Raw genomic sequence first — 115,343 nt, 5'->3', positions numbered from 1 at the left:
ACCAGAGCGTGTTGCCGCACTCATAGAGATAACACGTTTGAAAAGTGAATCCATAAAAGCTGGTGTGTATGACTGTTTATGTAGAGGAATAAGTGAGCCAATATCAGCCAAGTTAAATCAAGTGCCACAGCAAAACTTAAACCGCGCTCTAAAGCGACTCAACGCACTAAACGCCCAAATAGAACAGGTTAAAGAGTTAGATTGGGCAAGGTTTAAAAAAGAAATAGGGGATTCAAAATGAAACAATTAACTAAAGAGCAAGCGATTGAGTTAGGTAATACTAAGTGGTGGGGGCATGTAAACACTGCAAGTATTGCTGCATTTCAGCTAACTCAAGAAATGCTGTGTTGTCCCATTGAAGTTTATGTAAATGCATTAAGCGGCACTCTTGGTCGCAATGTATATACACATGAACTAGATAAACCGGAGTTATTAATTAGGGAAATGAATAGAGAAATTAAAACGCCGTCAGTTGATGAAATCATTGCCATGTTACCCTATGATAAAACAGCCGTAATAAAAAGGAGTTAATCAGATGCAAGATGAGGAAAGAACGAGTGATACTCAGCATAAAAACAAGCTTTATTGTGGTTCTGAGGCATTTATAAAACTCAAAGCAAAAGCAAGTATTCTCTATGGAAATGAGTTCAAGTATGACGGTTACACAATCATTGAAAACACTGAATTAACACCAGGTCAAATGATTACCAGAGATAAAGATTTAGCTGAACTGCTTAAAGGTCATGTAGAGTACAAGCCATTAAATGAGAAATAAAAAGTTAAACTTCCAATAAAAAAGCCGCATGATGCGGCTTTTTTATTGCTTAATTAATCCAGTGTTGAACAGAGCTTAAACTCGTACCATTATGGTTTAAAAAGCAATTAAATGGTTTTGAATCCCCATAACCCCCATACCCATTTTTAGCATTAACCTGCATTGCTAATACTTGCCTAGCGCCGCTAGCGTCACTACGCCATTGGTGTTCATGAGATAAAACAACAAATGAATGAGGGTCACGCCACCCGCCAGTTTTTAGCGCCAGGTCAGAACATTGCTTTAATAATTCATCACTTACCCCATTCGACTTAGCTGATTTGTCGTCTTTAATATTAAGCTTCTCAGCGTCGGGGCTGCACGGTGTTTGGCTAAACGTGGGCACATCGTCAATGATACATTTGTAAATTGCAGCATGGCTTGAAAGTGGTAATAGCGCAGTTAAAACAAGGCCAAGGTATTTCATAAATTAAGTCCTTTTAAATGTGTGACTAGCGAAAAAAGCAAAGTTGCAGTACCATAAAAAACTTTACTGCGGCTGTCTACTTTTTAGATAAACTTTCCCGAAACACCGCACGGCCAACACCTAAGCACAACCCCCCACAATACCGAAAAACAACAAGGCTTTTCGGTATGTTCGTATTTGATCCCCACAACTTAAATTACTTTAAACAATCGCCAGAAATACAAGCGGCGCTTGCCCCGTACTCGCTTAAATTTGCCCAGTGTATATTAGCTATTTTGTACTTAGAGGGCGGCTTACGCAGTGACGGCGGGTTAAACGATATAGCCTCAGACCGTGGCGGACTTACAAAATACGGCATAAGCCAGCGCGCATACCCAAACCTAGACATTGAAAATCTAACCCTTGCCCATGCTGTAAGACTTTATCACCGTGACTATTGGCGTGCTATGTACTGCGAGCAAGTCCACGAAGGTGTTGATTTTATGCTGCTCGATGGTGCAGTACAGCACGGCGCACCCGCCATGACCCAATTAACCCAGCGATTAGTTAACTCAAAGCCCGATGGTCGCATGGGGCCAAAAACCTTAGCCGCTATCGTAGAGCGCCCAGCACTTAGCCTAACCGTATTGCTCAGCGTGAATCGTGGTCGCAAGTACGCCCGTATTTGCGCGAATGACCCAAGTCAGAAACCAAACCTAGAAGGCTGGTATAACCGCTTGGCTCATGCCTCTGAATACGCTGTTAAACAGCTGTTAGAGGTGCATTAAATGGGCAGCAATTGGGAGTGGTCATATCAAAAAGGCCGCGAGAAGCGCATGGAGCAAGAGGTAGATGCGCGCATGCATAACATGCCATTCGATCCGCGCAAAATCCCCCTGCATAGCCACTGCGGCACTATGCAAAGCTATTTCAACAAAGGCTGGCAATCAGTCAGAGCCATCGATATACAGCTACGCGTAGACGGCCAACAAAGCTTTAAAAACGCCCGCGAAGCCCTCAAAAAACGTTTTGGAGAACTCAATGGTCGCTAAAGTAAAGCCACTTACCCCAGCTCAACGAACTGTAATAAAAGAACTTGCCCTTGCTTTAGTGTTTAGTGAACTTGAAACACATGTTGTTAAACCGAAGTATGAAGAGGCAACCGGTAAAAAGTATAACCCGCAACATCCGGAGTCATTAACTAACACGATGTTAAGTCAAAATCCAAAGACTAAACAGGTTTGGCAGGCGTTGCAAAAAGAAATTACCAACGAGCGCAAGCGACAATTAAAGTTTGGTGAGGAGCAAGTAAATGGCAATTAGCAACTGGTTTAACGTGGTCGAGCCTGTCACCAAGTTGATTGACAACCTCTTTACTAGCGACGAAGAACGCTTAGCCGTTACCAACGAACTTAAGCGCATTGAAAACGCAGCCCAAAGCCAAGTGCTAGAGCTTGAGGGCAAAATTGTCGAGCTACAAGGCAAAGTGCTAGAGGCGCAATCGCAAATTATTACCGCCGAGGCCAAAGGCGAAAGCTGGTTACAACGAAACTGGCGGCCAATCACCATGTTGACGTTTTTAGTGTTGGTGTGCTTTGACTCATTTGGCTGGTTGGCGTTTCGCTTATCAGCACAGGCATGGGACTTACTGCAATTAGGCATCGGCGGTTATGTTATTGGCCGCACCGTTGAAAAGGCAACGCCAGGCTTTAAGCAAAGTTTTAAAAACGTAATTGAAAAAGTAAGGAAACCAAATTGAGCAAATTTGACGACGCGCAAAAAATAGAACAACACCTGTTAGATGCTGCGCTATCCATGCATCGAGAAAAATCAAATAAACCAGGGGCTGAGTTTATGCACTGCCAAGAGTGCGGCATTGACATACCCGCAGCACGGCGTAAAGCAGTTAAAAACTGTAGTACATGTGTTGAGTGCCAATCACTCATTGAAATTAAACAACAGCACTATAGGACGTAGCATGGATTTTATTTTGGAGTGGTACAAAGCCTTTCTAACCGTAGGTATTGCCATCGTGGGGGCTGGTGCGTTGGCATGGTTGCGCAGTACCTTTGTAACAAAAGCCTTGCATGAAATAGGTTATAAATCGTTAGAAAGCCGTTTAAGTGCTGTCGAGAAAACCATTGAAGACTTGCCCAACACAGAAGACTTACACGAACTAGATAAACGTTTGATTGAAGTAAGCGGCAAAATCGACGGGCTAAACCCTCAGCTTGCAGACCTAAAACGCTTAACGGATCTATTAATGGAAAACGAACTCAGAGGCACGCGAAATGGCGATAGTTAACGACAAGTGCCAATGCGGCGCAGCAATAACCGTACTAACAGACACAGATAAAACCGAGGCTGGTTATCAAAATATACCAGCTCAGGTTGTCACCACCGACGATTTTGATAATGGCATTACAGATTACACATTGTTTCGATGCATGCGTTGCAGCGAACCAGTAGAAGAAACCGTGCCAGCCCTTAAGCCCCACCCATAGGAAAAACACCATGGCAATGTTACAAGTTCAAGCAGAACACCAACGAATTAGCATACTTATAACGCTAAAAGAATCCGCCGATTTTGGCGCTAACACCAGCATGCTAGCCGATGTACTTCAGCGCTATGCACTAGGTTGCAGTCGCGATCAGCTTAAAACCTTACTCAATTGGTTAGAGCAAAACGGCTATATAACACTCGATAAACTCACAGAAAACACATGGGTTGCCCGTATTACGCAAGCAGGCATAGACGTCGCTGAGGGCATAAGTGTTGTTCCTGGCATTAAACGCCCAGGGCCACGAGGTTAACCATGAGCGAATCAATCCGCAGAGGCCAACCCAGCAAAGTTGATTTGCTGCCCGAGGATATTAAAAAGCAGCTCGACTCAATGCTACGCGATAAGCGCTTTAGCCAGGGCGAAATACTTGATGCCGTAAATACCTTGATCATTGAGTCAGGCTTAGACGAGGGCGCAACCATTAGCCGCAGTGGCCTAAGCCGCCACGCACAAAAAACCGAAGCCATAGGCCAAAAGCTACGTGAGTTACGTGAGACAACCAAAGCGCTCACGGCTGAGCTTGGCGATAAGCCCACAGGCGACACCACCAAACTTATTTTAGAAATGGGTCGTACTCAGTTGTATCGTGCGTTGCAGCAGCAATTAATGGACCCCGACGAAGATGCACCTGTAGACATTGCAATCATAAAAGACGCCATGCTTGCAGCCCAGCGCCTAGAGCAAACCGCCATGGCCGCCCATAAACGCCAGCAAGAAATAGAAAAAGCCTATGCTGAAAAGCTCGCTAAAGACCTAGACCAAAAGGTTAAAAACGAAAACTTACCGCAAACCGCAGACGACATGCTGGCCTTTTTCAAACGCGACATATTAGGGCTAAAGCATGACTAGCACCGCGCAAAGTATTACCCAAACTAACGAACTACCACTTAGCAAAGTGGCAAGTTCGTTAGCTGTTGCCATGGGCACCGACATACTTTTTGGCTATCAAAAAGCATGGATGGAAGACGAGGCAATAGTAAAAATTGCCGAAAAGTCGCGCCGTACTGGGTTAACCTTTGCCGAAGCACTAGACGATGTATTAAGCGCTGTAGCCGCTAATAACGGGCAAAACACCTATTATCTTGGCTCAGATAAAGAAATGGCTAAGGAGTTTATAGACGCTTGTGCATTTTGGGCGCAAAAGCTCAACATGGTTATGAGCGAAGTAGAAGAGGGCATATTTGAAGAAAAAGATCCCGACGGTACAAAGCGATCAATCAACACATTTGAAATTAAGTTCCCAAGCACAGGTAAAAAAATTGTTGCTCTAAGCTCAAACCCGCGCAACTTACGTGGGCGACAAGGTAACGTTGTAATAGATGAAGCCGCATTCCATGACCGCTTAGACGAAGTACTAAAAGCCGCGATGGCGCTTACCATGTGGGGCGGGCGAGTACGTATTATTTCGACCCACAACGGCGTAGACAACTTATTTAATACCTTAATAACCCAAGCGCGGCGCGGCCTTAAAAAGTATTCCGTGCATCATATTCCTATTGATAAAGCGCTTAGGCATGGGCTTTATAAGCGCATTTGCTTAGTCAGTGGGCAAGAATGGACGCAAGCAAAAGAAGACGCATGGCTCGCTAATCAAGTTGATTTTTACCCCACACAGGATGCCGCTAACGAGGAGCTTTACTGTGTACCAAGCCAAGGCGCAGGGCAATACCTAAGCCGCCGCCTGCGCGAACGAGCCCTAAGTGATGACTGCAAAGTACTGCGTTATGAAGCGCCCACTGACTTTGAAAGCTGGACCGAAGAGCAGCGCGTAAAAGACGTAGCGACTTGGTGTAAGCAAAATATTGACGAGCTTATAAGTAGGTTAAACTCTGATCTAACTCATGCCTTTGGTGAGGATTTTGCGCGCAAAGGCGATTTAACCGTATTCAGTATTGGTGAGATAAACCAAGACACTAGCCTAACCGTGCCGTTTATGGTTGAGCTGCGCAACGTTACTTACGAACAGCAAAAGCAAATCATGCTGTATATTTGTGACCGTTTACCAAAACTGCGCGGCCTTGCGTTTGATGCCACAGGTAACGGTGGCTACTTAGCGGAAGCTGCCAGCCTTAAATACGGCACTGAGCTGGTTGATAGCGTGCATTTATCACAAGCCTGGTATCGCGAATGGATGCCAAAACTAAAAGATTATTTTGAAACCGACAATATAACGCTACCAAAAGACCAAGACGTACTCGACGACCTAGGCCAAATCAAACTTAAAAATGGTATTGCGCAGGTAGATAAAGGTAAAAATACTGGTAGTGATGGCAATAAACGCCACGGCGATAGCGCGGTATCAATCGCCATGCTTATACGTGCGGCTGAAATGGACGGCAGTGCCATTGAGTTTACCCCACTGCCCAGTAAAGCTCAGCAAAGCGTAAATAGCATGCGGCCAGACCACAGCGACGATTTTGCAAGTGATCGTAAAGCCGCATGGTAGCGCGGCGCTTTAGGGTGTTTTATCAAGAGATATTCACCGCACAAGTACAGCAATTAGACATAACCGCCGTCAGTTTAGCCAAGGCCCACCAACACACATTAACGCTTGATATATACGTACTAAGCATTAAGCCCATCATTAAAGTTAGAGTAAACCCATGACCCAAATAGTAGATATTCACGGCAACCCAATTAAATCAACCGACTTTAAGCAAACCCAAACCGAGCAAGATAGCAGAGTGGGTATGCTGATGCGTCAATTTGCGGAGCACCCAAGCGAGGCGCTTACCCCAGCCAAGTTAGCGCAATTACTAAAAGATGCCGACGCAGGTAACTTAGCGGCCATGGCCGACCTAGCAAAAGACATGGAAGACAAAGACGGCCACCTATTTAGCGAACTTACCAAACGCCGCAGAGGCTGGCTTAAATACGATTGGTCAGTAGAGCCGCCACGTAACGCAACAGAGCAAGAAGAAAAAGACGCCGCTGCAATCCAAGAAATACTAGAAGATGCCACTTGGTTAGAGGATCTAATTTTTGATTGTAGCGACGCAATACTAAAATCGTTTTCGTGTAACGAGCTAAGTTGGGCGTTTGATGGCGGCGAGCATATTATTACCGGTTATGAATTTCGCGATCAAAACCTATTCCAAACCCATCCAGATAACCGCAACCAGTTAATGCTGCGCGACAACAGCTACACAGGCCAAGCGTTAAACCCGTTTGGCTGGTGCGCTCATATTCACCGCAGTAAATCGGGTTATATTCACCGCACCGGGTTAACGTCAACGGTGGCATGGCCGTACTTATTTAAAAACTATTCAATCCGTGACTTGGCTGAGTTCCTAGAGATTTACGGCTTACCACTGCGGTTAGGAAAATACCCCAATGGTGCAAGTGATGAAGAAAAAGCCACCTTGTTACGTGCTGTGCTTAGCATCGGTCATAACGCAGGCGGCATTATTCCTAAAGGCATGGAGATTGAATTTCAAAATGCGGCTAATGGTCAATCAGATCCTTTTGAAGCTATGATCAAGTGGTGTGAAACCACTCAAAGCAAAGCGGTATTAGGCGCAACGCTTACCAGTCAAGCGGATGGTAAAACCAGCACAAACGCGCTTGGTAATGTACACATGGACGTACTAAACGACATAACCGAAAGTGATTTAAAGCAAGTAGCTAATACCATAACGCGCGATATTATTTACCCAATGCACGCGCTTAACTCTAAAAGCTACTCAGGCGCACGCCGTATACCGCGCTTTAAATTTGACACCAGCGAAGCCGACGACATAGCCGTATTAGCTCCAGCCCTTAAAATACTCACCGAAGTTAATTACCCAATTCCTGCAAAATGGGTGAGCGAAAAGACCCAAATCCCACTCCCTGAAAAAGGCGAGGCTATTTTAAGCTTAACTCCAATAACAGAGCCACAAACCGCTTTAAAAGGCTTTGCTGCACTTAAATCAGCACCGCAAAAAGACAACGCCGACTTAGTTGCCGAGCAGCTAGCAGCACAAGCACAATCGCACTTAAACAGCATGAGCGATGCCGTAACCGAGCTTGTTAAAAATGCCAGCAGTTTAGAAGAAATACGCGACGGCATACTTGAATTAGAGCCACAAATAAGCACAGAGGGCTTTACTGAGATAATGGCAAAGGCCATCACAGCAAGTGAGTTGTTAGGCGCACTAGAAGTGGATGAGGGCCGTTAAATGGCTGTTAGATATGGCTCATTACCGTTTGACGATGGTATAAAGTTTTTTAGGCAAAAACTAAATACACCTACCAGCAGCTGGGATGATGTATGGCAAAACGCCCATAACCGCGCGTTTATGGTTGCAGGCGTAACTAAAGCCGACATGCTAAACGACTTTTACACCTCAGTAGACAAAGCCATAAGCGAAGGTAAAAGTTTAAATTGGTTTCAAAAAGAGTTTGATAATATCAAATCGCGCTATGGCTGGGAGCACAACGGCCAGAGCGCATGGCGCAGCCAGTTAATATACGAAACCAATATACGCCAAGCCTATAACGCAGGGCGTGAGGGGCAAATACAGGCGCTTAAAGCAAGCCGCCCTTATGCGCTATACAAGCACGGCGATAGCGAAACCCCGCGCGTACTGCACTTAAAATGGAATAACTTGGTTTTACCCGTTGATGATCCATGGTGGGATACCCACAGCCCGCAAAATGGCTGGGGCTGCAAATGTAAAAAGTTTAGCCTAAGCGAACGTGAGCTTAAACGCCGTGGCTTAACCGTAGGCTCAGCGCCAGATAATGGTAGTTATAACTGGACTAACAAAAAAACGGGTGAAGAGTTTGAACTACCATTAGGAATTGATCCGGGCTTTGACTACACCCCAAAGAATACCGCCCAGCTAACAAGCCAGGTTAAAAAGCAAATAGCAGACAAGCCACCGCTTGCTAAGCGCATAGAGGATTACCAAGCCACCCGCATTGTACCATCGGCTTATAGCAGCGCTAAAAACGTCACAGCACTAAAGCTTGATCCGCTATTGGCCCAGTTAGACAGTGAAGTGCTCGAAGGATTAAACAGCTTTTTAACAGCCAAGCAAACCAAAACCGTATTTGTAAATCAAACCCAAATGAGCGCAGGTTCTAAAGCAAATGCCGCTATACGTAGTGAGGTGGGCGAGTACTTAGGCGTAGATGAATTTTATGCACGCATGCAATACAGCATTCGCGGCGCAAAAGGCTGTGGCGGCTTTACCTCAGTCGGTTATGAGCACATAGTTGTAAAAGTGAAAAGCGCCCAAAACTTAGCTAAAGTTGATATGCAAGCGCTAAAAGACAGTGCAGCACTCACGGTGCAGCGCTCAGCAAACAACAAAGGTGAATACCCGTATAATTGGCACGGTGAAACAATAAAACGTGATCATACTATTTCGCATAACGCAGATTCACTAGATAAACACCAAGCACATAGTTTAGTGTCTACATGGCTGCACGAACTCGGCCACCAAGTACACTATTACGCAGGTGCGCCAGAGCTATTAAAAAATGCCTTACCCGTTACATATTACGGTGCAGTGAATAAGTACGAGCAGTTTGCAGAGGCATTCACAGCCTGGGCGCTTGCTCGTAAAGAGCTTAAAAAATGGCAACCAGAGCTTGTAAGCTGGATAGACAAACTAGTAAAAGATGCCGCTAAATCACAGGATAAAAGACGATGAAATTAATAGAGCAAGCACAGCAGCTACTACAGCAAACCCCGTACACGCTACAAACATGCCGTGAATTTGCAAAGCTTGAGCAACAAGCAAAAGGGCAAGAGGCTAACCAAATTGCTGATCTACTGCCCGCACTAATTGCAGGGCTGGACCAGCAAACACACATGCAAGCATTTAACGAAGGGCTAGTGTAATGGCTGGCGCGCGTATTGACATAAGCACAGAGGGTGCAACGGCCGTAAGTGATGTGTTAACCCAGTTGGTAAAGAACCTAGATAACTTAGCCCCCGCATTAGGGAATGTGGGCGAGCATTTAATGTTGACTCATCGTGATCACTTTGACGAGCAACGCAGCCCAGATGGCGACCCTTGGCAGGAGCTTAGCCCAGACTATGCAAAGAGTAAAAAAAAGAACAAAGATAAAATACTCAGACTAAACGACATACTGCGCGACACCTTCGCTTATAACGTAGGGGACGAATCGTTAGAATTTGGTACAAACTTGATATACGCAGCTATCCAGCACTATGGTGGTGCTAGCGATATGATCCCCCGCTTAGCCGCCATACCAGCACGGCCACTTATAGGACTATCGGCTGACGATGAAATCGAAGTGATCGAAATATTAAGCGAGTTTTTGATTTAAAAATAAAACCCAAGCGCGTAGAATCAAATCTAAGCGCTTGTGATTGCCAAAGTCACATAATGTGGCGTTTAAATTATAATAATCGCTTACAAGCGATTTTAAACAGCGTTTAAACAGTGTTGCATTGCTAATATTGACTCGTGTTTTACTGTGACAAACCAAAACTCTCATTTTAACCTGTAAATACCCCTTATAAATTCCCGAAACACCGCACGGCCAACCAAAACAAATCTAAATCCATACTGAGCACAGATTATTCAAACTGTGCTCAGTCATGTCAAAGCCATTAAACACATTTCACTTACTTGAAACCACTATAGGATTGGCTGTTTTATCAGCAAACAAACCTGCCGATTTAGGTTTTGCAGCGTGCCGCTTTGCAAGCGAAATAAACGAGCAAGGTATCAGTGAGCGCGTAATGGTAATGCCAGATGGTTATTTTAAATCACACGATGGCCGCCCATTCGATGTGCCTGCTAATGCCTGGTTACTAGACCAAGCCGCATTTGAGCTACTTAAAAGCACAGCTAGCACCCGCACTAACGATTACCATTTTGACTACGAGCACCAAACCTTACACGCCGAAGAAAACGGCAAGCCAGCCCCAGCTAGCGGTTGGTTTAATCCAAGCAATTTAGAGTATGTACCAGGCGAGGGGCTTTATGCCCTTAATGTTCGCTGGACACCCAACGCACGCGCACACCTAAAAAACGACGAATACCGCTTTATAAGCCCTGTTTTTCATTACGACAAACAAACAGGCCGCCCAACCAAATTACGCCATTTTGCCCTTACCAATGACCCAGCGGTTGATGGTATGGATAAAGTAGCTGTACTGAAATCCCAAACCAATCCAGACAATGGAGAAACCACCATGAACGCAGCTCAAAAATTGCTGAGCTTGCTAGGTGTAACTGTGGATGGTGATAACGTCACCGATGCAGATTACACCAAAGCAACAACAGCACTCGCCGCTTTAAAGGCCAAGGCCGACGAAGCCGACACGCTCACCACCCAATTAAGTAACGCCAATGACGCTGTTGCAGCACTTAAAGCCAATAGCCCTAATGCTGAGGTTAATTTAGCTAAGTACGTGCCTGTAGAAACCTACAACGCATTGCACACTGAAATGGTGGCGCTAAAAAGCAGCAGTGCTACGCAATCGGTTGAACAAGAAGTAAATAAAGCCAAGCAAGACGGCCGCATTATTGCGTCAGAAGTTGAATATTTAACATCGTTAGGTAATCAGCAGGGCGTTGCAGCGTTAAAAGCAGTGTTAGATGCCCGTTCACCGATTGCCAGCCTTACCGCTCAGCAAACCACCCATACACCTAAGCCAGAGCAAGACAAAGACGGCTTAGCAGCACTCACCGCAGAAGACAAGTATGCCGCAGACCAGTTAGGTCTAAGCCATGCAGCCTTTGCCAAAGCTAAACAGGAGCAAAACTAATGGCTTTAGTGACCCCAGCACTTTTAACCGCTTTATTTACCGCGTTTAAATCTGAGTTTGAACAAGGTAAATCAGAAGCTACACCGCAATTTACAAAAATTGCCAGTGTAATTAAATCTACATCGGCCAGTAATACCTATGGCTGGCTGGGCAAGTTCCCAAGCCTGGCTAAATGGGTGGGTGATCGTAATGTTCAAAGCATGAAAGCGCATGCTTATACCATTACCAATGACGATTACGAGTCAACAGTAGGCGTAGACCGCAACGACATTGAAGACGATAACCTAGGCGTGTATTCCCCAATTTTTAAAGAAATGGGCAGCGCGGCGGCAATTCACCCTGATGAAATGTGTTTTGAATTACTCGCAGCGGGTTTTACAACTTTGTGCTACGACGGGCAAAACTTTTTTGATACTGACCACCCAGTAGCACCAAATGCCGACGGCACTGGCGCAGCAGTATCAACAGCGAATATGGCCGAAGATGTTGCTTACGAGGGTGAGCCGTGGTTTGTGCTAGACACCTCAAAAGCCCTTAAGCCGATTATTTTTCAAGAACGTAAAAAACCACAATTACTTGCCATGACCAAAGTTGATGACGAGGCGGTATTTACTTCTAAACAGTACCGTTACGGCGTTGATTGCCGTGATGCCGCAGGGTTTGGTTTTTGGCAGCTTGCCTTTGCTAATAAACGTGCGTTAACGCCAGATAATTTATGGAACAGCATTGAAAAAATGCGCAGCTTTACTGCTGACGGTGGCCGTAAGCTCGGTATTAAATCAACCATGTTAGTCGTACCAGCCAGCATGGAAAAGCTAGCCACTCGCATGTTAGAGCGGGAGCTTGATGCAAACAGCTCAAACGAGTTGAAAGGCCGTGTAGAGCTGCTAGTAGCTGATTACCTTTAATCCCATCAATAGTTAAACCCTAATAAGTACGGGGCGTTATAGCCCCATACTTTGAAACCAGGAGTAATAATGAAATGGCAAAAACGCTTAAACTCAGCCTTATCTCTGCTGTTATTGTCAGTTGCATGCAGCCAACAGGCTACCGCCGAGCTGGCCTCAGTTTCAACCAAGGTAAAAATGAAATCCCCGCCGATGGTCTTGATCAAGAGCAGCTTGATGCAATTGAAAATGATCCACGCTTATCGGTGCAAGCTATACCGCTCGATGCGAGTACTGCGCCGCAATCACAGCTGGACGCAAATAACTTGGGTGCAGATTTAGACAACCCTTTGCTCTATACAAACGTTGATTACACCCAAGCCCCAATTGAGCTACAACCCGTTATTGCATTGATGATTGATGCACAAATGGAACGTATCCCCGCTTGTATTGACTTGACCTACGAAGCGCCAGGCGAAAACGAAGGTGAAGTTATTAAGGTTAAGGTATCAGCTGCTGATCGTGATGCTGCTTGGTATTGGTTACAAGATGAATTAGCCAAAGCTGGCGAGGGCGAGTAAATGGCTTACGCAACAATAACCGCGATGCAACAGCGTTTTGGCGAGCGTGATCTTATTTATTTAAGTGAGCGCGAAGATGGCCCCGCTGATGTAATTAATACCGCAGTTATTGAGCAGGCTATAAACGATGCAAGCGACGTAATTAACGGCTATTTAGCTGGGCGTTATGAGCTTCCGCTTGTCACCGTTCCTAATCTACTTGAGCAATTTTGTTGTGATATTGCTCGCTACAAGCTCGGCACTAACGATGTGCCAGAGCATGTAGAAACCCGTTACAAGGATGCAATTAAATTTTTAATGTCAGTAGCAAAAGGCGAGCTAAGTATAGGCGTTGACGCACTAGGCCAAGACGCCAAAGTACAAGACACAGCCACAATACAAAGTGCTGGCTCTGTATTTGCGCGTGAAAAAACAAAGGGATTTATCTGATGTTTGAAATTACCACTGACTACTTTGCAGCTCAAAACCCGCTTAAACAGGCACTTGAACAAGTACCAGGCATTAAGCGCGTTTACTTGAGTGATGAACTAGCAGACATCAAGGAAGACCGCCAAACAACACCAAGCCTTCATTTAATCTATTACGGCGATAATTTACCAGAGAGTAAAAACGCCGGCTATTTAATGAAGCTAACGCAAACATGGATAGTTGTATTAGTCGTTCGTAAGCAAGATAACGCAGGCGAGCACTTAACTAACATTATTCGCGCTATGGCGGGCAAAGTACTTAATGGTACGGGGCCATGGCTTAGAGTAAACACCCCAGCTAAACCCCAATACACCAAAGGTCACGCGTATTACCCGCTGGCTTTTACATGTCAAATGACTCTTAAAGGAGCGCTGAAATGAGCGACGGTATTTTACTTGCGGGCAACATTTTTGTTGATCGCTTAAACGAACAAGGCGTAAGCACCGGCCAAATATTTGGCCCAATTAACACCACTAAGCTCGGTATTAAAACTGAGGCGGATTCAGTAGTCCGTACATCAAATAAAAAGGCCAGCAAAGGCCAAGCCCTGGATGATGTGAAAATTGCTAAGCCTGCCGCTATTACATGGGAGTTTGATGATCAACCAGCTGAAATGGTTGCTTTAGCCTTGATGGGCGAAGTTGCAGCAATTAACGATGCGGCGGGTACGTTAACGGATGAAGCAGTAACATTGCCTGATAATCAATCGTGGGTTGCTGTTCCTGGGCAAAACTTTACTGATGACGTCGTTGTTAAGCAAGCCACTGAAACTAAAGTTGCAGGCGTTGATTACGAGTTTAATTTTGCACTCGGTATGATTCGCTCAATTAAAGGTGGTTCACTTACTGCTGGTGGCAGTATTACAGTTTCGGGCACTTATAACGCGCGTAGCGGTAAACGCATTAAAGGCGGTACTAAGTCACAAACACGTTTACGTATTTTTGGTGAAGGCACCAACTTAGCCAATGGTAAGCAAGTTAACTTTGAAATTTACGACACCTCAATGATGCCAACTAAAGAGCTAGATTTAGCCGGCAGTGAGTTTGTAAGTGCTGCACTAGAGGGCACAGCAAAGCTTGTAAATGGCAAAGACGAACCATTCTACATTGACGAGCTAGACGCTTAATCAATTACCTCGTACCAAAAGGCTCAGCCCTTGAGCCTTTTTATTCCCCATTTAAACACTGTTTAAACTGAGTTGAACCCATGGCAGATAAGAACCTCGAATTAGCCCTACGCATAGTTGCCGAAGCCACAGGCAAGCAAAATATTGAACAGCTGGTAACAGAGCTTAAAAATATTGAGCAAAGTGCCGATGCTGCTAATCCTGCTGCTGATAAACTCAGTGAATCACTAGACCAAACCGATACCAGTGCCAAGAAAACCAGCCAAACCGCTGGCAAGCTTGCCAACGAATTAGACGGATTAGCTAATCAAGCTGATCTAATACGTGCATTTGAGCAGTCAAAACAAAAGTTAGAACAACAAGAAATAGCCACAGCGGCGGCAGCTCAAGCCCTCGACCAATTACAAACCGAAGCCAAAAACACTGATAAGCCATTTGTGCAACTCGCGCGCTCATTAGAAGCCGCTGAGAAAGATTTAACCCAAATGCGCACCGAGCTTACCCAGCAAACCAGTAAGCACGCTGCACTACAAACAGCGCTTAAACGCTCTGATGTTGATACTAATAACCTACGTGCGGCCAAGCGTGACTTAGCTGCCCAGTTTGATAAATCTGGCCGCTCTGTCGATAAGTTCAGTAATGAGCTGCGCACTGGCACCACAGCCCAACGCGCTCAAGCACAAAGCTTAGACAGTGTAATTGGTAAAGTAACTGCACTGGCCGCCGCGTATGTTGGATTTGATCGGGTAGCTCAAGCCGTAAGCCAGGTATTTAGCACAGGTGATAAATTTGAAAAGCTCGGCGTGCAAATGCAAGCGCTTATGGGCGGTATTGCGGGCGGCGAAAAAGCCACAGCATGGGTAAAAGAATTTACTAAAAACACCCCGCTACAAATGGGTGAAGTAAGCCAGGCGTTTGTAAAACTAAAAGCGTTTGGCCTTGATCCAATGGATGGCACCATGCAGGCCATTACCGACCAAGCATTAAAGCTCGGGGGCGGGTTTCAAGAGGTTGAAGGTATCAGCCTGGCGCTCGGGCAAGCGTGGGCAAAACAAAAGCTCCAGGGCGAAGAAATACTGCAAATGGTTGAGCGAGGTATACCTGTTTGGGATCTACTTGAAAAAGTCACAGGTAAAAACACCGTTGAGCTGCAAAAGCTATCAAGCGCAGGTAAGTTGGGCCGTGATGTAATTAAAGGCTTAATAGATGAAATGGGCCGTGCAAGTGCAGGCTCTGCTGCTGCACAAATGGCGCTCTTTAGTGGGCAAGTGTCAAACGCTAAAGACAACATGGAACAGTTTTATAACCTTATAGCGCAAAGCGGCGCTATGGATTGGTTAAAAGCCAACATTACCGCGCTTAATACTGAATTTGCAGCAATGGCGAAGGATGGCCGCTTGCAAGAGTGGGCGCAAAAAATTAGCGACACAATCGTAAGCACAGGTAATGCAATTAAAGGCGCAGCCACCACGCTTTATGAATACCGCGAAGAAATAGCAACCGTTGCTAAAGTATGGCTGGCGCTTAAAGTGGGTAACTATTTTAGTAGTGTGATCAGCGGCGCAACCACGGCCATTGCATCATTAAGAACCTACACCGCAGCTATTGGCTCTACCACAGTTGCAACTAACGCCGCAGGCATTGCAGCAACTAAATGGAGTACTGCACTTAAAGCCGTGGGTAAAGCAGGTTTATATACTTGGCTAATTACCGAGTTAATCGACGTTGGTTTACTGTATAAAGATTTACTCGTGGCTGAGGAATCACTTAGAAAGTCGCAACAAGCAAGTGCAATACAAGCCAAGGCGCTCGCTGATGAATTACAAATGCTGTCTAACTCAACAGGTTTGATCATCCGTAATTCAGCAGAATTAGATGCATTGATAGAAAGCGGTAAGCTAGTTTGGGACGAAGCCACCCAGCGCTATATAAACCTAGACTACCAACAACGTAAATTAGCCGAATCCACAGCAGCTGCAACAGAGGCCGAGCGCCAGCGCCAAGAACTGCTTACGCTCTCACTGCCCGAAGCTCTTAAAACGATTCAATCATTAGAGCAGCAGGCCACAAGCTTAGATGGTGTAAAAGTCGGCGTTGATGGCTTTATTCAAAGCATAGAATCTGCCCGTGTTGCAATTGCCGGCGCTGGTGAACAGTACCAGGGCCAGTTAGCCATTTTAGATGCGCTAAAAGTAAAGTTTGAAGAACACGGCGCATTACTCGAGCGTCAAAAAATATTTGCTGGTGATGTAGAAAAAGCCTATGCCGAACTAGGCTTAACATCATCAAAAGCGCTCGATGATACCGCTAATAAGTTACGTGCAGCCTATGAGCTAATGCAAGAATCAGAGCAACCATTAGCTGTACAACGGCAGGCATATTTAAAATGGGCTGAGGCTGCCATTGCCGCCGCAGACGCAACAGAACAAACCATTCCCTCAAGTATTCAAGCCGCAGCTGCGGCACTGGGTTTAACTAAAGAACTCGATAAACTCATTGAAAAAGCAAATGCCTTAAAGCCAGTTACTGACACAAACAGTGACGCAGTAAACCGCTTTACCCGCGAGTTAGAGCAAACCCGCGACGCAATAAAAACCAATCAGCAAGTAATGGCGAGCAGTACCGCCACCGCTGAGCAAAAAGCTCAGGCGCAAGCAGCGCTGACCATTCAACAGCAGCGCTTAACTAACCAAACAAGTGATTTAACACGCGTTCAGCAGCTAGAGCTTGCAAGCTTAGGCGAATTACAACGCGAACATAGCCGTTTAACAGATGAACTTGAGCGCTTAAATGATCGCTATCAAGCGGGCAATTTAACAGCGCAGCAATACAACTATGAAAAACAGCGTTTAGGCGATGTATTAGCCGTTGTAAACAATTTGCTTGGTGACTTTAAAGGCGCACAAGATGCCGCGACGGCTTCAACAAGAGCAGGTACGCAAGCCACGAATGATCAAGTTAAGGCGAACGAATCAGCATCAAAAAGCCTACGTGAGCAAAAAGAAGAATTAGAACGTGTTGCAGCCTCTGCAAATCGCGCATCAAGCAGTGTAAATAAATACAATCAATCACAACGTGCCAGCGTAAGTGACGTAGTCGATTATCAGGAAGAGAACGGCCGCAGCCCTTACGATTTAGACTCAAAAGAGATCAACGAAGAGCGCGAACGCCGCGCTTATGCTGAGACTCAAAACGCGCAATTTAGTAAATTTAACGGCCAAATTGATAACGCCAGCAGTAGCAAAGCACTGACTGAGTTATATAACAAAATCAATAAGCAGCTTACATACCTAACCCGTGAGCAAAAGAGCACATTAAACGCAGCTATTAGCGCACAGCAGCAAGCGATAAAAGCGCAAAGCACCACTCAAAAAGCCGTTGAGCAAGTACAGACGTATACGCCTGCATCAACGCCAAGCTATACGCCGCCTACAAACAATTATACGCCCAGCAATAAAGCCTCTAACGGCGATTTAAACAGCCTTACAACTGCTGTACGTGAATTGATCACCATGCTTAAAAGCCAGCAGACTTTTACTAGTAACACTAACGGCAAAACCGTGCGCCTTGAACTTGCATTGCCAGGCGGCCAATCGGCCAGTTTATTAGCTGATTTTGAAGAGCAATTTTTACAAAAACTTGAACAGTTGAGTAACACCCAATGATCGTAATAAATGCACAAAGCCTGGATAATTTTGTTTGGCTCAATGAGTTTGATTACTTGCCAGTAGCCGAGCAAACCGAGCGTGCTTTAAACGGCGCGCAGCACATTGAAAAAACACCAATACCCGCAGGCCGCCCAATCTATTTATACAGCGATTTTGAAGACGCTAGCGTATTTACACCATTGCATGAGCATGCACAAACAACCCTTACAGCGTTTGAAATAACAATACGCGGCACTGTGTTTAATGTTGTGTGGGACCACAGCCAAAAAGCCGTAGAAGCCGTGCCGCATACGCATTTTGCAGATGCCGCCCCAGCACACTTTCAAAACATTAATTTACGTTTAAAAACGGTTTAACTTAGGAATAAACAATGCTTAGAACCGATTTAAAAATATTCAAACCACAGCGAATAGGCAACGAGCCACACGCAGGCGGCCACCGCACGAGTAATGCCATTGTTAGCGGTAAATTAAACGATGTGTTTAGCTCAATCAGTGACATTGACCATGCCCGATCATCATTTGATCTCGTTAAATTATATCCTGCGCTTAGCACAGACGATTCAAGCCGCTTGCAAGATGCGCATATATTTCTGAGCGATCAGCCAGATGACCCGCTTGTAAACGTGCTACTCGTTGAAGCTAAAGACCTAAAAGATACGGATACAGTAGCCGAAATGCTGACTTATTTAGGGCTTGCTAGCACTAAATTTCATGGCACCAGCTTATTAACTGCGCCAGTTGACGCACAAGGCCAAGAGCTAACAGTAGAGTCGGTTACACGCACGTTAACGCCAAGTATTACAACCGTTAGCTCTAAAGTTGGTTTGAAGCCGAATGCAGAAGATCATAAAAGCATCTATCGTACTAAGCGCGTTTTAAGCTATGGTTTAATAACAGAGGTCAATATTGAAGTTGACGACCTACTCGCAGGAGACCCAAGATATTACGCTGAGTATCAGTATGTATTTGATCATGACTATACTCATCCCCCTGCAGGAATTTATCGCGGTATTAACACAATTTCTGTGTATGAAAAAAACTCTGAATCAGATCTGAACAAATTCACTGTTGAAAATGGGGTTGTGCGTGCTATTCGCTTATCACCGGGCGTTAGTAAAGCTCAATATTTCACGTTTTACTATTTATCAAGTAACGATTTCCGATTTCATTCATTCACAACATCAAACACCATTACTTTAGCTGCTAATGAAAGCGTTTTTAAAGGTCGTACTCGACTAAAAAAAATCGGCGATGAAAATGTTTATACAGATGACGGCGCGGGGAGATTTGTTGCCAACGGCTATATCTTTGCGACAATTGATTATGACACAGGCGTAATCACTGATGTTGATGGTGTCGATTACAACGGTACTGTAGATGAAAATTTAGGCGCAACAATAAAAACCGGGATTCCTACAATTGATTCAAAGCAATGGCAATTACCCAGCAGCAGCTTTGCGCGAGACTCACTTTATATTACGTTTGAAACAACAACGGGTGCCACGTTCTCAGCGTCTAGTGACTTAAGCGGCAACATCACAGGCACCAATTGTACGGGCACAGTAAGCGCAACGGGCTATGTAGATTTAGCATTTAGCGTTGATGTTAAGCCCGACTCGATTCGTTATGACTATAACGAAATTGAAGTAACCACAGTTCCCGCGCCACCTGGGGGCTTTGATACGTCAACACTGCCTAACAATGGCACAGTACCAATTTTTCATACGTTCAATCAAATAAGTGTACAAAACCGTGAGCGCACAGCGGCTGCAACATTATCAAGTGGCCAAACTATTACTGTATTAGCTGATGCTGATTTTATCGATATTGTTGACAGCACCGGTGCAAGCTTGTGGTCTGTGACTGATGACAATTACAGCTACGATGCTGTAATAGGTGTTATCACAATAAATGCGGGTGTCAGCGCATTTTCACCGCCGTTTATCATCACAGCAATTCAATCCGAGCTTGTTACAATTAGTGGCATCAGCGGCAATGTATTCAGCTTATTAACCCCACTCAAACGCGCTTATCCCGCAGGAGCAACGGTTAGCAGTGTGCATTGGCTTGGTGACTTTCAAGCGCAAACTAAGGACGAGCGAACATTAGCGGCATGGCAAAACAACTTCGGTGATTTTGGTGCAGCAGCATCAAGTGCAATCAACACCACTCAATATCCCATAGAGCTTACAAATATTGGTGCGATAGCTCAGCGCTGGGCCATCGTGTTTACATCAACCACTGCATATAACGTTATCGGCGAATCAGTCGGTAACATTTACAGCGGCGACACGCTAAACGACTGTGCGCCGATCAACTCATTTGCAGGCGCACCGTATTTTATATTACGCGCCGATGCGTTTGGTGCGGGTTTAAACCCCGGTGAGGCGTTTTTATTTGAAACCCTAGCTGCAAGTAAACCAACAATCGTTACGCGCTCAGTTTCGCCCGGTCACTCAGAAATAGTGCGCGACAATTCAACACTCAGTTTTCGTGGAAATAAGGATTAAATTATGGCTCAAGCAGTAACAGTTTATCGTTGGGATGACGCGGGCGCACCGCAAGTAGTAGACGGCAAACCAAGCGAATACATGAACGTGTTTAAAAAATGTTTAGTGGAGGGGTATGGTTCTAAACAACCAACTGGTTGGACTATCGCTGAAGAGTCTCAACCAGAAGAAACGCCTTATTTAGCAGTGAAAAATGATGCTGGAACGGGGTCTGGTGGAGTCATGACTTTTAGTGCGTCCAACGACAACGCTAATACAACAGTGAGGTGTCAAACTGCACTTGATTACTTAGGCAAAGATTCTTCAAGCAGATTAGGGTCTTACTTTGCTTTTGGTTCAGCTTCCACTTCTGCTTCAACAAAAGTTAGAAACTGGATGATTATAGCAACAAATACTGCATGTTATATTTTTGGCTATTCAGATAACAAAGCAACTGAAAACAATTTTGGGACGTATACAGGGTTATTGCTATTTTTCGGTGATATAAAATCTGCATATCCAAATGATGCCGCAATATTTGTTTCATTGTATGGTAGTCATAACAGTACAACATTTTCATGGAACTCTGGTTTTCATTATGTCTTAGGGAGTTCGACAGATAGTAAAGTAGGTATTGTTTATGCTCTTGATGGTTCAGAAAACTTTTCGGATAGTTATATTTCAACGTTCTTTAGTTCATTTTCGAGTTCTTCTTCAAGCACTTTAGCAGATCAAGAGCCAAGTATTAGAATAATGTCACCTGTCGCGATTGTTTCTGGTAACGCTTCTGTAGGTAGTTCAGGCACTAGATCAAACTCACTGACGGATCCTTATTTTAGGGGATTAGTTCCTGGTTTATTTGTTTCACAAGAAATAGGCTTTAAAAATAAAAATATGCCATTTATTAATCAAATAGATGGGCAATCATATTTTTATGTTCCTTCAGCCCAGACAAATCAGTCACGTGCTTGGATAAATATTGAGGAATGGTAATGGTTAAACTTGAGGCAAAAATTATACCCACAGCGGGTTATTTTTCAGCGTTAGTTGTTGATGTTTTGGACGGTGAAAGAGTGTTGGTATTAGATAGGTTTTCAGGTAATAAAGTTTGCCAATTTATGGTTACGGATGGTTTAAATACAAGGATAATGCCGTTAAAATATTCAGCACAACCCGCACTTTCTGTCATTATGTATGATGATGATAATCAATATAATGCGACTATTATTGATAACGTACAAACAATGTTAATTAACACACTTACTTTTGATCCTTCAAACCCCCAAAGCTACGAGCCGCCTCCCGCATGATTGAATTACGTTTTATTAACTCATACCAAGTTAATAAATCGCCGCTACAACTAAGCAATCAAAATGACATGGATGTCATGGGCAATGATGTCGCGTTGGTGATGCGATTTACTAAACCGTATGCAATAAATATATCACCATTGACTATGCGTTTTGGTGATGACTCAGGGCCAGTTGATCCAACGCTACCATTTTTACAAGCTAATATCGGTATCGAATCGGATTTAAGCTGGTTAACCCCGGCATTAATCACGCAAGGCAAAGCGTTAGCATGGCAAACACAGCTTGTTAAAACCGAGTTTGAAACGGCTTTTAGCTACGCTGAATTATCACCTGTGGCTTTAAGTTTTGACTGGCAAACTATTGCATTAGTTACAGCACAGAGCAGTGTTACATGGGGTAACAGCGGCTATGTATCAAACGTTATTCAATTGCCCTATAAAATCATCACCAACATTGAGTACAACGAGTATGACTTTAACTGGCTAACTCAGTTAGATGTTGAACATAGCGAGTTTAAACAGCACTGGAACAGCCCTGAATTACTCAAAACAGTCCGCGAGCTGCATTGGCATGTTAAGCCACTTTTAGAGTCGCGTGAGCTTGTGATCCACTACGGTGAAACAGATAAGGAATACATTTGCTATTGGCGCAATCATCCATTCAACGGCTATGTAAATTTAGAGTTTACAGCGCCAGCAACAGTGCAAAACGGGCGCTTAGTCATGCGTTTTAACAGCCCCGATAAAGTTTGCTATTGGGGCGTACCGGGCGGCTTAGTGCGCGGTGATGATGACGTACCAACAATTGATCGCAAAATCCCCATAGAACCCCAGCTAAGGAATACATACATCATGCAGCCAACCATTAATTGTGTGCGTGTTTCAGACGATTTAAAGATACTAATCAACAGCGTTAATTACTCAATATCTCGCGGCCAATTTAGCGCTACAGCTAATATTAAATTTTGCTCACGGATCGACTTTGAGCGCGCCCTGGGCCACGAACTTAAAATCTCGTTAAATGGCTATGACTTTTATGTCATTTGTGAGCAGCCAAGCACTAGCAACCGCTTTGCAAATGCTAGCTATAGCGCAAGTTGTCGCAGTCGTTTTGCGTTGCTATCTAATCCTTACGCAAGGGCTACAAACTACGCTAACCCAACCGCTAAAACACTGGCGGGGATCATGTCTGACATACTCGTTAATACGGGGTGGTCACTCGATAATAAAATGATTGATTACCCAATCCCTACTGGCGCGTTTACATACACCAATTTAACCCCCGCAGCGGCACTGTTAAGCGTTGCTAAATCAGTCGGCGCAATACTCGATATTAACGACGCAACTAAAACTGTCTCAGTGGTCCCAGCGTGGCCCGTTATGCCATGGGACACAGCCAATGCAATATGTGATGTGATCCTTAACGATTCAATCATACTTGAGCACAGCACTAGCCAAACAATAAGCCAGGAACATAACGCGGTATTTGTGCGAGGTGAACAGCAAGGCGTAGCGTGTAAAATCAAACGTGCTGGTACGCTTGGCGATCAGTTTGCTAATGATGTTGTAGACACGCTAATCACCCACAATCAAGCTGCACGCCAACGTGGAACGTGTGAGCTGGCTAACAGCGGTAACAAGCAAAACACTACAATCAGAACCAAGCTTTTAGACGACTTACCGCCAATTCGCCCAGGTATGTTAGTTGGCATTACTTACACAGATTCAGTATTTAAAGCGACCTGCGACAGCATGACAATTAACGCCAGTATCAGCGACCAAGGCGCTATTACAGTTAGCCAAACAATACAGGTGGTAAGCAATGTCTAACACACTAAACCGACTCGGCTCAGTACTCGACAAAACCCAACGCACCATAGCAACGATAGTCACAGTTAACACAAACGGCACAACACTAGTCGAATACAGCGACAGCAGCCAAAGCATTGTACTAGGTGATAGCGTTCAAACAGGCGCGGTATACGTAGAAAATGGGCGCATAGTAGGCGCTGCACCTCTACTACCTTTTACTGAAATTGAAGTGTAAAAACGTTAATCTGTTGTCGCATCAGAAACGATAGTGTAGATTTTGCGCCCATATTTAATTATAAAGGAGTTTAAATATGAAAATTGATAATTCTATCAATCTATCTAATGCAAACGCATTGAATCAGCAAAACAAACCGCAGGTAAAACCAACAACGGATCAGAACGTTGATTTTGCAGCAGCGTTAGAATCAGAAATGAAGCTAATGAACGGCGGCGGCGGGCACCCAATTAAAGATAAAAAACCTCAATAATGGAGCTGCCAATTATTGATGTGATTTTAAGCTACTCACTCAATAAGCTTGAGTTAATCGCTTTTATATTCGCATTTATATTGGCCATTTATCGCAAGCCGAAAATTTTTTCTATTGCAATTTCAGCAGGAGTTATGTCTGCTGGTTTAGCTTTGGGTGATTACTTACATAGCAACGTGTTGAGTTTACTGCTCATAGATGACCAGATTTATTATTGGTACTTAGTATGGGCAGTATTCTCACTTTTCCAAGCGTTTGCTGTAATAGGTTTTCATTGGTTATTTGGGGTAATGTTTAGCGAGCAGGTTAAACTGGTGTTTATTACTATGGCTGTAAATGCACTTTTAAACACCTTAATGTTTATTGATCGCAACATCGTTGCACTTAATTTTGATAGTAGCCCTAACGAGTATAGTGATGATAGCTGGCTACTATGGGATTTATATAGCATAGGGATAAATGCTAATTTGCTGTTCTTAGCGTTGGTTTTGCTATCCCGAGGCAAGTTAAAAGGTAATGTAGTATGGATGTTCTTATTGTATTGTTGTTGCTTTGCGGCATTGTCGCTTTAGGCGTTTTCTCATACCGCTTCTACATGCTAGAGGCGATGGTAAAAATACCCGAAAGGCATTTACAAAAGATAACTGATGAATCGTTATCAGAGTTATGCGGTTTGTTGAGGCAAGAAGGTGTGCCAAAGGATATTGTTGATTTAGTACGTAATCGCAAGCTAGCGAGCCGTACGTCACATTTAAAGCACTTTACTAATAACCCTCACGGTGAGTTCATAGAGTTAATTAGAGGCGCTGAGGAGCTTATAGACAGGCAATATGAGACGGGTGAAGACCTATCACAACCTATTTCCGCACTACTCAAGTTAGCAAAGACCACCACCGAATAAAAAAGCAGCGAAAGCTGCTTTTTTATTGCTCACCGTTTATCACCTTAGCCCGCGCGGCATAAGTGATAAAAAAAGAATTATCATTTAAACCCGTGCTAATTATCAATTTTGGTCGGCGGCTACAGTTTGAGTCAAATTGTCTAAAGTTAGTATTTACCAACATTGTTACTGGGGTGTTTTAGTCGTCCCTTTGTAGGCCTTTATTAACGTGGCTTTGCAAGAGTTATCCACGGTTTCTGTGGATAACTCTGTTCATGAAACTTTAAGAACGTTGGCAGAGCCATGTTTTTAGGGTGCTGTGAGGATATCAAGCATTTAAAACAGTTTTTTTATCTCATTTTAAAACAATGACTTGTAAAAAGAAGCTGAAAGGAGTTAGGTTGATGAGTAAATTTATTCGTGACGATTCGGTTGGCGCAAATTTTGTGTAAAAATGCAGCGCCAGCCGCGGTGTTTTTGTGATAAAGGTTATAAAAATGTATCTTTATTGTTTTTAATGGTGGTTCGAAGTGAAATTGTGATTAAGCGTGTAAAAAGAGCACTTTTCTATGATTTTTTAGGCCTTTTTATAATCACTTGATAAATGCATGGCTTGCAAAGCCTCGATGCTTTAAAATACCACGCTTAATAAAAGAGGTTTATTTATTCCCATGCGCGCAACTTTGCAGACTAACACAGCTCCCGATTTATTAAATGATCCCATCGTGCCAACACTGAAGAGAATGACGATCCCGATGATTTTTGGGATGATCACGTTAATGATGTTTAATATTGTCGATACATTTTTTATCAGTTTACTCGGCACTGAGCCATTAGCTGCGGTCAGTTTTACCTTTCCTGTTACTTTTACGGTGATAAGCCTTGCAATTGGTTTGGGTATTGGTACGTCGGCGGTTATTGCTAAGGCGCTGGGGAGTAATAATATTGAAGAAGCACGCTTTGACGCCAGTATCGCATTATTAATTGCTGTGGTGATGGTGGTGTGTTTATCGCTATTTGGTTATGTGTTTATCTCCCCTATATTTAGATTGCTGGGAGCAGGGGAGCAAGTACTGCCGCTGATCCATGAGTATATGAGTGTGTGGTTTTTAGGCAGTGTGTTTTTAATAACGCCAATGGTGGGGAATTCAGTCTTACGTGCCAGTGGTGACACTAAAACACCCAGTATAGTGATGGGGGGAGCAGGGCTTATCAATGCTGTGCTCGACCCTGTATTGATTTTTGGCTTTGGGCCAATCCCCGCACTTGGCATTAAAGGCGCTGCGATCGCCAGCGTAATTGCATGGTCGGTAGCCGTTATCATTATTTTATATTTGCTAGCAGTAAAAAAAGGCTTGCTCAGCCTAACTGCAAATAATCAAACCCCATTAGGCTCTATACGAAAAATTCTTAAAATTGGTTTGCCAGCGGCAGGCGCAAATATGTTAACGCCGATTGCCATGGCGGTGATGATAGCCATGGTTGCTCATCATGGCCCAGAGGCTGTTGCTGCATTTGGCGTAGGCAGTCGAATTGAATCTATCGCAAGTCTGGTGGTGTTAGCTTTATCGATGACCTTACCGCCATTTATTAGTCAAAACTTTGGTGCAGGTAAGCTTTGCCGTGTTAAAGACGCGTACACCACAACATTAAAGTTTGTGATGATTTGGCAGTTTGTTATTTATTTACTGCTGATTGTATTTTCAGGTGTGATCAGCGAGTTGTTTGGTAAAGAGCAGTTGGTTATTGATGTGATCACATTATTTATTTTTACCTTGCCGCTAAGCTACGGTTTGCAAGGTGTGATTATTTTAACCAACTCATCGTTTAATGCCTTACATAAACCAATGAATGCATTAATTTTGAGTGTGATCCGACTGTTTATTTTTTATGTGCCATTTGCCTACATTGGTAATTTATACGCCGGTTTACCGGGTTTACTGATTGGCGCTGCTGCGGGCAATTTATTTACTGCAATTGTAGCTTATAAATGGTTTATCAAAGAACTGAATATGATCAGTAACCAAGCTGTACAGGAGTGCCAAGCATGAGCGACCATTTTCAACTGGTGTCTAAATTTAAACCCGCCGGGGATCAACCTACCGCTATTGCACAGTTATGTGAGGGATTAGAAGCCGGACTTGCTCATCAAACTTTATTGGGGGCTACAGGCACGGGTAAAACGTTTACCATGGCGAATATTATCAATGATTTGAATCGTCCAACGATCATCATGGCGCATAATAAAACCCTTGCAGCACAGCTTTATGGTGAAATGAAAGAGTTTTTCCCGCATAACGCAGTGGAATATTTTGTCTCCTATTATGATTACTATCAGCCCGAAGCCTATGTTGTTGCCAGCGATACCTTTATTGAAAAAGATGCCTCGATTAATGAGCACATAGAACAAATGCGCTTAAGTGCAACCAAAGCATTGTTAGAACGTAGAGACACTATTATTGTGGCATCAGTGTCAGCCATTTATGGTTTGGGTGATCCAAAATCATATATGAAGATGATGCTATTGCTAAAAGTGGGCGAAAAAGTGGATCAACGCGATATGCTGCGCCGTTTAGCTGAAATTCAATATACCCGTAATGACATTGATTTTAGCCGTGGTACCTATCGAGTGCGCGGTGAAGTGGTGGATATCTTCCCCGCAGAGTCAGACACCTTTGCAGTTCGTGTGGAAATGTTTGACGATGAAATAGAACGGCTCAGTATTTTCGACCCATTAACAGGCGCAGTTGAAAAACACATTGTGCGGGCAACTATCTACCCGAAAACTCACTATGTCACTCCCAGAGAGAAAATTCTTGATGCGGTTGAGCATATCAAAGCGGAATTAAAAGATCGGCGTGCGCAGTTACTCAGTGCTAATAAATTAGTCGAAGAGCAACGCGTTGCACAGCGTACGCAATATGATATTGAAATGATGACCGAACTTGGCTATTGCTCTGGCATTGAAAACTACAGCCGTTATTTATCTGGCCGCACGCCGGGCGATCCACCGCCAACCTTGCTTGATTACTTACCTGATGATGCATTGATGATCATTGATGAATCTCACGTTACGGTGTCGCAAATAGGCGCTATGTACAAAGGTGACCGCAGCCGTAAAGAGAATCTCGTGGAATATGGCTTTCGTATGCCTTCAGCGATGGATAATCGGCCACTGCGTTTTGAAGAGTTTGAAGCCATTGCCCCACAAACAATTTATGTATCAGCAACGCCTGGCGATTTTGAACTGGAGCGTTGTGGAGATGATATCGCCGAACAAGTTATTCGTCCAACGGGGCTGCTCGATCCACAAATTGAAGTTCGCCCAGTAGCCACCCAAGTAGATGATTTATTGTCTGAAATTTATAAACGCGTAGCAATTGATGAACGCGTGCTGGTAACCACATTGACCAAGCGCATGGCTGAAGATTTAACCGATTATTTATCTGAGCACGATGTAAAAGTACGTTACCTGCATTCAGACATAGATACCGTTGAACGGGTCGAAATTATTCGTGATTTTCGGGCTGGGGTGTTTGATGTGTTAGTGGGTATTAACTTACTGCGTGAAGGTTTAGATATGCCAGAAGTGTCGTTAGTTGCAATACTCGATGCCGATAAAGAGGGCTTTTTACGCTCAGCTCGGGCACTCATTCAAACCATTGGTCGTGCGGCTCGTCACTTAAATGGCCGTGCTATTTTGTATGGTGACCGCGTTACTAAATCTATGGCTAAAGCGATTGATGAAACTCAGCGCCGCCGCGATATTCAACATGCTTACAATATTAAGCATGGCCTTGAGCCGCAAGCGTTACTTAAAAAGATCACCGATATTATGGATGTTGGTGAGCGAGCTGGCCCACAAGATAATTTACAGCTGATCCGTAAACAAAGTAAGCAAGTGCTCAGTGCGAAAGAGATCGCAGTGCAAATTAAGCAACTCGAAACCAAAATGCATGCGTACGCCAGTGATTTAGAATTTGAAAAAGCCGCATCCGTTCGTGATGAGATCCATGAATTACAACAACAGTTAATTAAAAATGCATAATTTTACGCCCCTTATTACTGCACTGGAAAGTGCGCCCTTAGCAGACAATGAACTTTGTCGTGTGTTTCATGGCCGTGGTCACACTACCGAGCATTTGAGTCATCTAAATATCGACTTTTACCCACCGTGTTTATTTTTAGTGTCGTACGATGACGTTGACTCACAAACGCTAACGCAATTAAGTGAGCAGCTTTGGCAATGGGCACAACAACACGCTAAAGAATTAATCACCTCGTTGGTATTTCAACAACGCGCCGGACAACAAACTGAAAATAAACTGTTATTTGGTCAACTACCGAGCCCGCATAGTGTTAAAGAAGGTGAGTGTGAGTTTTTAGTGGATTTAATGAGCCGCCAAAACACCGGTATATTCCCCGATATGCGCCGTGGCCGAGAGTTTGTTCAAGCCCATAGTAAACACGCTAAAGTATTGAATTTATTCTCATATACCTGTGGGTTTTCGGTTGCTGCAATGCGTGGCGGTGCCGATAGTGTGATCAACATGGATATGAATAAAGGGGTGTTACGTACCGGCAAACAAAATCATCAACTAAATGGTTTTGATCGCGGTGTGAGTTTTTTACCGCACGATATTTTAAAGTCATTCGGAAAACTCAAAAAAGCCGCGCCATTTGATTTAATTATTGTTGATCCGCCAAGTTTTCAAAAGGGCAGTTTCATTTTAACCAAAGATTACCAAAAAGTGCTGCGTCGCTTACCTGAGCTGCTCAATGAAAAGACTAAATTATTGCTGTGCGCTAATAGCCCTGAACTTAGTGAAGCTGCATTTAAAGCGCTCATTGCTGAACATACGCAAGGTGCTATTGAATTTGTAGAGCGCCTGACGCCCACTCAAGGGTTTACAGATGTGGATAGTGATCGCAGTTTAAAAGCCTTAGTTTACCAAGCAATAGCGCAGTAACAACGATGCGTTTAAGTAGACGGTTAGCAACAATAGACAGTTTTGTTGAATCCGGTTATCAAGCCATTTGGGACTGTTGTTGTGATCATGGTTTATTGGGAATGCAGCTAGTTGCGCGAGAAGTGGCAAATACAGTGCACTTTGTTGATATTGTGCCAGCTTTAATGGACGAGCTGACAGCTAAATTAGCTCGTTACAGCCCCATTCAAGGTGTTGCACATTGGCAAGTTCATTGTATGGATGTCGCGGCTATTGAGCTTAATTTTCAGCAACGCAACTTAGTGATCATCGCCGGTGTCGGTGGTGAGCTATTGCTGCGGTTTATCAACCACATTTTAGCAGCGCAGCAGCAATTTGCGAACACACACAAAAATGAAGTATTAGCGGAGCTGGAATTTATTATTTGCCCTGTCCACCATACTTATAAAGTGCGAGAGGGGTTGCTAGAGCAAGGAATGAAGCTAATAAATGAAGCGATTATCAGTGAAAATAATCGCTTTTATGAAGTGATACACATTAGCAAACAGGCAACACGTAGTTTAACACTAACAGGCTCTAGCATGTGGCACCGTGGGCAACCACTGCATTATCAATATCAGCAAAAATTGCTTACCCACTATCAGCGCATGCTTAATCAAAACCCAATTTATTATCAACAAGTGATCAACAGCTATACTCAGGTGTTAGAGCCGTAAACATTAACGAATGCAATGTGGCCAATCATTATAATTTATTAATTTCATGTTTTACGCTGTAACTTGGATCAGTCACGATAGCTTCTAATGTTTGTACACGTTCTTTTAACGCGAGCATTTCAGCAGTAACAGCAGCAATTTGATTATTCGACTCTTTGTTATCAGTGAGGGTGCGGTGCTTGAATTCTAAATGTTTTTTATACATATCGTACATTACTCCAAACCCAACCGAGATAAATACGATCATGACGACCATAGTAGTTCCTGACATGGTGTACTCCTTATTATTTTACACAGTGTGTAAAGTATAACCACAATGCGCAAATGATGAAGCTGACAATTGTAACTTTATTTGTATTAACGCGACCCTTAGCGGTATATTCATTAGTGATACAGTGTGGTGAGTGTTTAATAATATGTATACATTAAATTTAACAAAGGCAGTGAGTTAGTATGCTAAATAATAAAATTCCTCCGATTATCGTAGTACTCTTTTTTGCTATGGTTATGGCGATAATAGCTCACTATAGCGTAATTGATTTTACCGCTTTTATTTTTTACGCCGCGATTATTTTACTGGTTATAGGGTGTGTATTTTGTATTGCTGGAGTGGTTAGTTTTCGTTTAGCAAACACTACCGTCAATCCAAGAAAACCAGCGCAAGCGTCGGAATTAGTGACTACAGGTATATATAGAATTTCACGCAACCCAATGTATGTGGGTTTTGCTTTTATACTTGCAGCTTGGGGAGTGTGGTTAGCATCATTGTGGGCACTGCTGTGCGTGATTGCTTTTATTGGTTATTTAACCTGGTTTCAAATTATCCCAGAAGAGCGGGAGTTACAGAAGATATTTGGCCAAGCATATAGCGATTATAAGTTACAGGTAAAACGCTGGTTGTGAGCTACTTGCATGGATCACCAGTAAGAAAAAAGGCTATCGCGATGATAGCCTTTCTATTTTTGTTTACTCGTATTCGATAGGATCGGTTATGTTATTAAGGCTAAATGCTTCCAAGCGCTCTTGGCAAGCACCACACTTACCACAGGCTTTTTCACGGCCATTATAACAAGTCCACGTTTGGCTATAGTCCAAGCCCATTTTGATACCATCCGTTAAGATATCGATTTTAGTATCATTTAAATACGGGCTGAAAATTTCCACCGCATCGTAATTCGCAATACGGCAAACATCATCCATTTTTTGTACAAATTCAGGACGGCAGTCAGGGTAAATTGCATGATCCCCAGAATGCGCGCCGTAATAAACTTGACTCGCTTTGAGTGATACCGCATAACCCACAGCCAGTGACAGCAAAATCATGTTGCGATTAGGCACGATAGTGCTTTTCATGTTCTCGGCTTCGTAATGGCCTTCTGGCACATCGATATCATCCGTTAACGATGAGCCACCAATTAACTGATTGATCGCAGAAATATCAACAATCTTATGCGGTACGGCCAATTTTTCGCAGACACTGGCCGCAACTTTAAGCTCTTTTACATGACGCTGACCATAGTCAAATGACAGGGCATACACTTCATGGCCTTGTTGCAGGGCTTTATTTAATACGGTAAATGAATCCATACCGCCGGAATAAATCACAACTACTTTTTGCGTCATAACTGTTTTGCTCTTAGTTTTAATAGAGGTTTATATCAGGGCGCGATATACTACACGGCTGGAGCATAAATAACAATTTTTGACCGTGATTTTTGATTTTTCAAATCGGCTTTCTTCATGCTCAATAATTAATGACGCTCATAATTAATGCCAAGTAGTAAGTGAGATACTTTTGTACAAAATTAATGAAATATTTGAAACCATTCAAGGCGAAGCGAGCTTTACCGGCACGCCTGCAATATTTTTACGTTTACAAGGCTGCCCCGTTGGCTGTGCTTGGTGTGACACTAAGCAAACGTGGGAAGTGAATAATGTGTATAAAGTATCACTGGACGACACGGTTGAGAAAAAAGCCGATTCAGATCACTGGGCAGATGCATCCGCTGAGCAAATACTGAGTTTGTTTGCCGAGCGTGCTTATCGTGCCAAACATGTGGTGATCACCGGTGGTGAGCCATGCATGTACGACTTAAACCCTGTTTGTGAGTTACTCCACGCTAACGGCTACAGTACGCAAATAGAGACCAGCGGCACTTTCGAAATACTCGCCCCAGCACAAACTTGGGTAACGGTATCGCCAAAAATCAATATGCGCGGTGGCTACGAGGTACTTACATCAGCCATGCAACGTGCCGATGAAATAAAACACCCAATCGCGATGCAAAAACACGTTGCAGAGCTTGAAGCATTATTTGCAAAAACAGGCGTAAATCCCAAACTTGTTTACCTGCAACCAATTAGCCAAAAAGTCTCTGCAACTAAGTTGGCAATTGAAATCTGCATCGAAAAAAACTGGCGTTTATCCGTACAAGTACATAAGTATTTAGGGATAAACTAAAGCTGCCAGCGGTAAGCTTTAAGTTATAAGCAGTTTGGTGTTAAATTAAACGTTGTTGGGTTTGATGAAACGAAACCCATCAACGCTGTTTACTTTCATATCTGCTTCGTTAATGGTGATAATTCGTTTATTATGCGCGACTCAAAATACTTTACTACAAACCACTAGGCTTATATGTCCGCGAACGCGCTATACACAGACCTTTCTGATCACTATGACTTAATGTGTGCAGATATAGATTATCAAGCCCAAAGCTATTTTATTCACAGGCTACAGCAGATTTTCGGTAATAGCGGAAATACCCACCTTGATTTAGCGTGTGGAACGGGCCCACATGTTCGTCATTTCATCGACTACGGTTATCAAAGTAGTGGGCTCGACATTAATCAACCCATGCTAGATAGAGCTGTCATTCGCTGCCCAGAAGCGCAATTTTCATTGCAAAATATGAGTGAGTTTGTGATCCCTGAGCAAGTGGATTTAATTACCTGCTTTTTGTATTCAATCCATTACTGCGACGGCATTAATAAATTAACAGACTGTATTACCAGCGTACACCATGCACTAAAAGCCGGAGGCATATTTTGCTTTAACGTTGTTGATAAAAATCACATCGATAACGAGTCATTTGTAGAGCATAGCGCTGAAAATGCAGGCAGCTTATTCACATTCCGCTCTGGCTGGCATTACAGTGGCAGTGGCGAACAGCAGTCATTAAAGCTCAGTATAAATAAAGCAACAGCAGATGAAACACTCATATGGCACGACGAGCACCCAATGGTCGCTGTTAGTTTTGCCCAGTTAAAAGAAGCCCTAAAACCTTATTTTGCAATACATGTGTTTGAACATGACTACGAAAAAATAACCCCATGGGGTGAACGCTCTGGCAATGCCGTTTTTGTCTGTGTAAAAATTTAAATTAGAAAGTTCAGACAATTATTCACAAAGAGGCAAAAGGGCAATTAGGTTTTTTTAGTGATATCTACTCATTTAAAAACGTTGTGCGAGTGATGATATAAAAAGGGATGATTTTTAATCTAAAAGAGCAAGCTTGGTAACACAGTTTTGGTTGCTCAATAAAAGTGGCTGTCTAGTTTGATTGTAGTTTGATTACTGCCGCCAGTAACACATTCTTATCCTAAGGTGGAGCCAATGATCTAAATTCACCGTTAGCTGATAAGCGTTGACTGTTAGGTAGTAGTGTCCCCACCCACTTAAATATTTTGGGTCTAGAATCTGTATTACTCTAAAGCACAGCGTCTCGAAACCTCTTTGTGAATAATTCAATTAAAAGTTTTTTGCACAAAGAGCAGAGAAAGAGAAGTAAATGAGGATTATCTTACAGGTTAATTTTAGCATGCGTAAAACACGATGCATTAATAAAGGTAAGCCCTTAGCACATCAAATAACAGATTGAATCAAAAAAGGAACTCAGCTATGGTTGATAAATCAATAAAAATAAATTAAAAACGAGTTATTTTACAGGCTCGTTAGCTGGTTTTAAATATCAATGGTATTTCAACGTGAGTTGCATGTCATATGAATGAATAGGGATGTATCAATGAAAAAACAGATTATTTTACTGCTAATGAGCTTTAGTGTTGTTTCGGTACAGTTTGCAAATGCTACCAGCGGAAGAACAAATTCATCGGGCTGTCACAACAGTAAAAAAGTTGGTTACCATTGTCATGGCGCGCCTAAAGTATCAACTTATACACCAAAAAGTACGGCTTACGTGTCAAAAAGTAAAAGCGCAGCTAGTTATTCTTCTCCAAGTACAAAGACTAAAGACATTAATAACCTTGTCCACGATATTCAAATACAACTCAATGAATTGGGTTATCAAGTAGGAAAGGCCGATGGTATTCTTGGTAAAAAGACAATCTCAGCAATTAAAAAGTTTCAAACCAAAAATAAAATACTAGTTGACGGTAAACCAACAACCGACTTACTCGTGAAATTAGTTTTAGCCAACAGTTGAGTATAACCAGTCACTTAGCACATATGAGCCTTAACTCTGTCAATAGGCATTAGTGTTCTTTTTGACCGTTTTTATAAATTGACGGTCAATTCTAAATCAATAAACAAACTTGTTTACTTCGCCTGTCGATGTGGCTGTTAAGCAAGTAGCTTACGGCAAACACATATAATAGAGGCTCTCTTATTGCGATCTCATCGCAGCCTGCTTTTTTCGAGACAATACAAGATACCCATCTTAAAAGTTTACTTTTGTGTGAAGAAGAGCACTTTACGGGGCAATCGTTCGAGCATCGTAGGGGGAAGATAAGCTACTTGCTTAGAATGTAAACCCAAAAAAGCTTCGCGCTGCAATAATGCACTTTTTAGTGTGTCTGTTATTTAGGTTTTTCATCAAGAGTTGTCTATTTTAATGGTCAATTGAGAGCATGTAAGGGATACGCAGTAAATTTACCAGATAAAAAATCATGTTTCGTGGCAGAGTTTTTTTGAGGTTATTTAAAGTGTGTCTATTTTATTTGTAAATAAATTACAACAATTTGACTGAGTCAATTTTAATGCATATGATTACTTTGCTCATAAAAAAAGCAACCTATCTGTGAGCAATATTGGATACAATCATTGAGGGATATAATATGATCAAATTAATAACTAAATCTGTAATACTGAGCTCGTTACTGTCAGCCCCGTGCTTTGCTGAAAGTCACAATACTACAAGTTATTTAAACAGTAAGAATCAAGTAACTGCTAATTTTGCAGTTGACTACTCTCAATACAATGCTGTTTTAGAAGCCTCTGTTCTTGAATTGGCTCGCTCAGATAGATCATATATTTCCTATGGTGAAAACGAGCAAGGTCCTAATTTAGGAAAAAATCGAGCCACAGATGCTGAAGCAAACCGTTTTTATTATGAGCAATTCATTGATGATCCAGAATTAATAAAGTCAATCACAGCTATAAAAAGTAATCTTCTTAGTTATTTAGCAAATAGCCAACTTAATAAATTAAGTAATGAAGAGCAAACGGCATTTTGGTTGAACCTACATAATGTAACAGTTATAAATGAATTAGCTCAGCGCTACCCAAAAGATACAAATAGTTTATCTTATGACGTGGCTGATAAAAGCAGCTTTTTTTACAAAAAACAATTCACATATAATGGGCAAGCGCTTAGTTTAGATGACATTGAATACAAAATATTAATGCCATTGAATAAAAAAAATCCTCTTGTTATGTACGGTTTGTATAAGGGCTATATCGGTTCACCTAATATTAGAACTCAGGCATATACAGCTAATAACTTAATGTCTTCATTAATTGATAACGCCCAAGAATTTATTAATTCAAATAGAGGGACTAATTACAGCAGTAATCTTCTTAATGTATCAACCATGTATAAAGATAAAAAAGCATACTTTAATGACTTTAATAATGACTTAATCGCCCACTTAAGTTTGTATGCAAATAACGATTTACTCAATAAATTAAAAATTAAAAAAACAGCTCTTTTTAATATCGATAATTACGACATTACCGATGTAACTGGTCCTAAGCACCGTGACTCTTATGATATTATTACTAGTAATTGGGATAAAGCCTTGTTGATCCCTCAGCATAGCTTTCCTCGCTTAAACAATTTAAATATTCCAGCTAAGCGAATTGTTATTCTTAGAGAGTTACAAAGAAAAAATAATTTGTTAAAAACAAACGTAAGTGGCAAGAACGCCTATTATGCTAGTAATTAATGGTATAATCCCAATTAAAAATGCGTATTAAATGCGCATTTTTGATATTTATCCTCCCTCGCTTTCTGCTTATTTGGTTAACCACAGCAAGTTATTTAGATAACAAAATAACCATAACACCCATCTTTAATTTTGTACTTTTCATGGCTTCAAAGTAGACTTCATCCAGCGTAAATAATAAGCAGGGTGTTCCATTATTTAAAGCCCTTGCCTGAGTTTTTATTGATAAGATAAGAATAGCTCAACATCCGATTCTACCAATTGCGCCGGATATTTTTTAGGAATAAGAGAGGGGGCAGCCACATAACAGCAATGGCCAAGACTGGTGATTAATCGGTGATCAAAGTCATGAGAATACGCAGGTAACCAATTTGAACAGCGTAGCTTGCCTTTAGGTGAGTATAATGGATGATACGAGTAATAATCACACGGTCCAGCCTCATACACAAAGTGTAGCATTGCCCCAGGATATTTAGATTCGAACTGGCGAACAAGCTTTTGAACGGCGACTTTGGAAGATGAAACTCGACCAAGGTGAACAGGTTGTGCACCTCTATGTTCTTCAATATAGGCGACTTCATTGAATTCTTTATGTGTATCAAGTCCGATAAAAAGTATGCTATGTTTATTCATGTTAGCCTCTGCTGTTTAGTTAATTGACAAACTAATTATGGCTCTGGCTTTGAATTAAGCTAACCCACGAAAGGCGGAGGCTAACACCGTATGGGAGTCATTATGTCTGTACTAGGAAGAAGTCGTGGAATATTTTGATTTTTTACTATTATTTCTAAATTCAAATTGGAAGGCAATTATTGCAACTGCGGGTCTATTTTTGTCTGGTTATTTTGCATACCAAAAGGTTGGAAATAAAATTACAGTTAACTATCACGTTGGTATTGAAGGTTATTCTGACACGCAAATTGTAAAACTGGTTCTTTCAAACCGAAAAGATAAAACGGTATCAATATGGGGGATAGATGCAGTTATAAACCAAGATATAGAGTTTAAACTAATTGACCCAGAAGAGCCTATAATTCTTAAATCTGGTGAGTCTATATGTCTGCCTATCAAGAAATATTCATATCTAAATGTTAATGGTGATAGGTATAAACCTGAATTCTTTGGTAATTTTGAATTTTATGCAAACTTAGGTAATAAAAGCTAAAACATCCCCAAAATTAGCCTTTATATATCAATGAATTAATAGTCTTAAAAAATGTGGGAAGCGAGGGAACATTCATGGTGTTTTGTGATCTTATGAATCGCTTAAAAACAACAGAACTAAACACCATGAATGCGTCTACTATTTTGCACAATATGCTCCACGCTGTCACCCCTAACTCAATTCATAAAGCCAGATTTAATACTTTAGTCGCTGCCGTTAAATCTCTATTGCACTGTCAGCAATGTACCTTGACTTCTATCGGCCGCAACTTGAATTCAAAAACAACTGAAAAACATGATATTAAACGTATTGATCGACTACTCAGTAACCACGAGCTTTTGCGTGAGTCGACATCGGTTTATGTTCGCTTAAGCCGTTTTGTGGTCACTGAAAAGCATCCCGTCATTTTGGTTGATTGGAGTCATGCAGATACACAAACCAAATACTGTATTCTGCGTGCCAGCATTGCCAGTGAAGGTCGTTCTTTGACCCTGTATCAGGAAAGTGCATTCAGTTTTCAGTATCATTGCCCAAAAGTTCAAAAACGGTTCTTAAAGATGCTCAAACTGATTTTGCCGGGTGACTGCCGGCCCGTAATTGTGACGGATGCGGGCTTTAAAGTTCCTTGGCTCAAAGCCGTGCGAAACAATGGCTGGCATTATATTAGCCGTGTTCGAGGTACGGCACATTTGAAAACGCAGGGCAGCGATGAGTTTGTTCCATGCCAGTCACTATTCAAGAGCAATCAACGTAAGAGCCAGTATCTTGGCGCGACCGAGTTGACCAAAAGTGCAAAATATCAAACTCATGCAGTGCTGGTTGGCAAGGGACATAAGTTATTAAAAAGAGATAAAAAACGTGGTTATAAGGAGCCTTGGCTACTCGTTTCTTCTCTTCCAAAGAGGCACCACTTTCTCGAAAAAGTACTCAAATTATATGGTATGAGAATGCAGATAGAAGCAGGATTTCGAGATCAAAAAAGTGTTAGGTTCGGCTTAGGCTCAGATCTGCACAGGACAAACAAACTCTATCGATTAGACATACTGTTGCTGCTTGCCACACTGGCTCATTGGTTCTCAATGATGCTGGGGGCAGTGATAGACAAAGCAGGAAAGACAGGCGCTTTTCAAGCTAATTCAACCAAAAAAAGACGAGTAGTGTCATGGGCATTTGTTGGGCTGCGATACTTCAAAAAACAGTCCATTAAACTGCGACGGCGAGATTATTTGGCAGGACTAGCCTATTTCGTACAGGTGGTAGTGCAACTCGATTGGAAAAATATGGATGTGAGTGATGTAATTGAAATTTAATAATTATTTTTGGGGATCCCTTAGTAATAAAAGGGTAAGGTGCCAAGATGAAGCCATCAATACGGACGTAAAAGCCCAATATAATGTGGCCACAAAGACCTCAGTAGAATTTGATGGTCATTTATATAATGAAAAGGTTAGATTTATTCTCGTATACTTCTTAGATGGTGAAAAGAAAATAGCATTTTTTGAAGATAATGGATTTATTGGTAATGAGTGGAGTATGTCTCCAAATCACATGGGCTCTAGTGATTATAAATGCGAAGATATTCAAAAGATGCTCTTCCAATATGGTTACCATAATATGTTCACAAATTACCTATGCCTTGAGAATATTAACTTGAAGAAAGACCTTAAACTGGCATTTCGTAAATAAGTACATAACAAAGCCATGAAGGAATAGCCGGTAAAAATACACCGGCTAGGACGCCCAACACTCCGTTTGCCTTGTGTTGTCGCTGCGCTCCACCATAACACAAGGCAAACTACGTATTGGCCGCCCCTTATGGCGGCGTTGAGGCTGTAGAATTACTCTTTACAGGAACTGATTCTACACATTTGACTTGATTTTTTTTAACCTTGAATCCACTGGGTTACTGTGATCTAATAGATATTATTCACCCACGGTAAATTGTTATGGCTCTTTTGTTGGGTAAGGAGTCAAGCCTGAGCCAGAATAAATTCATTCCAATCAATTTCACCGAGCAAATTTTGCCAGGCACATTTGAGTGAGGGGCTAAACTTTCTGACAAAAATATATGTCTGCCCTTTTTACTTCTTTTTACTTTTACCGGTTTCATCATTGTGTGACTAGGTATCGCGAGTCCTGCGTCCACTTGGTGCAGTGAATGCTAATTCAGACAAATTGACGGATGTTACTTTTATTCTGCCAACAAAAAAGCGTTGCACATTGGCAACGCTTTTGTATATTTTTACGGCTTACGGCTTAATCTTTAGTCAAATAATCCAGTACCACTTGATGATGATCTTTGGTTTTAAATTTATCGAAAAAGTGCTTTATGGTGCCGTCTTGGCCAATTAAGAAGCTCAAACGGTGGATGCCGTCGTATTCTTTGCCCATAAATTTTTTGTAGCCCCAGACGCCGAATGCTTCGGCAATCGCGTGGTCTTCGTCTGAGAGTAAATCAAAGTTTAATTCTTTTTTGGTTTCAAAGTTTTTTAATTTTTTTACCGGATCCGGGCTGATACCCACGACGCGAGTGTTAAGTTGGGCTAATACGGCTTTTTCATCGCGTAGGTTTTCAGCTTGTACTGTGCAGCCGGGTGTTGAGGCTTTTGGATAAAAATACACTAATACTTGCTGCTCTTTTAATAGCTCTGCAAGGACAATGGTTTCGCCATCTTGGTTTTGTAAACTGAAAGCAGGTGCTTTATCGCCGGCTTGTAATGGATTAATGGTGTTCATGCTTTGCTCCTTAGCGAATACGTCGAAATATATAATCGACATTGAGAGTACGTGAAAGATCTTCAAATTGGACTTTAAAGCTGTCAATGTCAACCTCTACTGGAATGTTAAATTCCAGTTCACAGCGCATTATGGTGTCTTCATCTTCGTCATAGGTATCTGACTTTAAAGAGCATATACTGATATGTTTGTCGGCAAAAAAGCGCGTTACTTTACTTAACGTGCCAGGGGTGTCGATACCTGTATATTCGAGGGTGTAACCGGCACAAAATTCACTTTGAGTATGACTGGCGGTGCGCTTCATCATAGTGAGTAAACCTAGCTCCATGCCTTTGAGGGGCAGGGTGTGTTCAATACGGCTAATTGCCGACATATCGCCCGATAGCAACATAATAAAGGTAAATTCATTACCTAAGATGGCAATGCGGCTATCAATAATATTACAGTGACAGTCACTGACTAATTGGGTTAATTCACTGACAATACCAGGGCGATCATCGCCAATGGCAGTTAAAACGATCTGATGATTTGAAAAAGTAGTCATGAATTCAAGTACCTAGGTTATATTATTAATAACAATCAAAGTAAGCAAAGCCGGCAATTACCACCACACGGCGGCGAAGTTTAACACAAAACAATCGCGAAACTACAGAGCGAGCCAATTTAAGCTGTTATTAAAGCACGGTGTTTCTTGTTTTTAGTGGCATGGGAAAGTACCATAGTTAAAATTTTGCATATTAACTGGCTAGCATTACTGTTAAGCCGTATCCCAAAATAACGGGTTTTGCATAAAAACAAGATACGTAAAGTTAATATTGACTTTACACTGAACCAAATCGGCATAACCCACTCATATATTTGTTAAAACAATTAAGGGTATGCTAAGGAGAATTATCTGTGCAGTATTGGATCCCAAAAGCGCTTGCTGTAAGCGTGTTGGTTAGCTTGTCAGGATGTGGTGTGTTCACTGACGAAGCGCATCATAAACGTAATTACCGTGCCGGTGAGCCGGTACAAGTGCCAGGACAATTGGCGCAGCCAGCTCAAGATCCCATTTATAAGATGGAAGTGGCGGAGTATGATAATAATCCTGATTCAACAAATTACCGTCCGCCAGCGCAAGTATTAACTGTTGCAAAAGGCAGTTGGGTTGAAGAAGGTGATAAGCAAGCACGTGTTTATTTTGATAAAAACGATGGTATTGCCGATTTAGATGAATTTATTTGGGATTCAGTTCAGGCCGTATTAGTTGATCATCAAACAAAACCAATAAAACAAGATAAGTTATTAGGTTCAATTGAAACTGATTGGTATGCCATCATCAAGCCAGAAGAAGGTTGGTTATGGGATAGCGAAGATGAAATATCGCAACAACGCTTTATCTTTACAATTGAAGAAAAGTCGCACCAACGTACAGCATCATTAAGTGCTAAATTAGCAGAATATGAGAGTAAAGACGTGCCATTGACAGCTATTTTGCAACAACAGTTAGAAGTGCGAGCACTGAACCAAGTTGTGGCAGAATTTGATTATCGCTATCGTCAACTTGAAGTTGAAATACGTAAACAACAGGGCATTATTTCGCTGGAAATGGGCTTTGATAATAAAGGTAATGCGGCATTAGTGACCGAGCAAGATTACTTTGTAATATTCGAACGTTTCTCAGGATTCTTAGAGCGTTTATCATTTACTATTGTTGAAATTGACCAAGAGCGCGGCTTGATCACGGCTGATTACAACAAACCAGAATCAAGTGTATGGGATTCAATTTGGGGCGAAGAACTTGCTGAGTTACCTATTGAAGATGGTCAATATCAAATATTAGTCAGTCGTACCAAAGATGGCGGTACGAGCTTGACCTGGATGGATGACGAAGGCACAACCTTAGAGCCGGGTACAATGAATGATTTACAACAAGCATTAGAAAATGCTTTGCGTCAACGCGGTATTAAAATTTAATAATAAATAATAATAACCCACAAAAAGAGCTTTTGCTCTTTTTGTGGTTTCTACAGGTTGAAAACAATGTCTAATCTAACTTCCTCTGCCGAGCAGTTTGACTTAAAGGTATGGTTAACTTTTATCATTCCGTCGCTGATCGGTGTATTCTTGTTCATGACTCCAGTACCAATGGATGGAGCGATGACTATCCCCATTGCCGTTATGGCTAAAGCTGTAAAAACGGCGGTTGCATCCTATATTGATCTGTTGATCACCGTGATTATTTGTATTACCGGTGTTTTGTCTTTAGTGATGAAACTATTTAAACCAGCGGCATTAATGAAATCTGCTATTTTAAAGCACCTTTTTGATGTGCACTGGTTATGGTTAGTGATCCGTTTATTTGGTATGGCGTTTATTATTCTTACGGTTTTAAGCCTTAATAACCCAGATTTAAATTCAGCACTACCGGGCGTATTACAGCCTATTTTCACTGGTATCACTTCAGAAAATACCGGTGGCTTAGTATTAAAAGATTTGCTGCCCGTTTTATTTTCAGTGTTTATTTTAGCGGGTTTGTTACTGCCTTTGCTGTTGAATTTTGGCTTACTTGAATTAGTGGGAACATTATTAACTAAAGTGATGCGTCCGCTGTTTGGTGTGCCAGGGCGAAGTGCGGTTGATTGTGCAACGTCATGGTTAGGTGATGGCAGTGTGGGGATTTTAATGACCGCGCGCCAGTATGAAGAAAAACATTATACCCAGCGTGAAGCGGCGATTATTGGTACCACCTTCTCTGCCGTGTCAATTACATTTTGTTTAGTGGTATTAGGTCAAGTTGGGCTGGAGCAGTTATTTGCGCCGTTTTATTTAACGGTGTGTTTAGCTGGGGTTGTGGCCGCATTGATTGTGCCACGCATTCCGCCGTTGAGCTTTAAAAAAGATGTATTTATTGATGGCAGCCAACCTGATCCTCATAAAGAGCGGGTGCCTCACGGCAAGAATATTCTCACCCATGCTTTGCATGTAGCGCTGAACAAAGCTAAACACTCACCAGGCTTTGCCGGTACCATGAAAGAAGGCATTCACAACGCATTAGACATGGTGTTTGCGGTATTGCCAATCGTGATGGCGGTGGGCACGTTTGCGTTAGTTATTGCTGAATATACACCAATATTTGCTTATTTAGGCAAACCTTTCATTCCATTTTTAGAGTTATTACAGATCCCTGAAGCAGAAGCCGCCGCGCAAACGATTATGGTTGGCTTTGCTGATATGTTTATTCCATCAATTTTAGCTGCTGGCACCATTGAAAGTGATGTTACTCGCTTTATTATTGCGGCAATGAGTGTAACCCAGTTGATTTATATGTCGGAAGTGGGCGCGCTATTATTGGGTAGTAAAATTCCGGTAAATATTTTTGAGTTGTTCATAATATTCATTCTTAGAACATTGATCACGCTACCAGTTATTGCAGTTATGGCACATTGGTTAGTTGGTTAGGGTAATAAATAGCAAACATTAACGCTAAGGCCCTGCAGTGCAGGGCCTTTTTTATGCCAACGTTAAAGTGGTTTATCTATGAGTAAAATAGCTTGAGTAGCGGGCATAGGTTTGGCTTTTAAAAACCCTTGGCCAAAATCACATTTAGTTTGCTGCAAGATACTTAACTGCTCTTGGGTTTCAATTCCCTCAGCAATCACATCTAATTTAAGCGATGAAGCGAGTGATAAAATGGCATCAACCAATGGCGTGGCAGTGTCTTTTAGGTGATCAATAAAACTTTTATCGATTTTTAATACATGGATGGGTAATTGATGTAAATAACCTAAAGAAGAGTAGCCAGTGCCAAAATCATCTAAACATAACTTTACTTTTAATGGCGCTAAACCTTCGATTATCTTGGTAGCCAACTCTAAATTTTCGATTAAACCTGATTCGGTGATCTCCAAACATAAAGACCCTAACTCGAGCGCATATTTATTATAAATAGCGTGGATCTGTGTGATGAAATCAACACTTGCAAAGTGTCTGGATGAGACATTTACGGTGATCCGCAAAAATCGTTTCCCTTGCTGTTGCCAAGCCGCTATTTGTTTTGCTGCAAGCTCTAACAAATGCAGATCTAGATTAATAATTTGTCCGGTGCTTTCTGCTACTGGAATAAAGTCATTTGGTGCGACAAAGCCTTTACTCGGGTGATGCCAGCGTACAAGGGCTTCAAAACCGACCACATCACAATTTTGGATGCCAAAAATAGCTTGAAAATAAAGCTCAAACTCATCGTGCTCAATACCATGTTGTAAATCATTCTCTATATCTGCATGGCTTTTGAGCTTTTTGCGCATAGTATTGTTAAAAAACTTTACTTGTCCACGGCCAGTGGATTTAGCTTCGTACATTGCTGCATCGGCATGCTGCAATAATTGATAGGCTTTATCGTTTTCGTTTTCACAAAATGCAACGCCAATACTGGTGGACGCTTGTAATAAATGACCATCGATATTAAGCGGTGCCTGAAGTGCATTTTTGATCCGTTTTAGGGCATCGTTAATTTGGTTTTTATGGGTGATGTTCTCCATAAAAATAGCAAATTCGTCGCCACCGAGCCGTGCAAATGTATCGGTATTACGGATCGTGCCTTGAATTGATTTACAAATAGCAATTAGAAAGTGATCACCCACTTCATGCCCTAATGAGTCGTTGATGCTTTTAAAACGGTCAAAATCTAAATACAACAGCGCGTGATAGCACCCTTTAGGTGTACGCGTAAGTCGTAAGATACCGTGCTTTATACGGTCAATGAGTAAAGAACGATTCGCAAGGCCAGTTAATTCGTCATGTAAAGCGCGGTGTTCAAGCGCTTGGCGAGATAACTGCCTGTCGATGGCCATGCTAATTTGGCGGCTAACGTAAGTGAGTAGGGCACGGTCATGATCATTGTAATGGTGAGTTTTATCGTAACTTTGTACTACAATTACGCCACTCATATGCTCACTGACCCTAAATGGTACCCCAAGCCAAGATTCAGATTGGCGGCCCACCATTTTAAAATGACCAGCTGCAATATGCTGTTGGTATTCTTGTTTATTTAAAAGCAGTGATTGCTCTAAATTGAGCAAATAATAGGAGGCGGTATTTTTTAGTTGCTCTTTAGAGATTTTTTTATGGGCATTTGAGCGCACCCCTTCTTCTACAATATAAACAATATCAAGGATATCGATATTTTTATCGTATAAGCCTACCAAAAAGTTATCAGCACGCAGTAAGCTGGTCATAATGTTGTGTAATGACTCTAAAAAAGTATCTAAGTCATTGGCTTGGTAAGTTAAATTAGCTATTTGTAATAATGTGCCTTCCAGCTTTTGGGCACTATTTAATTGACTCACCGTTTGCTGTAAGTTTTCAACAGTGTTGACCTGATTTATTTTTGCGCTGAGCAAATGCGCGACGGTTGTTAAAATTTCTAGGTGAGCATCACTAAAATAATTACGTAGCGGGTGTTCACAGTCAATCACTCCTAAAACCTGCTGCTTATAAACTAATGGTACACATAGTTCAGACATAGCAGGGCGTACATCTGCGATATAACGGCTATCTGTACTGACATCACCAATAATAACAGCACGACCCGTTGAAGCAACATAACCAGTAATACCTTGGTTAAATGCAATGGTTTTTCGTTCTATGGCATAGTTACTATTAGCAGGAGACACTCCCATTGATGCGACTTCGTGCAAGGTTGTAGCACTTTCATCGGCAATATAAATAACACAATCAACAAAGCCTAACCGTTTAACTACTTCAGTGGTGACATAGTCGAACAATTCATCGAGTTTATCTAACTGTAATAAGCTTGAGGAAAACTGATTAATAATGCTCAGTTGCTCGGTTTTAACATCAAGCGCTGAAGATAAATCTATTTTATTCTGCATGTGCCACGCGTGAATATACCGTTTTTGTGTCATTGATATACTTATAGATTAACGGAATGTTAATAGATAGACAAAGAATAAATAAAATTAACAAGATCTGTATGTAAAGGTAAACGCACGGCAAACTATTGATGATGCAATGCTTTCATTCTATCCGTTGATAAAAAGCGTCAGTAAAAACCACAATAAAATCTTTACTCGGCTAGGGCATATGCATATGATCAATTAAATTCAGCCGTGGAAATAAGTAATGACAAATCAAGCCTCCAATACTCAAGCAACGTTAACTATCACCCGTCCAGATGACTGGCATGTTCATTTACGTGATGGAAATCAATTAAAAGATACAGTTAGGGATATTAGCCGCTATATGGGGCGCGCGATTATTATGCCAAACTTAGTTCCCCCAGCAACCTGTACTGAAACCGCTTTAGCGTATCGCGACCGCATTATGGCGGCAGGACCACAAGGTAGCTTTGAGCCGCTGATGGTACTTTATCTAACGGATAACACGAGCGCAGATGAAATTAAAAAAGCCCATGCTACGGGTAAAATTGTTGCTGCTAAAGTGTATCCAGCCGGTGCGACCACTAACTCAGACTCTGGTGTAACCTCAATTAAAAAGATTTACCCAGCATTAAAAGCCATGCAAGAAGTCGGCATGTTATTGCTGATCCATGGTGAAGTGACAGATTCATCGATTGATATATTTGATCGTGAAAAAGTGTTTTTAGAAACAATTTTAGTTGATGTTGTTAAAGACTTCCCAGAACTTAAAATTGTACTTGAGCATATTACAACCAAAGATGCCGTTGATTTTGTTAATAACGCTCCAGATAATCTGGCAGCAACCATTACCGCCCATCACTTGTTGTATAACCGCAATCATATGTTGGCGGGGGGAATTCGTCCACATTACTATTGTTTACCAATATTAAAGCGTAATAGCCACCAACAAGCACTGATTGAAGCGGCAACAAGCGGTAGTAAAAAGTTCTTTTTAGGCACAGATTCTGCGCCACACTATAAAGATAAAAAAGAAGCTGCCTGTGGCTGTGCGGGTGCGTATACGGCTCATGCTGCATTAGAGCTGTATGCTGAAGCGTTTGAAGACGCTGGTGCATTGGATAAATTAGAAGGGTTTGCTAGTCATTATGGCGCTGATTTCTATGGATTAGCCAGAAATGCTGATACCGTGACTTTAGTGAAGCAGCCTTGGACTGTGCCTGCAAGCTACCCGTTGGGTGACGATCATGTAGTACCTATTAAAGCTGAATCAATTATTGATTGGCAAGTGAAGTAACTATTTAACTTACTCAGGCGATTAAAAGGCCATTTTAGTTGCCTGTTTAGCATTAATATATGTCTTTATCGCGTGTAAAATCAGCAATTAAAGCCTGTTTAAAATAATTCTGAATTAATAGAGCTAAAACGATTTTATTATGTTAACCTTAACTTGCTTTGAGTTTTTGCGTATAGAATTTTCGGTTAATGTGCGGCGTTTATGGTTACCTGTTTGGTCAATTATTTCTTCCTGTACTTTACCCAAAGGATTTTTTGGGCATTCACTCAGGGAGGATATAGCCAATTATTGGCTGAATTTTAAATTTTGACTTACAGGAAAATATAGTATGTCAACTACTGGTAAAGTTAAGTTCTTCAACGAAGCTAAAGGTTTCGGTTTTATTGAACAAGAAAATGGCCCTGACGTATTCGTACATTTCAGCGCTATCACTGGCTCAGGTTTTCGCACTCTAAGCGAAGGTCAACAAGTCACTTTCAGCATCAAGCAAGGCCAAAAAGGCCCTGAAGCTGAGAACGTAGAACTAGCATAATTTTTATTATGTGAACCTAAGTTCAACTTGGTGAAACAGGACTCTGTTTCACCATAATTCCCCTCTCTATTACTAATATTTCTATACACCTAATTTTCTCTCTCTCACTTAATTAGCTATTTTTCTATTCTATTTCCTTGCAAACTCATGTTTAGATTGATCTATCTGTTGCCTAAAAAGCCAATAGAAGTGTTAGTTAACCTGAACTTTGGATAATAAATCTATCTCCTGCGGCTATTTGCAACGCTAACTGTGTGCCCGCTCTTGACGCGTAAATTCGCCTTGTTCTCCCTGAAATTTCCGGCTGGAGACTTTTATTAATATTTATGCTTTAAAATCAGCTCTTTAGTAAGTTTCTTAATCAGGGTTCAAGTTAATCAAGGGGCCATGTCTATCAGAGCAAACTCGTTTTGACAAAACAGATAGGGTGCTTCACGCTAAAACTGAAAGCTTAAAAAATATTACCTCAGCCGTAGCATTAATTTTACGTGGCTGTATATTTTCCCCCGTAAGAAGACTTGCTAAATAATGAAAAAGATCTCGATCCAATTCTAGCTGAATGTGAATTCACAATGATGGGATATTTAGTGAAGAGATTATCAAATCAGCAAATAGGTGAGAACTTTTTATTAGGAATAAAACAGTCAGTACCTATAAACTAAAATTTTTGAAAAGTGAGAGTCATTCAGTGCTCTCGCTCGCTCAATCAGTCAAAAATGAAGTCGTGTAAATTTTAGTGGTAAAAAAGCAGATACATTTTCCTTTAAACGGTCCGAACGGCAGTTATTTTATACCCTGTGCTCACGGTACATCTGCATAAAAAGGCTTTTTTACTGAATGATTACGCTTATTTGAAATTATTATTAACTTTTTTTAACCCATCTAGATTACACATAAAATGTTACATTAATGTTTTATGTTTCACCAGAGTAGATAAAACAGCTGTAGTTAGTGGCTTTTGCACCAGCTGAAAATATAGCGCTGTTGCATTTATGTTAATCCTTTGTTTTGTGTGTTTTAGTTTGCAATGATTGAATTAATTTATTTCCAGCTAATTCCAAACATCAAGTTGACAGCGTGCATTGCATTTAGCATTATTGGAGGGTTGATATCTATTAAAAGATATCAGGGTTGTCTCCTTCGGGAGGTAATTAAATTATAAAAGTAACATTACTTAATTGGTTGGGAACTATGTCTGTTAAAATCAGAAAGAGTCTTGTAGCAACTGCGTTGGTTGGCGCGTTTGCATTCGCAAGCAGCAATGTGATTGCAGATCCTTTGAATGACGTGCAAAAAGCAGGTCTACAAATTCAAACGGCTGCGGTTAAGTCTCAAACTAAAATTGACAACGTATATGGTCAAACTCAAGAGCTATTAGCTGAGTACCGTAGCGTTGTTGATGAATCTGAGCTTTTGAAAGTATACAACGATCACGTTGCACGTTTGGTCGCTGACCAAAATGCACAAATTGAATCGTTTGACCGTCAAATCGCTACGATCGACACCACAAAACAAAACGTTGTGCCTTTGATGTATCGCATGATCGATACGCTCGAGCAATTCATCAAAGCGGACGTTCCGTTTAACAGTGACGCTCGTTTAGCGCGTGTTGAAAGATTACGTGAAACAATGGTTTCTTCTTCTGTAACTACATCAGAGAAATTCCGTCAAGTATTAGAAGCATACACAATTGAAGCTGCATATAGCTCTTTAGTTGCTGCTTCACAAGGTACTTTAGAAGTTGATGGCAAGAGCATTAACGTTGATTTCGGCCAACTTGGTCGTATCACTTACGTTGCTCAATCGTTTGACTTAAAGCACGCATGGGTATGGGATAACAACACTAAACAGTGGAAAGAATTAGGTGATGAATACCTAAAACCTGTTAAAGAAGTTATTCGTATGGCGCGTAAGCAAGCGACATTAGAACTTGTTAAACTACCAATCTTTGGCGCGGAGTAATCAATAATGAAGAAACTATTTAAAGGTTTTGCTGTTGCAGCAGTACTATCTGTTTCTGCAGGTACCGCGCTTAACGCACATGCAAATACAGGTGCTTTAGATAAAATCCTAGAGCAAGTAAAGCAAGAGCGTATCTCTGAAGGCAAAATCAATAAGCAACGTGAGCAAGAGTTCTTATCAGATCGTGCAGATAAGCAAGCGTTACTTAATAAAGCGAAAAGCCAATTAGCTGCTGAAAAAGCACGTGGTGATAGCTTAACTAAACAATATGCACAAAACGAAAATACCTTAGCTGAGAAAGAGGCTGCTCTTCAAAGTGCACAAGGTACATTAGGTGAAATGTTTGGTGTTGTACGTCGTGCTGCACAAGATGCAATCGGTTCAATCGAAGCATCTCTTGTTTCTGCTGAAAAGCCAGGCCGTGCTGAAATCTTACGTTCATTAGCTGCGGCTAAAGAATTACCAACAGTTCGTGAACTTGAAGAACTTTGGATTTCACTACAAACTGAAATGACTGAGTCAGCGAAAGTTTCAACATTCGAAACTGAAGTTGCTGGTCTTGACGGAAACGCGACAGTTAAGAAAGTAACCCGTATCGGTAACTTCAACTTAGTAACAGACGATGGCTACTTAATCTATTCGCCTGAAACTAAATCGATTCAGCCGCTAGGTAAACAACCTGATGGTTATATTCTTGCTGGTATCAGTGACTTAGAAAATACGTCTGCTGATAATTATGCTGGTGTATATCTGGATCCAACGCGTGGTGCTATCTTACGTATCAATACGCAAAAAGCGACACTTGAAGAATACTATCACCAAGGTGATGTAGTTGGTTATATCATCACTGCGTTATTAGGTTTAGGTTTATTAATCTTCCTAGCTCGCTTTGTTGACCTTACGCTTACAACAAGCAAAATCAACAGTCAGCTTAAAAATGTTGCTACACCGAATACAAATAACCCACTGGGTCGTATTCTTAAAGTGTACCATGACAACAAAAATCAAGACGTTGAAAACCTTGAGCTTAAACTTGATGAAGCGATTCTTCGTGAAACGCCACGCATCGAAGCTGGTATCAATATCATTAAAATCCTTGCTGCAATCGCGCCACTACTTGGTCTACTAGGTACGGTAATCGGTATGATCTTAACGTTCCAAACAATCACATTGTTCGGTACAGGTGATCCGAAGATCATGGCAGGTAACATCTCTCTAGCACTTGTAACTACTGCGCTAGGTCTAATTGCTGCATTACCACTTATCCTTCTTCACGCTGTTGTTGCGGGTCGTAGTAAGTCGGTATTACACATCCTTGATGAGCAAAGCGCTGGTATCGTTGCTACTCACGCGGAGAAGGAGAAAGCCTAATGCTAGTCCTGATGGAGATCTGGGAATCTATCAGGGATTTTGTTGGCACAGGCGGCCAGGTTTTATACGTGGTCGCGATAGCACTCTTTATCATGTGGGTTTTAATGATTGAGCGCTATTGGTTCTTACTTGCTGAGTTTCCTCGTTTATCGAAAGGAATTGTAGCAAAGTGGGATGCCCGCCAAGACACTACGTCTTGGTACGCACACAGAATCCGTGAAGCATGGATTTCTGAAGCGTCTGAAAAATTAGATCAGCGTATGTTGTTGATTAAAACATTGGTAGCTGTTTGTCCTTTAATTGGCTTGCTAGGTACAGTAACAGGCATGATCGCGGTTTTCGAAACCATGGCTAGCCAAGGTACAGGTAATGCACGTTTAATGGCATCAGGTATTTCAATGGCAACAATCCCAACAATGGCTGGAATGGTTGCGGCATTATCTGGAGTATTTTTTAGCTCACGCCTTGAGGCAAAAGCTAAAATGGTGAAAGCCAAACTTATTGATAGTATGCCTCATCACTAGAGAGAGAATTAAATATGGCACGTAAACAACGTTTTCGTGAAGAAGAAGATGCAACGGTAGATATGACACCGATGCTTGACATCGTATTTATCATGCTTATTTTCTTTATCGTAACTACATCGTTCGTTAAAGAGGCTGGTATCGAGGTCAATAAACCAAAAGCGGCCCAAGCTACGAAGCAAAAAAATGCTAACATTTTTATTGCAATTCGTGACAACGGCGAGATCTGGATTGATAAACAACAAGTTGATGTTGAACGTGTTTCAGCAAAAATTGAAAGTTTATTAGCAGAACAACCTACTGAAGTTGTAATTTTGCAAGCTGACAAAGATGCAAAACATGGCGTAGTGGTTAAAGTTATGGACCAGATCAAAGCGACGGGTGATAACCTGAGAATTTCAATAGCTGGAGATCAGTAATGATTCGTTTTCTGTTTTCACTGATTGCAGGTGGGGCAGTTACTTTCGGCTTGTTCTACTTCATGGCTTTCCTCATTTCTGGTGGGGCTGACCGTAATACGGAACAAAAAGAGCAGATCATAGTCGAAATTATGACGAATCCGCCTGAATCTAAGGTGCAGGAACGGAAGCGAGTACCGCCTCCGCCGCCTCCACCGCCAAAGCAGCCGCCTAAACCGCAGCCGCCACAGCCGGAAAATAACAATCCAAATCCTGGTGCAATGTCATTTAATATGGGCAGCATCGATGTGGGAAGTTCGGCAGGTGGTCTAAGTGGTCCAGGGGCATTCGGACGAGATGGTGATGCGACACCTATCGTTCGTATTGAACCAAAATATCCAACACAAGCAGCACGTGATGGTAAAGAAGGTTGGGTACAACTTTCATTCTCAATCGATGAGTTAGGTGGCGTAACTGATATTGAAGTTATTGACGCAGACCCTAAACGTATTTTCGATAGAGAAGCAAAACGTGCATTGAGCAAGTGGAAATACCGTCCTAAAATTATTGATGGTAAAGCACAAAAGCAAGTTGGTTTACAAGTTCAGCTAGACTTTAAAATTAACCAAGGCAACTAAGGAGGCAAGTAATGAGAAATTTATCTAAAGTAACAGCTCTTGCGGTACTTATGTCTTTCTCGGGTGCAGTATTTACTGCATCCGCTCTAGCCGCGCCAGATTACGCAAAGATTGAAGAGCGTAAAAAAGCAAAGACTAGAGTGATGGGAGAGCGTGTTGGTAAAAAAGTTATCAAAGCGTTTGACTTGTATAACGAAGATAAGCTTGATGAAGCTATCGCCATGTTGAAAGAATTAGAGCCTTCTGATGATTTCGACAAAGCAACAGTTAATCGCTACTTAGGTAGCATGTATGGTCAAAAAGAGCAGTATAAAACTGCGATTAAACACCTACAGTTAGCCGTTGCCGATGATGTGTTAAACTTTGCCGATCAAGAACAAAGTTTAAAAACACTTGGCGATATGTACGCTGGTACTGAGCAGTATGAAAAAGCCAAAGAAGCTTATGTAGCGTGGATGGACTTTACTGGTGAAGAAGATGCAACGGTTTATACGCGTATAGCCCAAGCTAACTACCAGTTAGGTAAATTCCGTGATGTTTTTACACCAGCTGATAAAGCAATTAAACTTCAAAAAGAGCCTAACAAAGGCCCTTACCAACTTAAATTAGGTTCATATTTTGAACTTAAAGACTATAAAAATATGGTCAAAGTTGGTGAAGAAATTGTTCGTATCTGGCCAGATGATAAAAAAGCATGGGTAAGCTTAGGTAAATACTACCTTCAGACGGAAGACTATAAAACCGGTCTTGCAACGATGGAAGTAGCTTACAAAAATGGTTATTTTGAAACTGAAGTTGATTATAAAGTTTTGTCTAACTTCTATTCATTGAATGAAATTCCTTATAAAGCCGCTAAGGTTTTAGAGAAGTCAATTGATGATAAGATTGTTAAACGTACAAAAGCTAATATCAGCGCAGTAGCAAGTAATTATCATCGTTCTAAAGATATTGCAAAAGCAGCTAAATACTATGAAGAAGCGGCAAAATTTGATGACGACGCTGAGCTTTATCGCAAAGCAGGTTCATTATTATTGCAATCGCAAAATTATAGTGCAGCCGTTGTTCGTTTGAACAAGGCACTTGAATTAGGTTCTGATAAGCAAGGAACTATTTATTCAGATTTAGCCGAAGCTTATTATTATCAAGAAAAGTATAAGCAAGCTTATGCTGCAATTACTAAAGCAATGGACGACCCGCGCACACGTAAGTTTGCAAAAGGTTGGTCTGCATTTATTAAAGATAAAGCCGCTCGCAACGGTGTTAAAATTTAACTTTAATTTGCTATAGCAATTTATAAAAAGCCCCATAGGGGCTTTTTTTATTGGATTATACTCATGATAAAAAACTTAATATGGATATGCCTCAGTGCACTTTTTTTGAGTGCATGTAGTGATGTAAATAAGCAGTATCAAAGTGAAGAGCAAGCCCAACAAGCATTACACTCACTGAATCAATTTTTAAGACCGACGAGTAAAGGTACAAGCGTTAGTGTATCTGAGTCGCAGTGGCCATTTAGTGATGCGTATTTAAAAGAGCGCCACACAATCTATCAAGCGATGCAATCTCTTGAATTAGCACCTGTTGATAAACATTTATTAGATTACCTCATTATTGCAGAACGTTTTCCGCAGCGTTACTTCAGCTGGCCGGTTTATATTCCAGTGCTTGAAAATATGCTTGAATATAATCAGCAACAGGATATTTCAGCAGGCATCGCTGGTTGGATCCGTTTTACACAGCAACAATTAGTGTCAGCGCAAGAAAGTAAACTTAGACTCAATTCTATCGAGCTTACGGCATTGCAAACGCAAGTAGCAAAAAGTCTTGCTGGTGATGATCTCCCAGCCATTATTAAGCAAACGTTGACCAATTTTAACGTTTTTTTAGCGTCCTATACGCCACGAGGTAGTGCTGGTTTGCATGGTTTATCGAATGGTGGGCCTTGGTACCAAAGTAAACTAAACTACTTCTCAGGGACTACGAAAGCCCCCATCAACTGGCTGGTTGCAGTGCAATCTCAATTGCAAGGTAGCCAACAGGAAGTATATTCGCTTAATTTAGCGATTGATCATCAACACTCAGTGCTTGAGCAGCGTTTTGCACAGTCTAAAAATCAAATCGCCGGTTTTGATTGGGCGCAAAACTACCAAAACCTTAGCAGCTCTGCTCAGCAAGTAGCAGCAGGACTCAGTAATGAAGAGCGAACATTTTGGCTTACGATGATGGAAACCGATCTTGGCATTCATTACCATGCTTGGACAGTGCAACAAGCGAAAGTTAATTTACTGAAACGGTTAAAAATGACGCCACAACAAGTCGACTACTTAGTGGCTGATATCATTTTTTATCCGGCGCAAAGTTTTGCGTTCGCAACACTTTTAACAACACCGTAAATTAGCTTGCGGATTTTTATAATTTTGACTCGCAGTTGCCACAGCGCTGCGCTGTTGGATCGGCATTTAGCCGTTGCGGGTCAATTTTTTCTTCACAGTCACAGCAATAGCCGTATTGGCCAATATCAATTTGGCAAACCGCTGCTTCAAGCTGCTCTAAGCGTAAAATGATATCTTGGTATTCAGTGCCAAGCTGCTTTTGTGTGAGTTCTAACCACTGCTCAGGGTTGTGTTCGTGTAACGTCGCAACCAATGCATGATGAATAAGGTTATTTGAGTCTGAGAGCCTCAATAGTAAGGCTTGCCTTACTTGCTGCAACTCTGTATTTAGTAACTGAAGGTGGTGTTGAGCATTGATCATTGTCATTATCCTCGTTGAGCAATGCTACAGTATTCATTAATTAAAGAAAGGCACTATGATGTGTGTCAAATTAAGGTGCAATTGCGTATTTTTTCAAAACATCTGCCACATCTTCTTTTATCTTTAAGCGTCTGATCTCATCAAATAAAGTATCAGCTTGAGAGTATTGACGTTTTAAATAGCCCAACCATTGCTTTGTGCGAGAAGCAAAATATTTTTCATCTTTAGCGGGATCATGGTGGATGGCTGAATTAATTAAATGATGCAGAATATGTTCCCATTGCAGGCTTGCGTATTGTTCACCATTAACATGTGCTTTTATTTTTTGTGCAAGATCTGGGTGAGAAAGCGCACCACGGCCTAGCATTAAGTCTGTGCAGCCACTGCGTTGCTGGCACAGTAGCGCGTCTTCTACTTGCCAAATTTCGCCATTTGCCACCACGGCTATATCTTTATCTTTGATAAGCGGTGGGATTTTTTCCCAATAAGCGGGCGGGTTATAACCGTCTCGTTTTGTACGAGCATGAATAGCAATGCTATTGGCACCGGCGCTGACAACGGCATCGACAATTTCTTGGCTGTTACTGTCATCATCAAACCCTAAACGAATTTTAGCGCTTACTTGATGTTCGCTGGGTACGGCGTCACGGACTGCTTTAATGATTTCATACATGTGCTCAGGATCTTTTAATAGCACGGCACCGCCTTTACTTTTGTTGACCGTTTTAGCTGGGCAACCAAAATTAAGGTCAACGCCATGAGAACCGAGTTCGATTACTTTCACCGCATTTTCTGCCAGTGCGTGCGCAACTTGGCCAAGCAATTGGATGCGAACGGGTGTGCCAGCACGCGTTAAGCCATTGTTTTGCAATTCAGGGCAGTAGCGATTAAACACTTTGTCGGGTAAGCAAGCATCTATCACACGTACAAATTCAGTGACGCATAAATCAAAGCCACCAATATCGGTGAGTAGCTGACGCATTTTAAAATCGACAACCCCTTCCATAGGTGCTAAAACTAATTTCATGATCGAGGCACTTTTGACTTTAGAAAAGGAGCCGTAGTTTACCTGTAAATATAACATTGATAAATGCCAATTTTACTCCCATAGTTAACCTCAGTTGTACGACTTCTGCAGTGAGAGCAAAAAATAATATAAAAATTTGCAGGCAAGTGAAATATTATTTTTTGTAGCGAGGTCTACTTATTACTTATTACTTATTACTTATTACTTATTACTTAGTACATCCTTTGTTTAGAGAGAGTCATAAAATGAATACAATTAAAAAGAATTCGATTGCGTTAACATTAGGCGCAGTAGTAGTAGGCAGCACAAGTTTCATTTCTGCAGATGTACAAGCAAATCCGTTTGAATTTCAACAACTGGTGACGGGTTACCAAGTTGACGCTAGCGAAGGTAAATGCGGCGAAGGTAAATGTGGCGGCGATGCTAAAACTAAAGACGACAAAGCTAAAAAAGAAGGTAAATGCGGCGAAGGTAAATGTGGTGGCGATGCTAAAACTAAAGACGACAAAGCTAAAAAAGAAGGCAAGTGCGGTGAAGGTAAATGTGGCGGCGCTGCTAAAGACGCCAAAGCTAAAAAAGAAGGCAAATGCGGTGAAGGTAAATGTGGTGGCGCTGCTAAAGACGCCAAAGCTAAAAAAGAAGGCAAATGCGGCGAAGGTAAATGTGGTGGCGCTGCTAAAGATGCCAAAGCTAAAAAAGAAGGCAAATGTGGCGAAGGTAAATGCGGTGGCCGTAGCTAATTTGTATGATAAAAATTAGTCGCAATGCTTGATCAGGGCCTGCATAGGCCCTTTTTATTGGTGGAGATTTAAATGGCAGTAATCAAACAAAATGAATTTGGCATGGTAGGCCTTGGTTTACGTCGAGAAATGCTCGATGAGTTGCTTACTCATATGCCAAGCCAAATTGATTTTATGGAAGTTGCACCAGAAAATTGGTTAAAACTGGGTGGCCGTTTCGCTAAACAATTTAAGTCACTTACTGATACTAATAATTTCCTCTGTCATGGTTTGTCATTATCCATCGGCTCTCCCGAACCGTTAGATATTGAATTTGTAAAATCATTAAAAGTATTTTTTGAAACACATAACATTAAACTCTTTAGCGAGCACCTCAGTTATTGCTCAGGCAGCGGGCATATGTATGATTTAATGCCAATCCCGTTTACTGAACAAGCCGTTAAACATGTTGTTTCTCGTATTAAACAAGTACAAGATATTCTTGAGCAACAAATAGCAATTGAAAATGTTTCTTATTATGCCGCACCAGATCAGCAAATCAGTGAGTTGGATTTTACCAATGAAATTTTACAGCAAGCTGACTGTAAACTACTGCTTGATGTAAATAACATTTATGTGAATTCAATAAATCATGGTTATGACAGTGAACATTTCTTAGCAAACTTACCATCAAACCGCATAGCGTATGGTCATGTCGCTGGGCATTATAACGAAGCGGATGATTTAATCGTCGACACGCATGGTGCGGATGTGATTGATCCAGTGTGGCAATTGCTTGATCTTGCCTATCAACATCACGGGGTATTTCCTACCTTATTAGAGCGTGATTTTAATATTCCTGCCATTCCTGAGCTTATAAAAGAGCTGGATATCATTCATCAGTTACAAGCTAAACACGCTATAACTCAGAATAAAGAAAGTGCCTGATATGAATTTTATTGATAGCCAACTTGCGTTTATGGCGCATATTCGCGATCCACAATTACAGCCCAAACCGGATGGCATCGAAGACCGCCGTATGGCTATTTACCGTGATTTATTTTTTAATAATATCAATGGTTTTATTTCCTCTGGTTTTCCGGTACTGAAAACACTTTACAGCGATGATGACTGGATAAGGTTAGTGCGGCGGTTTTTTGCAGAGCACGATTGCCACTCACCTTATTTTTTGGATATTGCGGGTGAGTTTATTACATATTTAAGTAATGACTATATTTTGCAACCAAGCGATCCAGTATTTATGTTGGAGCTTGCCCATTATGAATGGGTTGAGCTTGATGTATCAATAGCGCAAACTGATCCACTGGAATGTGCTATTACTGGTGAGCTAACTGAGCTGCCTCTTTATCTAAGCAGCAGTGCCAGAAATTTGAGTTATCAGTTTGCTGTGCAGCATATCAGTGTGGATTTTCAGCCGCAGCAGCCCAGTGAGCAAGCTCATTATTTTGTGGTATACCGTGATGCAGATGACGAAGTACAGTTTCTTGCCACCAATGCAATGACGGCGCTGTTATTATCGATTATAGATGTCACCCCAGGTATTCGTTTACCTGCTTTGGTGGCGCAAGTTGCTCAACAAGCCCCACAATTTACGACAGAGCAATTATTTCAAGGTGCGACTGCAACGTTAAATGCGATGGCTTCACTTGGTGTCATCGTGACAAAAAATCCCCCTTAAAACCTTTATTGATTATTTTACATCGTCTATTATGTGCGCCTTAATTTGTCGCGCTTAATAAAAGGTAGTACTTCATGTCTGAAGATAAAGATTTTAAAGACCCATTTAATGCAATGTATTTTTTTGCGTTTTTAGCCGTGTTTGTAGGAATTGGCTGTTTAAATGCAATCCTAGGCTGGATCACCACTGTATCTTAATTTGCACCATGCAAATTTAGAGGCTGCCTTTGCAGCCTTATCTTTTTCTAAACTTCCTGCCGACAACTGATTTTTGTAATGTTATACTTCTCTGCTTTGTAATATTACAGATAAAATAATTTAAATTATGACTCAAGTAACTCCATCTATCATCAAAGATAGCATTACGACCATTGCAAACTACCCAAAAGCGGGCATTATGTTCCGTGATGTAACAACGTTAATGGCTGATCCTGCTGCATTTCAAGCAACGATCAATGCGTTTATTAGCGCTTATAAAGATCAAGGCTTTACTAAAATCATTGGTACTGAATCCCGTGGTTTTATCTTTGGTGCGCCACTTTCATATGCGCTTGGCATCCCGTTTATTCCTGTGCGTAAACCAGGTAAGTTACCACGTGCAGTGATCTCTCAAGATTACCAGCTAGAATATGGTGAAGATGTTTTAGAATTACACACCGATGCGATTGTCCCAGGCGATAAAGTGCTATTAGTGGATGACTTATTAGCGACGGGTGGTACGATTGAAGCGACTGCTAAGTTAGTGAATAAATTAGGTGGTCATGCGACAGATGCAGCATTTGTCGTATCGTTGCCTGAACTTGGTGGCGAGCAACGCATTGCGAAGATGGGGATTAAAATCCTAAAATTGGTTGAATTCGAAGGCGAATAATTAATGAGTTATCAAGTCCTAGCGAGAAAGTGGCGTCCACAGACCTTTCATGAATTGGTCGGTCAATCTCATGTGAAACAAGCACTTATTAATGCTTTAACACAAAATAGATTGCATCACGCTTATTTGTTCACTGGGACTCGCGGGGTGGGTAAAACCACCATCGCGCGAATTTTCGCAAAAAGCTTAAATTGTGATGAAGGTATATCGGCGCAACCTTGTGGCAAGTGTAGTAGCTGTGTAGATATTGAAACAGGTCGCTATATTGACTTGCTTGAAATTGATGCGGCATCACGGACGAAAGTTGAAGACACCCGCGAAATCCTCGATAACGTACAATACGCACCCACTCGTGGGCGCTATAAAGTGTACCTTATTGATGAAGTGCACATGCTCTCAAAGCACAGTTTTAATGCATTATTAAAAACCCTAGAAGAGCCACCTGAACACGTTAAGTTTTTACTCGCCACGACGGATCCGCAAAAACTTCCGGTGACGATTTTATCGCGCTGTTTGCAGTTTAATCTTAATGCGTTATCGCAAGCGGAAATACTCCAGCAACTTGAGTATGTACTAGGCGAAGAAAAATTAAGTTTTGAAACCCACGCCTTGCAAATTATCGCCAAAGCGGCTGATGGCAGTATGCGTGATGCATTGAGCTTAACCGATCAAGCGATTGCACAAACTAACGGCGATATTAAACATCAAGCAGTGCAAGCAATGCTAGGGTTGATGGATAACCATTATAGTCAGCACTTGTTGGTTGCATTATTAGCACAAGACGGCCCTGCATTGATGGCGCAAATTGAGCAGGTTGCGACTCAAAATCCAAATTATATTGCCTTGTTAGACGATCTTATCGGCCTGACACATTTAGCGCAATTAACCCAATTGGTACCTGATGCTGCCAAGTTGGATGATTACAACCGCGAATTTATCAGCGAAGTGGCGCACAGCTGCGACTCACAGCAAATGCAGATTTATTATCAATTGCTGCTCAATGGTAAAAAAGATTTACAATGGGCGCCTGAGCCTCGCTTAGGTTTTGAAATGATCATGCTGCGTTTATTGGCATTTCAACCTATTGATAACCAAAGCCTTGCCAGCGCAGCCTCGACTGCACCATCGGCTGATGAAAAACGCGCTCGTGCAGGCTCACTCAGAGATATTCTTAATAAAAATAAGCCAGTGGCATCAGCGCGTATTGATAACCAAGCCACATTGCCAGCGACTACACCAGCAACGATCACTGAAGAAGAAACAGTAGGGAATACTGACAGCCCCCAGGCAATGGCGCAAGAACAAGTCGATCCAGTTAACAGTGAGCCAGCTCACATGGCTGCAATTGCGCCACAATCGAGCAATATGCATGATGAGCCAGCGCATGATTCAGATGCAGAACTTGAGCAGCAATTAGCATCACAGTATGACGCTGTGATGAGTAACGCAGTAGAGCAAGGTTTTCATGCAGACAACACTCATCAAGCTGAGCAATATGTGCATGAACGCCATCATGACGTTGCGCAAAACAGTGCTGTATCACAGAGCAATTCATTGCCAGAGTATTCAGAGACCACGGATATTAGCCAAAAAGAAGCACAAGCGCAGTCTGCAATAGCCCGTATTTTACGGGATAGAAATATTTCCGGTGCAGGCACACTTTCTGGTGGTAAAGTATCAACACAGCCGCAAGTAAGCACAACAGCTGAGGTTGAGAGCAGTACACCAGTAAAAAAGTCACAGCCCCAGATAACGGGGACAGCTAGCCAGTCAGAGGTTAGTAGCTACACGCACAATAGCGTGCCAACTAAGCTGGTAAAGCCTGACTTTAAAGAGAAGCATCAGACCATTGTAGAAAATTTAGCCCCAGAATTACTGGAGCAAATTAATCCACAAAAAGTGCAGGCAGAGCCTGAGCCTGAAATAAATATTCAAGTACCGGATGATTTTCAAAGCCCGATCAGCGATATTCGTTTTGCGCATCAACAAGATGAATGGGCCTATTTAATTAAGCGGATGGGGCTTGGCGGGCGGATGCGGCAATTTGCTTTGCATTCAATTTATTCTAAACAGCAACAACAGTTGCATTTAGAAGTGGATGAATCGCAAAAACATCTAGATACCCCGATGTTAAGGCAAAAGCTTAGCGCAGCTCTTGCTGCTATTTATGAACACAATGTTGAGCTGACGATTAACTTTGCAGCAGGGGTGATTGATTCGCCATATTTAATTCAGCAAAAAATAGATGCAGGGCGTCACCAGCAAGCAATTGATGTGATCAACGGCGATGAAAATATAGTGCAATTACAGCAGCTATTTTCAGCAATTATCGACGAAAACAGTATTCAGGCATTGTAATTCACTGCAATAGCCCTTATCTTCATGGCAATTAGAAATAGAAAGAGAGAAAGTTATGTTTAAAGGTGGAATGGGTAACATGATGAAGCAAGCGCAGCAAATGCAAGAGCGCATGCAAAAAGCCCAAGACGAAATTGCTAACTTAGAAGTGGTTGGCGAAGCCGGTGCTGGTTTAGTTAAAGTAACTATGCTTGGTAACCACAATGTGCGCCGCGTTGAACTTGACGAAAGTTTAATGGAAGACGACAAAGACCTTATTGAAGACTTACTTGCCGCTGCCTGTAATGATGCAGTACGTCGTGTAGCAGAAGAAACACAAGAGCGTATGGGTAAAGTAACTGGCGGTATGCAACTACCACCAGGTATGAAAATGCCGTTTTAAGATAAAACATGCAACTTTCAGAGAGTTTAAACCAGTTGATAGAGGCACTGCGCTGTCAGCCCGGTATAGGTCCAAAGTCAGCCCAGCGCATCGCGTTTCATTTATTGGAACGTGACCGTAAAGGTGGCGCTCAGCTTGGTAATGCACTTATCAAAGCGATGACCGCAATTGGCCATTGCCAATCTTGCCGTACATTTGCAGAGCAGCCACAATGTGAAATATGTTTAAGTCCAAAACGCCAAGACAGTGGTATTTTGTGTGTGGTTGAATCACCTACCGATGTACTGGCGATTGAACAAACTGGCCAGTATAAAGGTTTGTACTTTGTCCTGATGGGGCATTTGTCACCTATCGATGGCATTGGTCCAAATGAAATTGGCCTTGATATTCTTGAAAGTAAGTTGCAGCAAGGTGGGATAAACGAGGTTATATTAGCGACCAACCCGACAGTTGAAGGGGAAACTACAGCGCATTATATTGCCCAGCTTTGTCACCGTTATAAGGTTGCTGCATCGCGGATAGCTCATGGTATTCCGGTCGGTGGCGAACTTGACTTGCTCGACGGTATGACGTTAATGCATGCATTTAGTGGCCGACGCGTGGTTAGTCAAAATTAACGATTAGACGTGCATTAAGTTAAAACCTGCATTAACGCCCGTTATGCAGGTTTTTGTTTTTATAGCTTGGTGGTAAAAGTTTGATCGTAATTTTTCCATTAACTGGGTAATCTATTTCTTAGTGGCTGGAGTCACTTTTTCATCAGTCAGGCTAATTTGTAAGGATCACAATGCAAGATAATAAAAAACCTCAGCGTGCTTTGCTAAAGAGTAAACGCTTTCTACCGCTTTTTGTCACCCAGTTTTTCTCTGCGTTAAACGATAATATTTATAAACAAGCGGTGCTACTGTTATTGATTTTTCAAACTGCAAATGTTGCAGATGGCGCTTTTTATGCTAACTTAGCGGCAGGCTTATTTATTCTACCGTTCTTTTTATTTTCAGGAATGGCGGGACAAATTGCTGAAAAAAAGGAAAAGTCAAAATTAATCCGCACCGTAAAACTTGCCGAAATTCCGATTATGCTAGTGGGCGCTGCGGCCATTTCAACGCACTCTGTTTGGCTGATGTTAACAACGGTATTTTTAACAGGGTTACAAAGTACCTTTTTTGGCCCGCTAAAATATTCAATTTTACCGCAGCATGTTGCCGCCGATGAATTAACCAAAGCTAATGGCCTTGTTGAATCAGCGACATTCGTGGCCATTTTGTTAGGCACCACGTTTGGTACGTATTACATTACTCAAACCTTGGGGCCAACGATTATTAGTGTAGTAATTGTTTGCTTGGCGGTTATTGGCTATCTGAGTAGTCGCTCAATACCGAACAGTGCGGCGAATGATGCTAATTTAGTGTTTACCTTTAATCTTTTTTCATCGACTGCAGGTTTGTTTAAAGCACTCAATGCCCAGACTGAATCAGTCGGAAAGTCCGTACTTGGCATCAGCTGGTTTTGGTTTATTGGCGCTATTATTTTAACGGCGCTACCAAACTATGTGAAATATGTCATGGTTGGCGATGAGCTGGTCGTCACCAGCGCTTTGGTGGTGTTTTCATTAAGTATTGCGATAGGATCGCTGTTGTGTGAAAAGTTGTCTCGCTCGCGGATAGAATTAGGTATTGTGCCGTTTGGCGCGCTGTTGATCACATTATTTTTGTATTTTCTGAGCCAAGAGCCTGCAATGAGCTTTTACCAGCAACCAAGCGAAGCATTATTTACACTTGAGCAAATACTGCATACCGGTGACATGTATTGGCATTTTATCTGGATGGCCGGCATTGGTATTGCGTCTGGTTTTTATACTGTGCCGTTGTACGCTTTGATCCAACAACGCACCGTCGAATCAAGCCGCTCACGGATCATCGCCGCTAATAATGTGTTAAATGCGTTGTTTATGGTCGCCAGTGCGGTATTAAGTATTGTCATGCTATCTATATTTGCATGGTCGATCCCACAGTTATTCTTGTTACTGGCAGGATTAAATTTACTGATCTCAGTGTATATTTATACCAAAGTGCCAGAGTTCTTCTTACGCTTTGTTATCTACTTGTTGACCATTTGCATGTATCGAGTGCGTACTAAAGGGGAGCATAATATTCCCAGTGAAGGCGCTGCTGTGCTGGTCAGCAATCACGTTAGCTTTGTTGATTGGATGTTTATTTTAGCGGCGTCACCAAGGCCTATCCGGTTTATGGTGTTTGCTCCTATTTACTATTCTCCGGCACTGCATTGGCTATTTAAAATGGCCAAAGCGATTCCCATTGACAGTGAAAAATCTAATCCGCAGGCGTTTCAACAAGCATTTGATGAGGTTGCAAAAGCATTAGCTAACGGTGAGTTAGTGGGGATTTTCCCTGAAGGGAGGCTAACTGGCGGTGGTTCGATTGCTATTTTCCGCCGTGGTATTGAACGTATTATACAACGTTCACCGGTGCCTGTTATTCCGGTGCATTTAGGCGGGTTATGGGGCAGCATGTTTAGTCGTAAAGCAAAATGGCGACTACCACGACTGAAATGGTCGCTGGTGGCTGTGACCGTTGGCGAGCCTATTGCTGCCAATGGCGTAACTGCAGATGAATTACGTGAGCGAGTGGTTGCCTTACAAGAGCAGTACGATAAAGGTGCCGTTTAATAGCGATTAAACGCTGATATAGCAAAGATATAAATTTAGCGCGCAACATTCAGTGGTGAATATTGCGCGTTAGTCTTGTGCTTAGTTGGCCACTAACTAGCAGCTAGCCACACACCAACCGCGATCATTAAACTGCCGGCAATGCGGTTCATCCATTTTATGTTATCACCTTGATTTAAAAATAATCGTAAACTTTTGCCGCCAGTGGCATAGAGCATCATACAAGTGAACTCACTGAGCATAATAATGGCGACTAACATGCTTAATTGTGGGGCTATGGCAGAGTCAATATTAATAAATGGCGGGAGCAGGGAAATCATAAACGCCCAGCCTTTAGGATTGGCAATCGCGGTGATAAACCCTTGTGAGAATAATGCTTGGCGAGAGACTTTTAATTTACTGTCTGCGCCTAATTTGATGGTTGCTTTTGCCCGCCACATCATCACCCCTATATAGATTAAATAGCCTGCGCCGAGCCATTTTAAGGCATTAAAAACCATTGGATAATTAAGCATAATACTGGCTACACCTGCGACGGCTGCAACAGCCACAATAGCAACGCCGAGTAACTCACCGATCATCATCCACATGGTTCTGCGTACACCAATACTCATCCCGAGCGTCATGGCTAAAGTCATACACATACCCGGTGTAATTGAGACAAAAAAGAAGGTCGGTATAAATACTCCCAGTACAGCTAGGTCGAGCATGTCAATATCCGTTATTTATATTTATAGAGCGCGCAATAGTAATGGTTTTGGAAAGGGTTAGAAACTAATTTGGGATGGTTAAGCGCAATCATGAGATTGTTAGCAGCCGCGATAAAGCTCCGATTACTTATCCGTAAGCTAATTGCGATCCCTACAGGGATGCAGCAGTGAACTTTTCTACCTTGATCACCAACACTTATTTGTAAGTGGGTTTTAACAAATATATTTTTGCTTTGTTGAGTGCTTTGAATTAGGATCAAATCAGTTTAAAACCAAGAACTAATGTCCTGTGCCTAGATTACTTATTGTTATTGCCTCCATGTTCCTAAGTTTCACTGCAACAGCAGTTGAAGTGACTGATCTATATCAAGATGTCTTAAAAGTGTCTGACAAATCCCGCGATGCTCGACTCAGCGCCAGCCGTGAAGCGTTACTTAACGTACTGGTCAAAGTCAGTGGCGATCCGAATGCGGATAAAAATCCAACCGCTCAGCAACGCAGTAAAGATATTTCAGAATACATGCTCAAATTTGAATACGACGAAAAAGCAGATGGTCAACTTAATCTCGTGGTGAAATTTGAGGCAAACAAGATCAATGCGCTGATCAAAGAACTTAACTTGCCACTGTGGGGAACACGTCGGCCACTCGTCGCAATTTGGCTAGCTATTGAAGATAACTGGCGTCGTGAACTGGTAACCCAAGAAAGCTATCCGCAGTTAGAGCAACTAATTTACAGCACCGCAGCGCGGCGTGGTTTGCCAGTGGTGGTGCCATTACTTGATTTACAAGACCGCGCATTGGTGGGCATTCCTGAAGTGTGGGGTAATTTTTCAGAGCCGGTAGAGCTGGCGTCTAGCCGTTACAGCGCCGAGCGTAGTATTACTGCACGATTATATAAACAGCCAAACAGCGAGGTATGGTTACTTGATTGGCGTTTCACTAACGACGAGCTGTTTGAAGCAAACCGAGTAACCGGTGATAAACAACAAGCAATCGCTTTAATGATTGATAGCTTAGCGGCAGGTTTGGCCAATGAATATGCGGTTGACCCAAATTCTACAACGCAGCTTGCCCAAGCGGTGTTTAAATTAAAAGGCACCAATAACTTTGTTGATATTGAATTGGCAAAGCGTCAGTTGCAAAGTTTAAGTGTCGTTACCCAAGTGACCATTATTTCGCGTACAGCAGAGATGGTTAGTTTTGCTTTAAATCACACCGGCAGTATGCATGATTTACAAAAAGCGTTAGAGCTGGACCGTGCGTTTAAGCCCTTTGTTGACCCGCGTGCTTTTTATCCTGTGGCAGCGCAAAACGACTTAGAGTATCAGTGGGTTGGTCTTTAATGCAGACAATGGAGCCGGTGCAAATGGCATTGCCGGTAACATTACCGGATGATGAGACCTTTGCCTCTTATTTTGGTGGCGAAAACTCACTGGAAGTGAGCCATTTAAAAAATGCATTTGAAAGTTTAGCGACCACATTTCAATATACTTATTTATGTGGGTTAGGGGATTCGGGTAAGTCACATTTACTGTATGCAACCTGTATTCATGCCCAAGAGCATGGTTTATCGACTATGTTGCTGTCTATGCGTGAAGTGATTGATTTTGGTCCTATGGTACTCGATGGCTTAGATACGCTTGATGTATTATGTATTGATGACGTGCACTTAGTGGCTGGTAACGATGCTTGGGAAAAAGCGTTATTTAATTTTTTTAATCGTTTCAATGAACCGGGTAAGTGCTTAGTCGTTACTGCTGATTTACTCCCTGACATGCTAAATATTAGCCTGCCAGATCTTGAATCACGGTTAAAATGGGGCACTACATTTCAAATTCGTTCCATGAGTGATGATGACAAAGCCGAAGCTTTAGTAAAACGTGCCAATATGCGTGGCCTTGAATTAAGCGATGAATGTGCGCGGTTTTTATTAACCCGCTTAAGCCGTGATATGCGTGCGCTACTTGATGTGCTTGATAAACTCGATCATGCATCGATGGCTGCACAGCGTAAATTGACTATTCCCTTTATAAAATCCACTCTAAAACTTTAGTTTTCTATGCAAAATCGTTTAACTTCCCATTTTGCTGGATCAGAATGGGAAAGAATTCAATAAGATTGGTATAAAGTCTAGAATCTAGCCTGTGCTTTCAGTTATCATTAGCTATTACTTAAAAGCAATCACCTCTGTGACAGATCAGGTATCGAATGAACTTAGAAAATATATTAGCGCAAGCACTTGAGGCGGTCGCCAGTGCCAGTGAAATCGCGCAGCTTGAAGATATCAGGGTTAACTACCTTGGTAAAAAAGGCGAAATCACTAACCTATTAAAAACCCTTGGTAAAATTGCCCCTGAAGAACGCAAAGAAGCCGGCCAAGTGATTAACCAAGCTAAGCAAGATGTGCAAGCTGCAATTAATGAAAAGCGTGAGTTACTGGCAAGCAAAGCGCTTGAAGAAAAACTTGCGGCTGAGACCATTGATGTAACTCTGCCTGGTCGTGTTATGCCAACGGGTGGTTTGCATCCGGTAACACGTACAATCGAACGTATTGAAAGCTTTTTTGGTGAATTAGGTTTTGCTGTTAAATCTGGCCCTGAAGTAGAAGATGACTTTCATAACTTCGACGCGCTAAATATTCCTGAACATCACCCAGCGCGTGCTGATCACGATACCTTTTATTTTAATCCAAAACTGGTTTTACGCACGCAAACCAGCGGTGTGCAAATTCGCACCATGGAAACTGAGCAACCACCACTGCGCATTATTTCGCCAGGGCGTGTATACCGTAACGATTACGACCAAACGCATACGCCGATGTTTCATCAGGTGGAAGGGTTAATGGTTGATACCGATGTAAGCTTCACCGAGCTGAAAGGTATTTTGCACGATTTCTTACATAACTTTTTTGAAGAAGACATGGAAATTCGTTTCCGTCCTTCATTCTTCCCATTCACAGAGCCTTCTGCGGAAGTGGACGTAATGGGCAAAGACGGAAAATGGTTAGAAGTATTAGGCTGCGGAATGGTGCACCCGAATGTGCTTAAGTCAGTAGGTATCGACCCTGAAAAGTACACCGGTTTTGCCTTTGGTATGGGGGTAGAGCGTTTAACCATGCTGCGTTATGGTGTAAATGACTTACGTGCGTTTTTTGAAAACGATTTAAAATTCCTTAATCAGTTCCGTTAAGAGTGAAGAAATAACATGAAATTTAGTGAAAAGTGGTTAAGAGAGTGGGTTAACCCTGCAATTGACACGCAGGCTCTTGCGGAACAGTTATCGATGGCTGGCCTTGAAGTAGATGGTGTGGAGCCTGCTGCGGCAAAATTTTCAGGCGTTGTTGTTGGTGAAGTGGTTGAATGTGGTCAACACCCTGATGCAGATAAGCTGCGGGTAACCAAAATAAATGTTGGTGGTGATGAACTGCTAGATATCGTCTGTGGTGCGCCAAACTGTCGTCAAGGTATTAAAGTGGCCGTTGCAACCGTAGGTGCAGTATTGCCGGGCGATTTTAAAATTAAAAAAGCCAAACTGCGTGGTCAACCGTCTCACGGTATGCTGTGTGCGTTCGTAGAGCTGGGCATTAGCGAAGAAGGCGACGGTATCATGGAGTTGCCACTCGATGCACCGGTGGGCACCGACTTACGTGAGTACTTAAGCCTTGATGACAACATCATTGACGTTGATTTAACCCCGAACCGTGGCGATTGCCTTGGTATTAAAGGGATTGCCCGTGAAGTGGGCGTACTTAACAGTATTGATGTTAAAGCACTAGACATTCCTGCGGTTACGCCAACAATTGATGACAAAGTATCGATTGAACTGGTAAATGAAGACGCCTGTCCGCGTTACTTAGGTCGGGTGATCAAAGGCATTAACCTAGACGCAGAAACGCCGCTGTGGATGGTTGAAAAACTTCGTCGTAGTGGCGTACGCTCTATTGATCCTGTGGTCGATGTAACTAACTACGTATTACTTGAACTTGGCCACCCAATGCATGCATTTGATTTAAGTGCCATTGAAGGCGGCATTAAAGTTCGTAGTGCCGATGCCGGTGAAGAGCTGGTATTACTTGATGGCAATACTGCAAAATTAAATGAATCAACGTTGGTTATTGCGGATCACAACAAAGCATTGGCGATTGCTGGTATTTTTGGCGGTGAGCAATCAGGCGTTACCGAGCAAACAACGGATATTCTCTTAGAAAGTGCGTTTTTCAATCCAGTTGCTATCGCAGGTCAAGCTCGCAGCTACGGCTTACACACTGATGCATCGCATCGTTATGAACGCGGTGTGGATTTTGCACTGCAACATGATGCAATGGAACGGGCAACCGCCTTATTGCTTGAGATTGTAGGCGGTCAAGCTGGCCCTGTAGTTGAAGCAGTTGCAAAAGATAAGCTGCCTAAGGTCACTGAAGTACGTCTTCGTCGTGCGCGTTTAGACCGTGTTATTGGTCATCATATTGATGATGCGAAAGTAACCGACATTCTCACCCGTTTAGGGCTTGATGTGAAAATTGTCGATGGTGTGTGGAGTGCAGATGTACCAAGCTACCGTTTTGATATTCGCATCGAAGAAGATTTAATTGAAGAAGTTGCTCGCGTATATGGTTACAACAGTATTCCAAACGTAGCACCAACCGCTAAATTAAAAATGACCACCCATAACGAAGCCAATATTGCAGTGAATAAATTTCGCAATACGTTAGTGACTCGTGGTTATCAAGAAGCGATCACTTACAGCTTTGTTGACCCTAAAGCACAGACTATTTTACACCCAGATAGCGATGCGCTTATTTTGCCACACCCAATTTCAATTGAAATGTCGGCAATGCGTGTCAGTTTGATGCCAGGGCTACTTGCGTCAGTAATGTATAACCAAAACCGTCAGCAACCACGTATTCGTTTATTTGAGCATGGCCTTAAATTTCTACCTGATGAACATGCAGAAAATGGCGTGAATCAAGTTGCGGTTATCGGTGGTGCTATTACTGGTCTTGCCCATGGTGAACATTGGCTTGAAGAAAAGCGCGCTGTTGATTTTTATGACTTAAAAGGCGACGTTGAAGCATTACTTGCATTAACCAATGATATAACGCGTTTTGAGATCAAAGCAGAACAATCAGATGGTTTACATCCTGGTCAATCTGCAGTGATTTATGTTGCAGGGAAAAAGGTGGGCTTCTTTGGTGCATTGCACCCGCAAGTACAAAAATCGTTAGATATCAATAATGCGACTTATGTATTTGAAATTGAAATGTCTGCTATTGAAAAAAGAAATTTACCAGAGGCAGTTGGGGTTTCGAAGTTCCCTTCAAACCGCCGTGACATCGCTATTTTAGTGGCAGATCAGGTGAAATCTGGCGACATTTTATCAGTGATAGAAAAAGTTGGCGGAAATCAATTGGTTGACCTAAACTTATTCGATGTGTATAAGGGCAAAGGTATTGAGCCAAATTATAAGAGTTTGGCGATTGCTCTAACACTGCAAGCGGTTGATAGAACGCTCGAAGAGAAAGATATCAATCTAGTAGTTGATAACGTGGTGGCCGCACTGGCCGAACAGTTTAATGCATCGTTGAGGGACTAGATATGGCGCTTACTAAAGCCGACATAGCTGAACACCTATTTGAAAAATTGGGGATCAATAAAAAGGATGCCAAAGATTTAGTTGAAGCGTTTTTTGAAGAAATCCGCTCAGCGCTTGAAAAAGGCGAGCAGGTTAAGCTCTCTGGATTTGGTAACTTTGATCTTCGTGACAAGAAAGAAAGGCCTGGCCGTAACCCGAAAACAGGGGAAGACATTCCTATTTCGGCGCGACGCGTTGTGACCTTTAGACCGGGTCAAAAGCTCAAAACTCGTGTTGAAGTTGGCACGAGCAAATAAATTAAAAAAGGCAGCGTAAGCTGCCTTTTTCTTTGCTACCGCGCAAATTTATCAGTAATGGCTGTTAACCTAAAATTCTCTTGGCGAGACAAACTGTCCTGATTGAATACTGTCATAGGTTTGCTGTGCGAGGGTATCTAATCCGTTTAAACTTTTCCCTGCGGCTGTGAGCTGCTGTTCAATCGGGAATATTTCAACATTGGTTATCCCAGAAAGTTGTGCGACTTTAGCAAACGTATAGGCGTGCTTATATTTTTCATGTTTATAAAATAAACTGATCAAGGTGGTGTAAATTTCAGGATTTGGGATTTGATCTGCTTTATTTAGCTCTAAGGTTTTATACAGTAAATCAATGGTTTTCTCTTCATCAAACTTAATATAGTAACTGGCTAAGAAAAACTGGATTTCAGCGTCTTCAGTCACGCTAGGATCGTTTTCAAGGGCTAGTAATTTAGTCAGTGCCGATTGGTTATTATTGCGTGACCATTGATAATACAATAAGCCTGGGTGATTGGTATTTTGGGTATCTTGATAAAGTCGCGTCATTTCTTTGATACTGGTTAAATGAGCTTCCACGCGGGAGGTGGTTTTTTCTTTTAATTTTATATGCTCAATTTTTGCTGCCAGCGAGACGCATTGACCGTATTTTTCAAAATCTTTTAATAGTAAGTATTTATTGTCATCAGTAGGGTGCTTGTATTCATGGTAACGGGCCATGATCACCTCGGCACGCAGTGCTTTACAGTGACTGTCTTTATTTAAATCATTACATAACCCCGGTGTATCTTCACACACCTTGGAAAGTGTTAAAGGCTCTTCACATCCAGTCAACGCCAACAAACTCAGTAAAACACTTGCTCTTAGCAACATCCTTTAACCCCATTTTAATAATTTCTTTATTATTCTAGCTTAATGAATTGCTCTCTAACAGTGGAGAATAAAGTTAGTTTAAATTAGAATAGCGCTGCCCACTGAGGCGTATTGCTCTCAAAACACAATATGTCTTAAGGCTATCCGTTCAAAAATTGTTTAATTAGGTAAATAAAATGACCTCATCTCACGAGTTAGAATACACAAATAGTTGGCAAGAACGCCAAGATTACGCTGAAAGCATGCAACCTATCATTGGTAAGCTATATCGTAATCGCGGTATTGAAATCGCTGTATATGGCCGTCCTCTCGTTAATGCCAGTACAATTGATATCATTAAATCTCACAAAACAGTGGCACAATTTGAAGGCACTAAATTACGTTTACGCGAAAGCTTCCCATTTTTAGAAGCGATCAGCAAAATGGATTTAAACTCTGCACGTATTGATATAGGTAAACTTGCCTATGGTTATTTATTTAACGATGCTGCAAATGGTCGTTCTATCGAACAGTATTTAAACGACGAGCTAGCTGAAATTGTCAACTCACAAGCCAAAGAGCCACGCGATGTGGTGCTCTACGGTTTTGGTCGTATTGGCCGTTTATTAGCGCGTTTGTTAATTGAAAAATCAGGTCCTTATGCTGACTTACGCTTACGTGCCATTGTGGTGCGTGGTGGTAAAGATGGCGACCTTGAAAAGCGTGCGAGTTTATTACGTCGTGATTCAATTCACGGCCCATTCAATGGCTCTATTACCATTGATAAAGAACGTAATGCTATTAAAGCAAACGGTAGCTACATCCAAGTTATCTATGCTAATTCACCAGATGAAATCGATTACACCTCTTATGGGATCGACAATGCACTTATCGTTGATAACACTGGGATCTGGAAAGACGAAGCTGGCCTTGGTTTGCATTTAAAATCAAAAGGCGCTGCTAAAGTATTATTAACAGCACCGGCCAAAGGTAATATCAAAAACATCGTATATGGTGTTAATAACCAAGATATTCTGCCTGAAGATAAAATTGTCTGTGCAGCAAGCTGTACCACCAACGCAATCACACCAACATTAAAAGCACTGAATGATAAGTTTGGTATTAACAATGGTCACGTCGAAACAGTGCACTCGTACACGAATGACCAAAACTTGATTGATAACTACCACAAAGCGGATCGTCGTGGTCGCGCTGCAGCGCTTAATATGGTGATCACTGAGACTGGCGCAGCGAAAGCCGTGTCAAAAGCATTACCAGAGCTTGAAGGCAAATTAACCGGTAACGCAATCCGTGTTCCTACCCCTAATGTGTCTTTGGCTATTTTAAACCTGAACCTTGCTACCAGCACTACGGTTGAAGAACTAAACTCGTTCTTACGCCATGCTGCTCTGCATTCAGAGTTACGCGACCAGATTGATTACACGGCTTCGACTGAAATTGTATCTACAGATTTAGTGGGCAGTCGTTATGCGGGCGTGGTTGATTCAACAGCAACAATCGTTGATGACAACCGTATTGTACTGTACGTTTGGTACGATAATGAATTTGGTTACAGCTGCCAAGTTGTGCGTTGTATGCGCGATATGGCTGAGGTTTCATTCCCAAGCTTGCCGCGTTAATAGGCAATAGCTTAAAAATCTTTACAAAAAGCCAGCATTCGCTGGCTTTTTTAGTCGTGAATGTTTTTTCAAAACCCAAGCCATGTGGTAGGCTGTCTCTAGTTTGCTACATTTTAATAACAATGCGTCCATTACATTAGGGCGTTGCTTAATTTCTAACTAACAAGCGATAGGTTAGTGATTAATTTTTCATATAATAGGTTTAATAAAATGAAAATCACCAGTAATTTTGACAGTGGCAATATCAAGGTCATTGCCGCGACCGATCCACTCGATATTCAACTTGAGATCAATAAAGATCATTTATCTGATTTTTTCCAGTGGTTCCATTTCCGTTTAGAAACAACGCCTTTTCAAAGCCATAAATTACATATCAATAATCTTGAGAATTCAGCGTACCCAGATGGCTGGGAAGGTTATCAAGCGGTTGCATCGTATGATCGGCAAACCTGGTTTAGGGTTCCTTCAAACTATGCTGATGGCAGCTTATCATTTGAGATTGAACCAGAATGTGGCACTGTTTATTTTGCTTACTTTGCCCCATATAGCTACGAGCGTCATTTAGATCTTATTACGTGGGCACAAAGCCAAGAAGCCTGTCAGCTTGAAACCTTAGGCGAAACGCTTGATGGCCGTGATATGAGCGTATTGCGCATTGGTGGCGAAAGCGACGAGAATAAAAAGACAATTTGGATCACTGCGCGTCAGCATCCAGGCGAGACGATGGCTGAGTGGTTTGTTGAAGGTGTATTGCATAAGTTATTAGATGACGAAGATCCGCATGCCGCGGCATTGTTATCAAAAGCGGTTTTCTACATAGTACCAAATATGAACCCTGACGGTAGCGCACGTGGTCACTTACGTACTAACGCAAAAGGCGTGAATTTAAACCGTGAATGGCAAACCCCGAGCATGGAAAATAGTCCTGAAGTGTATTTAGTACTCAATAAGATGCGTGAAACCGGTGTTGATATGCACTTAGATATCCACGGGGATGAAGCGATCCCCTATAACTTTGTTGCCGGCAGTGAAGGTATTCCAAGTTACGATGCGCGCCTAAAAGACTTGGAAGACAGTTTTAAAGCCGCATTACACATAGTGACGCCAGAGTTTCAAGATGTCCACGGTTACCCGAAAGATGAGCCAGGTCAAGCCAATCTAACCGTTGCTTCATCTGCTGTTGCAGAAGAATTTAAGGCACTGGCTTATACGGTTGAAATGCCATTTAAAGATAACGATGGCTTACCTGATCCAGATTATGGCTGGTCAGATCGCCGCTCGTATCAATTTGGTCAAGATACATTGGCAGCCATCGTCAATGTTGTTGACAAGCTGCGTTAATAGAAAAGGGCATCATTTAATGATGCCCTTTTTACTTTGTTTAAGTATTTTATGGCGTGATCTTTCGAACACACTAATGACGATTAGATGTTCGCCTAATCGCTTTACATCTGTGTTAGCGCAGTCTAATTAGCTCTTTTGATAATTAACTGTTAACAAGGATGGGTGATTTAAGTTAATATTCAACAAATTGAAAAGAGAAGTAGGCGTTGTGTCTTATACCAATGACAGATTACTTTTCAGCAATCAGTCGCGCATTCTGAGTCGCTCAAGCACAGTACCGTAACTATAAATAATAAATATAACTAGTGAGGATATCCATGGAAGCTTTTGTAAGCAGCGTTAATGACATAGTTTGGAGTAATGCACTCATTTTCTTATGTCTAGGCGCAGGTCTGTTTTATTCCGTATTAACCCGTTTCGCGCAAATTAGACATTTCAAAGAAATGTGTAAACTCCTATTTAGTCCGAATACTTCAGATACCGGTATTTCGTCTTTTCAGGCACTCGCTGTTTCATTATCTGGGCGAGTCGGCGTAGGTAATATTGCGGGGGTAGCAGCAGCCATTGGTTTTGGTGGCCCAGGGGCTATTTTTTGGATGTGGGTGGTGGCTTTTTTAGGTGCCAGTACCGCGTATGCAGAATCAACACTCGGGCAAATTTATAAAACCGAAGAAGACGGCCAATATCGTGGTGGCCCAGCTTATTATTTTGACCGTTGTTTAGAACAAAAATGGCTGGCGATTTTATTTGCAGTGTCGGCAATCATCGCCTGTGGGGTGTTCTTACCCGGCGTGCAAGCGAATGCTGTTGGTAACGCTTTTACGCAAGTTTTTGGCGATGGCATTATGGTAACAACCAGTTTTGGTGATGTAGGCAGTTTTAAACTGGTTGCATTGGCCATTATTCTGATTGTATTAGCGTTCATTATCTTCGGCGGTATTAAACGTATTGCCAATTTTACCCAGATTGTGGTGCCATTTATGGCGTTAGGCTACATTGTACTGGCTTTAATCGTGGTGTTTTTAAATCTTGATAAGGTGCCGGATATTTTTTCGTTAATCATAACGGATGCTTTTACCGCTCAGGCGGGCTTTGGTGCAGCTATTGGTTGGGGTGTAAAACGCGGTATTTATTCTAACGAAGCGGGTCAAGGTACTGGACCGCATGCAGCGGCAGCAGCCGAAGTTGATCACCCAGCTCAACAAGGTTTAGTGCAAGCCTTTTCTGTGTATGTTGATACTATTTTTGTCTGTACTGCGACTGCGCTAATGATTTTAATCACTCAGCAATACAATGTCGTGGGTGAATTACCTGCGGGCCAATTTATTGTGCAAAACGTTGATGCTGCAACTGAGGTTGGCTCAGCTGCCTTTACGCAAATGGCATTATTTAGCGTGTTTGGTGGTTTTGGCGAAGCATTTGTCGGGATCGCATTATTTTTCTTCGCGTTTACTACAATACTTGCTTATTACTATATTGCAGAAACCAACGTTGCCTATTTAAATCGTTATTTTAAAGGCAGCATCCCACTGGTCGTTGTGAAGTTAGTGATTATGTTTATGGTGTCGTATGGCATGGTTAACAGCTCTGGTTATATCTGGAGTATTGGTGATATTGGCGTAGGTTTGATGGCGTGGATCAATATTTTGGGTATTTTGGCGATATTTTTTGTCGCAAGGCCTGCACTGTTATGCTTGCGCGACTATGAAGACCAAAAGAAAAATGGCGGCCCAATTACATTTGATCCGGTTAAGTTAGGCATCAAAAATGCTACTTTCTGGGAAAAACGTCTTGCAAAACAAGCTAAAGATACTGAGTCTAAAGACTAAACAGTGTGATCAAAGCTGTTTTTTGATTCACACCGATTGGGTGCAATTGAAAAAAGACAACGACAAATAAAACACGTACAATAAAGGGCGCCGCAAGGCGCCTTTTTTATGCGTAGATTTTTATGCGAAGTATGGAGAAAGATATGGCGATTGTTAGTTGTCCTAGTTGTAATAAGTCAATATCCGATAAACATAAACAGTGCCCACACTGTGATAATAATGTAGCGCAGCTTGATGACGAGCAACGTCAACAGCTAGCACGCGAAAAACGTATTCAAAAACAACAAATGTTTATGAATCATTCTTTTTTTGCGCTGCTCATATTTTTAGGTGGATTCTTTAGCTTGTACTTTTTGCAACCAGAACCCGAAACGCCAACGTGGTACGCATGCGCAGCAGCCATTGCTATCGGTTGTATTTGGTATTTAATTAATCGCGTTATTTTAGTGATGCTGAAAAAGAAAAAATGACATGAACATCGACAATCTTGTAAAAACAATTACCCCAGAATTATTCGAACGCTTACAGTATGGTGCGGCAACAGGAAAATGGCCTGATGGCACTGTGCTAAGTTCTGAGCAAAAACAGCAGACAGTGCAATTAGTGATGCTTTATCAAGCTAAAGTTGCGCAAACAAATGAGCAATTTACCATTGGTTCTAATGGTGAAATGGTGCAAAAAACCAAAGCACAATTGCAAAAAGAATTCACCGCAGAAAACGAAATAGCAAGGTTTAGTGAACATGATCTTTAAACACCTTTTTACCCCAAAGTGGAAGCACCCAAAACAACAAGTACGTTTAGAGGCAATTGAAAAGCTCGATGTAGAGCGTGATGCGACTATTTTAAATGCATTAGCACTTGAAGATAGTTCAGCAGAAATTCGTAAAAAAGCACTGACTAAAGTAAATGATTTAGTGTTGTGGTGGCAGGCATATAAACAAGATCAAAGCTTAAAAGAATTAGCCGAGCAGCATATATCGAATGCTGTACTGAATGATGAAAGTAAGCTGTCGAGTCAAATTAAAAATGAATATATAGAGCGTTTTGCTCCTGTTAAAACTCTCGAAAAATTGGCGTTTGCAGAAAAAGAACTACAAGTAAGAGCGAAGTTATTAAAACGTTTAGCCAATCCAAAGCTGGTTGAAAAAGCGTTTAAAGAAGGCTCAAGTGAACTACAAGTGTATCTTGTGGAACAAGTGATCACTCATCAATTAGTGAAGAATTTAGTAAAGCATGCGCAAGGGGACGCAAAATTAGCCCTGCAAACGCATTTAGAAAATGAGCGTTTAGCCGTTGAAATGCCATTAAAAGTACAAAGTGAAAGCCGTGTTATTTTGGCAAAACTTAATGCATTACGTGAGAAGCAAGACTTTGCAGTAGTGACTCAACAATACGGTGAGTTAACTCAGCAATGGCAAGCGCTAGAACTTAGTTGGTTAAGCTCAGAGCAACGTGACACAGTTGCAACTAAATACACACTACTGACCGACAAGCTAAATGAGTTAGTAAGTCAACTACAAGCTGCGCATGATCAGCAACAGCAACGTTTGGCGTTACAGCAGCGGCAACTGTTAGCACTGGCAAATTTAGAAGCTCTCAGCGATGAAATTGAAAATGCACTACAACTGGGTTTAGAAACACCAGAACAAATACAGCAAGATTGGTTAGAAGCGAAAGTGGCGCAAGCACAAGATAGTTTGGCGCAAAGTGAACTGTCAGACAGCGCACAAAAACTTCAAATCACCACGCGATTAACGAGTTTGTTTAAGCAAGTAGCTAAATTACCAGAACTTAGTGAAACGATCAGTGCATTCAAGGCGGCATTAGCTGAACTGACTAACATAAGTACCGATGCTATTGAACAAGCAAATTACGATGACGCGAATCGTCATTTTAAGCAGACATATAAAGCGGCGAATGCATCTCTAGCTCAGTTACCTAAGCCTTTACAAGGGTCATTTAAAACCCAACTTGCACAGCAGCAGCAACGTTGGCATACGGCTGTTGCGCCTATCAGTGATAAATTAACTAAAAACCAGCAACTTGCTGCTCGTAAAGGACGTGATGTACAGCGCTTAATTGAACAAGGGCGTTTTAATGTTGCGTTTGGTGTTTTTAAAGGCTTTATTGAGTTGTATGACACCTTAACAGCGAATAGTCAGCAAAGCCTTGAAAAGGTGAAAGCAGATCTTGAGCAGCAGTTAGATAATGCCCGTGATTGGCAAAAATATGCGTCTGCGCCTAAACGTGAAGAATTACTAACGGAGATCACCGCGTTACTTGCACAACCTTGCACAGATGCCAAGCAGCGTGCAAATGAAGTGAAAACATTACGTCGTCGTTGGAATGAGCTCGGCCGTTTAGATACCGAGCAAGAGCAGGCGCAAGGAAAAGAGTTTGATGACAAGATAGAATTATTATTTGCCCCTTGTCGTGAACATTTTGCTGAGCTTGAACAACAACGCGAAACGATGAAACTTGAGCGCGACGCTATTATTGGTGAAATGAAGTTATTGGCCACTAGTGAAACGACGAGCGATGAGTTTGATTGGAAAGAGTTTGAAAGCCAATACAACCGCATCAATAAAGCTTGGCGTAATGCCGGTAATGTAGAGCCTAAAGTATATCGTATATTACAAACGCAATATAAAGCACAGCAGCAGCAAGTATTCAATACCTTAAATACCTTTCACAAAGGTAATGCAGCAGCAAAAAATGCACTTGTAGAGCAAGCGCAACAGCTAGCGCAAAGTGATGACTTAGCGGGCGCATGTCAGCAGCTAAAAGAATTACAGCAGCAGTGGCAGGGTATTGGCTTTGCTGGCGTGAAAGCTGAAAATGCATTATGGCAAAAATTCCGTCAATTTAACGATGTCACCTTTGCTAAACGCAGCGAAGAGTTTGCTCAGCATAAACAGCAACAAGCAGCCGACAACGCCGTAATAACAAGCCAGTTAATTGAGCTTGAAGATGCGTTACCAGCAGTGAATCAAAAAGCACAATTACTGGATTTACGCACTAAGGTGGTTGCTCTTGACGGTAGCAAAGAACTAAATAATCGTATGCAAAAGTTATTGGCTAATATTGACGATAAACTAGCTGCTGTTACAGAGCAAGCGGCACAAGCCGATTTCGCGGCTTTGTTTAGTGCGCTGCAAAGCCAACAAGCAATTCCAGCACAGTGGCAAAGTAGTGTTGATACGCAGCTAAGTGTTGCACAGCTATTAGTAAGAATGGAAATTCTTGCTAATGTTAGCAGCCCCGAAGGTATTTCACGTATGGCAGAGCAAGTTGCGATGCTTGATGATAAACATCGCGGTGAACAAGCAGACTTACATTATTACTTAAAACAGCTGCTGGCACTCAGTCAAGGTTCAGTTGATGCTGACACACTAACTCGTTTAAAAGCGGTATTTAGCATTTAAACAATACCAGGGCGCTATCCATTGCAGAAAAGCCGCCATTGTGCGGCTTTTATTTTTATTTAGTTATTGACGATAATATTATAGTAAAGGAAAAATAATGAAGTATATTTTATTAATTGGCTGTTTATTACTTTCAGCGTGTAATACCACTAACGGTGTTGCTGTTTATTCATTTACTAGCAGTGAGATTGAAACAGCGCTTAACCAACAATTGCCAAAGCTCAGTGAAAAAGTGAGTTTGATGGGCTTACCCGTGCAATTTGATGTGAATGATTTAAGCGTGAATGTAGGCCCTGATAATCGAGATGTTGTGGTGCTTGGCGCAGATTCAAGCGCCGTTATAAATGCCTTTGCGCTTAAATATCCGGTGCGCTTAAAGTTGCAAATAGAAGGTGCCCCTTTTTATGATAGTGAGAAGAAAGCAGTATTTTTACGCAATGTAAAATTGCTTGACTCAACCATTGACGCTGGTGGCTTTAAGGGCAATTTAGCGGTTCTTGATGATGAAGCAATGAAAGTTATTAACGGGTTTTTAGCTGTAAATCCGGTCTATAAACTAAATATGAATGACCCTAAAGTCGCATTATTAAGCAAGCTGCCTTTAGATATGAAAGTAGAGCAGGGCGCAATTAAATTAGTTCCTAGTATTTAAACTATATTATTCAGATACAAAAAGCCCTGTTTGTACAGGGCTTTTTTGTATCTATAAGGTTATTATTAAATGCTACTGCTTAATTTATAAGGGGAGGCGCGCGCTATAAGGGCTGCTGTTTATAACCGAGCAGGGTAATGTAAATTAAAAGAATAAATTTATTATATAGGTACAAATTGTGTATTTAATCGACTATACTAATTGTTAGTTGATCACCCTTAATTGCCTTCTTTATGGATAAAGAGCCTATTATGAAAAAATGTAACGTGATATTCAGTGTAACTATGACTGCTGTATTCTCGGTTGTAGCTTTTGCTAATGAGCCCGATTTAAATGCTAATCCTTTTCTTGCTGAACATCCAACGCAACAGCAGGGCGCTCAGGTGTTCTCTTTTACAGAAACACCAATTGCTCTGCACGAACATGATAACATTAATGCAGCTCAAGATACCGGCTATGTGCGGCTTGCTGTAGAGACTAAAACCAATGGTTTTGCGTTAGTAGACACATCTCAGATCAAAGATATTGCAAAACTGATTGCAGAGCACAAATATGGCCATGAACTATTTCTGCTTAGCTTAAAACCTGAAATTATGGCTGCGCTATCAATCGCAGACCAAACTAATTTGTCGCAGCAATTTGCAGGTGACACAGTCGCTTTAGATAATATATTGGTGCAACAAGAATTTACTGTTATGAGTAAAACCGTTGGCGGAAATTTTATTGCCGGTAGCGGTTGGGATCAGTTAACTCAGGTTGTCAAAAATGATACCTTTGGTACTGTGATTATAAAAGTGTTTAGTTTTAGTCAAAGCAGTGGCGTATACCTTGATGCGGATGCGGTTAATTATTATGTCAATAACCACCCAGGTATCCTGCTGGTATTAAAGGATGATAACAATAAGGTCTATACAAATTTGAGTTGGGCTGATAAAAAACAATCTTATAGTATTAAGCTTGCAAAAAATATTAATGAAATAAGTTTAGTTAAACAATTTAATGCGTTAATAACTGCGATATAAAAATAGTATAAAGTGTTTTATTTTTTATCTGTATAAGGTAAACAAGGGGTAAGCACTCCACTATAAAATAGCCACTAAATGTAATAAGGGTGGTGCTTGAGTATTAAGTTAGCAATTTTTAATCAATAGCAGTATTAATGTGAATTAATAGGTGACGATTTAATTTAATTTATTTAAAGTGATTAATCAGCTTGGCCTATTTAAAAAAATAGGCTTATAATTTAGTCGGATCTTATCTAATTTTAACAATTTACAATTTAGTGAGTAGAAAATGAAAGAAATTAAAGCGTTTATCAAATCAGCGAGTCTTGCTGACTTAGAAAAGGCACAAACTTTATTAGCTGACGCTATCGCAAAATATACAGAGCAACAACAAGCGAAACAGGAAGTCCTTGATTTATTGAAAGCAAAAGGCTTAACCCTTGAAGATCTTCAAGAGGGGGCAAATGATAAGCGCACTAAAGTAATGCCAAAATACCGTATCGAATTTGAAGGTGAAACTGTTGAATGGACTGGCCGTGGTAAACGTCCTAAAGCATTCCAAGGTGTTGAACTAACCAAACATCTAGCTTAATAGCAGAGGGGCCGCGAGCCCCTTACTTTGCTGAAAATTACTCCTCATTGTTATTGCTCCTTTAAGTTGCCACCATGACGTATGTATTACGGCCTTATCAACAAGAAGCGGTTGATCGCACCGTTGCTTATTTTCGTAAAACCTCAGAGCCTGCCTTAATCGTATTACCTACCGGTGCTGGGAAAAGTTTAGTTATTGCTGAGTTGGCGCGCATTGCCAGACAAAAAATTTTAGTACTTGCCCACGTTAAAGAGCTGGTTGAACAAAACGCCGAAAAATATAAGAGCTTTGGTCTTGAAGCGAGTATTTTTTCTGCGGGTTTAAAACAAAAGTCGTTAGCGCATCAGGTCACCTTTGCCAGTATCCAATCGTTGTCACGAAATATTGAGCAACTTGATCAGCACTATTCGTTAGTGATCATTGATGAATGTCACCGTGTCAGTGGTGATAAAGATAGTCAATACGACAAAGTGATTTTGGCATTAAAAGCACATAACCCGCAGTTAAAAGTGTTGGGGTTAACTGCCACACCTTATCGTATGGGGATCGGCTGGGTGTATTATCGTCATTACCATGGTTTTGTTCGAGGTGATAAGATCAGCCCATTCCAAGAGTGCATTTTTGAACTACCACTGCGCTATATGATTAAACATCAGTATCTAACACCGCCACGGGAAATCGATGCTGCAATTAGCCACTATGACTTTTCGTCTTTACAAAGTGATTCATTCGGACGCTATACGGGTGATGATATGAATCAATTACTAGCAAAAAATAGTCGTGCTACCAAAGCTATTATGAAGCAAGTCATTGAGTACAGTGAGCAACGTAAAGGGATCATGATTTTTGCAGCCACCGTGTTGCATGCAAAAGAAGTTTATGGCTATTTGCCCGATCAACAAGCGGCTTTGATCACGGGTGATACACCTAACGCTGAACGTGACCAGATCATTCTGGCGTTTAAGCAGCGGCGGATAAAATATCTTGTTAATGTATCAGTATTGACTACCGGTTTTGATGCCCCGCATGTGGATTTTATTGCTATATTACGGCCGACCGAGTCGGTTAGTCTATATCAACAAATTGTCGGTCGTGGTTTGCGTTTAAGTGAAGGGAAAACGGAATGTTTAGTCATTGATTATGCTGGGAATGGTTTTGATTTATTTTACCCAGAGGTAGGCAGTAAAAAGGGCGACAGTGATAACGAGCCAGTACAAGTACAGTGCCCTGGCTGTGGTTTTGCCAATATTTTTTGGGGAAAAACCGATAGCCAAGGTAAAGTCGTCGAACATTTTGGCCGTCGCTGTCAAGGTTTGCTTGAAGATGATGACGGCTTAAAAGAGCAATGCGACTACCGATTTCGTTTTAAAGAATGTGAAGCGTGCGGCGCAGAAAATGATATTGCTGCGCGTATGTGCCAAGCTTGCCATGCAGTAATGGCTGATCCGGATGATAAATTACGGGCGGCACTTAACTTAAAAGATGCATTAGTGCTGCGTTGTAGTGGTTTAAGTGTTGAAAGCCTTGCAAGTAATGAGCAGATAATAAAGATCACCTATTATGATGAAGATGGTGCCAGTTGTGATGAAGTATATGACTTTTCAAAATCAGCGGCGCGTTATGCGTTTAATAAACAATTTGCTAAGCGTACTGCGCAAGGTCTTGCACCGACAGAGTTTAAATCGGCGCAGCAAGTCATTGCTAAACAATTACAGCTGGTAGCACCGGATTTTGTGATTGCCAGAAAGAGTAAAAAATATGGCTGGAAGGTTGCGGATAAACTATTTGATTACCAAGGAAATTTTAGAAAGGCAAATCAGTTAAGTGGTTAATAAACTTAACTGATTTTTGGTTTTAGGCGTCGTCGCCATCCATTAATCCCCAGCCGTCACCATAGCCATTATAGCCATTGGCGATACTTTCTAAATACTGCTCAGTTTGGCCAAGTAAAGTGTGATCTGGCACCATTTGTACCTGAGTTACTACTTCCCAAATACCAGTGTCTTTGCATTGCACTAATTCGGTTGTAGGTGCAAGCTCATCTTCTACTATCGCTGTGGCAAATTTTTCAGCATCTACTTTTTGTTCGAATAAAATATAGAAATCAATTTTGTGCATCTGGGCTAAATCTATGCCTGCAGCTGCGATTTCAGCTAAAAGTTGGCCATTGTCATCATCAGGAAAGTGCATTTAAAAACTCAATAAAATTATTTCAAATTAGTAATGACTATTGTAACCAAAATTCAGCACATAAGCGTACTAATTTTCACATTTGAGTTACTGCGTGAAGTGGTTTCAATATGGTACTATTTCTTTCATTATCGATAAATCGTTTTTAAGTAAGGAAATTACTTGCCTAGCTGGATATTAACTCGCATTACAGTTGGTTTATTTTTGTTGTTTTCATTTAATCTATTTGCGGCCGCACAAGTTGTAAATAGCTATGAAATAAATGGTATTGATGGTTTGCTTGAAAAGAATGTTGCGCTGTACTTAAAGCAATTAGAAGGTGAACAAGCCACCAGTACTTTGTTAAGTCATGCAAAAAAACAAGTTGCCAGTAGTTTAAAAGCACTTGGTTATTATAAACCTGTTATTAAGCTTAATTATGACAATGACACACAAACACTGATTGCAACAATCGACCGCGGTCCGGTGACGCGTATTGCTGATGTGCGTATAACCGTAAATGGCGCAGGTAAAGATGACTTATTACTTAAGCAAACCATAAACAGTATTGCGCTAAAGCAGGGTGATATTTTAAATCACAGTCATTACGATGCTGCACGTAAAAAAATTGAAGGGCAATTGCTTGAGTTAGGCTACTTCGATGTGAAGTGGCAAGCACGCCAGTTGGCTATTTCATTAAAGAATAATAGTGCTGAGGTGATCTTAACGATAGATACCGGTGTTCGTTATCAATTTGGTGATCTCGTGTTAGGTGAGCAAACCCCCGCTGAAAAATATATTCGTTCTTTAGCCAAATTTAAACAAGGTGAAGCGTATAAAGCGACCTTAGTATCAGAGTATAACTTAGCGTTATCTAGCACGCCGTATTTTGCCAGTGTCCGTGTGTATGCTGATATATCTAATCGTGCGGATCAACAAGTACCGATTAGAGTTGACGTGCTGCACAAGCCTGCCAATAGTTATGAAGTGGGTGGCGGTTATAGTACCGATCTAGGCCCTAAAGTGCGCTTTAAATGGACTAAACCGTGGATCACAGAAAACGGTCACTACCTTGAAAGTAATTTAAATGTTTCAGAGCGTCAGCAAGATATCTCGCTTGGCTACACGATCCCTGTTGACGATCCTAATGATGACTTATGGCGTTTTTCAGCCGGTTATAAACTCGAAGATGAGTTAACTAACGATGTTTACAGTAAAATTTTAACGGGACAAATACAACGACAATGGCTGACGGATGACGACTGGGTACGTACTGCATTTTTGCGCCGCGACCGAGAGACTTACCGCATTGGTGATGAAGAACAAAGTTCTAAAATGTTAATGCCAGGGATCAGCTATGCAAAAAAACAAACCGAAGGAGGCACAACGCCAACATCGGGTTATCAGTGGTTGTTATCTGCAGAATTTGGTTTAAAAGACCTGTTTTCCACGACCAACATCGTCAGAGTACAGATCCAAAATGCGTGGTTACAAACCTATTTTGATCGTCATTTACTGTTTTTAAAGGCTAATGTTGGTGCCATGTTAGTGGATGATATTGACAATGTGCCATTTTCATTGCGTTTTTACGCCGGTGGTGATCAAAGTGTGCGTGGTTTTGCATATCAATCAATATCACCTGAAGATGAAGCCGGTCGTTTGATTGGTGGTAAATACTTAATGACAGGTACGGTTGAATATAATTACCAGTTTGCCGAAAGTTGGCGAGCAGCCTTATTTGTTGACAGTGGCACCGCGACCAATGACTTTACAGATCGCGTTGAAGTGGGGGCTGGTTTTGGTATTCGCTATTTAACGCCAGTAGGCCCTGTTCGAATTGATCATGCGTGGGGACTGACGAAAGAAAGTAAGAGTACGCGACTAAGTATTACTATAGGGCCTGAAATTTAATGTCAAAAATGAAAAAAATCACCGCGGCACTGACACTTTTTTTTGCATCAATCTTGGTGTTAGTCTTTTGTGTGCTATTTACCGCGCCAGGCAATCAGTTTATTGCCTACAGTGCTAATAAACTTGTTGATGGTTTGCAGGTAACGATCAAAAACGGCCGGTTCTTATATAACGATTCATTTGACGTCGAGTTTCAAAAAGATGGCCTTGATTTCAAAGCAAAAAATCTCAAAGTTGATTTATTTTGGTGGGGCTGCAACGGTATTTGCATCGAAAACATCAGTGCACAGAGCATTGCGCTGGTATTGCCAGAGCCAACCCCCGCCGTGGCTGAAGATGAGCCAGTATTAGCAGAGCCAGCTGATACGAGTACGACTGATGAGATTAGCTTGCCTCTGGCAATTTCGATAAAACGGATCGCAATAGCCTCGTTTGAACTTGCCCATGCCAGTGCTGACGTCGCAGTGAAAAAGTTTGTTTTGTCAGCGTCCGCTGAACAATCACTTGTCACCTTAAGCTCATTAACCATTGCGCAGATTGATGTACTACTTAAAGAGACTCAAGCCGCTCCAGCAGAGCCATTAACGGCACTTGCAGCTTTGCCGGATATTCATTTTAGCTCACCGCTGGCTGCAAAACTTGAGCAGCTATTTATCGCTAAAATCACGCTGGTACAAGCAGAGCAAAGCCACGAAATTACCGATATTAAAGGCTCTTTTGCAATAGACAAAAGCGAACTGCTCTTGCCGTCATTCAGTGCTGACTATTTACAATGGCATTTAGCTAGCCAATTAACAGCAAACTTAGCCGATGACACGGCAATTACAGCAGAGCTAACACTCACTAATCCTGAACATCAAGTCGCTTTGGCTGTAGCTGGTGACTTACGGGACTTACAGCTGGATGTGATCACCCAAGGGCAGTATCCACTGACTGCAAAAATAAATGCAGATTTAAAAACCACAAACTTCCCTTTTTCAATGAGTGCAAATATTACTCAGTGGCTACTTGAGGTGGATAGTAATAATTTAAAAATAAATGATGTGCAGTTAACCGGTGCAGGAAATGCCGATGACTATACATTGCAACTAATGGCGCAGAGTCAATTAGCAGCATACCCTAAAGTGCAGTTGGAAAGTGCGCTCAAAGGCAGCTTAACGCATATCGATGTTGAAAACTTGTCAGTACTCGCAAATGAAAGTAAAGCCACTATGACAGCATCTGCGCGTTGGGATAAGGGAATTTATAGTGAGTTTTCAGGAAAGCTAGCTAACTTGAAAGCACAGTATTTAACTGACACTGTAACGAGTGATTTGTCAGGGCAATTTAACGGCGTATTTAGTGCTTCGCAACAACAGTGGCAATTGAAAATGACCGATACTCAACTTGGCGGTACGGTTGATGATATTCCATTTACCTTTGTCTCCGATTTTGATTTAAATAATTCATTGCATGCCAGTATTGAGAAATTTGAGCTTGTCAGTGGTGAAAATAAACTCGCCTTGTCGGGTGATATTTCCGAGCAATGGAATATTAAAGGTTTACTCCATTTAAATAAATCAGCACAAAAGAAACTGCCCTTTACTGGTGTTGGTGAAGGAAAGCTTGCTATATCAGGAGCGCGTTTAGAACCAGTTGTTAATTTAGATGTTGGTCTACGTGATTTAAGTTTTGCTGATATTACTATTAAAGATTTGAGTGTAAAAACTGACTTTAACTATGCCGCTGATTGGCAAACTAATGTGAGCTTAAAAGTAACAGATGCAAGTGTAGCAGGGCAGCAAATTAACAGTTTTACTATTACAGCAGAAGGGGATAAAACAGACCATCAACTACAACTTGATTTAGCTGCTGTAGAGGGAAAAGCTCAACTTGAGGTTGCGGGTAAATTTACTAACAATGTGTGGCAGGGTAGCCTAACTAATGTGCTGCTGAGCGATAATGTAATTGATTTTACTACTGAACCTGCCGTTGCAATTAAATTTAATATTGATAATGGTGATTTTTCCGTACAGCAACATTGTTGGCAAAGTGCCAACAGTAAACTGTGTATTGAGCTACTCAAGCAAACCGCACAGCTGGGGCAGCTTAATGCCAAGTTAGAGAATTTTGATTTAGCCGAAATTAAACATTTATTGCCTAAAAACATTATTACCGAAGGTGGTTTTGCGGGGCAGATCAAGGCAAATTGGCAAGCTAGTCAATTACAAAGTTTATCCGCGACAATAAACTCTCATGATTTGGCCGCGACGCTTATTAACGAAGAAAAACGTTATCGCTTACCAATAGAAACATTCACCCTCAATGCGATTGCAGATCCGCGTGATGCTAAGTTAGAGGCTCGACTGAGCTCCACAGTACTTGGTGATATCAATGCGGATGTGAATGCTGACGATTTAACTGGCCAACAGTTACTGAGCGGGCAGCTAATGATTGATAAAATTTTATTAACGGATTTACAGCCTTTTATTGGCACGCTTGAGCAATTAAAAGGCAGTATCAGTGGTCAAATTGCCTTAGCAGGCACACTAAGTGCCCCGTTACTTAACGGTGAACTGGAAGTCATTGATGTGAATTTACAAGGCAATCAGCTTCCTGTCGCTATTGTTGATTCAAATATCAGTATTACTTTTGATAAAACCAAAGCCACCCTTGACGGTAAATTAAACGATGCACAAGGCGGTAATTTAGCCTTAGTGGGTGATATTGATTGGCAAGGTGCACAGCCTGCAGTGAACTTAGCCGTGCTTGGCGAACAGTTTTATGTACGTGCTCAGCAAGGTGTAACATTTAAAATATCACCGGATTTAAAGATTGGCTTAGCCGATAATGCCTTTAAATTAGCGGGACAAGTTGTTGTGCCGTATGGCCGGATCGAAATTGAAGAGCTGCCAGAGGGGGCGGTGCAAGTTAGTGATGATGAAATTATTATCGACAAACAAGCAGAGCAAACTCAAGCGGTACCGTTTGACTACGATATTGACCTTAAGCTGATTGTTGAAAATGATGTGCGTATCGATTCGTTTGGTTTGGAGTCTAAAATTGAAGGTGATTTATCAATCAAAATGGATCAGCAAACTCCGATGATCGCAACCGGTGAGTTGAATTTGCGTGAAGGGACTTATCGTTCTTTTGGCCAAGATTTACTTATCCGTACCGGGCAAATTGGTTTTAGCGGTCCGATAGATAAACCATTCCTTAATATTAAAGCGATCCGCAACCCAGAGAATACCGCCAACGATGTGATTGCCGGGATCACGTTAACGGGTAACATTGAGCAACCGGTATTAAAAGTGTTTTCTGAGCCTGCAATGGATCAAGCGCAATCATTGGCTTATTTATTAAATGGCCGACCCTTAGATGAAGGGGATAGCTCCACCGATGCGATGTTGACGCAGTTATTACTCGCGCAAGGAGTGAGTCGCAGTGAAGGGATGGTGTCAAAAGTGGGAGAAACGTTCGGTCTATCGGATGTCAGCTTGAGTTCAAAAGGCAGTGGTGATGAAACCAAAGTGGAAATTTCTGGTTATGTAGCACCTGGTATTCAAGTTAAATACAGCGTGGGTATTTTTGATTCGCTAAGTGAAGTGGCAGTACGCTACCAATTACTGTCGCAGCTCTATATTGAAATCACCAGTGGACTATATCAGAACGTTGATATTCTATATAAATTTGATCTAGATTAAGGGCTAAGAGACGTTGAAAAAACTGCTACTAGCTTGCTTATTGATCTCCTTTAGTGGTTTGGCTAACACGCCATTAACGATTCGTTACTCTGCTGATGGCCATCCTTATCCTGCAGAGTTACTAGCGTTGATACTCAGTAAGTCAGCTATTACTATGGTGCCTAATAAAGTGCCCGATATTCCTTCACAAAGCAGAGCGATTCGTTTATTGGGTAAGGAAAATGGCATAGATGTGTTTTGGGGAGTAACGAGCTCAGAGTGGGAAACACAGGCCAAAGCAATTTTGATCCCGATAGATAAAGGGTTACTCGGTTATCGCATTCCTGTGGTGCATATTAGTCATAAAGACATGTTTGCAGCGGTAACCCATGCAAGACAACTGACTCCGTTTGTATTTGGTTTGCGGGAAGATTGGCCGGATACCGCTATTTTTAAACGGAATGAGTTAGATACATTAATGTATGGGATGGGCGCCGAACCAATCGCAATGTTGCGCTCTGGACGTATTGATGCACTGCCATACGATATCTTTGATTTACCCAAAAATCATGGCGATGATATTATTCACGAGTCGCATATTGCTATTCGTTACCCATCAGCGGTGTATTTTTTTGTGGCAAAAAATAATCAAGCACTACACAAATTACTGCAAGATGGCCTATTAGCTGCGATTGCTGATGGTTCTTTCGACACGCTATTTTTTGAATATTTTGCTGCCACTATTGCACAAGCTGATTTGAAAAATCGCCGTATTATTGAACTAATGAATCCCTTACTGCCACACAGTGCGCCAATTTATCAGCCGCAGTTTTGGCTTGATAAAAGCAGCTTAACCAAATAATCTAACGCCATAACAATAATGATAGGTGCAACATGTTTAAAAAATTATCGCTTATTGGCGCTGCTTTATTAGCTAGCCAAATGAATGTGGCACAAGCCGATACTCAGCCTACGGCGGCGGCAATTATTAGTCAAGCAACGCAGCAGCAGTGGCGGGTAGTGGATGCTGACAATATTATCAAAATCACACTGCCAACAGGCGCTGCTTATATTGAACTTAACCCACAGCTTGCACCGAAACACACGCAAAATATCAAACAGCTTGCTCGTGAGGGTTTTTATAAGGATTTAAATGTTTATCGCTTTGTGGAAGGCTTTGTAGCACAAGGTGGCGATGAAAGTGGTAAAAAGCCAGTCAAAATCGCCGTTAAAGCGATACCCGCAGAGTTTTATTTAACGACCCCGAGCCCCGTAAATATTACCGAACTTGACCACAGTGATGGTTACGCCGCTATTACCGGATTTTTGAATGGCTTTGCCGTGGCACAAAACGATGCGCAAACGCAAACTTGGCAAGTGCATTGCAATGGTATTTTTGCGATGGCTCGGGATAACGATATTAACAGCGGCGGCACTGAGTTTTATGTCACCATAGGCCATGGTCCGCGTTATTTGGATCGTAATATTACCGTGTTTGGCCGTGTGTTAGAGGGGATGGAGCATTTTAATCGTTTATCTCGCACTGCTAATACCGACGCTGCTTTTAACCCGATCACGGATTTGCAAGTGTTAGCGGATATTAGTAAGCAAGATAATAGCCAATTTAAGGTCATGCGTACTGATTCTGCCGCATTCTTAGCCTTGATCAAAGCACGAAAAAACCGCTCTGAAGCATGGTTTGTTGAAACGCCTAATTATGTTGATGTTTGTGGTATGCCAATTCCGACGAAAAGAGTCAGTGACTTGGAAAGTTAGCGAGTTAAAATTAACCCCGAGCGCGCTCGGGGTTTTATACAATAAAATGGCTATTACTGACGGTTTATTTTTACATTAAATGGCGTGATATCCTGATCCGTAGAGCGATATGGGTTGATATCAAGGCCACCACGGCGGGTATAACGGGCGTACACTTCAAGCTTATCTAAATTCAATTGCGCCATTAAGTCGCAATAAATACGCTCTACGCATTGTTCATGAAATTCGTTATGAGTACGAAACGAAATTAAATAACGCAGCAATGATTCATGGCATATCTGCTCACCACTATAACGAATAATAATGCTTGCCCAATCTGGTTGCGAGGTGATCAAGCAGTTTGATTTTAATAAATGACTGTGCAGCGTTTCGGTTATTACCTCGCTGCTCGCTGCTTTTAAACTATGAGCGCCTAGCTGGTAGTCAGTGATCTCTATATCTAACTCATCAATACACACACCGGGTAAGGGGGTAGATGGCAAACAGTTATAATCTGCGGGGCTATATAAAGTGACTGTAATAGGCATTGCTACTGCAGCAGATAAGTCGGCGGTTAAAATGGCGGCCACATCATCAACTGAATCAAAACGAGTCTGGTTAAAGCTATTTAGATACAGTTTAAAAGACTTAGATTCAATAATATGGCTGCTCTGACAGGGAAATTCAAAGCTTGCTACAGCAACCACGGGCTTACCTTTTGGGTTTAACCATGAAAGCTCGTAGCCGGTCCAAATATCTTGGCCTTGAAAAGGCAGGGCGCTTTCATCAATGTTTAAATCATCGCGATTAAGTTTTCGGGCGATCGGAAACAGTAGGCTAGGTGTATACGTATCAACATACTCAGTTGCTTGACCAAGCACACTGTCTTTTAATTCTGGTGCGTTGCTGTAATCTGTCATATTAGGTCTTTTGTAGTTACAATAGCGCCATTATACCTAAAGCTTATGAGTTTCACAGCATGACTATTGTTACCCAGTTAGAACAACTCCATCAACGCTTTGCCAGCAAGCAACAAGCGCAAACCGGCAAGTTACCACAGATTGAACATGACAGTGATTGGCCAAGCCCGTGTGAAGTTGGCCACCCAGATGAACAAGGGTTGATCCAATGGCAAGCGATAGCTCGCACTCCTAGCGGCTCTTTAACTGACTTAGCCAAGGCGCTAGAGCTTGAGTTTCCTCAAGCGCTGCAACAGTACTATGGTGCGTTTTTCGGCGGTTGTATTATTGCCAACATTGATGGTCATGACGTGGAGTTATTGCAAGCATGGAGCGATGATGATTTTGATTTATTGCAGCAAAATATAACCGGTCATGTCTTGATGAAGCGCAAACTAAAACAGCCAGCGACCGTATTTATTGGCCTCACTGATCAAGAAGACTTATTGGTTTCGGTGTTGTTAGACACCGGTGAAGTGTGTTTAGAGTATGTAGGTAAAAAACCCCATCATGTGCTTAGCGCTGATCTTGGCTCTTTTATAACGGCACTTACCGTGTAAGTGTTTGTACCGCGGAGTAATCGCTACTCCGCAGCGCTTTTTAGTCTCTAGTACGCAAAGACCAAGTGTTACTGAAAATCCCACGATATATTTGACACTAAACCACATGGTTCACATCTAAAATCAAATAACCCAAACCATGATTCAGGTAACTTCCAATCGTTATTACAAGCTGGGCATTTACGTTCCAGCTCAGATGCTTTGTCTTTACCGCCCACCCGATACAAGTAATAATACACCGGTTTTTTAGTTAAAAAACTAACCCGTTTGGCGATGTCTTTACCGCGCCGCGAAAGATCGCTATCAAGGTTTGATATTTCATCCAAGGCAGGAAATTCACAGCGTGTTGCGCCATTAATTTGAATTTGGTCACACGCTTGCCAATCTTCTTGCCATTTTATTAAGGTTTTATAATCACCATTGGCAATGGCAGGTATTTTAAACAACGGAACGGGTAAAAAGTCATCACCACAATACAATGGACTGCATGTATGAACATAGGTGGTATATAAAATATAACTCGATGGTTGATGACACTGATCGGCGCCGTTAGAGTGAATATCTTGACCAATGACTTTGACTTTAGGGGCCAGTAGTCCGGCATCGTGAAGTTTATCAATACTGTGTTTAACAAACGGGCTGTTGTTAAGTGGGTGCATTGCATCATTGGTCGGGCACATAACGCGGGTAATGAAGTAGCCATCTTTTAGCACAGTTGGAAATTCTTCACCCATTATTTGGCCGTTAAAGCGCAATGCATTCACCAAGCGATTTATTGCTTGTTCGGCATTTTCAAGGGTCGTATCTTGGTAACAATCAAACGTTAAATCAACAACAAACATGTTAAGTCTCTAGTTTTTATTTTCGAGTAAGGCGAGTAAGCGATCGAGCTTTTGTTCAATACGATCAAGTTGACTTACATCACTGACAGCCTCAACTGCAACATTGGCGGATTTTGCCAAGTTATGGATAGAATCTGGATTATTTTTATATTGGCTTACAGCGGCAATAATAACAGGTAATGGGATCGGTTGGGTTAGTTTACTTTTAGTTAAAGCGACAGTAGGGGTTTTGCCTTCGTCAAGAAGGGCTTTGATTGCATCAAAAACAACAGCATTCATTCTATTTTTAAACTCTTTAAAGTAAGGCACAGCACACAGATGTGCTGCGCCGGGTATAATAACAGCTGGTTGGCAGTAGCCAAGTACTTTTACTGCTGGCGTAAACGTACATCCAGTTCGTCAATCACTTCACTCCAATCACCATCCTCTGCTAATGACTCAGCAATAAAGTGGCGTTGTGCTTGATCCCAAAATGGCGCGTCTTGCAACAATGTGGTGTCGGGTAATGAATGAGCAGCAATGAAAGTATCAATTTCACTCTCTGAACTTGCCAAGCCCAGTTGTTTGAAGAGTGTATTGATATCGTGTTTAGTAGTATCCATGTCATGCTCCTTGATGATAACGGTAAAACAGTAATCGAACTTTATGATGGGTTGTTAGAGTTTAACACCCGCTGAATTTGCCTTTTAACGCAGATAGGAATATACCTATAGCTGTTGCTATAGAAAAAATCAAAATAAAAATAAGGACGAGTCATGACAGTAGAGACTGACAATGAAACATTGCGTGTGCAGTATATTGCCGCAGAAGACATTAGTATCGCAGCGAGTTTAATTTATCAAGCCTATCATGATGATCCGCTATTGCAACCTATGCTTAATTACAGTGAGGCGAATAAAGCGGTTTATGAAAAAAAACTGCGTGCTTTGATCCGCGAAGAACTCAACACATTTTGGCAAGAAAAACAGCCGCTGATTGGTTTATATAAAAATGATCGTTTAAAAGCGGTTGCGTGTGTATTCGAATCATCAAGTCAGCTGCAAGCTCAGCGTTATTGGCATTGGCGTTTGAAATTAATGCTCAGCGCAGGTTATTTACAAACTAATCAATTGATTGAGAAAGAGCAAACGATCCGCAATGCACTCATTACGCAAGGCAACTATTATTTTTTAGCATTTATTGCGGTTGACCCTCACTTTCATGGTCAAGGTATTGGCCGTTACTTATTACGAGGTTTAAATGATTTAGTGCAAAGTAATGAAGATGCTTCAGGAATGGCGGTTTTTGTTACCCAAGATCAGCATAGCGCATTTTTTGCCAGCGAAGGGTTTGTGTCTTTACAACACCTAACATTTAGTAATGTACAAGGTGAACTCCTGTTTAAATCAGCTCAATGACATGTAGATCTCCAGAGACGTACAAGCAAACTACAGCACGGGTATATTTGTAAAATATACCGCATGAGCAATTTCACAGGTAGTGGTTTTCACATCAAACGGAGCTTAAAACAAAGATGCCTAGTAATGTTAGTCATTTAAAAAGAAATGATGTTTTATATCAAGTCGTTCAATCAGGAAGTATCTGATAATAAATCTAAATTAGAAGTTTTAGACCTTGTACAAAGCATAAAATTGCAGCAGGGTAGAGTGAAAAATGAACAGCATGTTAAGTACCTAAAGATGTGCACAAAGGTAATCTTGCTATTTAGCCGCCTCTAACAAGTAAAGTTATTGTATAGCTTGCTGTTATGCCTAATTAATATAAAAATTAGGGCAACTGTTTTTAATATATTATTGAAGACAGTTTTCATTAAGGACAAATATTGAGAATTTCAAAAATTCAAATCAAAAATTTCAGACTTTTAAAAGACTTTTCTTTAGATCTCGAGGATGAACTTTCACTTATCATTGGTAAAAATAATACAGGTAAAACTTCAATATTAACCTCGCTTGATAAGTTTCTTAATCAATCAAGCCTTAGATGTTTTACGCTTGATGATTTTAATGTTGAATTGAAAAATGAACTGCTTGCATACCTGTCAGGTACCAAGGAAATTCCCATTGAGAACGTTTATCAACCGTTAGGAATTGAGCTTAAAATTTATATTCAGTACTCAGATAAAGATGACTTGTCGCAAGTCCGATCACTCATAATGAGCCTAGATCCTGATGACAATAACATTGTTTTAAAATTTGAATACAACATTGACCGTGAGCTGCTTGTCAAACTTAAAGATGATTATGCCGAAAAATCTGAAAAATTTGATAATAAACCTAATTTGTTTCTTAAAGAGCACTTAGGTGACTATTTTGGTTCGGTGAAAAAGAAAAGCCTTTTATTCTCCGATGAAACTGTTTCTATTGATATTGTAAAAGAAAATATTTCCCTCAACGACATCATATCTTTCAACTTTATTAGTGCTAAAAGGAGTGTGACCAATAAAGATACAGATAAAACTTTATCGCATGGTAATCCACCCATTTTTAATGGAGGCTAGCTGTAGAATTTTCGTTGTTTAACTTTTCCAGTTTTTGTATTGGTGTTATGCCACCTATGCCCATGTTAGGGCGTTCATTATTGTAAGTCCATAACCAATCGGTAGCTCTGTCTTGTAACTCACTAATGTCACTGTAAATATAATGACTTAGCCAGTCATAACGAACTGTTCGATTAAAGCGCTCTATATACGCATTTTGCTGTGGATTACCAGGTTGAATAAATCGTAATTCGATCTCATTATTCAATGCCCATTGAGCGAGTTTATGGCTAATATATTCTGGGCCATTATCACACCTGATGGCTTTAGGTTTACCGCGCCACTCTATAATTTGATTTAACGAGCGGAGCACACGCTCAGCAGGCAGTGATAAATCAGCATCAATAGTCAGTCCTTCGCGATTAAAGTCATCTATTACATTAAATAAACGACACGCTCTGCCATCCGCTAGTTGGTCATGCATAAAATCCATTGACCAGCATTCATTAATGGTTTCTGGTACAGCCAATGGCTCAGGTTTGTCTCTCTTTAAGCGTTTCCTAGGCTTTATTCGCAAGTTTAACTCAAGCTCACGGTAAATGCGGTAAACTCGTTTGTGATTCCATTTATATCGTTTTACATTGCGAAAATATAAAAAGCATAGCCCAAAGCCCCAATTGCGCTTTGATTCAGTCAAATCGAGTAACAGCTCTGCTATTTTTAAGTTTTCATTTTTTAATGTCGACGTATAGCGATAACACGTTTCACTGATCATGAAAGTGCGACAGGCTAAGGCAATACTCATTTTATTTGTACTAACGACTTCATGTGCCAATATCTTGCGCTCAGAAGCCTTCACCACTTTTTTGCCATAGCCTCTTGAATGACCTCGGATTTAAGTCGCTCTTCAGCATACATTTTCTTCAAACGACGGTTTTCATCTTCAAGTTCTTTCATTCTCGTCATTAAAGAGGCATCCATACCGCCGTATTTTGCGCGCCATTTATAAAAGGTTGAGTTACCCATACCATGTTCACGGCATAGCTCAGGGATCGGGACACCACTTTCGGCTTGCTTCAAAATAGCGAGGATCTGACTGTCTGTAAAATGTGCTTTTTTCATAATTTTCTCCTGTGTTTACAATAAGAGAAAATTCTACGTTTGACACCCATTATTTTTCGGGGGGATTACCGCATCAAACGGCTAAGATCTATAAACGGTCAGACGAATCAAATGAACAGATAGATGCTTCTGATAAGTTTAAAGAAACTCTTCGAAAGACTGATGATGAGTTAAGTACAATCTATGCTGATATGTTTGATGAGCTAATCCAGAAAGTTAATCGATTTGGTGGAATTAGCCCTACTGATACTAAACTTAAAGTAGCATCAACTTTACAACATCGTGATCTACTCGATGGCAATACTACGGTGATGTATTCACATGATGCTCATGAGCTACCTGAACATTACAATGGTTTAGGTTATATGAATTTAATAAGCATGATCTTTGATATTGAAATGGTCATGAGTAAGTTTCGACGCTCTATAAATGAAAAACCTGCTGCGATTAATTTGTTTTTTATTGAGGAGCCTGAAGCCCATACACACCCTCAGATGCAATATATATTTATCAAAAATATTAAAGATTTATTAAAAGGTAACTTAGAGCGTGAAGATAGCGTTACGATTCATCTTCAAACAGTTATTACTACACATTCATCTCATATAGTTTCTGAATGCGATTTTGATGATATTAAGTATTTACGAAAAAACAGTTCAAGCAGTACTGTTAAAGCAAAAAATCTCAAATCACTTCAAGATGAATATAAATCAGAAGATGAAGCCGAAGATATTAAACTGAAAAAGGCTTATAAGTTCTTGAGACAGTATCTGACTTTAAATCGAGCCGAACTGTTTTTTGCTGACAAAGCTATCTTTATTGAAGGTGATACCGAAAGAATATTAATTCCTGCGATGATGAAAAAAGTTGACCGAGAGTTTAGCGCTCCTGATGAAACCCCATTATTATCTCAAAATATTTCAATGGTTGAGGTTGGTGCTTATTCGCAAACATTTGAGAAATTCATCGATTTCATTGGGGTTAAATCATTAGTTATTACTGATATTGATAGCCAATACGTACAAGATATTAATGATGTAGAAGGCATAAAGAAAAAGACAAAAAAATGTAAACCTTCAGACCCACTAGCGGACAAAACGTCAAATGCATCATTGAAGTTTTTCTTCAATAATGACGATTTGCTTTTTTATAAAAACTTATCTATTGATGAAAAGTCACTAAGAAAAGATGATGCCGAATGGGTTCAAGATCCAGATGGATATTTTCTAATGGTGTATCAAGTAGAAGAGTCTGGCTATCATGGACGTAGCTTTGAAGATGCTTTCTTTAGTTTAAATAAAGGGCTATTAGGTACGGATGCCGAAGCGTTCCCATCATTAACAAAGAAACACTTTGATATTTATGTTGGAAGTGACGATGCATGTCCGTATGACTTTGCTGAAAAGGCTGTAAATAGCAAGCCTACACTCGCGATTGAGATATTATTGAATAGCGAAAAAGTTGGTGAAAATGATTTTAGTAATTGGCAAGTCCCTAGTTATATCAAGGAAGGGTTATTATGGCTACGCAAGAATTAGATATGACTCAACTTACGACTGAATCTCAGCGGGTTATTGAGTTAATTAGACAAGGCCATAGCTTTCTATTAAGTGGCGGTGCTGGTAGTGGTAAAACCTACTCTTTGGTAGAAATATTAAATGCTATTTTAGTTGAAAAACCAACAGCGTCTATTGCCTGTATTACCTATACGAATGCAGCTGTAGGAGAGATTGAAGAGCGTGTTCAAAATAAAAATATTCACGTTTCGACTATTCATGACTTTCTATGGAATAACATTAAGCACTTTCAGTGTGAACTGAAGAGTACGTTAATTGAATTAATGAATGATGATGAGCAACCAAAAATAAAATCTCCAGATGACGAGGAGGTCGCGGATAGTTTTTTTGATGATCTTAACGATGACATTAAATATAAAGAATTTGTGAGAATTAAAGACGGTTGTATTTCTCATGATGAGGTACTAATTCTCGCTTGTAAAATGTATGAGAAATATGAAAAGCTTTGCGCTATAACTAAAGATTCATACCCCTTTATTCTTGTTGATGAGTACCAAGATACAGGTTCTAACGTAGTAAAGTTGTTGGTAGAGTACTTAAATCAATCATCAAAAAAGAATATTGTTGGTTTTTTTGGTGATGCGATGCAATCAATTTACGAAGGAAGCGTTGGGAATTTAAATGGGTATACTCAACCTAAACGTATTATTGCATTAAAAAAGGAACAAAATACGGATAAAGTTTACTTCTCAGTCATTAATAATTTAAAAGAATATACTCTACTGGCACCAACAGTTATAGAGGTCAAAAAAGTACAAAATCGACGGAACCCTCAACTCGTTATTGATCTAGCTAACAAAATAAGAACGGATGGCTTAATGCAAGAACCATCAGAAGATAATAAAGCCCCTAATATGAATACAGATGGCTCAGTAAAGCAAGGTAACGCACTTTTTCTATATTCCAATAACGATAATTTAGATACAGTCCGACACTACTTGGCTTGGGATTTTGATAGTTCCATTGAGACCAAAGAGCTTAACTTAACTCATAATCTAATCGCGGGGAAAGCAGGTTTTGATGATTTAATGCGCATTTACGATAAAGATAAAGTGTTAGAGTTTATCAAGCGCGTTAAGGCGTACATTAAAAAAAATAGTATTGAAATTGATATTGTAAATAAAACTTTTGGGCAAATTTATGCTGAATTAGGCGGCTTACAAGAAGGTGCGCATAACTTACTTACGCCTACCAATGGGCAACAAAAATATATAGATGATTACCCTCAAGTTTATCAACTGGCATTAAATCAGCCTTATAATGAAATATCTAAACTTTATATCGATAAAGATATGCTGCTTGATGATAAGAAAAATACGGTTGATGATTCAAGTAAGCCAAGCTCTAATAGGGACGACCTGATCAAGCATTTATTTAAAATTGAGCATTGTATTTATTTGTATAAGGAGAAACGATTTAATGAGTTTTCTCGAATAACTGATTTTTTACTTAATTCAGTAGCGGACAAAAAATATTTGAAGGAATCAATGGATGCATTGATTAAAGTTGAAGATAGGTCTATTGGCGATGTGATAGGGCTTGCAAGCAAACTGAACCTTGTTGTTGAAGATGATAAATTAGAAAGGTTTCAAACATCTAGAAATTATGTTTATCAACAAGTCTGTCAAATATCTTACCAACAGTTTAGAAAATTATATCAATATCTAGAAGGCTATACCCCTTTTTCAACACAGCATAAGACTAAGGGGGCTGAATATACTAATGTTCTTGTAGTTCTAGATAATGGTCAATGGAATCAATATAATTTCAACTATCTTTTCGAAGGAAATGGCAATGAAAATGTTCGCCATCGGACTGAAAAAATATTTTATGTTTGTTGTACACGAGCTAAAGAAAACCTTGCTGTCTTTTTCCATCAACCCAGCTCTAATGTAATCGCTAAAGCCCGTGAGTGGTTTGGTGTTGAAAATACTTTTAACTTGGATGAAGAGTAGCAATATTTTCTAGAGGGAGCTGAATGATCATTTTTGATATTAAAACTGGCGTAACTCCGTGATGAGTAATCCAGTTACACTCCAAACAAGTTCAGCAAAAGCTTATTTTTAGTAATGTACAAGGTGAACTGCTGTTTAAATCAGCTCAATGACATTGATTCGGCATAAACGCCATTATGGAAATATCACTGTGAGAGATATCCTACATTATCGTGCGCTTTAGCCGTTTATTCCTCTATAAATAGTGTAGCCAAAGGTTTAACTTATTGTTTTTTATCATATATGTTATTTTTGCAAAATTGTGACATGAAAATTATTGTTATTTGTAACTACCCTTGAGCCTGCTTTGCTTTAAACTTTACTTTGTCAAGACGACATAGACTCAATGAATGAGCTACTGCCAAGGAAATGGATTGTGGCAATTAAGCATGAAGCTTAGCAGGATGCAAATGGACAAGTTAACACGGATGCAAGGATGAACTAGGACACCGCGAGGATGCGGTACATTAGCGGAGCTAATGATAAGGATAGCCCAAAGGATTATATTACAGGAAGTAATAGGAGCGTTTGTAAACGTAGGACGGCCAGGCAGGCAAGAGGATGACACTAGGACGTGTAGGATATTGCATAGATGCAATGTGAGGGTGTATTTGGATATATACCCGTTCAGGGGAAAGATAAAAATGGTTGCTTCGGCATAGGTATGGATGCCTTGTTATGGATGAAGTCAGATTGGGGCGTAACTATATGTTACGCCTTGGTTTTTTATAGTTGACGTGAAATGATTAAACATCAGTGTGCGCTGCTAACTTGCTAACTTGCTAACTTGCTAACTTGCTAACTTGCTAACTTGCTAACTTGCTAACTCGCTACTAAATCTTATGCGGTGGCACCACCACACTTTTTAGCATTTCATTTTCCATAAATAACACTCCTTGATAAACGCTCTCACCGTCACTGGAAAACTCAAACATAAACTCGCTCTTAATACCGGGCTTGCCGCTTTTTAATAAGCCAAAGCGGCGTTTAATACAGGCGACACTCATTAACTGTACTTGCAGTTGCTCACTTTGCCGTTTGGCATGTGCATTTGCGGCTTCTGCCACTTTACGATTAAGCCAAAATAGATAAATAACCGCACCAATGATAATGAATGTCCATAAACTTGCCATTTACGAGAATAACCTTCCAATTGCGCGCGCGAGGGTTTCGCTGCGATTTTCTTTACGTAACAAACCTAATAAGTGCGGGCGAATATTGGGTATTGCAACTAAATCCGCGAAAATACTTGGAAAAAGTTCTTCAATTTGTTGCTGGTGGGCGCAGTTATCCATAAAAATATGTAACCGTTCAGGGTCGCTGAGTAAGTTAAAACACCGTCCTGCTATGGTTTGAATAACATCCGACTCCGTGGCAACCTCTGACTGCAAAATAACATCAACTAATTGTGCGGTTAGTGTTTGCGCTTGTGCTTTTGACATCGCTCGCAAGGCACAGCACAGTGCTAAGGTATCTTTTTGTGCAATGGCTTGTTGAGCATAACTTAACAGTTGCTCACTCAATACAGGGGGAATTTCAACATGTTCAAGCATGGCACTGAGTGGTTGTAATACCTCCGCTGGCAGCTGCTGCCATGCATTTTGCAACGCGGTTAAGTTTTTATCATCATCCAAGCGCAGAGCAAAATCAGCAATGCCTTGCACTGCAACACTTTGCCAATTATCAAACCCTAGTTTGCCACTAAAGTACAATTGGCTGTATTCATAATATTGTGAAGCTGGTTGTTTTAATAGCACTTTTAATTGTGCGTTAAAAGCGGCTAATTTATTGGCATTGGGGGTAAATACGTAAGGGTTGTTATCAAGCTTACCGTCTGCTTGGCTGCCAGTTAAGTCATTACCAATTGCTTCAATCACCATATTGGCAAAATGGTCGCGGCTTGCGCAAACCAGCTTACTTTGCTCATCCACTGGAAATTTTAAGAACCATACATATGGCTCGCTGCTGGCTTTACTATCCCAAAATTGAATGGCTAACCAAGCATGACCTGCTAAAGGAAAAGGATAGGGAACTTGCGCCTGTTCAATGGCGAAAAATTGCTTCTTATCTAGTTTAGTTATATGTCTGCCAATATCAAAAACGCGCCATGTGGTGCCTGCGCCATCCAGTAATTGCCCTAAAGTTGCGATTTGCTCGGTCATAATGATCCACTGATTTTTACTGAAAAATTCTGTAAATTATACGCCATAGCAGGCGCTGAGGGAACAGGGTATAATTAGCCAATATTTATGATTGTAGGTGGTTATGTACCAACAGATCCAAGCGTATTTAACGCAACTGGAAGGCTTATTGAAGCAGCACCAATTGTGGCAAGATCAGCCGCTGGCTGTGCAAGCGTTAAATTCAACCGTACCTTTTTGTCACGATACCATGGCCTTTGAACAATGGCTGCAATTTGTATTTATTAAAAAAATGCAGCTATTGGTCAGCCACGCTCAGCCGTTACCAGCTAACTTTGCCATCGCGCCAATGGCGGAACTGATGTTAGCGCACAAAAGCGGTGGCGCAGCAGTGACGCAATTGTTAGCCCAGCTTGATCAGTTATTAGGAAGTAATAATGAATGAACGTCTAGCCCCTGTTGAGTTTGCTGAGCTTGAAATTTTGTATCGTGATGAAAACTATATCGCGATTAACAAGCCGTCGGGTTTATTAGTACACCGCTCATTTTTAGACAAACACGAAACGCAATTTGCGATGCAGATGCTGCGCGATCAAATTGGTCAACATGTGTTTCCAGTGCATCGCTTAGATAGACCAACATCGGGCGTATTACTGTTTGCATTAAGTTCTGAGGCCGCACGAGACATCAATCAGCTATTTATTGATAATCAAATTACTAAACGTTATTTAGCGTTAGTGCGTGGTTTTGCCCCTGAATCGGTATTTTTAGACAAACCGCTAAAAGAACAGCTGGATAAAATAGCGGATAAATTTGCCGCACAAGATAAAGCACCGCAACAAGCGCAAACACAATTTAATTGTTTGTATCAAGCAACGCTGCCTATCCCCATTGGTAACTACCCTACAGTTCGCTATTCGTTGGTTGAGTGTTTTCCTAAAACAGGCCGTAAGCATCAAATTCGCCGTCATTTAAAACACTTATCTTTACCGATCATTGGTGATGTAAATCATGGTGACAATCAACATAATCAGTTTTTTAGGGAGCATTTTGCACTGCGCCGCTTAATGTTATTTGCAACTGAGCTTAACTTTGTGCACCCTTATACTCAGCAACCAATAAACATTACAGCGCCACTGGGTGAGGCAATGCTAAGCATCTGTACTCAACTAGGCTGGCCAAATCAAGAGAAGGATTATTAATGGCGACTATTAGCATTTTTGTAGGCAGTGTTTACGGTGGCGCTGAGCGCTTAAGTGACGAAGTTATTGACGCAATAGAACAAGCAGGGCACAGCGTAAATTTAGTCGATCAACCAAGTATTGCGGATATTCAGCAAGCCACACATATTTTAGTGATCACTTCGACTACCGGACAAGGTGATATTCCCGATAACCTCGCTGGTTTTTTTAACGAGTTGAATAGCACTTTTCCCATGTTAACCGCTAAGCCTTACGGCATTATAGCTATGGGTGATAGAAGCTATGGCGATACCTTTTGTGGTGCTGGGCGCAGTTTTGATGAGCTATTTCGTGACTTGCAAGCTAAACCGATTGGCCATCGTTTAGAAATTGATGCGTGCGAAGATTTTGAGCCTTGGCCTGTGGCTGAGCCATGGTTACAAGACTGGTTAACTAAATTACCTCAATAACGATGATGCATACTCAAAACGAACAAGAGCGCTTATGCGCTCTTGTTCGTTTTGAGTTAAGTGTTAACTAGGTACTTTTTACGTCAACTTTAAGCTTTAACTTTTGCCCAGGCTGTAAGTACTTTTGGCCTGTAAGATTATTCCATTTAATGATATCGTTTACGCTTAAGTTAAATTTATCGGCAATGCGCGCCAGTGAGTCACCACGGCGAACTTTATAGGTGATTGTCCGGTTGCTACTGACTAACGCTGTCTGAGAGGTCTTAGCGCTCTGATAAACCGTTAACTTTTGCCCTAATCGTAATACGCTGTTCTTTTTAAGCTTGTTCCATGTTGCCAGTTCATTAATCGTAACGTCGTACTCTCGGCTTATATCCCATAAGGTATCGCCACTTTTAACCGTGTGAGAGAGCTTTTTTTGGCTGTTTTTATTCGCTGCCAAACGCACTTGTTCGGGTAAATGTTCGCTATTAATTGCGCCGTCACTTAACGGCACTAATAACTGCTGGCCAACACGAATGGTATTTGATTTGAGCTTGTTGAGCGATTTGATTGCACTGGTGCTGGTTGCAAACTTTTTCGCAATCACCGATAAGCTGTCACCGTTTACGACAATATATTGTTGCCAACGCAAGCGATCTTTAACTTCAGTTTTCGCTAATAAACTTTGAAATTGTTCAACTTTATCGGTGGGCAATAATAAAAAGTGTGGACCATTTGGATCCGTTGCCCAGCGATTAAAGCCAGGATTTAGGCGATACAGTTCGGTAAGGCTGATATCTGCCATTTGGGCTGCCAATGCCAGATCAATTTGTGAACCAATATCAACAGCTTCGACAACTTGTGCATTGATGATTGGGTTCCATTTTAGGCCAAATTCATCAGCGCGATTTAATAAGTCAGACAGTGCAAGTAATCTAGGTACATAGGCGGTGGTTTCGGTTGGCAGATCAAGCGACCAAAAATCGGTCGGTAAATGTTTTTTGCGATTCTTCTTTATCGCGCGTAACAAACGACCTTCACCTGAGTTATAAGCAGCAATGGCGTTAAGCCAATCACCATCTAAGGTTTTGTGTAAATAAGATAAGTAATCGAGTGCGGCGCGAGTTGATTGCACAATGTCGCGACGGCCGTCGTACCACCAGTTTTGTTTTAAGTCAAAACGCTCACCGGTTTGCGGCATAAATTGCCAAATTCCCGATGCACTGCGGTTTGAATAACCAAATGGATCAAAGGCACTTTCTACAATCGGCAGTAATGCGATCTCGATTGGCATATTACGCTTTTCAACTTCTTCTACAATAAAATGTAGGTAAGGCTCAGCACGTTTTGAAATGCGATCTAGGTAAGCTTGGTGCTTTGCATAATAATTACGTTCAGCAACCACTGGGCGGTTTTGCGGTACTTCTATTGATAATTGGTAACGAATTCGCTCCCATACATCATCAAAAACGGGTGGCGCTTCATCGACATCATTCACTTGATGGTATTGCGCATTGATCATCAATGCTTCGCTAATGTCATTCGGGCTTGCGCCTTCCAGTTGCGATTGCGTTGCTTGCTTGGCAATAGCGTCGTCAGACTGTGTTGATGTCAATGTTTGACAACCACTTAGCACCAGTGCCAAGGCTAAAACGAGGGGAGATTTATTCATAAATACCAATACATCAGGTAAAAAACTCGGCGAATACTACCCGTAATGAGCTAACATTGCCACTTTTTGACCATTTAAAAACTGCAATAATCACTGTATAAAAATCATAATAGCTTGATTATTTTTAATTTATTGTTTTAAAAGTGGTCTTTCCAGGTTCTAAGACCTGCAAAGTTTTGCCAAGGTTCATTATTTTGTAATGTGTTTTTTGTAAACGGATTATATTGTTTAGGTAAGTGGTCCGTTATTCCCGCAATATCAGTGCGCATAAAAGGGTTGATTTTTAGTTCTAACGCCAGCGTGCTTGGTAAGGTAATTTGCTTGTTGTTGCGCTGAGTATCTACCCACTGCGCATGCTCAATTAAATCGCGGTTGCTAGGTTCAACTGCCAACGCAAAGGCTAAATTTGCTTGCGTGTATTCATGGGTGCAGTAAATTTCACACGCTGGGGGTAATTTTTTTAATTTATCAAAAGAGTGCTGCATTTGCGCCGCGGTTCCTTCAAATAAACGTCCGCAGCCGCCGCTAAATAAGGTATCGCCGGTAAAAGCAAGCGCGGGATTGGTATAGCAAATATGATCTAAGGTATGCCCCGGGGTGGTAATAATCGTAAACTCAGTATTAAGGACAGTGATCACATCAGCCTCGTTTAGCGCTTTAGTGATCCCTTTAAATGGGCTATTAGCTGGTCCGTAGACATCAATATCGGCAAATTTTTCACGTAAGGCATTTACGCCATCAGTATGGTCATAATGATGATGGGTAATTAAAATTCCCGCAAGGGTTAAGCCTGCCTGTGTTAAATAGTTGAGCACGGGCTCTGCCTGACCTGGGTCAACTACCCATGCATGAGTCGTACTAGGCTCGCTGATACACCAAATATAATTATCTGAAAAGGCTTTAATTGCTTTGACTTGCACCATGTGGCTTTGCTCTATAAAGTGACGATATTAGATAGTATAACGAGCTCAGCGTATGAAACCAGCCCTTAGTTTTCAAGAAGGACCCAAGCCACTGTCTTGGCAAGAGTTTCCTCATGGCGACTATTTACGTAGTGATATAGAACGTAAAATAGATAAGTGGTTACCGCGTATGTTTGGTTATCACATGTTAAAACTGGGAAATTTGAGTGGTGAACTCAATACCAGCAAAAGCACGATAAAACATCAAGTGTGTGTAGCAGAGTCAGGGCCATTTACTGGCGTGATTGCAGATATTGATGAGTTACCATTTTACGAGCACAGTGTTGATGCATGTATTTTAAGCCATTGCTTAGAGTATCATTCTGATCCGCATCATATATTACGTGAAGCGCACCGCACTTTAATACCAGGTGGTTATATGGTGATCACTGGCTTTAATCCATTTAGCTTATGTGGATTGGCGCAGTTATTGCCGTTTAGCGGTCAAAAGCTGCCGTGGACAGGACGTTTTTTTACCCCTGCACGTGTTAAAGACTGGCTTAATTTGCTTGGCTTTGAAATTGTTAGTGATGAGCGTTTTATTTATTCATCACTCGCGCGGGGGAATCGCTTGTCACGGTTTTCGCCATGGCGCCGTTTTACTAAGCAATATTTAAAACCGATGGGCAGTGTTTATATGCTGGTGGCCCGCAAGCGAGTAGCACCATTGACACCAATAAAACCTAAATGGCACGCACGTCCTCAGTTTGCGCCAGTGAAAGGTGCCGGATTACGTCAAACCTCAAAGCAGCACCGTGAGCGGGATAGTTAAATAACGTTGCGCATTTTGCTGTGCTTGCGGTAATTGCCCTGCGCGAATGTTCATTTGTATTGCTGGGTGAAGTAAAGCAGGGGCATTAAGAGTGGCATCGCGTGTTTGCCGAGTTTGAATATAACCTTGCTCCGTATTTTGCAGGTGAATATTACTATTACGCTGTTGCGCAACGGTGGTTTTATTTGCTAACTCGCGGCCATTTGGTTGATAGTCATGGCACATCCACAATATGGTTTGATCTGGTAAAGCGAGTATCCGTTGTAATGAGTGGTACAACTGCTTGGCACTGCCACCTGGAAAATCACAGCGCGCGGTGCCGCTATCGGGCATAAAGAAAGTGTCACCAACAAATAAATTACCCTCCACTAAATAACAAACGCTATCTGGGGTATGCCCGGGTGTTGCGATCACCGTAACGTTATACTCGCCAAGCATAAAGTTGTCATTATCGTTAAATAGTTGCTCAAAAGGGCTGCCGTCACAGGGCATATCAATATCATATAAACGGCTAAAGTGTTGCTGCACTTGTGTTATTTTGCTGCCTGTTGCGAGCTTACAAGGATGGCTAGGGGCAAGTTGCTGTTTGATATAACTTGCCGCTGTAATGTGGTCGGCATGGGCATGACTTTCTAAGATCCACTCAAGCACCAGCTCGTTTGCAGCTATGTGACGAATAATGTCATTTGCGGTTTTAAAGCTCAAGATGCCGCTAGCGGCGTCAAAGTCTGCAGTGCTATCAATCAACATGGCCGCCTTAGTGAGACTGCAAGACACTAAATAGCTAAAGGTAGCACTTTGTTGATGAAAAAAAGACTCGACTAAAATAGACATTAAACAACTCCGTTATATGATATAGCTAAATCTTATATCATATAATTGATAGTGTTAAATGCTTTGCGGTGATTTTTTTGAATTAGATTATTCCGGTTTATAGCCTTCATCGACAAGTAAGTCTTTACTGCCTGCTGCATCACGGGCTAAATCGTCAACAATCTCGTTGTATTTATTGCCGCTGTGGCCTTTTACCCATTTCCAGGTAATGTTATGACGGGCGCAAGCTGCATCCAGACGCTGCCATAAATCGACATTTTTCACTGGTTTTTTTGCGGCCGTTTTCCAACCGCGTTTTTTCCAGTTCGCAAGCCAAGATTCGATGCCTTGCTTGACATATTGGCTGTCGGTGGTGAGGTTAATCTCACAAGGGCGGTTTAAACTTTCAAGTGCAACAATCGCTGCGAGCATTTCCATGCGGTTATTAGTGGTGAGGGTGTAACCTTGGCTTAATTTTTTTTCGTGGTCATTATAAAACATAAAAATACCATAACCGCCTGGGCCCGGATTACCTAAACACGAACCATCGGTGTAAATCTCTACGGTTTTTTGCACTGTTTTCCCTTGATCTTATGTACAATGAAGTGATTATAGGAAGATACCAGAGTCAGGTTAAATTCGATATGGCACGTAGACAAATAGTTTTAGATACAGAAACCACCGGCATCGACCCTAAACAGGGGCATCGTATTATTGAAATCGGCTGCGTGGAATTAGTTAACCGCCGTTTAACCGGCAATAACTTTCACGTTTATATTAATCCGCAACGTAAAAGTGAAGAAGAAGCCATTGATGTTCACGGTATCACTAACGAGTTTTTACGTGATAAACCGCTATTTCATCAAATCGCCCAAGAATTTCTCGACTATATTAAAGGGGCAGAGCTGGTAATTCATAATGCGCCGTTCGATGTCGGGCATATGGATAATGAATTTGCGTTACTTAATCAAGGTTACCAAAAAACCCATGATTACTGCCAAGTTCTCGACACCCTCAAAATGGCGCGTGACTTGCATCCAGGTCAGAAGAACAATCTTGATGCGTTATGTCGTCGTTATGATGTAGATAACACTAAACGTACCTTACACGGCGCGTTACTGGATTCGGAGATCTTAGCCGACGTTTATTTAGCGATGACCGGTGGGCAAGTAAAGCTCAACCTTAATCAGAATAAAAACCAAGGCAGTGAACAGCAGCAAAAAGAGCTGCGTCGCTTAAATCCAAACCGCGCACCGCTGGTAGTACTGCATGCCAGTAGTGATGAGCAACTCGCTCATGAAGAACGATTAAATATAGTCGGTAGCCAATGTTTATGGCGTGCCGAATAAGGCAAAGCATGAGAAGCATACTGTTAGCTGTGTGTTTGGTAATGATGTTACCAAGTACCAGTAATGCAACCAGTGAAGATAAAATAACTTTATTGCAACGTAACGGGCAGCAAAATGAAATTCCGTTATTGGAAAATCGTTTTCGAATCGATTATAAAGTTGATGAAATCACCTTATTGTTTTTTCGTAAACCGGGTGCGCCCGCGGTCGTATTAGTAAAACCTGATGGCAGTAAATATTATGCAACGTCAGCAAGAAAAGATGACAACCTGCAATGGTTTGATGAACTCAGCTACGACCTTATTACCATAAAGCAGCCAATGGCGGGGCCTTGGCAAGTTGTTGGTAGCATTTTACCGAAAAGCAGAATTGTGGTGCTAGGCGAAGTAGAGCTGCAAGTTGAGCCATTGCCAGCGCTATTGTTTCGTGGTGAAACCGTGAAAATTACTGGGCAGATCTTAAACGATGGCCAGCCGATAAACAGCGGCTTATTTCGCGATGTAGTTAGCCTACACGTTGATTTTATAAGTACCAACAACAGTGATTTTGCTAATTTTGGTGCAGGTACCCACAATGTTGCAGAATTTAAAGATGACGGGCGTGGTTTTGATGAACGCCCCAAAGATGGTGTTTTTACCGGGGAATTTAAGTTAACCTTTCCTGCTGGACAATGGCGACCTGAACTTTATATAGAAACGCCAATATTAAAGCGCACCGTTGTACAAGATCTTATCGAAGTAAAAGAGCCGCCTTTTAGTTATAGCATTGCACTTGCCGAGGATGACTTTCAAGAACATCAATTAACCATTACCCTCGATAAGCAAATAGTGCAGCCAGAGACGGTATTGATCCAAGGTAAAATTTATTACCCAAATAATGAAGAACAAATGTTTACCCTTGATGCTAATGCAGGCCTGACCCGCGAATTGGCAATTAAAAATTATGATTGGGGACGATACAGTGTTGAACTGTCTGTTTTTGGCACTAATGTGAATGGCCGTGAATTTATGGCGACATTACCCACTTATAGGTTTGAAATAGAGCGGCCAATCGAAGTGGTACCTGAATTACCAGCACCTATTATAAGTGAAGCAGAACAAAGAGAGATAGAAAGAGTCGCTAAAGAAGCTGAATCAATGGCAACTATGACATTGATAGGTCTAATTGTGGGTGGAAATCTGCTGATCTTGCTGCTTGGTTGGTTGGCAATTCGTGTCTTTGTTCAGAAAAAATCGCTGCTACCAAAAATTAAGCTGCCATTTTTGCAGAAAAAACCAGCAGTTGAAAATGAGCCGCAAAGTAATGAAAAAAAAGAACTCGACAAAAATGGTTCAAAAAGTGATAGATCCGGTGAAATTTTAAACCTTTCGATGTCAGATGACTAAAAAACCTATAAAAAAACAAAAAAGCCCTTGACGAAGTAGGGGTTGGTTCGTATTATTCACGCCGCTGTCAGGGGAGACTCAGACAGCAACGAAAATGCGGAGTGGTAGTTCAGTTGGTTAGAATACCGGCCTGTCACGCCGGGGGTCGCGGGTTCGAGTCCCGTCCACTCCGCCAATTTTCGACAATTTGTAAGTAGACGCTGGAGTGGTAGTTCAGTTGGTTAGAATACCGGCCTGTCACGCCGGGGGTCGCGGGTTCGAGTCCCGTCCACTCCGCCAACGCTTACACAACATATGGTTGTAAAACATATTCTTATTATGGAGTGGTAGTTCAGTTGGTTAGAATACCGGCCTGTCACGCCGGGGGTCGCGGGTTCGAGTCCCGTCCACTCCGCCAATAAGAAAAATAACAGTTTAAATATGTGCTGGAGTGGTAGTTCAGTTGGTTAGAATACCGGCCTGTCACGCCGGGGGTCGCGGGTTCGAGTCCCGTCCACTCCGCCAACAAATTAAGTAATAACAAGTAATATGATATCTCTGCGGAGTGGTAGTTCAGTTGGTTAGAATACCGGCCTGTCACGCCGGGGGTCGCGGGTTCGAGTCCCGTCCACTCCGCCACTTGATATCAGTAATAAAATTTGTAAGTGCATTACCCCATGCACATACCACTGCGGAGTGGTAGTTCAGTTGGTTAGAATACCGGCCTGTCACGCCGGGGGTCGCGGGTTCGAGTCCCGTCCACTCCGCCACTTGTTATTTCCTCAATAACAAGTTTATAAAATCCTTATATAAATCTTTGCATAAAACACACTTTGGCTATCAGCTATCAGCTATCAGCTATCTGATCTGACCTTGACAAAGTACATAAAAAAACCTGCAATCTTTATCAGAATTACAGGCTTATTATTAAACTTCTAGTCAGTTTTAATATATTAGCCTTGTGGGCCAACGCGTTCTTTTAAGTAGGTATCTAAAAAGTTTAGATACGCGTTGGAGGCACTGATACGGTTTTCTTTTTTAGTAAATCCATGCCCTTCATCATCAAATAAAACATACTCTACGGGTACGCCATTGGCTTTTACTGCGGCAACTAACTCATCACTTTCTACCTGTAATACGCGTGGATCGTTGGCGCCTTGTATTACCATCAGTGGTTTGGTGATGTTCTTGGCGTGGAATAATGGTGAGATTGCACGATGGCGATCACCATCGGTTGCAGGGTCGCCCATTTCATCATACAGCGCTTTTTTAAAGCTTTCCCACCAAGGTGGAATTGAGTTAAGCGTTCTCACCCAGTTGGTGACGCCAAAAATATTAATGCCCACTTTGAACTCTTCCGGCTCAAACGCTAGCGCCGCCGCAGTCATAAAGCCACCGTAGCTGCCACCCATAATGCCGATTTTATCCGCATCAACCCACGCTAAACTTTGTAAGTGTTTTTTACCGTAAACAATGTCTTGTAAATCATCGGTGCCATGCTTTTTATCATCCAGATGGAAAAAGGTTTTTCCATAGCCGGAGCTGCCACGGTTATTAACCGCAAAAATAGCATAACCATGATTGACT

At 41.5% G+C, this 115,343-nt stretch carries 119 protein-coding genes, 6 tRNA genes and 1 pseudogene (2 of these 126 running past the window's edge); 101 read left to right on the top strand and 25 right to left on the bottom strand.

Annotation, left to right across the window (positions count from 1 at the left end; genetic code table 11):
• The 3 genes in view from ACMVDV_RS07090 to ACMVDV_RS07080 are tightly spaced (at most 4 nt apart) and all read left to right on the top strand, a layout consistent with a single transcriptional unit that may run on beyond the window.
• On the top strand, positions 1-241 hold the 3' portion of the coding sequence (locus ACMVDV_RS07090) for a hypothetical protein (RefSeq protein WP_416157666.1). The gene continues 29 nt to the left of window position 1, outside the view; the window shows 241 of its 270 coding nt (coding positions 30-270); its start codon lies off the left edge, out of view; it ends in the stop codon at positions 239-241.
• On the top strand, positions 238-531 hold the full coding sequence (locus tag ACMVDV_RS07085) for a hypothetical protein (protein ID WP_416157665.1): 294 nt from the start codon (positions 238-240) through the stop codon (positions 529-531). The genes ACMVDV_RS07090 and ACMVDV_RS07085 overlap by 4 nt, the downstream gene beginning before the upstream one ends.
• 4 nt (positions 532-535) lie before the next feature.
• Entirely contained in the window at positions 536-775 is a 240-nt protein-coding gene (locus tag ACMVDV_RS07080; protein WP_416157664.1) for a hypothetical protein, read from the top strand.
• A gap of 49 nt (positions 776-824) precedes the next feature.
• Here the strand turns inward: ACMVDV_RS07080 and ACMVDV_RS07075 are convergent, their stop codons facing one another.
• Positions 825-1,241, bottom strand: a complete 417-nt coding sequence (locus ACMVDV_RS07075; protein ID WP_416157663.1) for a DUF4124 domain-containing protein — start codon at positions 1,239-1,241, stop codon at positions 825-827.
• 167 nt (positions 1,242-1,408) lie between these two features.
• On the opposite strand from ACMVDV_RS07075, the gene ACMVDV_RS07070 reads away from it, so the two are divergent.
• From ACMVDV_RS07070 to ACMVDV_RS06905, 34 genes are all read left to right on the top strand, one after another.
• Positions 1,409-2,008, top strand: a complete 600-nt coding sequence (locus ACMVDV_RS07070) for a glycoside hydrolase family 108 protein (protein WP_416157662.1) — start codon at positions 1,409-1,411, stop codon at positions 2,006-2,008.
• Positions 2,009-2,272, top strand: coding sequence for a hypothetical protein (locus ACMVDV_RS07065; RefSeq protein WP_416157661.1), 264 nt, complete (start codon positions 2,009-2,011; stop codon positions 2,270-2,272).
• A complete protein-coding gene (locus tag ACMVDV_RS07060; RefSeq protein WP_416157660.1) occupies positions 2,262-2,543 on the top strand; it encodes a hypothetical protein in 282 nt (93 codons plus the stop codon). Before ACMVDV_RS07065 ends, ACMVDV_RS07060 begins: the two co-directional genes overlap by 11 nt.
• Positions 2,533-2,979, top strand: coding sequence for a 3TM-type holin (locus tag ACMVDV_RS07055; protein ID WP_416157659.1), 447 nt, complete (start codon positions 2,533-2,535; stop codon positions 2,977-2,979). Before ACMVDV_RS07060 ends, ACMVDV_RS07055 begins: the two co-directional genes overlap by 11 nt.
• Positions 2,976-3,197, top strand: a complete 222-nt coding sequence (locus ACMVDV_RS07050; protein ID WP_416157658.1) for a TraR/DksA C4-type zinc finger protein — start codon at positions 2,976-2,978, stop codon at positions 3,195-3,197. Before ACMVDV_RS07055 ends, ACMVDV_RS07050 begins: the two co-directional genes overlap by 4 nt.
• Before the next feature lies 1 nt (position 3,198).
• Positions 3,199-3,525, top strand: coding sequence for a DUF2730 family protein (locus tag ACMVDV_RS07045; RefSeq protein ID WP_416157657.1), 327 nt, complete (start codon positions 3,199-3,201; stop codon positions 3,523-3,525).
• Complete coding sequence (locus tag ACMVDV_RS07040; protein WP_416157656.1) at positions 3,512-3,724, top strand: hypothetical protein; 213 nt, start codon at positions 3,512-3,514, stop codon at positions 3,722-3,724. Before ACMVDV_RS07045 ends, ACMVDV_RS07040 begins: the two co-directional genes overlap by 14 nt.
• Before the next feature lie 10 nt (positions 3,725-3,734).
• Positions 3,735-4,034 carry a hypothetical protein gene (locus ACMVDV_RS07035; RefSeq protein ID WP_416157655.1) on the top strand — a complete coding sequence of 100 codons (300 nt, stop codon included), beginning with the start codon at positions 3,735-3,737 and terminating at the stop codon, positions 4,032-4,034.
• 2 nt (positions 4,035-4,036) lie between these two features.
• Entirely contained in the window at positions 4,037-4,633 is a 597-nt protein-coding gene (locus tag ACMVDV_RS07030) for a DUF3486 family protein (protein WP_416157654.1), read from the top strand.
• A complete protein-coding gene (locus ACMVDV_RS07025) occupies positions 4,626-6,230 on the top strand; it encodes a terminase large subunit domain-containing protein (protein ID WP_416157653.1) in 1,605 nt (534 codons plus the stop codon). Before ACMVDV_RS07030 ends, ACMVDV_RS07025 begins: the two co-directional genes overlap by 8 nt.
• Before the next feature lie 157 nt (positions 6,231-6,387).
• Positions 6,388-7,944, top strand: a complete 1,557-nt coding sequence (locus tag ACMVDV_RS07020; protein ID WP_416157652.1) for a DUF935 domain-containing protein — start codon at positions 6,388-6,390, stop codon at positions 7,942-7,944.
• The gene (locus ACMVDV_RS07015; RefSeq protein ID WP_416157651.1) at positions 7,945-9,426 is read left to right on the top strand and encodes a phage minor head protein; all 1,482 of its coding nucleotides are present in this window, start codon (positions 7,945-7,947) and stop codon (positions 9,424-9,426) included.
• Positions 9,423-9,617, top strand: coding sequence for a hypothetical protein (locus ACMVDV_RS07010; RefSeq protein WP_138561830.1), 195 nt, complete (start codon positions 9,423-9,425; stop codon positions 9,615-9,617). Before ACMVDV_RS07015 ends, ACMVDV_RS07010 begins: the two co-directional genes overlap by 4 nt.
• Entirely contained in the window at positions 9,617-10,069 is a 453-nt protein-coding gene (locus tag ACMVDV_RS07005; protein ID WP_416157650.1) for a phage virion morphogenesis protein, read from the top strand. The genes ACMVDV_RS07010 and ACMVDV_RS07005 overlap by 1 nt, the downstream gene beginning before the upstream one ends.
• A gap of 274 nt (positions 10,070-10,343) precedes the next feature.
• The gene (locus ACMVDV_RS07000; protein ID WP_416157649.1) at positions 10,344-11,519 is read left to right on the top strand and encodes a phage protease; all 1,176 of its coding nucleotides are present in this window, start codon (positions 10,344-10,346) and stop codon (positions 11,517-11,519) included.
• A complete protein-coding gene (locus ACMVDV_RS06995; protein WP_416157648.1) occupies positions 11,519-12,427 on the top strand; it encodes a Mu-like prophage major head subunit gpT family protein in 909 nt (302 codons plus the stop codon). The genes ACMVDV_RS07000 and ACMVDV_RS06995 overlap by 1 nt, the downstream gene beginning before the upstream one ends.
• Positions 12,428-12,501: 74 nt before the next feature.
• The gene (locus ACMVDV_RS06990) at positions 12,502-12,987 is read left to right on the top strand and encodes an HI1506-related protein (RefSeq protein ID WP_416157647.1); all 486 of its coding nucleotides are present in this window, start codon (positions 12,502-12,504) and stop codon (positions 12,985-12,987) included.
• Entirely contained in the window at positions 12,988-13,416 is a 429-nt protein-coding gene (locus tag ACMVDV_RS06985; protein ID WP_182740206.1) for a gp436 family protein, read from the top strand.
• On the top strand, positions 13,416-13,835 hold the full coding sequence (locus ACMVDV_RS06980) for a hypothetical protein (protein ID WP_416157646.1): 420 nt from the start codon (positions 13,416-13,418) through the stop codon (positions 13,833-13,835). The genes ACMVDV_RS06985 and ACMVDV_RS06980 overlap by 1 nt, the downstream gene beginning before the upstream one ends.
• On the top strand, positions 13,832-14,581 hold the full coding sequence (locus ACMVDV_RS06975; protein WP_416157645.1) for a hypothetical protein: 750 nt from the start codon (positions 13,832-13,834) through the stop codon (positions 14,579-14,581). Before ACMVDV_RS06980 ends, ACMVDV_RS06975 begins: the two co-directional genes overlap by 4 nt.
• A gap of 80 nt (positions 14,582-14,661) precedes the next feature.
• Positions 14,662-18,246, top strand: a complete 3,585-nt coding sequence (locus tag ACMVDV_RS06970; RefSeq protein WP_416157644.1) for a tape measure protein — start codon at positions 14,662-14,664, stop codon at positions 18,244-18,246.
• Positions 18,243-18,605: a hypothetical protein gene (locus ACMVDV_RS06965; protein ID WP_416157643.1), complete on the top strand. Its 363-nt coding sequence runs from the start codon at positions 18,243-18,245 to the stop codon at positions 18,603-18,605. Before ACMVDV_RS06970 ends, ACMVDV_RS06965 begins: the two co-directional genes overlap by 4 nt.
• 14 nt (positions 18,606-18,619) lie before the next feature.
• Positions 18,620-20,761 carry a hypothetical protein gene (locus tag ACMVDV_RS06960; protein ID WP_416157642.1) on the top strand — a complete coding sequence of 714 codons (2,142 nt, stop codon included), beginning with the start codon at positions 18,620-18,622 and terminating at the stop codon, positions 20,759-20,761.
• Positions 20,762-20,764: 3 nt separating this feature from the next.
• A complete protein-coding gene (locus ACMVDV_RS06955; RefSeq protein WP_416157641.1) occupies positions 20,765-21,733 on the top strand; it encodes a hypothetical protein in 969 nt (322 codons plus the stop codon).
• Positions 21,733-22,050, top strand: coding sequence for a hypothetical protein (locus tag ACMVDV_RS06950; protein WP_416157640.1), 318 nt, complete (start codon positions 21,733-21,735; stop codon positions 22,048-22,050). Before ACMVDV_RS06955 ends, ACMVDV_RS06950 begins: the two co-directional genes overlap by 1 nt.
• Positions 22,047-23,882: a hypothetical protein gene (locus ACMVDV_RS06945; protein WP_416157639.1), complete on the top strand. Its 1,836-nt coding sequence runs from the start codon at positions 22,047-22,049 to the stop codon at positions 23,880-23,882. The genes ACMVDV_RS06950 and ACMVDV_RS06945 overlap by 4 nt, the downstream gene beginning before the upstream one ends.
• Positions 23,875-24,099: a hypothetical protein gene (locus ACMVDV_RS06940; protein ID WP_416157638.1), complete on the top strand. Its 225-nt coding sequence runs from the start codon at positions 23,875-23,877 to the stop codon at positions 24,097-24,099. Before ACMVDV_RS06945 ends, ACMVDV_RS06940 begins: the two co-directional genes overlap by 8 nt.
• A 76-nt stretch (positions 24,100-24,175) precedes the next feature.
• Positions 24,176-24,352, top strand: a complete 177-nt coding sequence (locus tag ACMVDV_RS06935) for a hypothetical protein (protein ID WP_416157637.1) — start codon at positions 24,176-24,178, stop codon at positions 24,350-24,352.
• The gene (locus ACMVDV_RS06930; RefSeq protein ID WP_416157636.1) at positions 24,352-24,924 is read left to right on the top strand and encodes a hypothetical protein; all 573 of its coding nucleotides are present in this window, start codon (positions 24,352-24,354) and stop codon (positions 24,922-24,924) included. The genes ACMVDV_RS06935 and ACMVDV_RS06930 overlap by 1 nt, the downstream gene beginning before the upstream one ends.
• The gene (locus ACMVDV_RS06925) at positions 24,876-25,253 is read left to right on the top strand and encodes a hypothetical protein (protein WP_416157635.1); all 378 of its coding nucleotides are present in this window, start codon (positions 24,876-24,878) and stop codon (positions 25,251-25,253) included. The genes ACMVDV_RS06930 and ACMVDV_RS06925 overlap by 49 nt, the downstream gene beginning before the upstream one ends.
• 650 nt (positions 25,254-25,903) lie before the next feature.
• A complete protein-coding gene (locus tag ACMVDV_RS06920; RefSeq protein ID WP_304183971.1) occupies positions 25,904-27,283 on the top strand; it encodes an MATE family efflux transporter in 1,380 nt (459 codons plus the stop codon).
• Positions 27,280-29,280 carry an excinuclease ABC subunit UvrB gene (gene uvrB, locus ACMVDV_RS06915; RefSeq protein WP_304183970.1) on the top strand — a complete coding sequence of 667 codons (2,001 nt, stop codon included), beginning with the start codon at positions 27,280-27,282 and terminating at the stop codon, positions 29,278-29,280. Before ACMVDV_RS06920 ends, uvrB begins: the two co-directional genes overlap by 4 nt.
• Positions 29,273-30,202, top strand: a complete 930-nt coding sequence (locus tag ACMVDV_RS06910; RefSeq protein ID WP_416157634.1) for a class I SAM-dependent methyltransferase — start codon at positions 29,273-29,275, stop codon at positions 30,200-30,202. Before uvrB ends, ACMVDV_RS06910 begins: the two co-directional genes overlap by 8 nt.
• Before the next feature lie 5 nt (positions 30,203-30,207).
• Positions 30,208-30,897: a tRNA (adenine(22)-N(1))-methyltransferase gene (locus ACMVDV_RS06905; protein WP_416157633.1), complete on the top strand. Its 690-nt coding sequence runs from the start codon at positions 30,208-30,210 to the stop codon at positions 30,895-30,897.
• A gap of 28 nt (positions 30,898-30,925) precedes the next feature.
• Here ACMVDV_RS06905 and ACMVDV_RS06900 read toward each other — a convergent pair whose 3' ends face one another.
• Complete coding sequence (locus ACMVDV_RS06900; RefSeq protein WP_304183966.1) at positions 30,926-31,168, bottom strand: hypothetical protein; 243 nt, start codon at positions 31,166-31,168, stop codon at positions 30,926-30,928.
• A gap of 182 nt (positions 31,169-31,350) precedes the next feature.
• On the opposite strand from ACMVDV_RS06900, the gene ACMVDV_RS06895 reads away from it, so the two are divergent.
• Complete coding sequence (locus ACMVDV_RS06895) at positions 31,351-31,800, top strand: methyltransferase family protein (protein WP_416157632.1); 450 nt, start codon at positions 31,351-31,353, stop codon at positions 31,798-31,800.
• A 63-nt stretch (positions 31,801-31,863) separates the two neighbouring features.
• Here the strand turns inward: ACMVDV_RS06895 and queC are convergent, their stop codons facing one another.
• Entirely contained in the window at positions 31,864-32,544 is a 681-nt protein-coding gene (gene queC, locus ACMVDV_RS06890) for a 7-cyano-7-deazaguanine synthase QueC (RefSeq protein ID WP_304183973.1), read from the bottom strand.
• A gap of 148 nt (positions 32,545-32,692) precedes the next feature.
• Between queC and queE the strand changes: the two genes are divergently transcribed.
• Both queE and ACMVDV_RS06880 read left to right on the top strand, forming a co-directional pair.
• The gene (gene queE / locus ACMVDV_RS06885; RefSeq protein ID WP_416157631.1) at positions 32,693-33,358 is read left to right on the top strand and encodes a 7-carboxy-7-deazaguanine synthase QueE; all 666 of its coding nucleotides are present in this window, start codon (positions 32,693-32,695) and stop codon (positions 33,356-33,358) included.
• A 174-nt stretch (positions 33,359-33,532) separates the two neighbouring features.
• Complete coding sequence (locus ACMVDV_RS06880; protein WP_304183961.1) at positions 33,533-34,276, top strand: class I SAM-dependent DNA methyltransferase; 744 nt, start codon at positions 33,533-33,535, stop codon at positions 34,274-34,276.
• Between the two features lie 192 nt (positions 34,277-34,468).
• Here ACMVDV_RS06880 and ACMVDV_RS06875 read toward each other — a convergent pair whose 3' ends face one another.
• Positions 34,469-34,645 (bottom strand): group II intron maturase-specific domain-containing protein, encoded by a 177-nt coding sequence (locus ACMVDV_RS06875; protein WP_416157630.1) that lies wholly within the window; start codon positions 34,643-34,645, stop codon positions 34,469-34,471.
• Between the two features lie 274 nt (positions 34,646-34,919).
• On the opposite strand from ACMVDV_RS06875, the gene ACMVDV_RS06870 reads away from it, so the two are divergent.
• Together ACMVDV_RS06870 and ACMVDV_RS06865 are read left to right on the top strand one after the other, a co-directional pair.
• The gene (locus ACMVDV_RS06870) at positions 34,920-35,339 is read left to right on the top strand and encodes a peptidoglycan-binding domain-containing protein (RefSeq protein ID WP_416157629.1); all 420 of its coding nucleotides are present in this window, start codon (positions 34,920-34,922) and stop codon (positions 35,337-35,339) included.
• 631 nt (positions 35,340-35,970) lie between these two features.
• Positions 35,971-37,080, top strand: coding sequence for a DUF547 domain-containing protein (locus ACMVDV_RS06865; protein WP_416157628.1), 1,110 nt, complete (start codon positions 35,971-35,973; stop codon positions 37,078-37,080).
• Between the two features lie 246 nt (positions 37,081-37,326).
• On the opposite strand, the pseudogene ACMVDV_RS06860 reads toward ACMVDV_RS06865, so the two are convergent.
• Positions 37,327-37,713 (bottom strand): annotated as a pseudogene (locus ACMVDV_RS06860) (hypothetical protein); the annotation flags it as partial.
• A gap of 124 nt (positions 37,714-37,837) precedes the next feature.
• Here ACMVDV_RS06860 and ACMVDV_RS06855 point away from each other — a divergent pair.
• From ACMVDV_RS06855 to ACMVDV_RS06845, 3 genes are all read left to right on the top strand, one after another.
• Positions 37,838-38,245, top strand: coding sequence for a hypothetical protein (locus ACMVDV_RS06855; RefSeq protein WP_416157627.1), 408 nt, complete (start codon positions 37,838-37,840; stop codon positions 38,243-38,245).
• 92 nt (positions 38,246-38,337) lie between these two features.
• Entirely contained in the window at positions 38,338-39,555 is a 1,218-nt protein-coding gene (locus tag ACMVDV_RS06850) for an IS4 family transposase (protein ID WP_416156999.1), read from the top strand.
• Positions 39,545-39,931 (top strand): hypothetical protein, encoded by a 387-nt coding sequence (locus tag ACMVDV_RS06845; protein WP_416157626.1) that lies wholly within the window; start codon positions 39,545-39,547, stop codon positions 39,929-39,931. Before ACMVDV_RS06850 ends, ACMVDV_RS06845 begins: the two co-directional genes overlap by 11 nt.
• A 570-nt stretch (positions 39,932-40,501) precedes the next feature.
• On the opposite strand, the gene bcp is transcribed toward ACMVDV_RS06845, so the two are convergent.
• Both bcp and ACMVDV_RS06835 read right to left on the bottom strand, forming a co-directional pair.
• Positions 40,502-40,981: a thioredoxin-dependent thiol peroxidase gene (gene bcp, locus ACMVDV_RS06840; protein ID WP_304180519.1), complete on the bottom strand. Its 480-nt coding sequence runs from the start codon at positions 40,979-40,981 to the stop codon at positions 40,502-40,504.
• A gap of 10 nt (positions 40,982-40,991) precedes the next feature.
• Positions 40,992-41,525: a glycine cleavage system protein R gene (locus tag ACMVDV_RS06835; protein WP_301561988.1), complete on the bottom strand. Its 534-nt coding sequence runs from the start codon at positions 41,523-41,525 to the stop codon at positions 40,992-40,994.
• A gap of 353 nt (positions 41,526-41,878) precedes the next feature.
• Here ACMVDV_RS06835 and bamC point away from each other — a divergent pair, with 353 nt between their 5' ends.
• Positions 41,879-42,940 carry an outer membrane protein assembly factor BamC gene (gene bamC, locus ACMVDV_RS06830; RefSeq protein WP_416157625.1) on the top strand — a complete coding sequence of 354 codons (1,062 nt, stop codon included), beginning with the start codon at positions 41,879-41,881 and terminating at the stop codon, positions 42,938-42,940.
• A 66-nt stretch (positions 42,941-43,006) separates the two neighbouring features.
• Complete coding sequence (locus ACMVDV_RS06825; protein WP_416157624.1) at positions 43,007-44,425, top strand: YjiH family protein; 1,419 nt, start codon at positions 43,007-43,009, stop codon at positions 44,423-44,425.
• 62 nt (positions 44,426-44,487) lie between these two features.
• Here ACMVDV_RS06825 and ACMVDV_RS06820 read toward each other — a convergent pair whose 3' ends face one another.
• On the bottom strand, positions 44,488-46,857 hold the full coding sequence (locus tag ACMVDV_RS06820; protein ID WP_416159064.1) for an EAL domain-containing protein: 2,370 nt from the start codon (positions 46,855-46,857) through the stop codon (positions 44,488-44,490).
• Positions 46,858-47,107: 250 nt separating this feature from the next.
• On the opposite strand from ACMVDV_RS06820, the gene pyrC reads away from it, so the two are divergent.
• The 9 genes from pyrC (at position 47,108) to ACMVDV_RS06775 (ending at position 55,978) form a co-directional block, all read left to right on the top strand.
• Positions 47,108-48,160, top strand: a complete 1,053-nt coding sequence (gene pyrC, locus ACMVDV_RS06815; protein WP_416157623.1) for a dihydroorotase — start codon at positions 47,108-47,110, stop codon at positions 48,158-48,160.
• A 328-nt stretch (positions 48,161-48,488) separates the two neighbouring features.
• Complete coding sequence (locus ACMVDV_RS06810) at positions 48,489-48,692, top strand: cold-shock protein (RefSeq protein WP_064668395.1); 204 nt, start codon at positions 48,489-48,491, stop codon at positions 48,690-48,692.
• A 1,191-nt stretch (positions 48,693-49,883) separates the two neighbouring features.
• A complete protein-coding gene (locus tag ACMVDV_RS06805; RefSeq protein ID WP_416157622.1) occupies positions 49,884-50,654 on the top strand; it encodes a DUF3450 domain-containing protein in 771 nt (256 codons plus the stop codon).
• Between the two features lie 6 nt (positions 50,655-50,660).
• A complete protein-coding gene (locus tag ACMVDV_RS06800; protein WP_416157621.1) occupies positions 50,661-52,025 on the top strand; it encodes a MotA/TolQ/ExbB proton channel family protein in 1,365 nt (454 codons plus the stop codon).
• Entirely contained in the window at positions 52,025-52,549 is a 525-nt protein-coding gene (locus ACMVDV_RS06795; protein WP_416157620.1) for a MotA/TolQ/ExbB proton channel family protein, read from the top strand. The genes ACMVDV_RS06800 and ACMVDV_RS06795 overlap by 1 nt, the downstream gene beginning before the upstream one ends.
• Before the next feature lie 14 nt (positions 52,550-52,563).
• On the top strand, positions 52,564-52,968 hold the full coding sequence (locus ACMVDV_RS06790; RefSeq protein ID WP_054205753.1) for an ExbD/TolR family protein: 405 nt from the start codon (positions 52,564-52,566) through the stop codon (positions 52,966-52,968).
• Complete coding sequence (locus tag ACMVDV_RS06785) at positions 52,968-53,585, top strand: energy transducer TonB (protein WP_416157619.1); 618 nt, start codon at positions 52,968-52,970, stop codon at positions 53,583-53,585. Before ACMVDV_RS06790 ends, ACMVDV_RS06785 begins: the two co-directional genes overlap by 1 nt.
• A gap of 11 nt (positions 53,586-53,596) precedes the next feature.
• On the top strand, positions 53,597-54,856 hold the full coding sequence (locus ACMVDV_RS06780; protein ID WP_416157618.1) for a hypothetical protein: 1,260 nt from the start codon (positions 53,597-53,599) through the stop codon (positions 54,854-54,856).
• A 63-nt stretch (positions 54,857-54,919) separates the two neighbouring features.
• Positions 54,920-55,978 carry a hypothetical protein gene (locus ACMVDV_RS06775; RefSeq protein ID WP_416157617.1) on the top strand — a complete coding sequence of 353 codons (1,059 nt, stop codon included), beginning with the start codon at positions 54,920-54,922 and terminating at the stop codon, positions 55,976-55,978.
• 16 nt (positions 55,979-55,994) lie between these two features.
• On the opposite strand, the gene ACMVDV_RS06770 is transcribed toward ACMVDV_RS06775, so the two are convergent.
• Together ACMVDV_RS06770 and ACMVDV_RS06765 are read right to left on the bottom strand one after the other, a co-directional pair.
• A complete protein-coding gene (locus ACMVDV_RS06770; protein ID WP_304184262.1) occupies positions 55,995-56,339 on the bottom strand; it encodes a TraR/DksA family transcriptional regulator in 345 nt (114 codons plus the stop codon).
• A 70-nt stretch (positions 56,340-56,409) separates the two neighbouring features.
• On the bottom strand, positions 56,410-57,366 hold the full coding sequence (locus ACMVDV_RS06765; RefSeq protein ID WP_416157616.1) for a tRNA-dihydrouridine synthase: 957 nt from the start codon (positions 57,364-57,366) through the stop codon (positions 56,410-56,412).
• A gap of 245 nt (positions 57,367-57,611) precedes the next feature.
• On the opposite strand from ACMVDV_RS06765, the gene ACMVDV_RS06760 reads away from it, so the two are divergent.
• The 9 genes from ACMVDV_RS06760 (at position 57,612) to ACMVDV_RS06720 (ending at position 66,083) form a co-directional block, all read left to right on the top strand.
• The gene (locus ACMVDV_RS06760; RefSeq protein WP_416157615.1) at positions 57,612-58,106 is read left to right on the top strand and encodes a hypothetical protein; all 495 of its coding nucleotides are present in this window, start codon (positions 57,612-57,614) and stop codon (positions 58,104-58,106) included.
• 102 nt (positions 58,107-58,208) lie between these two features.
• The gene (locus tag ACMVDV_RS06755; RefSeq protein WP_414704858.1) at positions 58,209-59,033 is read left to right on the top strand and encodes a DUF692 domain-containing protein; all 825 of its coding nucleotides are present in this window, start codon (positions 58,209-58,211) and stop codon (positions 59,031-59,033) included.
• Position 59,034: 1 nt separating this feature from the next.
• Positions 59,035-59,784 carry a DNA-binding domain-containing protein gene (locus ACMVDV_RS06750; RefSeq protein ID WP_416157614.1) on the top strand — a complete coding sequence of 250 codons (750 nt, stop codon included), beginning with the start codon at positions 59,035-59,037 and terminating at the stop codon, positions 59,782-59,784.
• A gap of 74 nt (positions 59,785-59,858) precedes the next feature.
• Positions 59,859-59,981 carry a hypothetical protein gene (locus tag ACMVDV_RS06745; RefSeq protein WP_416157613.1) on the top strand — a complete coding sequence of 41 codons (123 nt, stop codon included), beginning with the start codon at positions 59,859-59,861 and terminating at the stop codon, positions 59,979-59,981.
• Between the two features lie 127 nt (positions 59,982-60,108).
• Entirely contained in the window at positions 60,109-60,654 is a 546-nt protein-coding gene (apt, locus tag ACMVDV_RS06740; protein WP_304184253.1) for an adenine phosphoribosyltransferase, read from the top strand.
• A 3-nt stretch (positions 60,655-60,657) separates the two neighbouring features.
• Positions 60,658-63,012 (top strand): DNA polymerase III subunit gamma/tau, encoded by a 2,355-nt coding sequence (dnaX, locus tag ACMVDV_RS06735; RefSeq protein ID WP_416157612.1) that lies wholly within the window; start codon positions 60,658-60,660, stop codon positions 63,010-63,012.
• A 55-nt stretch (positions 63,013-63,067) separates the two neighbouring features.
• The gene (locus ACMVDV_RS06730; protein ID WP_304184249.1) at positions 63,068-63,394 is read left to right on the top strand and encodes a YbaB/EbfC family nucleoid-associated protein; all 327 of its coding nucleotides are present in this window, start codon (positions 63,068-63,070) and stop codon (positions 63,392-63,394) included.
• An 8-nt stretch (positions 63,395-63,402) separates the two neighbouring features.
• Positions 63,403-64,011, top strand: coding sequence for a recombination mediator RecR (recR, locus tag ACMVDV_RS06725; protein ID WP_304184247.1), 609 nt, complete (start codon positions 63,403-63,405; stop codon positions 64,009-64,011).
• Between the two features lie 170 nt (positions 64,012-64,181).
• Complete coding sequence (locus ACMVDV_RS06720) at positions 64,182-66,083, top strand: MFS transporter (protein WP_416157611.1); 1,902 nt, start codon at positions 64,182-64,184, stop codon at positions 66,081-66,083.
• 92 nt (positions 66,084-66,175) lie between these two features.
• Here the strand turns inward: ACMVDV_RS06720 and ACMVDV_RS06715 are convergent, their stop codons facing one another.
• Positions 66,176-66,793, bottom strand: coding sequence for a LysE family translocator (locus ACMVDV_RS06715; RefSeq protein ID WP_416157610.1), 618 nt, complete (start codon positions 66,791-66,793; stop codon positions 66,176-66,178).
• A 289-nt stretch (positions 66,794-67,082) separates the two neighbouring features.
• Here ACMVDV_RS06715 and ACMVDV_RS06710 point away from each other — a divergent pair, with 289 nt between their 5' ends.
• The 5 genes from ACMVDV_RS06710 to ihfA all read left to right on the top strand — a co-directional run bounded on the left by ACMVDV_RS06710 (position 67,083) and on the right by ihfA (position 72,683).
• Complete coding sequence (locus ACMVDV_RS06710) at positions 67,083-68,138, top strand: DUF2066 domain-containing protein (RefSeq protein WP_416157609.1); 1,056 nt, start codon at positions 67,083-67,085, stop codon at positions 68,136-68,138.
• Positions 68,138-68,848 carry a DnaA inactivator Hda gene (gene hda, locus ACMVDV_RS06705; RefSeq protein WP_416159063.1) on the top strand — a complete coding sequence of 237 codons (711 nt, stop codon included), beginning with the start codon at positions 68,138-68,140 and terminating at the stop codon, positions 68,846-68,848. Before ACMVDV_RS06710 ends, hda begins: the two co-directional genes overlap by 1 nt.
• 155 nt (positions 68,849-69,003) lie before the next feature.
• The gene (gene pheS, locus ACMVDV_RS06700) at positions 69,004-69,984 is read left to right on the top strand and encodes a phenylalanine--tRNA ligase subunit alpha (protein ID WP_416157608.1); all 981 of its coding nucleotides are present in this window, start codon (positions 69,004-69,006) and stop codon (positions 69,982-69,984) included.
• A gap of 15 nt (positions 69,985-69,999) precedes the next feature.
• Positions 70,000-72,387 carry a phenylalanine--tRNA ligase subunit beta gene (gene pheT / locus ACMVDV_RS06695; RefSeq protein WP_416157607.1) on the top strand — a complete coding sequence of 796 codons (2,388 nt, stop codon included), beginning with the start codon at positions 70,000-70,002 and terminating at the stop codon, positions 72,385-72,387.
• A 2-nt stretch (positions 72,388-72,389) separates the two neighbouring features.
• Positions 72,390-72,683, top strand: coding sequence for an integration host factor subunit alpha (gene ihfA, locus ACMVDV_RS06690; RefSeq protein ID WP_016707763.1), 294 nt, complete (start codon positions 72,390-72,392; stop codon positions 72,681-72,683).
• Positions 72,684-72,752: 69 nt separating this feature from the next.
• Here ihfA and ACMVDV_RS06685 read toward each other — a convergent pair whose 3' ends face one another.
• Positions 72,753-73,553, bottom strand: a complete 801-nt coding sequence (locus ACMVDV_RS06685) for a DUF2989 domain-containing protein (RefSeq protein ID WP_304184239.1) — start codon at positions 73,551-73,553, stop codon at positions 72,753-72,755.
• Positions 73,554-73,729: 176 nt separating this feature from the next.
• Between ACMVDV_RS06685 and ACMVDV_RS06680 the strand changes: the two genes are divergently transcribed.
• The 10 genes from ACMVDV_RS06680 to ACMVDV_RS06635 all read left to right on the top strand — a co-directional run bounded on the left by ACMVDV_RS06680 (position 73,730) and on the right by ACMVDV_RS06635 (position 85,852).
• The gene (locus ACMVDV_RS06680) at positions 73,730-75,172 is read left to right on the top strand and encodes a glyceraldehyde-3-phosphate dehydrogenase (protein WP_304184238.1); all 1,443 of its coding nucleotides are present in this window, start codon (positions 73,730-73,732) and stop codon (positions 75,170-75,172) included.
• A gap of 210 nt (positions 75,173-75,382) precedes the next feature.
• Positions 75,383-76,513, top strand: a complete 1,131-nt coding sequence (locus ACMVDV_RS06675; RefSeq protein WP_416157606.1) for a M14-type cytosolic carboxypeptidase — start codon at positions 75,383-75,385, stop codon at positions 76,511-76,513.
• Between the two features lie 320 nt (positions 76,514-76,833).
• On the top strand, positions 76,834-78,345 hold the full coding sequence (locus ACMVDV_RS06670; protein WP_416157605.1) for an alanine/glycine:cation symporter family protein: 1,512 nt from the start codon (positions 76,834-76,836) through the stop codon (positions 78,343-78,345).
• Positions 78,346-78,488: 143 nt separating this feature from the next.
• The gene (locus tag ACMVDV_RS06665; RefSeq protein WP_304184271.1) at positions 78,489-78,815 is read left to right on the top strand and encodes a hypothetical protein; all 327 of its coding nucleotides are present in this window, start codon (positions 78,489-78,491) and stop codon (positions 78,813-78,815) included.
• Between the two features lies 1 nt (position 78,816).
• Positions 78,817-79,098, top strand: a complete 282-nt coding sequence (locus ACMVDV_RS06660) for a YeaC family protein (RefSeq protein WP_304184232.1) — start codon at positions 78,817-78,819, stop codon at positions 79,096-79,098.
• The gene (locus tag ACMVDV_RS06655; protein ID WP_416157604.1) at positions 79,088-81,772 is read left to right on the top strand and encodes a DUF349 domain-containing protein; all 2,685 of its coding nucleotides are present in this window, start codon (positions 79,088-79,090) and stop codon (positions 81,770-81,772) included. The genes ACMVDV_RS06660 and ACMVDV_RS06655 overlap by 11 nt, the downstream gene beginning before the upstream one ends.
• Positions 81,773-81,869: 97 nt before the next feature.
• Positions 81,870-82,424, top strand: coding sequence for a DUF1439 domain-containing protein (locus ACMVDV_RS06650; protein WP_416157603.1), 555 nt, complete (start codon positions 81,870-81,872; stop codon positions 82,422-82,424).
• Positions 82,425-82,675: 251 nt separating this feature from the next.
• Positions 82,676-83,446, top strand: coding sequence for a hypothetical protein (locus ACMVDV_RS06645; protein WP_416157602.1), 771 nt, complete (start codon positions 82,676-82,678; stop codon positions 83,444-83,446).
• A gap of 271 nt (positions 83,447-83,717) precedes the next feature.
• Positions 83,718-84,020, top strand: coding sequence for an H-NS family nucleoid-associated regulatory protein (locus tag ACMVDV_RS06640; protein ID WP_416157601.1), 303 nt, complete (start codon positions 83,718-83,720; stop codon positions 84,018-84,020).
• A 74-nt stretch (positions 84,021-84,094) separates the two neighbouring features.
• Positions 84,095-85,852 (top strand): DEAD/DEAH box helicase, encoded by a 1,758-nt coding sequence (locus tag ACMVDV_RS06635; protein ID WP_416157600.1) that lies wholly within the window; start codon positions 84,095-84,097, stop codon positions 85,850-85,852.
• A 22-nt stretch (positions 85,853-85,874) separates the two neighbouring features.
• Here ACMVDV_RS06635 and ACMVDV_RS06630 read toward each other — a convergent pair whose 3' ends face one another.
• The gene (locus ACMVDV_RS06630) at positions 85,875-86,210 is read right to left on the bottom strand and encodes a ribonuclease E inhibitor RraB (protein ID WP_304184223.1); all 336 of its coding nucleotides are present in this window, start codon (positions 86,208-86,210) and stop codon (positions 85,875-85,877) included.
• A 186-nt stretch (positions 86,211-86,396) separates the two neighbouring features.
• Here ACMVDV_RS06630 and ACMVDV_RS06625 point away from each other — a divergent pair, with 186 nt between their 5' ends.
• The 4 genes from ACMVDV_RS06625 to ACMVDV_RS06610 all read left to right on the top strand — a co-directional run bounded on the left by ACMVDV_RS06625 (position 86,397) and on the right by ACMVDV_RS06610 (position 93,541).
• Positions 86,397-88,100 (top strand): autotransporter assembly complex protein TamA, encoded by a 1,704-nt coding sequence (locus ACMVDV_RS06625; protein WP_416159062.1) that lies wholly within the window; start codon positions 86,397-86,399, stop codon positions 88,098-88,100.
• On the top strand, positions 88,100-91,786 hold the full coding sequence (locus tag ACMVDV_RS06620; protein WP_416157599.1) for a translocation/assembly module TamB domain-containing protein: 3,687 nt from the start codon (positions 88,100-88,102) through the stop codon (positions 91,784-91,786). The genes ACMVDV_RS06625 and ACMVDV_RS06620 overlap by 1 nt, the downstream gene beginning before the upstream one ends.
• A 13-nt stretch (positions 91,787-91,799) precedes the next feature.
• Positions 91,800-92,627 (top strand): hypothetical protein, encoded by an 828-nt coding sequence (locus ACMVDV_RS06615; RefSeq protein WP_304184220.1) that lies wholly within the window; start codon positions 91,800-91,802, stop codon positions 92,625-92,627.
• 80 nt (positions 92,628-92,707) lie between these two features.
• Complete coding sequence (locus ACMVDV_RS06610) at positions 92,708-93,541, top strand: peptidylprolyl isomerase (RefSeq protein WP_416159061.1); 834 nt, start codon at positions 92,708-92,710, stop codon at positions 93,539-93,541.
• A 53-nt stretch (positions 93,542-93,594) separates the two neighbouring features.
• Here the strand turns inward: ACMVDV_RS06610 and queF are convergent, their stop codons facing one another.
• A complete protein-coding gene (gene queF, locus ACMVDV_RS06605) occupies positions 93,595-94,440 on the bottom strand; it encodes an NADPH-dependent 7-cyano-7-deazaguanine reductase QueF (RefSeq protein WP_304184219.1) in 846 nt (281 codons plus the stop codon).
• Between the two features lie 59 nt (positions 94,441-94,499).
• Here queF and syd point away from each other — a divergent pair, with 59 nt between their 5' ends.
• The gene (syd, locus tag ACMVDV_RS06600) at positions 94,500-95,039 is read left to right on the top strand and encodes a SecY-interacting protein (RefSeq protein WP_304184217.1); all 540 of its coding nucleotides are present in this window, start codon (positions 94,500-94,502) and stop codon (positions 95,037-95,039) included.
• 68 nt (positions 95,040-95,107) lie between these two features.
• Here the strand turns inward: syd and ACMVDV_RS06595 are convergent, their stop codons facing one another.
• The 3 genes from ACMVDV_RS06595 to ACMVDV_RS06585 all read right to left on the bottom strand — a co-directional run bounded on the left by ACMVDV_RS06595 (position 95,108) and on the right by ACMVDV_RS06585 (position 96,483).
• Positions 95,108-95,881: a Zn-ribbon-containing protein gene (locus tag ACMVDV_RS06595; protein WP_304184215.1), complete on the bottom strand. Its 774-nt coding sequence runs from the start codon at positions 95,879-95,881 to the stop codon at positions 95,108-95,110.
• 9 nt (positions 95,882-95,890) lie between these two features.
• Entirely contained in the window at positions 95,891-96,160 is a 270-nt protein-coding gene (locus ACMVDV_RS06590; protein ID WP_064668352.1) for a hypothetical protein, read from the bottom strand.
• An 89-nt stretch (positions 96,161-96,249) separates the two neighbouring features.
• Positions 96,250-96,483, bottom strand: a complete 234-nt coding sequence (locus ACMVDV_RS06585; RefSeq protein WP_064668351.1) for a DUF2789 domain-containing protein — start codon at positions 96,481-96,483, stop codon at positions 96,250-96,252.
• Positions 96,484-96,636: 153 nt separating this feature from the next.
• Here ACMVDV_RS06585 and ACMVDV_RS06580 point away from each other — a divergent pair, with 153 nt between their 5' ends.
• Together ACMVDV_RS06580 and ACMVDV_RS06575 are read left to right on the top strand one after the other, a co-directional pair.
• Entirely contained in the window at positions 96,637-97,278 is a 642-nt protein-coding gene (locus ACMVDV_RS06580) for a GNAT family N-acetyltransferase (protein WP_304184210.1), read from the top strand.
• A gap of 425 nt (positions 97,279-97,703) precedes the next feature.
• Positions 97,704-98,378, top strand: coding sequence for an AAA family ATPase (locus ACMVDV_RS06575; protein ID WP_416157598.1), 675 nt, complete (start codon positions 97,704-97,706; stop codon positions 98,376-98,378).
• Here the strand turns inward: ACMVDV_RS06575 and ACMVDV_RS06570 are convergent.
• A protein-coding gene (locus tag ACMVDV_RS06570) for an IS3 family transposase (protein WP_416156808.1) occupies positions 98,365-99,479 on the bottom strand; the annotation gives its coding sequence in 2 pieces (ribosomal slippage) (positions 98,365-99,227 and positions 99,227-99,479; 1,116 coding nt in all). The genes ACMVDV_RS06575 and ACMVDV_RS06570 overlap by 14 nt on opposite strands.
• Before the next feature lie 11 nt (positions 99,480-99,490).
• Here ACMVDV_RS06570 and ACMVDV_RS06565 point away from each other — a divergent pair.
• Together ACMVDV_RS06565 and ACMVDV_RS06560 are read left to right on the top strand one after the other, a co-directional pair.
• Complete coding sequence (locus tag ACMVDV_RS06565) at positions 99,491-101,017, top strand: ATP-dependent nuclease (protein WP_416157597.1); 1,527 nt, start codon at positions 99,491-99,493, stop codon at positions 101,015-101,017.
• Positions 100,999-103,011 carry a UvrD-helicase domain-containing protein gene (locus ACMVDV_RS06560; protein ID WP_416157596.1) on the top strand — a complete coding sequence of 671 codons (2,013 nt, stop codon included), beginning with the start codon at positions 100,999-101,001 and terminating at the stop codon, positions 103,009-103,011. The genes ACMVDV_RS06565 and ACMVDV_RS06560 overlap by 19 nt, the downstream gene beginning before the upstream one ends.
• Before the next feature lie 872 nt (positions 103,012-103,883).
• Here the strand turns inward: ACMVDV_RS06560 and ACMVDV_RS06555 are convergent.
• Together ACMVDV_RS06555 and ACMVDV_RS06550 are read right to left on the bottom strand one after the other, a co-directional pair.
• Positions 103,884-104,183 (bottom strand): DUF3301 domain-containing protein, encoded by a 300-nt coding sequence (locus ACMVDV_RS06555; protein ID WP_416157595.1) that lies wholly within the window; start codon positions 104,181-104,183, stop codon positions 103,884-103,886.
• Positions 104,184-105,212, bottom strand: coding sequence for a DUF3549 family protein (locus tag ACMVDV_RS06550; protein ID WP_416157594.1), 1,029 nt, complete (start codon positions 105,210-105,212; stop codon positions 104,184-104,186).
• A 103-nt stretch (positions 105,213-105,315) separates the two neighbouring features.
• On the opposite strand from ACMVDV_RS06550, the gene ACMVDV_RS06545 reads away from it, so the two are divergent.
• From ACMVDV_RS06545 to ACMVDV_RS06535, 3 genes are read left to right on the top strand one after another with little or no spacing between them, the layout of a single operon-like run.
• The gene (locus tag ACMVDV_RS06545; RefSeq protein ID WP_416157593.1) at positions 105,316-105,636 is read left to right on the top strand and encodes a YqcC family protein; all 321 of its coding nucleotides are present in this window, start codon (positions 105,316-105,318) and stop codon (positions 105,634-105,636) included.
• A complete protein-coding gene (truC, locus tag ACMVDV_RS06540; RefSeq protein ID WP_304184204.1) occupies positions 105,629-106,393 on the top strand; it encodes a tRNA pseudouridine(65) synthase TruC in 765 nt (254 codons plus the stop codon). The genes ACMVDV_RS06545 and truC overlap by 8 nt, the downstream gene beginning before the upstream one ends.
• The gene (locus ACMVDV_RS06535) at positions 106,393-106,842 is read left to right on the top strand and encodes a flavodoxin (protein WP_304184202.1); all 450 of its coding nucleotides are present in this window, start codon (positions 106,393-106,395) and stop codon (positions 106,840-106,842) included. The genes truC and ACMVDV_RS06535 overlap by 1 nt, the downstream gene beginning before the upstream one ends.
• Positions 106,843-106,909: 67 nt before the next feature.
• Here the strand turns inward: ACMVDV_RS06535 and ACMVDV_RS06530 are convergent, their stop codons facing one another.
• Both ACMVDV_RS06530 and gloB read right to left on the bottom strand, forming a co-directional pair.
• On the bottom strand, positions 106,910-108,496 hold the full coding sequence (locus ACMVDV_RS06530; RefSeq protein WP_304184200.1) for a LysM peptidoglycan-binding domain-containing protein: 1,587 nt from the start codon (positions 108,494-108,496) through the stop codon (positions 106,910-106,912).
• A gap of 137 nt (positions 108,497-108,633) precedes the next feature.
• Positions 108,634-109,419 (bottom strand): hydroxyacylglutathione hydrolase, encoded by a 786-nt coding sequence (gene gloB, locus ACMVDV_RS06525; protein ID WP_416157592.1) that lies wholly within the window; start codon positions 109,417-109,419, stop codon positions 108,634-108,636.
• A gap of 52 nt (positions 109,420-109,471) precedes the next feature.
• On the opposite strand from gloB, the gene ACMVDV_RS06520 reads away from it, so the two are divergent.
• A complete protein-coding gene (locus tag ACMVDV_RS06520; RefSeq protein WP_304184197.1) occupies positions 109,472-110,230 on the top strand; it encodes a class I SAM-dependent methyltransferase in 759 nt (252 codons plus the stop codon).
• Here ACMVDV_RS06520 and ACMVDV_RS06515 read toward each other — a convergent pair.
• Complete coding sequence (locus ACMVDV_RS06515; protein WP_416157591.1) at positions 110,201-111,064, bottom strand: MBL fold metallo-hydrolase; 864 nt, start codon at positions 111,062-111,064, stop codon at positions 110,201-110,203. The two genes, ACMVDV_RS06520 and ACMVDV_RS06515, sit on opposite strands and share 30 nt — an antisense overlap.
• A gap of 87 nt (positions 111,065-111,151) precedes the next feature.
• A complete protein-coding gene (rnhA, locus tag ACMVDV_RS06510; protein WP_304184194.1) occupies positions 111,152-111,619 on the bottom strand; it encodes a ribonuclease HI in 468 nt (155 codons plus the stop codon).
• A 68-nt stretch (positions 111,620-111,687) separates the two neighbouring features.
• Between rnhA and dnaQ the strand changes: the two genes are divergently transcribed.
• The 8 genes from dnaQ (at position 111,688) to ACMVDV_RS06470 (ending at position 114,526) form a co-directional block, all read left to right on the top strand.
• Positions 111,688-112,392: a DNA polymerase III subunit epsilon gene (gene dnaQ, locus ACMVDV_RS06505; protein ID WP_283710899.1), complete on the top strand. Its 705-nt coding sequence runs from the start codon at positions 111,688-111,690 to the stop codon at positions 112,390-112,392.
• An 8-nt stretch (positions 112,393-112,400) separates the two neighbouring features.
• Positions 112,401-113,777 carry a TIGR03503 family protein gene (locus ACMVDV_RS06500; protein WP_416157590.1) on the top strand — a complete coding sequence of 459 codons (1,377 nt, stop codon included), beginning with the start codon at positions 112,401-112,403 and terminating at the stop codon, positions 113,775-113,777.
• Between the two features lie 98 nt (positions 113,778-113,875).
• Positions 113,876-113,952: transfer RNA gene (locus ACMVDV_RS06495), tRNA-Asp, on the top strand.
• Between the two features lie 27 nt (positions 113,953-113,979).
• Positions 113,980-114,056 (top strand) — tRNA-Asp (locus tag ACMVDV_RS06490).
• A gap of 41 nt (positions 114,057-114,097) precedes the next feature.
• A tRNA-Asp gene (locus tag ACMVDV_RS06485) sits at positions 114,098-114,174 on the top strand.
• Positions 114,175-114,204: 30 nt separating this feature from the next.
• Positions 114,205-114,281 (top strand) — tRNA-Asp (locus ACMVDV_RS06480).
• Between the two features lie 37 nt (positions 114,282-114,318).
• Positions 114,319-114,395: transfer RNA gene (locus ACMVDV_RS06475), tRNA-Asp, on the top strand.
• A 54-nt stretch (positions 114,396-114,449) separates the two neighbouring features.
• Positions 114,450-114,526 (top strand) — tRNA-Asp (locus ACMVDV_RS06470).
• A gap of 183 nt (positions 114,527-114,709) precedes the next feature.
• Here ACMVDV_RS06470 and ACMVDV_RS06465 read toward each other — a convergent pair.
• Positions 114,710-115,343: the 3' portion of a S9 family peptidase gene (locus ACMVDV_RS06465; RefSeq protein ID WP_416157589.1), read on the bottom strand. Its footprint extends 1,313 nt past the window's final position; 634 of the gene's 1,947 nt are visible here — the last part of the coding sequence; its start codon lies off the right edge, out of view; it ends in the stop codon at positions 114,710-114,712.

Source organism: Pseudoalteromonas sp. ASV78 (assembly GCF_047806705.1).
Taxonomy (GTDB): Bacteria; Pseudomonadota; Gammaproteobacteria; order Enterobacterales; family Alteromonadaceae; genus Pseudoalteromonas; species Pseudoalteromonas prydzensis_A.
Note: the sequence above shows the minus strand (reverse complement) of the source record. Positions and strands in the feature narration are given on the sequence as shown.

Coding starts and splice junctions, on each gene's coding strand:
- ACMVDV_RS07075 (WP_416157663.1), bottom strand. CDS start 1,241: ATGAAATACCTTGGCCTTGTTTTAACTGCGCTATTACCACTTTCAAGC.
- ACMVDV_RS06785 (WP_416157619.1), top strand. CDS start 52,968: ATGATTCGTTTTCTGTTTTCACTGATTGCAGGTGGGGCAGTTACTTTC.
- ACMVDV_RS06590 (WP_064668352.1), bottom strand. CDS start 96,160: ATGAATGCTGTTGTTTTTGATGCAATCAAAGCCCTTCTTGACGAAGGC.
- ACMVDV_RS06955 (WP_416157641.1), top strand. CDS start 20,765: ATGGCTCAAGCAGTAACAGTTTATCGTTGGGATGACGCGGGCGCACCG.
- dnaQ (WP_283710899.1), top strand. CDS start 111,688: ATGGCACGTAGACAAATAGTTTTAGATACAGAAACCACCGGCATCGAC.
- ACMVDV_RS06900 (WP_304183966.1), bottom strand. CDS start 31,168: ATGTCAGGAACTACTATGGTCGTCATGATCGTATTTATCTCGGTTGGG.
- ACMVDV_RS06940 (WP_416157638.1), top strand. CDS start 23,875: ATGTCTAACACACTAAACCGACTCGGCTCAGTACTCGACAAAACCCAA.
- dnaX (WP_416157612.1), top strand. CDS start 60,658: ATGAGTTATCAAGTCCTAGCGAGAAAGTGGCGTCCACAGACCTTTCAT.
- ACMVDV_RS07045 (WP_416157657.1), top strand. CDS start 3,199: ATGGATTTTATTTTGGAGTGGTACAAAGCCTTTCTAACCGTAGGTATT.
- ACMVDV_RS06775 (WP_416157617.1), top strand. CDS start 54,920: ATGATAAAAAACTTAATATGGATATGCCTCAGTGCACTTTTTTTGAGT.
- ACMVDV_RS06820 (WP_416159064.1), bottom strand. CDS start 46,857: ATGCAGAATAAAATAGATTTATCTTCAGCGCTTGATGTTAAAACCGAG.
- ACMVDV_RS06610 (WP_416159061.1), top strand. CDS start 92,708: ATGAATGTGGCACAAGCCGATACTCAGCCTACGGCGGCGGCAATTATT.
- ACMVDV_RS06985 (WP_182740206.1), top strand. CDS start 12,988: ATGGCTTACGCAACAATAACCGCGATGCAACAGCGTTTTGGCGAGCGT.
- pheS (WP_416157608.1), top strand. CDS start 69,004: ATGAACTTAGAAAATATATTAGCGCAAGCACTTGAGGCGGTCGCCAGT.
- ACMVDV_RS06630 (WP_304184223.1), bottom strand. CDS start 86,210: ATGCACTTTCCTGATGATGACAATGGCCAACTTTTAGCTGAAATCGCA.
- ACMVDV_RS06865 (WP_416157628.1), top strand. CDS start 35,971: ATGATCAAATTAATAACTAAATCTGTAATACTGAGCTCGTTACTGTCA.
- ACMVDV_RS07085 (WP_416157665.1), top strand. CDS start 238: ATGAAACAATTAACTAAAGAGCAAGCGATTGAGTTAGGTAATACTAAG.
- ACMVDV_RS06905 (WP_416157633.1), top strand. CDS start 30,208: ATGCGTTTAAGTAGACGGTTAGCAACAATAGACAGTTTTGTTGAATCC.
- pyrC (WP_416157623.1), top strand. CDS start 47,108: ATGACAAATCAAGCCTCCAATACTCAAGCAACGTTAACTATCACCCGT.
- ACMVDV_RS06550 (WP_416157594.1), bottom strand. CDS start 105,212: ATGACCGAGCAAATCGCAACTTTAGGGCAATTACTGGATGGCGCAGGC.
- ACMVDV_RS07005 (WP_416157650.1), top strand. CDS start 9,617: ATGGCTGGCGCGCGTATTGACATAAGCACAGAGGGTGCAACGGCCGTA.
- ACMVDV_RS06795 (WP_416157620.1), top strand. CDS start 52,025: ATGCTAGTCCTGATGGAGATCTGGGAATCTATCAGGGATTTTGTTGGC.
- ACMVDV_RS06880 (WP_304183961.1), top strand. CDS start 33,533: ATGTCCGCGAACGCGCTATACACAGACCTTTCTGATCACTATGACTTA.
- ACMVDV_RS06585 (WP_064668351.1), bottom strand. CDS start 96,483: ATGGATACTACTAAACACGATATCAATACACTCTTCAAACAACTGGGC.
- ACMVDV_RS06750 (WP_416157614.1), top strand. CDS start 59,035: ATGAATTTTATTGATAGCCAACTTGCGTTTATGGCGCATATTCGCGAT.
- ACMVDV_RS06545 (WP_416157593.1), top strand. CDS start 105,316: ATGTACCAACAGATCCAAGCGTATTTAACGCAACTGGAAGGCTTATTG.
- ACMVDV_RS06500 (WP_416157590.1), top strand. CDS start 112,401: ATGAGAAGCATACTGTTAGCTGTGTGTTTGGTAATGATGTTACCAAGT.
- ACMVDV_RS06945 (WP_416157639.1), top strand. CDS start 22,047: ATGATTGAATTACGTTTTATTAACTCATACCAAGTTAATAAATCGCCG.
- ACMVDV_RS06645 (WP_416157602.1), top strand. CDS start 82,676: ATGAAAAAATGTAACGTGATATTCAGTGTAACTATGACTGCTGTATTC.
- ACMVDV_RS06620 (WP_416157599.1), top strand. CDS start 88,100: ATGTCAAAAATGAAAAAAATCACCGCGGCACTGACACTTTTTTTTGCA.
- ACMVDV_RS06530 (WP_304184200.1), bottom strand. CDS start 108,496: ATGAATAAATCTCCCCTCGTTTTAGCCTTGGCACTGGTGCTAAGTGGT.
- ACMVDV_RS07055 (WP_416157659.1), top strand. CDS start 2,533: ATGGCAATTAGCAACTGGTTTAACGTGGTCGAGCCTGTCACCAAGTTG.
- ACMVDV_RS07040 (WP_416157656.1), top strand. CDS start 3,512: ATGGCGATAGTTAACGACAAGTGCCAATGCGGCGCAGCAATAACCGTA.
- ACMVDV_RS06745 (WP_416157613.1), top strand. CDS start 59,859: ATGTCTGAAGATAAAGATTTTAAAGACCCATTTAATGCAATGTATTTT.
- ACMVDV_RS06835 (WP_301561988.1), bottom strand. CDS start 41,525: ATGACTACTTTTTCAAATCATCAGATCGTTTTAACTGCCATTGGCGAT.
- ACMVDV_RS07020 (WP_416157652.1), top strand. CDS start 6,388: ATGACCCAAATAGTAGATATTCACGGCAACCCAATTAAATCAACCGAC.
- ACMVDV_RS06910 (WP_416157634.1), top strand. CDS start 29,273: ATGCATAATTTTACGCCCCTTATTACTGCACTGGAAAGTGCGCCCTTA.
- ACMVDV_RS07060 (WP_416157660.1), top strand. CDS start 2,262: ATGGTCGCTAAAGTAAAGCCACTTACCCCAGCTCAACGAACTGTAATA.
- ACMVDV_RS06535 (WP_304184202.1), top strand. CDS start 106,393: ATGGCGACTATTAGCATTTTTGTAGGCAGTGTTTACGGTGGCGCTGAG.
- ACMVDV_RS06810 (WP_064668395.1), top strand. CDS start 48,489: ATGTCAACTACTGGTAAAGTTAAGTTCTTCAACGAAGCTAAAGGTTTC.
- ACMVDV_RS06970 (WP_416157644.1), top strand. CDS start 14,662: ATGGCAGATAAGAACCTCGAATTAGCCCTACGCATAGTTGCCGAAGCC.
- uvrB (WP_304183970.1), top strand. CDS start 27,280: ATGAGCGACCATTTTCAACTGGTGTCTAAATTTAAACCCGCCGGGGAT.
- truC (WP_304184204.1), top strand. CDS start 105,629: ATGAATGAACGTCTAGCCCCTGTTGAGTTTGCTGAGCTTGAAATTTTG.
- ACMVDV_RS06560 (WP_416157596.1), top strand. CDS start 100,999: ATGGCTACGCAAGAATTAGATATGACTCAACTTACGACTGAATCTCAG.
- apt (WP_304184253.1), top strand. CDS start 60,109: ATGACTCAAGTAACTCCATCTATCATCAAAGATAGCATTACGACCATT.
- ACMVDV_RS06995 (WP_416157648.1), top strand. CDS start 11,519: ATGGCTTTAGTGACCCCAGCACTTTTAACCGCTTTATTTACCGCGTTT.
- ACMVDV_RS06720 (WP_416157611.1), top strand. CDS start 64,182: ATGCAAGATAATAAAAAACCTCAGCGTGCTTTGCTAAAGAGTAAACGC.
- ACMVDV_RS06895 (WP_416157632.1), top strand. CDS start 31,351: ATGCTAAATAATAAAATTCCTCCGATTATCGTAGTACTCTTTTTTGCT.
- ihfA (WP_016707763.1), top strand. CDS start 72,390: ATGGCGCTTACTAAAGCCGACATAGCTGAACACCTATTTGAAAAATTG.
- ACMVDV_RS06825 (WP_416157624.1), top strand. CDS start 43,007: ATGTCTAATCTAACTTCCTCTGCCGAGCAGTTTGACTTAAAGGTATGG.
- gloB (WP_416157592.1), bottom strand. CDS start 109,419: ATGGTGCAAGTCAAAGCAATTAAAGCCTTTTCAGATAATTATATTTGG.
- ACMVDV_RS06790 (WP_054205753.1), top strand. CDS start 52,564: ATGGCACGTAAACAACGTTTTCGTGAAGAAGAAGATGCAACGGTAGAT.
- pheT (WP_416157607.1), top strand. CDS start 70,000: ATGAAATTTAGTGAAAAGTGGTTAAGAGAGTGGGTTAACCCTGCAATT.
- ACMVDV_RS06950 (WP_416157640.1), top strand. CDS start 21,733: ATGGTTAAACTTGAGGCAAAAATTATACCCACAGCGGGTTATTTTTCA.
- ACMVDV_RS06670 (WP_416157605.1), top strand. CDS start 76,834: ATGGAAGCTTTTGTAAGCAGCGTTAATGACATAGTTTGGAGTAATGCA.
- ACMVDV_RS06965 (WP_416157643.1), top strand. CDS start 18,243: ATGATCGTAATAAATGCACAAAGCCTGGATAATTTTGTTTGGCTCAAT.
- ACMVDV_RS06635 (WP_416157600.1), top strand. CDS start 84,095: ATGACGTATGTATTACGGCCTTATCAACAAGAAGCGGTTGATCGCACC.
- ACMVDV_RS06515 (WP_416157591.1), bottom strand. CDS start 111,064: ATGTCTATTTTAGTCGAGTCTTTTTTTCATCAACAAAGTGCTACCTTT.
- ACMVDV_RS07000 (WP_416157649.1), top strand. CDS start 10,344: ATGTCAAAGCCATTAAACACATTTCACTTACTTGAAACCACTATAGGA.
- ACMVDV_RS06640 (WP_416157601.1), top strand. CDS start 83,718: ATGAAAGAAATTAAAGCGTTTATCAAATCAGCGAGTCTTGCTGACTTA.
- ACMVDV_RS06675 (WP_416157606.1), top strand. CDS start 75,383: ATGAAAATCACCAGTAATTTTGACAGTGGCAATATCAAGGTCATTGCC.
- ACMVDV_RS06660 (WP_304184232.1), top strand. CDS start 78,817: ATGAACATCGACAATCTTGTAAAAACAATTACCCCAGAATTATTCGAA.
- ACMVDV_RS06975 (WP_416157645.1), top strand. CDS start 13,832: ATGAGCGACGGTATTTTACTTGCGGGCAACATTTTTGTTGATCGCTTA.
- ACMVDV_RS06595 (WP_304184215.1), bottom strand. CDS start 95,881: ATGTTTGTTGTTGATTTAACGTTTGATTGTTACCAAGATACGACCCTT.
- ACMVDV_RS06665 (WP_304184271.1), top strand. CDS start 78,489: ATGGCGATTGTTAGTTGTCCTAGTTGTAATAAGTCAATATCCGATAAA.
- recR (WP_304184247.1), top strand. CDS start 63,403: ATGCAACTTTCAGAGAGTTTAAACCAGTTGATAGAGGCACTGCGCTGT.
- ACMVDV_RS07080 (WP_416157664.1), top strand. CDS start 536: ATGCAAGATGAGGAAAGAACGAGTGATACTCAGCATAAAAACAAGCTT.
- hda (WP_416159063.1), top strand. CDS start 68,138: ATGCAGACAATGGAGCCGGTGCAAATGGCATTGCCGGTAACATTACCG.
- ACMVDV_RS06780 (WP_416157618.1), top strand. CDS start 53,597: ATGAGAAATTTATCTAAAGTAACAGCTCTTGCGGTACTTATGTCTTTC.
- ACMVDV_RS06760 (WP_416157615.1), top strand. CDS start 57,612: ATGAATACAATTAAAAAGAATTCGATTGCGTTAACATTAGGCGCAGTA.
- ACMVDV_RS07065 (WP_416157661.1), top strand. CDS start 2,009: ATGGGCAGCAATTGGGAGTGGTCATATCAAAAAGGCCGCGAGAAGCGC.
- ACMVDV_RS06850 (WP_416156999.1), top strand. CDS start 38,338: ATGAATCGCTTAAAAACAACAGAACTAAACACCATGAATGCGTCTACT.
- ACMVDV_RS07070 (WP_416157662.1), top strand. CDS start 1,409: ATGTTCGTATTTGATCCCCACAACTTAAATTACTTTAAACAATCGCCA.
- ACMVDV_RS06935 (WP_416157637.1), top strand. CDS start 24,176: ATGAAAATTGATAATTCTATCAATCTATCTAATGCAAACGCATTGAAT.
- ACMVDV_RS07010 (WP_138561830.1), top strand. CDS start 9,423: ATGAAATTAATAGAGCAAGCACAGCAGCTACTACAGCAAACCCCGTAC.
- ACMVDV_RS06715 (WP_416157610.1), bottom strand. CDS start 66,793: ATGCTCGACCTAGCTGTACTGGGAGTATTTATACCGACCTTCTTTTTT.
- ACMVDV_RS06805 (WP_416157622.1), top strand. CDS start 49,884: ATGTCTGTTAAAATCAGAAAGAGTCTTGTAGCAACTGCGTTGGTTGGC.
- queF (WP_304184219.1), bottom strand. CDS start 94,440: ATGACAGATTACAGCAACGCACCAGAATTAAAAGACAGTGTGCTTGGT.
- ACMVDV_RS06730 (WP_304184249.1), top strand. CDS start 63,068: ATGTTTAAAGGTGGAATGGGTAACATGATGAAGCAAGCGCAGCAAATG.
- ACMVDV_RS06765 (WP_416157616.1), bottom strand. CDS start 57,366: ATGAAATTAGTTTTAGCACCTATGGAAGGGGTTGTCGATTTTAAAATG.
- ACMVDV_RS07035 (WP_416157655.1), top strand. CDS start 3,735: ATGGCAATGTTACAAGTTCAAGCAGAACACCAACGAATTAGCATACTT.
- ACMVDV_RS06980 (WP_416157646.1), top strand. CDS start 13,416: ATGTTTGAAATTACCACTGACTACTTTGCAGCTCAAAACCCGCTTAAA.
- ACMVDV_RS06870 (WP_416157629.1), top strand. CDS start 34,920: ATGAAAAAACAGATTATTTTACTGCTAATGAGCTTTAGTGTTGTTTCG.
- ACMVDV_RS06580 (WP_304184210.1), top strand. CDS start 96,637: ATGACAGTAGAGACTGACAATGAAACATTGCGTGTGCAGTATATTGCC.
- ACMVDV_RS06680 (WP_304184238.1), top strand. CDS start 73,730: ATGACCTCATCTCACGAGTTAGAATACACAAATAGTTGGCAAGAACGC.
- ACMVDV_RS07015 (WP_416157651.1), top strand. CDS start 7,945: ATGGCTGTTAGATATGGCTCATTACCGTTTGACGATGGTATAAAGTTT.
- ACMVDV_RS06770 (WP_304184262.1), bottom strand. CDS start 56,339: ATGATCAATGCTCAACACCACCTTCAGTTACTAAATACAGAGTTGCAG.
- ACMVDV_RS06650 (WP_416157603.1), top strand. CDS start 81,870: ATGAAGTATATTTTATTAATTGGCTGTTTATTACTTTCAGCGTGTAAT.
- ACMVDV_RS07025 (WP_416157653.1), top strand. CDS start 4,626: ATGACTAGCACCGCGCAAAGTATTACCCAAACTAACGAACTACCACTT.
- syd (WP_304184217.1), top strand. CDS start 94,500: ATGACTATTGTTACCCAGTTAGAACAACTCCATCAACGCTTTGCCAGC.
- ACMVDV_RS06520 (WP_304184197.1), top strand. CDS start 109,472: ATGAAACCAGCCCTTAGTTTTCAAGAAGGACCCAAGCCACTGTCTTGG.
- ACMVDV_RS06555 (WP_416157595.1), bottom strand. CDS start 104,183: ATGGCAAGTTTATGGACATTCATTATCATTGGTGCGGTTATTTATCTA.
- ACMVDV_RS06920 (WP_304183971.1), top strand. CDS start 25,904: ATGCGCGCAACTTTGCAGACTAACACAGCTCCCGATTTATTAAATGAT.
- ACMVDV_RS06960 (WP_416157642.1), top strand. CDS start 18,620: ATGCTTAGAACCGATTTAAAAATATTCAAACCACAGCGAATAGGCAAC.
- ACMVDV_RS06800 (WP_416157621.1), top strand. CDS start 50,661: ATGAAGAAACTATTTAAAGGTTTTGCTGTTGCAGCAGTACTATCTGTT.
- ACMVDV_RS06755 (WP_414704858.1), top strand. CDS start 58,209: ATGGTAGGCCTTGGTTTACGTCGAGAAATGCTCGATGAGTTGCTTACT.
- ACMVDV_RS06685 (WP_304184239.1), bottom strand. CDS start 73,553: ATGTTGCTAAGAGCAAGTGTTTTACTGAGTTTGTTGGCGTTGACTGGA.
- ACMVDV_RS06930 (WP_416157636.1), top strand. CDS start 24,352: ATGGAGCTGCCAATTATTGATGTGATTTTAAGCTACTCACTCAATAAG.
- bcp (WP_304180519.1), bottom strand. CDS start 40,981: ATGAACACCATTAATCCATTACAAGCCGGCGATAAAGCACCTGCTTTC.
- ACMVDV_RS07030 (WP_416157654.1), top strand. CDS start 4,037: ATGAGCGAATCAATCCGCAGAGGCCAACCCAGCAAAGTTGATTTGCTG.
- ACMVDV_RS06655 (WP_416157604.1), top strand. CDS start 79,088: ATGATCTTTAAACACCTTTTTACCCCAAAGTGGAAGCACCCAAAACAA.
- ACMVDV_RS06925 (WP_416157635.1), top strand. CDS start 24,876: ATGGATGTTCTTATTGTATTGTTGTTGCTTTGCGGCATTGTCGCTTTA.
- ACMVDV_RS06990 (WP_416157647.1), top strand. CDS start 12,502: ATGGCAAAAACGCTTAAACTCAGCCTTATCTCTGCTGTTATTGTCAGT.